Genomic DNA, 112,452 nt, shown 5'->3' on the forward strand with positions numbered 1-112,452 from the left:
GCCGACCTGGTCGGGCGCAAGCTGTCGATGGACAATGGCGGAACGCTGTTCGGCCTCCTCGCCGAGATGCGCGAGGATGCTGAGGACACCGGCCTTATCAACCTGATCGACGCCTGCGAGGACGTGGCACGCAACCTGCTCGCCAGCGAGGCCGACGACCGGCTTGCCGCCAGCTATCCATTCCTGACAATGCTCTCCACCGCGGTGTGCGGCTGGCTGATGGAAGCCTCGGGTCGCGCCGCCGCGCGCGGCGAGGGGGACCCTGCCTTCCGCAAGATGAAGCAGGCGGCCACAGCCTTCTACGTCACGCAGATCGTCCCCGAAGCGATGGGGCTCAAGCCTGCCGCAATGGCCAAGGCGGAAATGCTCTACGCGATCGATGCCGAAGGCTTCGCCGCGTAGAGCTTCCCCCTTTAACTCATTTGCCCACCGGCCCCGAGGTTGCCGTCGGCGACGGGGTCGGGGTGCGGGTGGGCAGCGGCACGCGATCGCTGATCGCCCACATCGAATCGGTCTTGAGCAGGCCGTTGAAGATGCGGTCGCTCTGCTCGAAGATGTCGAGCGGGCCCGGGCCGGGATTGGCGAGATAGCTCGAATTGCCGTTGGGTGCCGCGGCGCGGTGATGGCAGTTCATGCAGTTGGTGCGGATCGGATGATCGGCCGCCAGCTCGATATAGGGGTTGTAGGCGACCGGCCAGGTCGTGCCGCGGGGCACCGCCGAGATGCCATAGGTCGAGGTCATCAGATAATGGCGCCACGGCCCCGGCGCCTGCGCGGCCGGAATGTTGGGCCGGTTGGCGGCATAGGGGCCGGCATCAGGCTTGTCATGCCACCAGACCGACTGGAAGGTCCACGCCCCCTGCTCCTTGGTGATCATGTGCATCGCGATCATCACCAGCTGGTCGCCCGGCTGGAACATCCGGCCATAGGCCCAGTAAGCCGAGGCATCGAGGATCGCGCGGTCGCATGCGTCCATCGTCGTTAGGTCGGGCGTATAGTGGTAGAACTGGTCGGTCCCGACCACCGGCGCGCCCTTATAGACGTTCGGCCCCAGCGGCAGCGCATGCCACTTCACGCCGTGCAGGAAGCTCACCGATGCGGGCACCACCTGCGCCTGGGGCGTGGTGGTGAGCGCCACGGCGCGCGGCCACATGTTCATGTTCTCATAGCCGGCATATTGGCCGCGGTCGCTCTGCTGGTCGTCCCACACCGGCAGCGCGACGAAGCCGCCCTTGGGCACCGGCCACATCATCGGCTTGAGCACGATCGAATCGCTCGGCATCGCCGGGATCTCGGCTTGGCCCTGGCCCTGGGGCAGCATCGCCTGGAGCGTGGCGCTCTGGTAGAGCCCCTTGCCGCGGATCCAATCATAGGCGCCCTTGTTGTAGGTCACCCCGGCGACCATGATATCGCCGTTGTTCTCGAAGGTCGGCCCGTCGGCGAGCGTCTGCAGCGACGATCCGGGGCCGGGCGGCTGGATGCACTGCGTCCTGGCGTAGCGCTTCAACACCTCGGCCGGCAGCGGATATTCGGGCGGATATTTGAAGTTGATCGGATCGGTGCCGTTCAGGAACTTGCGGACACGCATCGGCAGCGTCGGCGGGCCGGCGAGCGTGCCGCCGATCAGCGTCGTGCCATCCTCCGCAGTGATCGTCGCGCTGGGCGTGGGGCTCGGCAGCGGCGTGTTGCCGGCGTAGGCCTGGGTCGAGGTGCACCAGCTGCGCCACACCGGCTCGCTGCCCGCCGGGCTGTTGAGCGCGGCCCAGAGATACCAGCCATGCGTGCGCGCCCGCGCCTCGTCGCGCGCGGCCACCCATTTCTCGATCGTCCCCGCCGGCTGCGGATAGTCGAAATTGGCGGGGATCGGCGCCGGGTTGACGCAAACCTGCGGCGCGGCGCCGGCGGCGGTACCCGGCCCGGGCTGCTTCTCGGTACAGGCGACGATGCCGGCAAGCAAAGCTGCCACGGGCAGCAGCAACAGCGCCGGATTGTTCAGGCGCGCATCGAGTATAGCCATGGCATCCCCCTGCCGTTGGATGCTGCGCAACATACGCGCTTCGAGGGAATATCTTGCAGGCTATTGAAGCCGAATTGGTTTAACCTGGAGCAAAGCGCCGATCAGTTGTAGCGATTGCCGCCCGGGTCGGCGCGAAAGCCATTGTTTGCGCTGCCGCGGCAGCGCTCGTCCTCGGGATGCTTCTTGCAGAGCTTGCGCAGCTCCTTGCCCTCGCGCGCTTCCTTCTCGCGCATCTTGCGGCCGTAGTTGCGGTCGCTCTCGTCCTGGCTGGTCGTTGCCCAGTCGGCCGCCTGCGCGCCTGCCTTCACCGGCAGGGTGACGACGTCGACCATGGTCTTGGCGATGCAGCCGCCGCTGAGCAGCGGCAGCGCCGCAACGAAAGGCATCAGAAACCTACGCATAAAATCTTCATCCCCCGGCGTGCGCGCGCGACCTCGCCGCCGCATCCCGCGCTTCTACACCAATATAGGGGAAATCGGTGAAGAAACCGTCCACGCCAAGACCGAGGAAATACAGGATTTCTTCTTTCAGGCGACCATGTTCCGCCGGATTTGCGCCGGAGCGGTAGCTGGGCAGGAGGAAGAAGTTCTCCGCCCGGAACGTCCAGGGATGCAGCTTCAGCCCCGCGGCATGCGCATCGGCGATCAGCGTGGTGGCGGGGCCGCTCACCGGCTGGATCATCGTCAGCTCGGGGCCGATGCCATAGGCGTAGGCGGCAATCGCCTTCAGCCCTTCGGGCGTGGTCATCGCCTTGTAGCTCTGTTGGGCATGGTCCGCCGGGCCGCCGATCCCGGCCATCAACTGGATCAGCCTCACCTTGGTCATCGTCCTGAGCCGCTTGAGGTTGTCCACCTCGAACGACTGGATGAACACCGGCGCATCGGCGCGGTCCCAGCCCGCTGCCTTGAGCGTGTCGACCAGGCGCTGCTCGAGCGGCAGGCCGATCGAGGCGAAATAGGTCGGATGCTTGGTCTCGGGATAGATGCCGATCGTCCGGCCGGTCTCCTTTGACGCCTTCTTCGCGAGCGCGATCACCTCGTCGAGCGTCGGGATCTCGGCCTGGCCATCGTACTTCGTGTTATCCGGACGCAGCTTGGGCAGGCGCTCCTTCGCGCGCAGCGTCTTGAGTTCGGCGAGGGTGAAGTCCTCGGTGAACCAGCCCGTCATCATCTCGCCGTCGATCGTCTTGGTCGCCTTGCGGGCGGCGAACTCGGGATGGTCCGCGACATCGGTGGTCTCGGTGATGTTGTTCTCGTGCCGGGCGACGAGCACGCCGTCCCTGGTCGGCACCAGATCGGGCTCGATGAAATCGGCGCCCTGCTCGATCGCGCGGCTATAGGAGAGCAGCGTGTGCTCGGGGCGCTCCCCGCTGGCGCCACGATGCGCGATGACGATGGGCTTTTCCGGATGCATGGCATGACCTTGCCCCAGCGCGGCGCCCGGCACCATCAGCAACAGCGCGGCAATCAGCGATCTCGTCACGAAACTCTCCCTTCGTTACGGGGTTGGGCCTAGGCTGCTCATGTGACGGTTGCGAGGCGATGATGGCGGATAATGACAGCGTGCTCGCGGCGGCCCGCGCCTGGAAGGGCGAACGGCTGGCGCTGGCCACCGTCGTATCGACCTGGGGATCGGCGCCGCGGCCGCGCGGCAGCCACATGCTTGTGCATGCCGATGGCCGGTTCGAGGGATCGGTGTCGGGCGGCTGCGTCGAGACCGACATCCTGCAGACCGCCGCCGAGGTGATCGACGGCGCACCGGCGACCGTGCGACACTATGGCGTCGCGGACCCGGCGGCCTGGGAAGTCGGGCTGCCTTGCGGAGGCGAGATTTCGGTGCTGGTGCAGCCAGTGTCGGACACCGGCTTTCCTCCCGCGCTGTTCGACGCGATCGATGCGGCGCGCGCCCGCGGGGAATCGCTCGATATCGGCACGGACCTGGCCAGCGGCCGCTCCGCCGCCGGCCCGGGCGCATTCGTCAACCGCTACGATCCGCCGCGCCGGCTGTTGATCGTCGGCGCCGTCCAGATCGCTCAGGCGCTGGCAGGCCTCGCGCGCGAGCTGGGCATCGCGACGACGATCATCGACCCGCGGGAGAGATTCCTCACGCCCGAGCGTTTCCCCGGCGTGATCCTCGACGACCGATGGCCCGACGAGGCCGTGACCGCCCTGCAACCCGATCCCGCCACGGCCGTGGTGACGCTCAGCCACGATCCCAAGATCGACGATGCCGCGCTGATCGCCGCGCTGCGCGCGCCGGCCGGCTATGTCGCCGCGCTCGGGTCGCGCAAGAGCCACGCGGCGCGGCTGGAAAGGCTCGCCGCGCTGGGCTTCTCGGATGCCGATCTGGCGCGGATCGAAGGGCCGGCCGGGCTCGCCATCGGCGCGATCGGCCCGTCCGAGATCGCGCTATCCATTGCCGCAGCCATGGTGAAAACCTTCCATGCTCAAGCCTGACCAGGTCGCCCTGATCCTCCTCGCTGCCGGCCGCTCGCGCCGGTTCAACGACGGCGACAAGCTCGCCGAACCGTTCCTCGACAAGCCGCTCGCCTATCATGTCGTGACCGCGCTCTCGCACCTCCCCTTCAAGGCGCGGATCGCGGTGGTCTCGGATACCGCGCTGGACTTTGCCGCGCTCGGCTATGATGTGGTCGAGAACCCGGATCCCGCCGCCGGCCAGGCGCGCTCGCTTTGCCACGGAATCACCCGCGCCATCGAGCTGGGCTGCGACAATGTGCTCATTGCACTGGCGGACATGCCGCGCGTCACCGCCGCGCATATCCGCCGGATGATGGATGCCGCCGACGGCAATGCAACGATCGTCGCCTCCTCGGACGGCGTACGGCCGATGCCGCCGGCCCTGTTCGGCAAGGACCTGTTCCCCGAACTGCTCAGGCTCGAAGGCGACGAAGGCGCCCGCGAACTGATCAAGCGCGGGCATCATGTGATCGCCCCGCCCGCCGAACTGGTCGATATCGACACACAGGACGACCTGCGCGAGCTGCGCGAACTCTATGGCCTGCGCACCGACGGGCTGCCCGAGCAGCCGCCCGCGCTCATTCGTGACGTAGCGCGTCGATCGGATTGAGGCTCGCCGCGCGCCGCGCCGGGAAATAGCCGAACACCACGCCGATGATCGCCGAGATCGCAAAGGCGATCACGTTGATCTGGACGTCGAACAGGAAGGGCAGCGAGCCCAGCCACGACATCAGCGCCACCGCCATCTGCGCCAACAACAGCCCGATGATGCCGCCGAGCATCGAGAGCACCACCGCCTCAACGAGGAACTGCATCAGCACCTCGCTCGCCACCGCGCCGATGGCGAGGCGGATGCCGATCTCGCGCGTACGCTCGGTGACCGACACCAGCATGATGTTCATGATGCCGATGCCGCCGACGATCAGGCTGATTCCCGCCACCGCGGCAACGATCTGGGTGAGCAACGTCGTGGTGCCGGTGAGCGTCTGGCTGATCTGGGCGGTGTCGAAGATGTTGAAATCATCTTCCTTGCCGCCCGTTATCTGGCGGCGCTGGCGCAGCAGATCGGTGATCGAGGACTGGATCTGCGCGCTTTCATAGTCGGGATCGGTACCGACCAGCATCAGGCGGATGTCGCGGTTGCCGGTGAAGCGGCGCTGGACCTGCTTGATCGGCATGATGATGACATCGTCCTGGTCGCCGCCGAAACCGGCCTGGCCGCGCGTCGAGAGCACGCCGATCACGTCGCACGAGACGCCGTTGACGCGGATCCGGTCGCCCACGGCGCTGCCGCCGCGGAACAGGTTGGTGCGCACGGTCCCACCGATGATGCACACCGCCTTGCCCGCCTGCTCCTCGATGCCGTTCCAGTAGCGCCCCTCGACCAGCGGCCAGGGCTGGACCTTGAAATAGTCACTGGTGGTGCCGTTGATCGTCGTCGACCAGTTGGCGCCGTTATAGATCACCGTCGCGGTCGACTGCGCCTGGGGGGCGACAGCGCTTACGCCGGTAATCTGCTGGCGGATCGCCTGGACATCCTCTTCCTTGAAGTCCGGCGGGCGCGGCCCGCCGCCGCCGCGGCCGAAGCCCTGGCCCGGGCGGATCTGGAGGATGTTTGTGCCGAGCGCCGAGATCTGCTGCTGCACCGCCGCCGTGGTCGCCTTGCCGAGCGTGACCATGGTGACCACCGCCGCGACGCCGATGATGATGCCGAGCGCGGTCAGGATCGAGCGCAGCTTGTGGCGCAGGATCGAGCGGATCGCGAGGATGAAGGTGGTGCCGAACATTACTTCTGCTCCCCTTCCGCTTGCGGGAGGGGTCGGGGGAGGGGCTGAACGGATACGGCGAGAGACAGGCCCTCCCCTAACCCCTCCCGCAAGCGGAAGGGGGGCAAGAAGGGCGAGAAGGCAGCGCGCGCACTCATGCCACGACCTCCCCCTGGTGGTGGCTCGCCTCGATCCGCTCGACCAGCCCGTCCTTGAAATGGATGATCGTGCGCGCGAACGCCGCCATGTCGGGCTCGTGCGTGACCATCAGCACGGTGATGCCGCTCGTCTTGTTGAGATCGGTGAGCAGCTGCATGATCTCCACCGAGCGCTCGCTGTCGAGATTGCCGGTCGGCTCGTCGGCAAGCAGCACGTCGGGATTGGTGACGATCGCCCGGGCAATCGCGACGCGCTGCTGCTGGCCGCCCGAAAGCTCGCCGGGGGTGTGATCCCACCACTCCTTCAGCCCGACCTTGTCGAGCGCCGCCATCGCCGCCTCGCGCCGCTCCTTCTTGGGATCGCCGCGATAGAGCAGGGGCAGCTCGACATTCTCCAGCGCCGAGGTGCGCGCGAGCAGGTTGAAGCCCTGGAAGACGAAGCCGAGATACTTCCGCCGGAGCAGCGCCCGCTGATCGCGCTCGAGCTTCTCGACATGGACGCCCTTGAACAGGAACTCGCCCGCGCTCGGCACGTCGAGACAGCCCAGGATGTTCATCGTGGTCGACTTGCCCGAACCCGACGGCCCCATCACCGCGACGAAATCGCCGGCGTTGATATCCAGATCGACGCCCTTCAGCGCCTGGAAGGCCGTGGCGCCCGCGCCATAGGTCTTCACGACCTTGCGGAGCTGGATCAGCGGCGCGCCCGCATCACTGGCCGCCACGCTGACCTCCCGAACCGCCGCCCGAGCTGCCGCCCTGGCGCCGCTGACCGCTCTGGCGCTTCTGGCCCGAGCCGTTGCCGGCGAGCTGGCCGGTGATCACCTTGTCGCCCGGCTTCAGATTGCCGCCGGTGACTTCGGTGACGCTGCCGTCGGTGTCGCCGGTGGTGACCTCCACTGCCTGCGGCTTGCCTTCGGCATCGAGGATATAGACGGTCTGCGTGCCCGCCTGGCCGCCCTTGGCCTGCTTCTCGGCACCGCCCTGCCCGGCTGCGCCGCGGCGCCTGCCGCCACGCGGCACCAATGCACCGGCGATCCCACCAGAGCTGCTCGCGCTCGGGCTAGGCGTCGCAGCCGGCGTGAAGCGCAGCGCCGCATTGGGCACGAGCAGCACGTTCGGCTTGGACTTTGTGACGATCTCCGCCGTCGCGGTCATGCCCGGGCGGAGCTGCTGGTCGGCATTGGCGACGCTCAGCATCGCTGCATAGGAAACCACGCCGGTCGAGGTGCTCGACGTGGTCGAGCTGCTGCTGCTCGACGAGGACGAGGTGGAAACGGTCTGGTTCGAGCCGAGGTCGACGCGGGTGATCGTCGCCGGGAAGGTCTTGCCCGGGAAGGCATCGACGGTGAAGCTCGCGAGCTGGCCTTGCTTGACCGAGCCGACATCGGCTTCGTCGATCGCGACTTCGAGCTCCATCGACGAGAGATCCTCGGCGATGACGAACAGCACCGGCGCATTGAGCGAGGACGCCACCGTCTGGCCCGGCTCGATCTGGCGGACGAGCACCACGCCGTTGACCGGCGAGCGGATGACTGCCTTTGCGCGCTGGGTCTTGGCCGTCGACAGCTCGGCACGCTGGGCGACGACATTGGCCTGGCTCGAGCGCAGCGTAGCGACCGCGCGCTGATAATCGGCGCGCGCCTGCTCCATCTCGACCTTGGCGGGCACCTTGCCGCCCGACAGGCGGCTGACTTCCTCGAGCCGGTTGAGATTGGCCTGGTTCTGCGCCACCGTCGCCTGGTTCTGCGCCACCAGCGCTTCCTGCGCGGCAAGCTGTGCGGCGCTCTGCTTGATCTGGTCGTCGAGGTTGGCAGTATCGAGCAACGCGAGCGGCTGGTCCTTCACCACCCGGTCGTTGACGTCGACCAGCACGGTGCGGATCAGGCCCGAAAGCTCCGAGCCGACCTGCACCTCGTTGGTCGGCGCCAGCTTGCCAGTGGCCGAGACGGTGACCGTCAGGTTGCCGCGATCGACTTGCTCGGTGGCATATTTGGTTTCCTTGCTGGTGCCGAACAGGTTCCAGGCGAGCAGGACCACCAGCAGCACGCCGATCGCGATGAGGCCCCATTTCAGCCAACGGCGCCACCACGGGCGCGGCGGCGTGCCCAGGAAATCGTCGAGATTCTGGTTGGGATCAGTTGCCATTGGCGGTGCTGCCTGTCGTCGGAGCGGTGGGGGTCTTGCTCGCGTCCCAGCCGCCGCCCAGCGCCTGGTAGAGCTGGATCAGCGCGGTCGCCTCGTCCGAGCGGGCGGAGACGAGCCCGTTGCGCGCGGAGATGAGGGCGGACTCGGCGGTGTTGAGCGTGGTGAAGTCGGTGAGGCCCGAGCGATATTGCATGCGCGCGAGCAGCGCCTGGTTGTTCGAGGCATCGAGCGCGGTCGCGAATTCCTGCTGGCGGCGCTGGGCCACCTGCAACGCGACGATCGCGTTCTCGATATCCTCAAGGCTGGTCAGGACGGTGGACTTGTAGGCAAGGAAGGCGCCGTCCGCAGCCGCCTCGGCCGAGCGGACCTGGCTGGCGCGCCTGCCGCCGTCGAACAGCGTCTGGGCGATGTTGGCGAACAGGCGGCCGGTGATCGTGTCGAAGATCGCCGAAAGCGCGCTGCTGCCCGAATCGATACTGCCGCCGATCGACAGCGAGGGATAGAGCTGGGCGGTGGCGACGCCGATATTGGCGCTCGCCACCGCCAGGTTGCGCTCGGCGGCGCGCACGTCCGGCCGCTGGCGCAGCGCATCGGCGGGGATGCCCGCGGCAACTTCGGCCGGCCCCTTGGGGATCGGCTTCACCGCTTCCATCTCGGCCTTGAGCGCGCCCGGCGCCTGGCCGGTCAACACACCGAGGCGCGAGACCGCGCTGTTGTAGCTGGCTTCCAGCGTGGGGATGGTGGCGGCGAGCTGCGCCCGGCTGGCGCGCGCCTGCTCCTGGTCGATCGACGAGACCAGCCCGGCCTGGACGCGCCAGCCGGCGATCTCGAGATTGTCGTCGGAGATGGCGAGATTGTCGCGCGCATTGGCGAGCTGCGCCTGCGCCACCCGGGCGAGCACATAGTTGCGGGCAGTCTCGGCCTCGACCGAGATCAGCACCGCCGCATAGTCGAAGCCGCTCGCTTCATAGCTTGCCCTAGCGCCTTCCACGCCGCGGCGCACGCCGCCGAACAGGTCGACCTGGTAGCTGGCGTCGAGGCCGAGCGAGAAGCTGGTGCTACCGCCCTGCGAGAAGCTGGTCACCGTGCCGTCGGGCAAGGTGGTGCTGGTGGTGCCGCCGCGCAGCGGCTCGCTGTGCGACACGCCGCCCGATGCGCTGAGGCTGGGGAACAGGTCGGCGCGCTGCTGGACCAGCGCCTCGCGCGCCTGGCGCAGCCGCACCACCGCCTGCGCGACATCAAGGTTCGCCGCCTGGGCGCGCTGCACCAGGCTGGCGAGCATCGGGTCGTCGAACTTGGTCCACCACTGGCTCAGGTCCTCCTGCGCCTTCTGCCCGGCGGGCACCGACCAGCCATCGGGCACGCCCAGCTCGGCGGCGGCGCGCGGATGATAGTCCGGACCCACCGAACAGGCGGCGAGCGGCAGCGCGAGCACCAGGCTCAGGGTTAGCGGACGGTTGGCCATGGCCCTCTAGATGTTTCGAGGACCGTTTCAGTTCCAGCGAATTATTGTCGCAATATGTCTCGAAGCCAGGAGAGATGGGGATCGGAGCGGTGCCGGAATGGATTCAGCACTTGGCCTGCGCGCCTCGCTTGGGCAGAGAGGCGCAAAATTGCGAGGGAACCTGAAGCGATGAGCGACACCGTCAGCATACACCCTGTTCCCGAAAGCTGGGCGCGCAGCGCCAGGGTGGATGCCGAGGGTTACGAGAAGCTCTATGGCATGAGCCTCGCCGATCCGGGCAGCTTCTGGCTCGAGCAGGCGCGCCGGCTCGACTGGATCAAGCGCCCCGAGATCGCGGGCGACTGGTCGTTCGACGAGGCCGATTTCCGGATCAACTGGTTCGCCGACGGCAAGCTCAACGTCGCTGCCAACTGCATCGACCGCCACCTCGCCAAGCGCGGCGACAGCATCGCGATCATATGGGAGCCCGATGCGCCCGAAGAGGCGCCGAAGCGCTACACCTATCGCCAGCTCCATGCCGAGGTCTGCCGCTTCGCCAATGTGCTGAAGGCGCAGGGCGTCCGGAAGGGCGACCGCGTCACCATCTACATGCCGATGATCCCCGAGGCGGCGTTCGCGCTGCTCGCCTGCGCGCGGATCGGCGCGATCCATTCGGTGGTGTTCGGCGGCTTCTCGCCCGAGGCGCTGGCCGGGCGCATCACCGATTGCGACTCCTCGGTCGTCATCACCGCCGACGAGGGTCGCCGCGGCGGCAAGAAAGTCCCGCTCAAGACCAATGTCGATGCAGCGGCGGCGCACGTCACCTGCCTCGAAAAGGTGATCGTGGTGCAGGCCACCGGCGGCGACATCCCGATGCAGGAAGGCCGCGACCTCTGGTATCACGAGGCAGCGGCCCAGGCGCCGGCCGAGTGCCCGGCCGAGCCGATGGGCGCCGAAGACCCGCTGTTCATCCTCTACACCTCGGGATCGACCGGCAAGCCCAAGGGCGTGCTCCACTCGTCGGGCGGCTATCTGCTCTGGGCGAGCATGACGCACGAGCTGGTGTTCGACTATCGCCCCGGCCAGATCTACTGGTGCGCCGCCGATATCGGCTGGGTCACCGGGCACAGCTACATCGTCTATGGCCCGCTCGCGAACGGCGGCACCACGCTGATGTACGAAGGCGTGCCCAACTGGCCCGATGCCAGCCGCATCTGGCAGGTGGTCGATCGCCACCAGGTCGAGATTCTCTACACCGCTCCCACCGCGCTGCGCGCGCTGATGAAGGAAGGCGACGACTATGTCGCCAGCACCTCGCGCAGCTCGCTCAAGCTGCTCGGCACCGTCGGCGAGCCGATCAACCCCGAGGCCTGGCGCTGGTATTATGACGTGGTCGGCGAGGGCCGCTGCCCGATCGTCGACACCTGGTGGCAGACCGAGACCGGCGGCCACATGATCACCCCGCTGCCCGGCGCGACTGCGCTCAAGCCGGGCTCGGCGACCAAGCCCTTCCCCGGCGTCGACCCGCAGATCGTCGATGCCGACGGCACCATCCTGCACGGTGCCACCGAGGGCAATCTCGTCATCGCGCGCAGCTGGCCCGGCCAGATGCGCACGGTCTGGGGCGATCACGAGCGCTTCTTCCAGACCTATTTCACCACCTATCGCGGCAAGTATTTCACCGGCGACGGCTGCCGCCGCGATGGCGACGGCTATTACTGGATCACCGGCCGCGTCGACGACGTGATCAACGTCTCGGGCCACCGCATGGGCACCGCCGAGGTGGAGAGCGCGCTGGTGCTGCATCCCAAGGTGGCCGAGGCCGCGGTGGTTGGCATGCCGCACGACATCAAGGGCCAGGGCATCTATGCCTATGTCACGCTCAACGCGAACTGCGTGGCGGACGAAGCGCTGCGTGCCGAGCTGATCAAATGGGTGCGCACCGAGATCGGCCCGATCGCGACGCCCGATGCCCTCCAGTTCGCGCCCGGCCTGCCCAAGACCCGCTCGGGCAAGATCATGCGCCGCATCCTGCGCAAGATCGCCGAGGGCGACGTCTCGTCGCTCGGCGACACCTCGACGCTCGCCGATCCTTCGGTGGTCGACGATCTCGTCAAGAACCGCGTGGGATGAGCGAGTCACGCATCCGCGTGATCGAGGGGGACATCACCGCCCTCGCCGTGGATGCGATCGTCAATGCTGCGAACAATTCGCTGCTCGGCGGCGGCGGGGTGGATGGCGCTATCCACCGCGCCGCCGGGCCCGAGCTGCTCGCCGAATGCCGCACGCTCGGGGGCTGTGCGACCGGTGATGCCAAGCTTACCCGCGGCTACCGGCTGCCCGCCGGCCATGTGATCCACACGGTCGGCCCGGTCTGGCATGGCGGCGCGCATGGCGAGGCGGCATTGCTGGCCAGCTGCTATCGCCGCTGCTTCGAGGTCGCCCGCGCCAACGGCTTCACCACCCTCGCCTTTCCGGCGATCAGCTGCGGCGTCTATGGCTATCCGATCGACGCCGCGACCGAGATCGCCGTCGCCGAAGCCCGTGCGGCGCTCGCGCTGGACTCCGGGCTGGAGTTGACCTTCGCGACCTTTGGTGACGCCATCACCACTGCCTATCGGCACCTTATCGACCGCTGAATCCCGTTGCGAGGGCAATTCGCCGGCGTTACACCCCGCTAATACAGTCTATCTGTTTGGGGTACTTGGATGAAAATGAGCAATTGGGTGCGTCTCGCCGCTGGCGTGGCGCTGGTCGCGGTTTCGCCGGCCATGGCGCAGACGGCCAAGCCCGCGCCGCGATACGGCAGCTTCGGCGTCGACCTGACCGCGCAGAAGCCGAGCGTGAAGCCGGGCGACGATTTCTGGATGTACGCCAATGGCGGCTGGAACGATCGCGTCGAGATCGCCGCCGATCGCACCTCGGCCGGCTTCGGGACCCAGCTCTCGGTCGAGGCCGAAGCGAATGTCCGCGCCATCCTAGACGACATGGCCAAGAACCCGTCCGCCTATGGCGCCAGCGGCAAGCAGGTCGGCGATTTCTACGCCAGCTGGATGGACGAGGCAGGCATCGAGAAGGCCGGCACCGCGCCGCTCAAGCCCTATCTCGCCACGATCGCCGGGGTGAAGGACCTCGACGCGCTGCAGGTGCTGTTCGCCACCGTCGGCTATGCCTCGCCTGTCGAGTTGGGCGTGATCCCCGACCTTGCCGACCCGACCCGCTATACCGCGATCACCGGCCAGGGCGGGCTGGGCATGCCGCGCGACTATTATCTGCTCGAAGGCGCCAAATATGACGCGTTCCGCACCGCCTATCGCGCCTATGTCGTGAAGATCCAGGAGCTGGCCGGCATCCCCGATGCCGCGGCCAAGGCCGATGCGATCATCGCGCTCGAAACCGCGATGGCCAAGGTCCAGTGGTCGCCGGCCGAGAGCCGCGACATCGCCAAGCTCAACGATCCGCAGACGCTCGCCGGGCTCGAGGCCAAGGCACCAGAGTTCAACTGGGCGCTGATGCTCAAGACTGCCGGGCTCGAAAGCTCGCCCAAGGTGCTGATGACGCAGAACACTGCCGTCACCGCACTCGGCAAGCTGATGGTCGCGACGCCGCTCCAGGCCTGGAAGGACTATCTCGCCTATCGCTTCGTCAGCGATCACGCGCAGTTCCTGCCCAAGGCCTTCGACGACACGCGCTTCGGCTTCTATTCGCAGACGCTGTCGGGCGTGAAGGTGCAGCGCGAGCGCTGGAAGCGCGGCGTGCAGATGGTCAACGGTGCGCTCGGCGAGGCAGTCGGCGCGATCTATGTCGCCAAATATTATCCGCCGGCGGCCGAGAAGCAGATGGCCGAGCTGATCGAGAATCTGCGCGCCGCCTATAAGGACCGCATTTCCAGCTCGACCTGGATGGACGAGGCGACCAAGCAGAAGGCACTGGCCAAGCTCGCCGCATTCGAGCCGCGCATCGGCCATCCGGACAAGTATATCGACTATTCGTCGTTCAAGGTCGTCCGCGGCGACCTGCTCGGCAATGCGATGCGCTCGGGCGAGTTCCAGCACCAGCTCGAGCTGTCGCGCTTCGGCAAGCCGGTCGACCGCACCCTGTGGGACATGACCCCGCAGACGGTGAACGCCTATTACAACCCGCTCGCCAACCAGATCACCTTCCCGGCCGCGATCCTGCAGCCTCCCTTCTTCGACCCCAGCGCCGATCCGGCGGTGAACTATGGCGCGATCGGCGCGATCATCGGCCATGAGATGGGACACGGGTTCGACGATCAGGGCAGCATGTTCGGCCCGACCGGCAAGTTCGAGAACTGGTGGACCGACGGCGCCAAGAAGGCGTTCGGCGAGCGCACCGCCGCGCTCGTCGCCCAGTATGACGGCTATGAAGCGGTTCCCGGCACCAAGGTGCAGGGCAAGCTGACGCTCGGCGAGAATATCGGCGACCTGGGCGGCGTGGAGGCGGCCTATGGCGCCTTCCAGAAGTACCAGGCCGAGCATGGCAAGGCCCCGGTGATCGGCGGGCTGACCGGCGACCAGCGCTTCTTCCTCGCCTATGCCCAGGCCTGGCAGACCAAGATCCGCGAGGACGCGGCGCGCCAATATGCGCTGACCGATCCGCACTCGCCCGCCAAGTTCCGCGTCAATGGCATCGTCCGCAACGTCGATGCCTGGTACAAGGCATTCAACATCCAGCCGGGCGACGCGCTCTACCTGGCACCCGAGCAGCGCGTGCACATCTGGTAAGCCTCGCGGCCTGACCATAACGAAGCGGCCCGGCAGCGATGCCGGGCCGTTTTGCTTGTCAGACGCTCGGCTTCAGGCGTTCACCCCGCCATCGACGGTGAGCACCGATCCGGTGATGAAGCGCGCCGCCGGGCTGGCGAGGAACGCCACCGCCGCGCCGATATCCTCCACCGTGCCATAGCGGCCAAGCGCGGTCTGGCTGCGGATGAACTCGGCATGCTCGCCGTTCGCCGGGTTCATGTCGGTATCGATCGGACCGGGCTGGACCAGGTTCACCGTGATGTCGCGCCCGCCCAGATCGCGCGCCAGCCCGCGGTTGAAGGCGAGCAGCGCCGACTTGGTCATCGAATAGAGCGTCGATCCCGGCGCGAAGACGCGTTCGGCCAGGCACGATCCGATCGTGATGATGCGGCCGCCCGCGGGCAGATGCGGCATCGCGGCGCCCGAGGCGATCACCGCGGCACGGACGTTGACGTTGAGCAGCGCGTCCACGTCTTCGAGGTTCAGCGCATCGACACCGCTGTAGCGCGCGATGCCGGCATTGTTGACCAGGATGTCGAGCCCGCCCAGCCCGGCCACCGCTTCGGCCACCGAGCGTTGCACCGCTTCCGGATCGGCGCTGTCCGCCTGGATCGCCAGCGCGCGCCGCCCCTTCGCCTCGATCGCCGCGACCAGCGCCGCGGCGCGATCCGCCGAGCGCTCATAGGTGATCGCGACGTCCGCGCCCTTGTCCGCCAGCGCCAGCGCGATTCCGGCGCCGATGCCGCGTGCCGCGCCGGTTACCAATGCGCGCTTTCCCGTCAGTTCCAACATGGCTTGTCTCATTCTGTAGTGATCGATACAGAATTAGCTGGGAACGTTGCGGCGACAGTTCAAGGGAATTATATAACGATCGATGCAAAATTCTGGAGACACCGACCAGGCCGAGGAAACCGCCGCGCGCGGGCGCGGCCGGCCGCGTGGCTTCGATCGCGAGGCGGCGCTTGCCCGGGCGACCCGGCTGTTCTGGCAACAGAGCTATGAAGCGACCTCGATCGCCGACCTGACCGCGGCGATGGGGATCGGCGCACCGAGCCTTTATGCGGCGTTCGGATCGAAGGAGGCGCTCTATCTGGAGGCGCTGCGCCACTATGCCGACAATTACGATGCGCAGGTGTGGGGCGGCTTCCGGGCTGCAGGCACCGCGCGCGCGGCGGTGCAGGCCTATCTGCTCGACTCGGCCGCGGCGCTGACCGGGGCGCTCGGCGACCAGCCGCTCGGCTGCATGGTCACCCTGTCCTCCGCAGGATCCGAATGCGATTCCGAGCTGGGCGACACGATGCGGGCCGCACGGCGGGAAGGCCTGGAACGGTTGAAGGCGCGGCTGGCGCGCGCGGTGGCCGAGGGCGAACTGCCTGCATCCACCGATGTCCATGCCCTCGCGCGCTTCGCGCAGACGATGCAGAGCGGCATGTCGATCCTTGCCCGCGACGGCGCCAGCCGCGCCGAGCTGGAAGAGGCGGCGCGGATCGCGATGCTCGGCTGGGATGCGCGCGTCGCAAGTTGACTGGGCAACGATTGCATTTCCTGCAATAGGACACCGTTGTCATTGCAGTTGCAGAAACCGCACCCGCGGCCCATTTGTGTCTATGTTGCATTGCAGCAAACACGCAATGAGGGTTTTCCGATGTTCTCGCTTATCTCGCTCTTCCTCGCCGCGCGCCGCCCGGTGACGCTGCCCGCCATCGCGGAATCCGCGACGCCTGTCGTCGATCCGGTCGAGCTGCGCCTCGCCGCCTGAGCGGCGGAACAGGCTGACGCAAAAAGGGGAGCCTCGCGGCTCCCCTTTTCGTTTGCCCCGAAGGCGCGGCGCTTACTTCACGCCGTGCATCCAGTATTTGAGCGGCCAGCTCAGCAGCAGGAGCAGCACGCCGAGGATTATCGCCGACACCGAGATGGTGGTGAAGGTGGCGAGATAGGTGTCGAGGCTGACCTTGAGGTTGGTCACCTGACCGCCCACCGTCTCGACGCTGGCGAGCTGTGCGATCATGCCGGCGAAGAACTGCGCCACCGAGATCGACAGGAACCACACGCCCATCATCAGGCCAACCACGCGCGCGATCGACAGCTTGGTAATCATGCTGAGGCCCACCGGCGAGATGCAGAGCTCGGCGAAGGAGTGGATGAAGTAGAGGCCGGCCAGCCACCAGATGCTCACCCGGAAGCTGGCATCGGCATAGGCGCCGCCCCAGACGAGCAGCAGGAAGCCCGCAGCCACGCCGATCAGCGCAATGCCGAACTTGACCGGGATCGACGGCTCGAGCCCGCGCCGCGCCAGCGCGGTCCACATCATCGACATGAACGGCGCGAGGAGGACGATGAAGGCGGCGTTGAAGAACTGGGTCTGCCCCGCGGTGATCGTGAACCAGCCGAACACCGAGAGATCGGTGTTGCGATCGGCGAACAGGGTGAGCGACGAGCCCGCCTGCTCGAACAGCGTCCAGAACACGACGTTGAAGACGATCAGCACCATCGCGGCCAGCATCATCTGGAACTCGGTCTTGCTGCCGGCAAAGAACGACCAGATCAGGATCGCCGGCACGCCGATCAGGAACGAGCCGAACAGCAGCTTGCCCATCAGCGGCAGCGAAGTGACATAGCCGATGAAGCCCGAGCCGGCGGCCGGCTCCGGCGAGTGCATCAGGTTGACGTAGAGCATGTAGAAGAGCGGCACGACGCAGAGCGCCACCGCGTAGATGATCCATTGTTGGCCGTTGACGCCCGGCTTGGCCGGGGGCTCGCCATAGCCATCGAGCTTGCCGCCGTTGAACTGGATCAGCGCCCAGGAAACCATCATGCCGATCGCGGCCAGGCCGAAGCCCCAGCTCCAGCCATAGGCGACGGCCAGCCAGGGGCAGATCAGCTGCGAGAAGAACGAGCCGATGTTGATGCCCATGTAGAAGATCGTGAAGCCGGTATCGCGTCGGGGATCGCCCTGCTCGTAGAGCTCGCCGACCATGGTGGAGATGTTCGGCTTGAAGAAGCCATTGCCCACCGAGACCATCGACAGCGCGATCAGCATCACCATCACGTAGAAGGCGCTGCGGTCCGCGCCGGATTCGAAGCTGCCCTTGGCGACCTTGCGCTCGACGACGCCGGCGTTGAGCAGGTCGACGGTGCCGTCTTCATTGCCCTTGATCTCGAGCTTCTTCGATCCGTCGATAACGTAGCGGACTTCCTTGTCGCCCTGCTTCTCGATCGAGACTTCGTAGCGTTGCTTGTCGATCGTCGCGTGCGGCGTCGCAGTCGGTCCGCCGAAGCAGAGGATGGCATAGCCGAGCGACATGACGATCGCGCCGAACTTCACCGCGCGCTTCGAGCCGAGATACTGGTCGGCCAGATAGCCGCCGACCAGCGGAGTGAGATAGACGAGCGCGGTATAGCCGCCGTACAGGCCGGTCGCCTCGCGGTCCCCGAACATGAAATGCTGCGTCAGGTAGAGCGTCAGCAGCGCGCGCATGCCGTAATAGCCGAAGCGCTCCCACATCTCGGTGGTGAACAGGCGCGCCAGCTGGCGGGGATGCCCGAACCACGTCGATTCCTTCGCAGGATTGACGTGGGTGATGTCCGGCTCTGCCGGACTATCGGCGGTTGGAGTGTCGACCATGCGGAATTTTGCCCTTTGATATCGGTTCCGGGCTCGGGCCCGGCGCATGGGCGGCCAACCTAGACGGAATGAAGCCGCTGTAAAGCATGTGCATTTGGGCACAGTTCGACAGCGCGCCGCACGAAAGCGCGTTGCGCGGCGGCGGCGGCGCCCTAGATGCCTCGCATGACCTTCAACGATCGCTCCACCCCGCTCGCGCTTCTACGCACCCGCCGATCCGGCAAGCCCCGCGACATGGTCGCCCCCGGCCCCAGCCCCCAACAGCTCGACGAGATGATCGCGATCGCGGCGCGCACCCCCGATCACGGCAAGCTCTTCCCCTGGCGCTTCGTTACCGTGCCCGACGATGCGCGTCAGGCGCTGGGCGAGAAGCTCGCCGCGATACTGCGCAGCGAGAAGCCGGGCTGCACCCCGCGCGACGAGGAAGCGGCGATCCAGTTCGCCACCCAGGCGCCGGCGCTGGTGGTGGTGCTCTCGGCCCCGGTGGTGCCGCACAAGATCCCGGTCTGGGAACAGGAGCTTTCGGCCGGTGCGGTGTGCATGAACCTGCTCCACGCCGCGCACGCCATGGGCTTCACCGGCGCTTGGATCACCGGCTGGGCCGCCTATTCGGATGCGGTGCGCGACCTGTTCGGCAGCGAGGGGCAGAAGATCGCCGGATTCCTGTTCCTCGGCACCCCAGCTTTCCCGCTGGAGGAGCGCCCCCGGCCGGCACTGTCCGAAATCGCACATAGGTGGAATCCGGGGTATGGACCTGATGCTTGATTGGTGTATTATAGCACCATGACAGCTCTAGAGCATGAGGACAGCCCGGTTTACCTCAAGCTGCGCGCCAGCATCGCCGCGGCGATCCTGCGCGGGCAATACCGGGCAGGGGATCAGCTTCCGTCGGTGCGAGCGCTTGCCGCCGAGCATGGCGCCAATCCGCTGACGGTGGCCAAGGCCTATCAGAGCTTCCAGGACGACGGCTATGTCGAGGTTCGCCGCGGCGTGGGCATGTTCGTGCTGCCGGGCGCGGTGGAAAAGCTGCGCATCGCCGAGCGCGAGCGCTTCCTCACCGGCTACTGGCCGCGCGTGAAGGAGCATATCGCGCTGCTCGGCCTCGACGCGCACGAGCTGCTCGACCGCGAGACGGCCTGATCCGATGATTGCGACCGACGAAGCAGCGGTCGCGCCGGAAAAGGCCGGCTGGGCGCGCGGGCTGCTCGGTTGGGGCCTGCTCTTCGCCGGCGTTTTCGCCTTCCAGACGGTGGCGGCCAAGCCCTTCTACATTCCGTCGGCCTCGATGATGCCGACGCTGCTCAAGGGCGACCGGCTGGTCGTCTCCAAATATCCCTATGGCTGGTCCTACGCCTCGCTCTCGATCCATGGCAGCGCCGTGGTGCCCGGGCGGCTGTTCGGCACGCTGCCCGCGCGCGGCGACATCGTCACCGTGGCGCGGCGCGAGGACGGATCGGACCTGATCAAGCGCGTGATCGGCCTGCCCGGCGACACGATCGCGGTCAGCCATGGCGCGGTGATCCTCAACGGCAAGCCGGTGCCGCGCGTGGCCGACGGTACCGCCGATATCCCGGTCGACGCCAACGTCCCCTGTGACGAGGGCATGCTCGCCCCGTTCCGCAAGGTGAAGCAGGACGGCACGCTGGTCTGCGCGCTACCGCTGTTCCGCGAGACGCTGCCGAACGGCGCGAGCTATGACGTGATCGATCTGGGCGACACCTATCTGCCCGGCGGCTATATCAGCCCGCGCGACGAATATGGCCCGATCAAGGTGCCCGCCGGCCATGTCTTCCTGATGGGCGACAATCGCGACCAATCGGCCGACAGCCGCTTCACCCTGGCAGAAAAGGGGCTGGGCGGCCCGGTGCCGATCGAGAGCCTGGGCGGCCGCGCCGAGATCATCACGCACAGCTATACCGGCGAGGGCTCGTGGCTGAACCCGCTGGCCTATGTCACCTCGCTGCGTGGCGGCCGCGCCGGCAATTCGCTGCGTCCCGAACACCGCTGATGCTGATCATCACCGGCACCTTCCGCATTCCCGCGGACCATGTTGATTCGGCGCGCCCCGCAATGGCGGCGATGGTGCAGGCGAGCCGGATCGAGCCGGGCTGCCTCCACTATAGCTATGGCGAGGACGTGCTCGAGCCCGGGCTGATCCACGTCATCGAGCATTGGACAGACCGCGCTGCGCTCGAGGCGCATTGGCAGGCGGCGCACATCAAGGCATGGCGCGCGGCCTGGCCCGAGCTGGAGATCGGCGGGCGCGACCTCACCTTGTTCGAGGCCGACGCGGGCACGCCCTGCTAGGCCCAGCCGCCCAATATCTCCGCCACCGCGCGCAGCACCTGGGGCTTCATCTGGACGAACAAGTGGCTGCTGCGCACCTCGACTGCGCGGCAGGCGGCGCCTTCCGCCTCGCGGCAGATCAGCCCGTTGACGAAGCCGTCGCTGCGGCTCCAGATCGCCGCCGAGGGCATGGGTAGCGGGCGCACCGCCTCTTCCAGCCGCTGCGCCACCGCCGGATCGGTGATCTTCTCGCCGGTAAACGCCTGGAAGGCGCGCCAGACATTGGTGGCGCTCGGCGGTCCGGCAAAGGGTGAGCTGACCGTGAGCACCGCACGGACCAGATCGGGCCGGCGATGCGCGACGATGCGGCTCATGATCCCGCCTAGCGAGACGCCGATCAACGTGACCTTCTCGCCGGTCTCGGCGCGGATCTGCTCGACGCGAGCGATCAGCTTCTCGCAGTCGGGGCCGACGGTGCGCACCCCGAAATTGCGGCCGAGCCTCCACGGATAGGGCCGATAGCCGAGCCGCCGGAGCATGGTGCGCAGCACGAAGTTCGAGCGATCGGTGTTGCACAGGCCCGGCGAGACCAGCACCGGACGGCCGTCGCCGCGGGGCAGCCCGGCGAGGCGGAAGCGGGTGAGTTCGGCCACCGTGATCGCGGCGCGCGCCGGCTCCAGCGCAAAGGCGATGCCCGGCGGCGGTTCGTGGGCGGTGCCCGGAATCATAGCCATAGCATCACGCCCCAGGGCAAAGGTGTCCAGATGCCCATCGGCACGCCTGCCTCGCGCAGGCCCCGCCCCGTCCATTCGTTGCACGTGCGGATCGCGCTATAGCCACCCTTCGCGCTGTAAAAGGCGTCGCGCGCGCCATAGCCGCGCACCACCGGCCCGGTGGCGACTGTGCCGCGGACATAGGCGACCAGCCGGCGATATTCGTCGGGCCGGAGCAGCAACGCACGCACTCTGCCCCCTGCCCTGGGCTCGGGCACATGCGCGACATGCAGCACCGTCGATCCCGCGCCGACCAGCGCCCTGGCGACGCGCCACGGGTTCACGTCGCGCCACTGCGCAGTGTGGAGGTAGAAGTCACGGTCGCCCCAACCAAAGGCGAGATACGGCGCCGCGGCGGCACGCGGATCGCGCAGATGCTCCGGCCGGGCAAAGTCGCGAAAGGCGGCGGCGGGCAGGATCAGATCGGTGTGCACGCCATTGTCGGCGACATAGATGCGCACGCCGCGAGCGGGCGGCTCGCGTCCGCTATTGGTAGCGAGCCCGGCGCCGAGCCCCGCCGCGGCGAGATAGAGCACGACCACCAGCGCCAGCGATCCGAGCACGCTTTTGATTATCCGCAAACCCGCCCCCATTTCGCCCCCAAGGCCCGCATGCTATGCCACAGTCATGGCTCAAGACACGCATGTGCTCGACCGTCCGCCCGAAGGTGCGTCGGCCGACTGGACGATCCCGCAGAACTGGCAGGCCTATACGGCCGAGGAGCATGCTACCTGGGACAAGCTCTATGCGCGCCAGGCAAAGCTGCTGCCGGGCCGCGCGAGCCGGGCCTATCTGAACGGCCTCGAGGCGCTGCGCCTCTCCGAATCGGGCATCCCGAATTTCGAGGAGCTTTCTGAGCGGCTGATGAAGCTGACCGGCTGGCAGGTGGTCGCGGTGCCGGGGCTGGTGCCCGATGACGTGTTCTTCGACCATATGGCCAATCGCCGCTTCGTCGCCGGCAATTTCATCCGCCGGCCCGACCAGCTCGACTATATTCAGGAGCCCGACGTCTTCCACGATGTGTTCGGCCATGTGCCGATGCTCGCCGATCCGGTGTTCGCCGATTACCTCGCCGCCTATGGCCGCGGCGGCAACCGTGCGCTCGAGCTGGGCGCGCTGAAGCAGCTCGGCCGGCTCTACTGGTACACGGTGGAGTTCGGGCTGATCCGCGAGGAGGGCGATCTGCGCATCTATGGCGCCGGCATCGTCTCGTCCTCGGCCGAGAGCGTGTTCGCACTGGAAAGCGACAGCCCGAACCGCATCGGCTTCGACATGAAGCGGGTGATGCAGACCGACTATCGGATCGACGACTTCCAGCAGAATTATTTCGTCATACCCAGCTATGAGGAACTGCTGCGCCAAACCGTCGAGACCGACTTCGCGCCGCTTTACGACGAGATCGTCGGCACGCCGGACATCCCGATCGCCGAGATCCTGCCGGGGGATGACGTGATCACCCGCGGCACGCAGGACTATGCGCGGTCCAAAGGATAACCTTCTTACCGTCATCCCCGCGAAAGCGGGGACCCAGCTGCCTTGAGCCAGGGCGGCTATCTCTACATCTTGGCGAACCGCTATCGCGGTACGATGTACACGGGCGTAACCGCCGACATCGCTGCGCGGATGATGCAGCATCGCGATGGCACAGGTTCACAATTCGCCTCGAAATATGGCGTGTCGCGGCTCGTCCATGTCGAGCATTTCGAACGGATCGAAGATGCCATCGCCCGCGAGAAGGCGATAAAGAAATGGCGGCGCGACTGGAAAATCGAGCTTATCGAACGCGGCAATCCGGATTGGGCGGACCTGTTCGATACGCTCAATTGCTGAGGGGCGGGCGGAGAAGCAGGACGAAGAAGAAAGAAGCTGGGTCCCCGCTTTCGCGGGGATGACGGCTTAGAGATCGGACTAGTTTTACCAGCTCCCGAACCCGGGCGCCTCTCCCTTGCCCCGGCTGAGGCGCGTCACCCGCTCCGTCCCGTAGCGCACGCGCTTGGCCAGCGTCAGCGTCGGCCAGTCGCCGCGGTCGCTGCGGTCGACCAGGCGCAGGCCCTGGCGGCGATAGGCCTTGGCGACGTCCTCTGCCTGGCCCTTGAGCAATCCGGCCAGGATCAGCGTGCCGCCCTCGGCCAGCACCGCGCCCAGGCTCGGCGCCAGCTCGATCAGCGGGCCGGCCAGGATGTTGGCGATCACCAGGTCATAGGGCGCGCGGCCGAGCAGCAGCGGGTGCTCGACCCCGGCGGCGGCGGCCAGCGCGATTTCACCTGGCTTGCCGCCAAGCCGGAAGCCGTTGATCTCGGCATTGTCGGCAGTCACGTCCACCGCGCGCGGATCGATGTCCGACGCCGTGGCATAGGCGCGCGGCCAGAGGTGCAGCGCGGCGAAGGCGAGCAGCCCGGTGCCGGTGCCGACATCGATGATGTTCTCGAAGCGCTTGCCCTCGGCCTTGAGCCGATCGAGCGCGAGCAGGCAGCCCGAGGTGGTCTCGTGCGTGCCGGTGCCGAAGGCGAGACCGGCATCGATGCGGAACGCCTTGGCGCCGGCCGGCACCTTGCCCTTGTTGGTTTCGGTGTGGACGTAGAAGCGCCCGGCATGGACCGGCTCGATCCCCGCCTGGCTCAGCGTCACCCAGTCGGCATCGCGGATCTTCTCGGCAACGGCCTTCACGCCCTTCGAGCTGGGCGCCAGAGCCTGCACCGCAGCGAGGGCGGCGCTGTTGGGCTTGGATTCGAAATATGCCTCGAGCTGCCAGGCGAGCGGATCGTCTGCGATCACTTCGCTGGTGAGAAGCACCGGTATCGGCTCGATCGCGAACACCGCCTCGTCATCGGCGTCGATCGCCTCGGCTTCCGCGCGGGTGCACGGCAAGGTGAGCTTCCAGCTGCTCATCGTACGTAACTCGCTCCATTGATGTCGAGCACCGCCCCGGTCATCGAAGGCGGCGCGTTGAGGGCGCAGAAGCGCGCGAGCACCGCGACTTCGTCGGTGTCGGCCACGCGCCCGAGGGGAATATCGGCCAGCAATTTCTCGCCGCCGCGGCTGGCGAGATACTCGTCGGCCATGCCGGTCATGGTGAAGCCAGGGCAAATCGCGAAGGCAAGGATACCCTGGCGCGCATAGCCCCGCGCGATGCTCTTGGTCATGCCGACCATGCCCGCCTTGGACGCGGCATAATGCCAGTGCGCGGGCGAGTCGCCGCGATAGGCGGCGCGGCTCGCCATGTTGACGATGCGGCCCGGGCGCCCCCCGGCCTGCCAGTGGCAGATGGCGAGGCGGCAGAGCTCGGCCGAGGCGGTGAGGTTCACCCGCATCGTCCGCTCCCAGTTCGCTACCCAGTCGTCATGATCGATGTCGAGCGGATTGGTCTCGAACACGCCGGCATTGTTAATGATCACGTCGATGCGACCGTCCAGAGCATCGAGCGCCTTGTTCCACAGCGCCTTGGGCGCGGCTGGATCGGCGAAGTCGGCAGGGATGCCGCTTCGCGTGCCCTGCCCGATCAGGCGGACATCGTCACGCCTGAAACTCTCGGCGATCGCAGCGCCGATGCCGCGGCTGGCGCCGGTGAGGAGGATGTGGGTGGCCATCGCCACCCACTAGCCCCTTCGTCACCCCGGCGAAAGCCGGGGCCTCAGGCGCAGGCGCAATACGGCACGAGATCCCGCCCCGGATCAGGTCCGGGGTCGCCGGGAGGGCGGTTAAGCGGCGACACTGCTCGAGAAACTGTCCGCAGCCGCGCGCAGCTTGTGCAGCCGGTCGTCGACTTCGGCGACGTCCTTCTGGAGCGTGTCGATCTCGTGCGTGACCGACTTGGTATCCTCGCGGATCGCACCGATCGTCGCCGACATCGAATCGGCGGCGAGCGCCGTCTCGTCGACCGCCGCGGTGATCGCGGTGACGGTCTGCGCCTGGACTTCCATCGCGCTGCGGATGCGGTTGGCGCTTTCCTGCACCTCGGTCACCGTCGAGCGGATCGAGGCATTGGTTTCCACCGTGCCCTTGGTCGCCGACTGGATCGCGGCGATCTTCGAAGCGATGTCGTCGGTCGCGCGCGCGGTCTGGCTCGCCAGGCTCTTCACTTCCTGCGCAACCACCGCGAAGCCGCGGCCGGCGTCACCGGCACGGGCGGCCTCGATCGTCGCGTTGAGCGCGAGCAGGTTGGTCTGGCCGGCAATGTCACGGATCAGGCCGAGGATCGATTCGATCGACTTGGCGTGATCGCTGAGCGCTTCGCTCATCCCCACCGCCTCGCTCGCCTGCGACGAAGCCCGCGTGGCAATGCCCGCGGCAGCCTCGACTTCGGTACGGGCGTCTTCGATCGCGCGGATCAGCCCGGCGGCGGTCTGTGCCGCCTCGCGCATCGCCACGGCCGACTGCTCGGCCGCCGCAGCGACTTCGCTCGCCTTGCCGAGCATGCCGCGCGCCGAGCCCGAGGCGCCCTGCGCCTGCACCCGGATGCGGTTGGCGAGACCGGTGGCCCCTTCGATCGATTCGGCGATGCTCGCCCGGAACTGCTGCGAACGGTCGCGGCGCGCCTCGTCGGCATAGGCCGCATCGCGCGCGCCGAGATGGCCGGCCATCAGATCGGCCTCGGCCATCGCCATGCGCTGGACCACGTCGCAGAGACGGCCGAGCCTGTCGGCATCGTCGGGCAGCGCCGCGCGCAGCGCCCGCATCGTCTCGCTATGGGCAAAGGAGAAGGCAGCGACCACGGCGGGCAGCGGGATGCCGACCTTGTAGGTCTCGGTGGCATAGCCGCACACCATCTCGACCCATTCCTCGCTGAACGGCTTCTCGAACTTGATCGTGCCGTAATGGGTGCCGCGCGCGACCTGGGCCTCATAGGCGGCCGGATCGTTCATCAGCTTGTGCATCGGCTGGCTGGCCGGCATCGCCTTGAAGTGACTCCAAAAGGCCTCGGCGATCTCGCGCTGGCGATGCCCGATCAGCGCAACGATCTCGCGGCAGCCGGGATCGATCGCGCCGTCCCAGTCATATTCGCGGCGATGGTCCTCCACCGTCCGGGTGCCGCCGCTCCAGCGGCCGGGTTCGCGACGTACCACCATCCTGCCCCTCCTCAGGCTGCAACCTTGGCGATGAAGTCGCTGGCGCTGCCCTTCAGGCTGCCCAGCTGTCCCTCGAGCGCGGCAAAGCCCTGGCCGACCCGGTCGATCTCGCTCGCCACGGCTTCGGTGTCCTCGCGGATCGCGCCGATCGTCGCCGACATCGAATCGGCGGCGAGCGCCGTCTCGTCGACCGCCGCGGTGATCGCAGTCACCGTCTGCGCCTGCACTTCCATCGCGCTGCGGATACGGTTGGCGCTTTCCTGCACCTCGGTCACCGTCGAGCGGATCGAGGCATTGGTCTCCACCGTGCCCTTGGTCGCCGACTGGATCGCCGCGATCTTCGAGGCGATGTCGTCGGTCGCGCGCGCGGTCTGGTTGGCGAGGCTCTTCACTTCCTGCGCGACCACTGCGAAGCCGCGACCGGCGTCACCGGCACGGGCAGCCTCGATCGTCGCGTTGAGCGCGAGCAGGTTGGTCTGGCCGGCAATGTCACGGATCAGGCCGAGGATCGATTCGATCGACTTGGCGTGATCGCTGAGCGCTTCGCTCATGCCAACGGCCTCGCTGGCCTGCGACGAAGCGCGCGTGGCGATGCCTGCCGCAGCCTCGACTTCGGTACGGGCGTCTTCGATCGCACGGATCAGCCCGGCGGCGGTCTGCGCCGCCTCGCGCATCGCCACTGCCGACTGCTCGGCCGCCGCGGCGACTTCGCTTGCCTTGCCGAGCATGCCGCGCGCCGAAGCCGAAGTGTGGCTGGCCTGGATGCGCAGCTGCTCGCCTTCGCGCGAGGCGCGCTGGACGGTGCCGCCGATCGAGTCGCGGAAATCCTCGGCAAGCCGGTCGCGCGCTGCCTGGGCGCTGTGCTCGCGGTACATGTTGTAGATCTCGACAGTGATGTCGCCTTCGAGCGCCGAGAGGCGCATCAGCGTATCGATCAGCCCGGCGAGTCGCTCGTCGGCGGTGCCGACGCGGCGGATCAGGATTTCCAACGCGGCACGATCGCTCGCGCTGATCATCGACAGCAGCGCCATCGGCTGCACCTTGGCGGCATAGGCTGCGGCGACCGAGCGCTCGATCGACTCGATCCAGGCGCGGCCCTCGGTGTCGAGGAAGCGGTTCCTGAGGAAGACCACGCCGACATCGATCATCTTCTGGGTATCGTCGGTCGCCCAGCTCCGCTCGTCGGCGAAGCAGCGCAGCCACTGGTTCCAGAAGGCTTCGGAAACCGCGCGAATCTCCGGCTCCAGCGCTTCCCAGGCGGCGCGGCCCGAGGCGGCGAGCGTGCCGTCGATGTCGAAGACGCGCAGGCGCGCACGCACGTCGATGCGGGCTGCTACGGTGCCCGGCGTCGGCAGATCCTCAAGCGAAACGGCGTTGGTCACAAAACTATGTCCCCTGTGGCGGCCCAGGGACGATAGGACCGCTCGGTTGCCGGATATGCGGGGGAACTGGTTAAGACCGGGTTAGTCAAAGCCGCCGGCAACGCATGTGACCTTGCATCCCGCGACATGCGGACTAAGGAGACGGCACCGACCGAGGAAGGACATCAATCTTGGCCACTGTGCGCAACCCGGCGCGACCCCTGTCGCCGCATCTATCGATCTGGAAATGGGGCCCGTCGATGACGGCGTCGATCATCCACCGCGTCACCGGCAGCGGGCTGGCGACCGTGGGAACGATCCTGTTCGTCTGGTGGCTGGTCGCGCTCGCTTCGGGCCCGGCCGCCTATGCGCTGTTCCTCGACCTGTTCACGCTGAAGTCGGGCGCGCTCAACATTGCCGGCTATGTCTTCGGCATCGGCCTGACGCTGTCCTTCTTCCAGCATCTGAGCTCGGGCGTTCGCCACTTCTTCCTGGATCAGGGCGCCAATTTCGAGCTGAAGGCCAACAAGACGACCGCGACGCTGACCTTCGCGATCTCGATCCTCGCCACCATCGCCTTCTGGGGCTTCATCATCTGGGGGAAGACCCATGGGTAACGGCACCAGCATCGGCAAGGTCCGCGGCCTCGGCTCGGCCAAGGAAGGCGCGCATCACTGGTGGCACCAGCGGCTCACCGGCGGCTTCAACCTGATCCTCACGCTCTGGTTCGTGCTCAGCATCGCGCTGCTGCCGGCCTATGATTTCGAGACGATCCGCCACTGGATCGGCCAGACCCAGGTCGCGGTGCCGCTGATCCTGCTCGTCGCCAGCACCTTCTATCACTTCCGCCTCGGCCTGCAGGTGGTGATCGAGGACTATCTGCACGACGAGACGCACATCGTGCTGATGGTGCTGCTCAACCTGTTCACGCTGACGACCGGCACGCTCGCCATCTTCTCGATCCTCAAGATCGCCTTCTCGGCAGGAGCCGCGCTCTGATGTCCGCCTACAAGATCATCGACCACACCTATGACGCCGTCGTCGTCGGCGCCGGCGGCTCGGGCCTGCGCGCCACCATGGGCTGTGCCGAGGCCGGGCTGAAGACCGCCTGCATCACCAAGGTGTTCCCGACCCGCTCGCACACCGTCGCGGCGCAGGGCGGCATCGCCGCGTCGCTCGGCAACAACACGCCCGATCACTGGTCGTGGCACATGTTCGACACCGTCAAGGGCTCGGACTGGCTCGGCGACCAGGACGCGATCGAGTACATGGTCCGCGAGGCCCCGGCTGCGGTCTATGAGCTCGAGCATGCCGGCGTGCCGTTCAGCCGCAACGACAATGGCACGATCTACCAGCGCCCGTTCGGCGGCCACATGCAGAACATGGGCGAAGGCCCGCCGGTGCAGCGCACCTGCGCAGCGGCCGACCGCACCGGCCACGCCATGCTCCACGCGCTCTACCAGCAGAGCCTGAAGTATGACGCCGACTTCTACGTCGAATATTTCGCGCTCGACCTGATCATGGAGGACGGCGCCTGCCGCGGCGTGATCGCGCTGTGCATGGAAGACGGCTCGATCCACCGCTTCCGCAGCCATGCCGTGGTGCTTGCCACCGGCGGCGGCGGCCGCGTCTATCAGTCGGCAACTTCGGCGCACACCTGCACCGGCGACGGCAACGGCATGGCGCTGCGCGCGGGCATCGCGCTGCAGGACATGGAGTTCGTCCAGTTCCACCCGACCGGCATCTACGGCGCCGGCGTGCTCATCACCGAGGGTGCGCGCGGCGAGGGCGGCTATCTGACCAACTCCGAAGGCGAGCGCTTCATGGAGCGCTATGCCCCCTCGGCCAAGGACCTCGCCAGCCGCGACGTCGTCGCGCGCTCGATGGCGATGGAAATCCGCGAGGGCCGCGGCGTCGGCAAGGAGAAGGATCACATCTTCCTTCACCTCAACCACATCGATCCGAAGATCCTGCACGAGCGCCTGCCCGGCATCACCGAGACCGGCAAGATCTTCGCCGGCGTCGACCTGACCCGCCAGCCGCTGCCGGTGGTGCCGACCGTCCATTACAATATGGGCGGCATCCCGACCAATTATCACGGCGAAGTCGTCCGCAACAAGGATGGCGATCCGGACTCGGTCGTCCCCGGCCTGTTCGCGGTCGGCGAAGCGGCCTGCGTTTCGGTCCACGGCGCCAACCGCCTCGGCTCCAACTCGCTGATCGATCTCGTGGTGTTCGGCCGCGCGACCGGCCTGCGGCTCAAGGAGCTGCTCAAGCCGGGCATGAAGCACAACGAGCTGCCCAAGGGCTCGGAAGAATTTGCGCTGGGCCGCCTCGATCACTTCCGCAACGCCAAGGGCGAAAAGCCCACCGCGCAGATCCGCGCCGATATGCAGAAGACGATGCAGCGCCACTGCGCCGTGTTCCGCGACAGCGCGCTGCTGGCGGAAGGCGTCGAGCACATGAAGGAAGTCTATAAGGGCTTCCAGGACGTGGGCATCGAGGACCGCTCGCTGATCTGGAACACCGATCTGGTCGAGACGCTCGAGCTCGACAATCTGATCGGCCAGGCCGTCGTCACCATCGAGTGCGCCGCCAACCGCAAGGAAAGCCGCGGCGCGCACATGCACGAGGACTTCCCGGATCGCGACGACAAGAACTGGATGAAGCACACCGTCGCCAGCTTCGAAGGCTGGGGCGGCAAGGGCGGCGCGACGAGCATCGACTACCGCCCGGTCCACGACTACACGCTCACCGACGAGATCGAGTACATCAAGCCGAAGAAGCGGGTGTATTGATCCTTCGATAGCGGATTACGAAAAGGCCCGTTCGCCAGGTGCGAGCGGGCCTTTTCTTTGCTCAATGCGGGATCGCGCCCGTCTCCACCCCGGTCTTGTCGTGCAGCGCGAAGCGGTCGATCAGGTCGGCGCTCGCGCGGTTGTAGCCGACGACTTCCACCTCGGCCCCGCCCCCGCGCAGCCGCGCGACGATCCGGTCGAGCGCGCCGACGGCCGAGATGTCCCAGAAATGCGCCGCGGACACGTCGATCGTCACCCGGCGCATCGGCTCGGCACCCCGAAATGCCGCCGCGAAGCGGTCCACCGAGGCGAAGAACAGCTGGCCGGTGACGCGGTAGGTCGCCACGCCGTCCGCCTCGCTGCGCTCCACTGCAAACATGCGGCGGACCTTGGCGGCGAAGAAGATGCCCGAGAGCAGCACGCCCGCCAGCACGCCCTTGGAGAGGTCGCGCGTCGCGACCACCACGACCACCGTCACCAGCATCACGATCGACGAAGTCGGCGGATGGCGGCGCAGATTGGGGATCGAGTTCCAGCTGAAGGTGCCGATCGACACCATCACCATCACCGCGACCAGTGCCGGCATCGGGATCCGCCCGACCCAGGGGCCAAGCACCGCGAGCAGGAACAGCAGGAACGCGCCCGCCGTGAAGGTCGAGAGCCGGGTGCGGCCGCCCGAGGAGACGTTGATCACCGTCTGCCCGATCATCGCGCAGCCGCCCATGCCGCCGAACAGCGCCGCGACGATGTTCGCACCGCCCTGCCCCATGCACTCGCGTTTCCGGTTGCCCTCGCTGTCGGTCATGTCGTCGACGATCTGCGCGGTGAGCATCGATTCGAGCAGGCCTACCGCCGCCATCGTCAGCGAATAGGGCAGGATGATCCGCAGCGTCTCGAGCGTGAGCGGCACGGTCGGCAGCGCGAAGCTGGGCAGGCCCTCGGGCAGATGCCCCATGTCCGCAACGGTGCGCACCGGCAGTTGCAGCCAGATGCTGAGCCCCGCCAGTACCAGGATCGCGACCAGCGGCGACGGCACCGCCCGGGTCAGGCGCGGGAACAGATAGATGATCGCCAGCCCGGCCGCGACCATCGCATAGGTCTGCCAGCCGACGCCGATGAACTGGGGCAGCTGCGCCATGAAGATCAGGATGGCGAGCGCGTTGACGAAGCCGGTGATCACCGATCGCGAGACGAACTGCATCAGCAGGTCGAGCCGGATCAGCCCGGCGACGATCTGGAACAGCCCCATCAGGATCGTCGCGGCGAAGAGATAGGAAACGCCGTGCTCGCGCACGAGCGGGGTCACCACCACGGCAACCGCGGCGGTGGCGGCGGAGATCATCGCCGGCCGCCCGCCGAGCAGCGCGATCACCATCGCGATCGTCACCGAGGCATAGAGGCCGACACGCGGATCGACGCCGGCGATGATCGAGAAGCCGATCGCCTCGGGTATCAATGCCAGCGCAACCACCACGCCGGCCAGCACGTCGCGGCGCGCCTGGGCGCCGCCGGGGAGCCACTCGGCCCGCAAGGAAGAGGAAAACTGAGTCATGGAACTGCCAATCGCGCGCACGGCCTCGCGCCAGGAAAGCGCGGCGGTCTGTCATCGTGCATTGGGTTGCCCGGCGGATCGGCGGCCGGGATAGCCATCCGGACTTTCACCGGATCCTTGCGAATGCCGCCCCTCTAGCGGCGGGGGCCGGATAAAGGCAAGTAGGCGCCGGAAAAGGGGGCCGCATCACCGATGAGCGCGTTCGAATTCATCTTCAGTTTCTTCGGCCTGCTGCTCGGCCTTGCGCTGGCAGAGGGCCTGGGCGGCCTGTCCCGCGCGCTCAAGGCCAGCCACAAGGTGCGGATCGGCTGGGCGACCGCCTTGCTCGGCATCTTCGTCTCATGCGACGTCGTCACCTTCTGGATGTATGGCTGGGCGCTACGCGACCTGCTGCCGCTCAGCTGGGCGGTGCTGTTCGGGGGCTTCGTCGTCACGGCCATCTACTATGTCGCGGCCTCGCTGATCTTCCCCGACGATTTCGACGAATGGGGCGACCTCGACCGCTATTTCGACAAGCAATATCGCAAGGTCCTCGGCGCCGTCCTGCTCTGCAACATAGCGCTGATGGCGACCACCATCGCGCTGCTCGGCACGCACGGGCTGCTCAGCCCCAAGGTGCTGGTGTGCACCTGGTCCTTCTTCCCGGTCATCCTGCTCGCCATCCTGGTGCGCGACCGGCGGATGGTCGGCGCCTGCCTGGCCTGGCTGATCCTGCTCTATCCGCTCTCCGCGGTCTGGCACTGACGCCCGGGCCCAGTGCCAGCGCGGGACGAAAGCGCCCGCCCCCGCTTGACACTGCCCGCGCACCCGCGAGAGTGGGCCGTTAACTATTTCCGGGGGTTCGGCCTGCCCATGCGTATCGCGTTCGCCATCCTTGCGGCGGTTGCCGCGCTCGCCGCCGCGCCGGCCTCGGCCCAGTACAAGGCGCCGGCGCACGAGGCGGACTGGCCGGGGATGGTTTCAGGACCCGATGGCATCGACGGGCTCGATCCCGGCCCCGAGTTGCAACGCGGCCGTTCCGCCAAGGCGATGCTCGCCGACAGCCGCAAGCTGAACGTCGCGCTGGGTGCGCTGCAGCCGCAACGCAAGGCACTGGTCGATGCCTATGTCGTCTCGGTCGCGCTCGACAGCGACCCGGTGTTCGGCCGCGAGGCGCGCGAGGCAGGCAAGGTGCTCTCGCGCCGCTTCGATGCCGCCGGGCGCACGATCGTGCTGGCCGGCAGCACCGGCACCATGCCGAGCGAGCTGCCGGGCGGCTCGCTCACCAGCCTCACCCTCGCGCTCGCCCGCATCGCCGAGGTGATGGACAAGCAGCAGGACGTGCTCGTCCTCTATACCACCAGCCACGGCGCCAAGGTGGGCATCGCCTATCATGATGGCGACGAAGGCTATGGCATCCTCAGCCCCAAAAGGCTGGAGGAACTGCTCGACGAGCTGGGCATCAAGAACCGGGTGCTGATCCTTTCGGCCTGCTATTCGGGCATCTTCGTCGGGCCGCTTTCCAGCCCCGACACTGCGCTGTTCACCGCCGCCTCGTCCGATCGCCCGAGCTTCGGCTGCCAGGCCGACAATGACTGGACCTTCTTCGGCGACGCGATGATCAACCACGGGCTGCGCAAGAGCCAGCCGCTGGAGGCGGCGTCGGACCAGGCGCGGATGCTGATCGGCGAGTGGGAAGGCGCGGCGCAGGTCAATCCCAGCAATCCGCAGGTGAGCATCGGCGCGGACGTGCAGGCTTGGCTCGCCCCGCTCGAGGCGCGCATGCCCAAGACCGATACCCCGCCCGTCGGCCGCCCGGCGACCGATGCGCTGAAGCGCGGCGGATGAGATGGCCGACCAGGAAACCCTTCTGGAGCGGTTGATCCCGGGCGATCTGGAGCACCAGATCCCCGCGGCGATCCAGAAGGCGCTTCCCGGCGGCTTCCGCAACCGGCTGCTCCAGGTCGGGCTCGGCCTGCTGATCAGCCTCGGCCTGGCGTTCGTCGTGCGCCGCTGGGTCGAGCGGCGCGAGGCCAGGCACCGCGCCCTCGCCCCCCGCCCCGTCGCGCCCGTCCTGCCGCGCGCGCCGGAACCCGATGCGCCCGCGGCAGTTACCGCGCCCGTGACCGAACATCATGAACCGCTGCCCGACGACGGCACCCAGGCGACGCGCTACCCGCTGCTCGCCCAGCCGCACGTCGCCCTTTCCGGCCCCGTCGACCAGGCGATGTACGCGTCTTTTCGCGAGCAACTCGCCGCCGCGCCCAAGCAGGGCACGCTGGTGATCTCGCTTTCCACGCTGGGCGGCGATCCCGAGGTCGCCCGGCTGATGGGCGACGAGATAAGGCTGATGCGCGAATATTCGGGGCGCGAGATCCTGTTCCTCGGCAAGGTCGCGGTCTATTCGGCCGGCGCCACCTTCATGTCCGCCTTCCCCGCCGACAAGCGCTTCCTGACGCGCGGCACGCGGCTGATGATCCATGAGCGCCAGATCCGCTCGACGATCGAGCTGTCCGGCCCGCTCAAGATGCAGGTCGCCAGCCTCAAGGCCAAGCTGCACGAGATCGAGGAATCGGTGCGGATCGAGGAAGAGGGCTTCCGCGACATCATCGCCGGCAGCCGCGTGCGCTTCGAGGAAGTGCAGGAACGCGCCCCCGCCAACTGGTATATCGAGGCCGAAGAGGCCCGTTCGCTGGGTCTTGTGCTGGATATCATCTGAGAGGTTGAGCCCTGCGGCGCGATTGGCTATCGCGCGCCCAAGCATAAGGAACCCCTCGATGGCCGAATTCCGCCTTCCCAAGAACAGCCGCATCTCCTCCAAGGGCAAGGAGCACAAGGCGGACCCGGGCGCGAAGAACGTCAAGAAGTTCAAGATCTACCGCTACGATCCGGATAGCGGCGAGAATCCGCGCTACGATCTGTTCGAGATCGACCTCGACGAATGCGGCCCGATGGTCCTCGACGCGCTGATCAAGATCAAGTCAGAGCAGGACAGCTCGCTCACCTTCCGCCGGTCGTGCCGCGAGGGCATTTGCGGCTCGTGCGCGATGAACATGGACGGCCGCAACGGCCTCGCCTGCACCACCGCGATCGAGGATATCAAGGGCGATATCCGCATCACGCCGCTGCCGCACATGGACGTGATCAAGGACCTGGTTCCCGACTTCACCCACTTCTATGCGCAGTACAGCTCGATCAAGCCATGGCTGCAGACCGTCTCGACCACGCCCTCGGGCAAGGAGCGGCTCCAGTCGCCGGCCGACCGCGAGAAGCTCGACGGCCTGTACGAGTGCATCCTGTGCGCCTGCTGCTCGACCTCGTGTCCGAGCTATTGGTGGAACAGCGACAAGTTCCTCGGCCCGGCGATCCTGCTCCAGGCCTATCGCTGGCTGGCCGATTCGCGCGACGAGATGACCGGCGAGCGCCTCGACAATCTCGAGGATCCGTTCCGCCTCTATCGCTGCCACACGATCATGAACTGCTCGAACGTCTGCCCGAAGGGCCTGAGCCCGGGCAAGGCGATCGCCGAGATCAAGAAGATGGAAGCCGAGCGCTCGTTCTGATCCGTGAACCAGCCGGGCCCCGAGCATTTCTTCTACGAGGATGATCCGGATCTGCCGGGCTGGAAGCGCTGGCAGATCGTGGATCAGGGGCGGTTCAACAGCTTCATCGGTTCGCTTTCGGTAAAGGCCGTGAGCGAGCGGACCGCGCTGGTCCGCCACCGCTTCGAGCGCCAGCATTCGAACCTGCGCGACCATATCCATGGCGGCGCGCTGGCCGGCTTCATCGACATGGCATTGTTCGCGGCGGCGCGCGGGCTGGGGGTGCTCGCCGGCCCGGCCTCGACCGTCGACATGTCGATCCAGTTCATCGCCGGCGGCGCGATCGGCACCGAGACCGAGGCCGAAGTCGAGCTGCTCCGCGAGACCGGCCGCATGCTCTTCCTGCGCGGCGTCGTCCGCCAGGGCGAAGTCACCGTCGCCAGCTTCCTCGGCACCATCCGCAAGAGTTCGCCCCCGGCATGACCACACCCCGTTCTCGTCATCCCGGCGAAAGCCGGGATCTCAGGCGTTGGCGCTTGCGGCACGAGATCCCGGCTTTCGCCGGGATGACGGAGGGGGCGGCATGACCAAGGTCCTCGACCGCTACCACGCCCTTGTCGCCGCGGGCGAGCTCCGCCCCGATCCCGAACAGGCCGCCGCCGCCGAGCGGCTCCACCAGCTCGCGAACGAGCTGGAGGCGGTGCCGAAAAAGGGCAGCATCCTATGGCGCGCGCTCGGCCGCATGCCCGAGCCGCCGCGCGGGCTCTACATCTGGGGCAGCGTCGGCCGCGGCAAGTCGATGCTGATGGACCTGTTCTATGAGACGGTGAACATCCGCCGGAAGCGCCGCGTCCACTTCCACGAGTTCATGCTCGAAGTGCACGAGCGCCTGAACGAGGAGCGCAAGAAGGACACCCGCGACCCCGTCGTCGCGGTCGCCGACGCGATGGCCGAGGACGTCCGCCTGCTCGCCTTTGACGAGATGGTGGTCAACAATCCCGCCGACGCGATGATCCTCTCACGCCTGTTCACCGAGATGATGGGGCACGGCCTCACCATGGTCGCCACCTCGAACCGGGCGCCGCGCGACCTCTACAAGGATGGGCTCAATCGCGAGCTGTTCATCCCCTTCATCGAGCTGATCGAAGCGAAGATGGACGTGCTGACGCTGAACGGCCCGACCGATTACCGGCTCGATCGCCTGGGCCGGATGGATACCTGGCTGGTGCCGAACGGCCCCGAGGCGACGAAGCAGCTATCCGAGGCATTCTTCCGCCTGACCGACTTCGCGGTGGAAGACCGCGCCCATGTGCCGACCTGCGAGCTGCCGGTGCAGGGCGGGCGCGAGCTGCACGTGCCCAAATGCCTGAAGGGCGTCGCGGTCTTCTCGTTCAAGCGGCTGTGCGGCGAGGCGCGCGGTGCCGCCGACTATCTCGCCATCGCCCGGCGCTTCCACACCGTGATCCTGGTCGGCATTCCGAAACTAGGGCCGGAGAACCGCAACGAGGCGGCGCGCTTCGTCACGCTGATCGACGCGCTCTACGAGCATAACGTCAAGCTGCTCGCCGCCGCGGATGCCGAACCGCAGCATCTCTACGAAGCCGGCGATGGACGCTTCGAGTTTGACCGCACGGTCAGCCGGCTGATGGAAATGCGCTCGGACACCTATCTCGCCCAGGGCCACGGCGAGCACTAGCACCCGATCGGGTCTGGCCGAGTGGCCTGACAACCGATAGGCTCCCTCTCAAAGATAAGAGTGGAGAGTGTATGCGTTGGATCGGGCTCGCGCTTGCGGCACTGCTGACACCCCTTGCGGCATCCGCGCAGACCCTGGTCGCGGCCGATCTGCGCCCCGGCCAGAGCCTCGACGGCGCCTGGCACTGGTCGGTCGATCCCTATCGCGACGGCGTCGCCGGCTTCCATGGCGGTCCGCCGGGCGAAAGCACTGCGCGCTGGCAGGACAGGATCCAGGCCGAGGAGGCGGAGAAGCGCCCGACTGCGCTGTTCGAGTTCGACATGCAGCGTTCGCCGGTCACGCACCTGCCGGGCAGCTGGATCGGCCATGCGCCCGAGATGCGCTATTATCAGGGGCTGGTCTGGTACCAGCGCACCTTCGACTATGCCCCCGCCGGCCCGGGCAAGCGCGTCTATCTGCGCTTCGGCAGCGCCGACTATGCCGCCAGCGTTTTCCTCAACGGCAAGCCGGTCGGCACGCATCGGGGCGCCTTCACGCCCTTCGCCTTCGACGTGACCGACAGGCTGCGCCCCGGCAGCAACCAGATCACGGTGGGCGTCGATTCCGCGCGCACCGACAGCGACGTGCCGCCGCCGGTGACCGACTGGGAGACCTATGGCGGCATCACCCGCTCGATCCGGCTGGTCACCGTGCCCGAGACGTTCGTCGACGACGCTTTCGTACGATTGGGCAAGGACGGCCGCATCACGGTCGACGCGCATCTGCTCGGCCCGCAGGCCGCCAATGCGCCGATCCGCCTCGCCATCCCCGCGCTCGGCGCCATGCTCGACGGCCGCACCGATGGCGCGGGCAACTGGACCGCCAGCCTCCCCGCCCCGCGCGGGCTCAAGCGCTGGTCGCCCGAGAGCCCGACGCTCTACGACGTCCAGATCACCACCGGCGCGGACCGCTTCGCCGACCGTATCGGCTTTCGCACGATCGAGGTGCAGGGCGACCGCATCCTGCTCAACGGCAAGTCGATCTTCCTGCGCGGCATCTCGATGCACGAGGAGGAGCTGGGCAAGGATCCCGTCCGCGCGATGAGCCCCGCCGCCGCCCGCGCGCTGTTCGCCGAGATCAAGCAGGGGCTGCACGGCAATTTCGTCCGCCTCGCCCATTATCCGCATGACGAGGGCACCACGCGGCTCGCCGACGAGATGGGCCTGCTCGTGTGGAGCGAGGTGCCGGTCTATTGGCGCGTCGCCTGGGCCAATCCGGAGACGCTCGCCACGGCACGCCGGATGATCGCCGAGAATATCCAGCGCGACCGCAACCGCGCCGCGATCATATTGTGGAGCGTCGCCAACGAGACGCCGGTCAGCGATGCGCGCAACGCGTTCCTGCGCACGCTGATCGCCGATGTCCGCGCGCTCGACGACAGCCGGCTGATCACCGCCGCGCTGCTCAGCGCACGCCAGGGCAAGGTGATGCGCATCGACGATCCGCTGGTCGACGATCTCGATGTGATGGCGATCAACACCTATAATGGCTGGTATTCGGACGACCCGCTCGCCGACGTGCCGTCGATCACCTGGGCCAGTCCGGTCACCAAGCCGCTGATCTTCTCCGAATTCGGCGCGGACGCGCTCTACGGCTATCACGACAATGCCGCTGCCCCGCACAAGTTCAGCGAGGAATATCAGGCCGAATATTATCGCCGCACGCTCGAGATGGCGGCGAAGGTGCCCTATCTGCGCGGCATGAGCCCGTGGATCCTCAAGGACTTCCGCTCGCCGCGCCGCCAGCACCCGGTCTATCAGCAGGGCTGGAACCGCAAGGGCCTGATCTCCGAGACCGGCCAGCGCAAGCTAGCGTTCGGCGTGCTCGCGGACGAATATCGGCGCCGGGCGGAAGCGGAGCAGCGCTGAGCCGGCGCGGACCAGCCGGGCCCGGAGCCAGGGCTCGGCGGTGGCGGCGATCAGCAAAGCGAGGGCAAGCATCGCCGCGCCGGTGAGCAGCGCCGCGAAGGGCGCGGGCATGCCTGCACGGACGAGACCGGCGATAACCGCGGTGCCGGCCGCCTGGTGGAGCAGATAGAGCGGATAGGTCGCCAGCCCGGCGGCCATCGCCCAGCCCGGGCGCAGCCGGCGCGCCAGCAGCGGCTGCAGGCGGTTGGCGGCAAGCATCGCCGCCACGCCCAGGGCGAAGATCGCCATCGGTGCGAGCGGCGTCGCCGCGATCCCCAGCTCGCGCGCGCTGCGCACGGCATGCGCGATGATCTCGATGCCGACGGGCACCAGGCACAGCGCGACCGCCAGCAAGCGCCGCCGCGTCATTCCCTTGTCGAGTGCCGCGCGGATGAAGATGCCGAGCGCGAAGAAGCCGCCATGGGTGAGCAGCAGCAGGTCGGCCAGGCGCGGCCACACCCAGGCGGCAGGCAGCGACCCCGAGGCGACCACCAGCCAATAGGCCAGGCTCACTCCCGCCAGGGCGAAGCCGAGCGGCTCCAGGCTCTCCACCCGCCGCCAGGCGAGCAGCGCCGCGACCAGTGCGTAGAAGGCGATCTCCACCCCGAGCGTCCAATAGACGCCGTCGATCCACGGCCCCACCGGCGACAGCGCCATTGCCCCCAGCCATTCGGCAAGCAACGGCCCTTGCGCGCCGGCAAGCAGCAATGCCGCCAGCGACAGGCTCGCGCAGATCCAGGCGGCGGGGAACAGCCGCGCCGCGCGCCTGCCGACAAAGACGCCGGCAGAGGTGCCGCGGGCGGAACCGGCGATCACGCAGCCGGAGATGACGAAGAACAGCTCCACCCCGATCCAGCCGCACCAGCTGAGCGCCAGCCAGCCGTCGGGCAGCGGCGTGCGCGCCCAGCCGGCCAAATGCGGATCGGGCAGCCGCCCGAAGGCGCTGCCATAATGATAGGCAAGCACGGCCAGCGCGCTCAGCAGGCGCAGCAGGTCGATCGTCTCGAGAGTTCGCTTGCCGGGCGCCGCCATCGTGCCGCTTTCGCACGATGGCGGTTAACAGCCGGTCAGCGCCGCGCTCAGCCCTGGCCCGCCAGGTCCTGGTAAAACATCAGCGCGTTGCCGTCGGGGTCGTAGAAGGTGAGCAGCTTCACCATGCCGGGAATTTCCTGCACCGGCCCGTCCTGGCGCACGCCCGCCGCGTCGAGCACGGTCTTGGCGACGTCGATATCGGTCACGCCGAAGGTCAGCGTCGCGCCGCCGCCCTGGGGCACGCTCTCGACCTGCGACAGGCCGATGTTCACCCGCGCCACCGGCGTCTCGAACTCGCACCAGGCGATCGCGTCGACCCGGTAGAGCAGCGTCATTCCCAACACGTCGCGATACCAGGCGATCGCGGCATCGAGGCTGGTGACGTGGATCGCGCAGGTGAGCCCGCCATCATAGCCCAGCGCCGCCGCCTGGCTGGGTTCCGCAACAGTTGCCATTCCGATTCTCCGACTCTATGGTTCCATTTGTATAGTCGATATGAATTTGGTGATCGAGTCAACGCCCTCCTCGCCCGCCCAGCTGCTCCGCATGCTCGAGGCCAATCGCTGGGCGATCCCGGTGCTGGCGCTGCTCAGCCGCGAACAGGGCTCGCGCTTCGCCGTGATCGCGCGCGCGCTCGACCTGTCGCACAACAGCCTCACCCGCTGCCTCGCCTGGCTGAAGGAGAGCGGCTGGGTGATCCCCAATCCCGGCCATGGCCATCCGCTGCGCCCCGAATATCTGCTGAGCGAAGCCGGCCGGCCGGTCGGCGCGCTGTGCGAACGGATCGAGGAGACTCGCCACCGGCTCCGGCTCGGCACCGGCGACTTGCCGCGCTGGTCGCTGCCACTGGTCGCCGGCATGGGCGCCGAATGGACGCGCTTCGGCGAGATCCAGGCCCGGCTTGCCCCGGTCACCCCGCGCGCGCTCTCGACAACGCTCAAGGCAGTGATCGATGAAACGCTGGTGCAGCGCCGGCTGGAGGACCGCTATCCGCCGCTCCCGCTCTACGCGCTCACCGGCAGGGGCACGGAACTGGCGGCGGCGCTGACGGGTTGAAGACCCGCGCGAACAGGCGCTTCCAAGTCACTATTGCACTTGCGAATTAGTTGCAAAGATAATCGGGCGCGGCCCGTTTTCATGGGTTGCGACTCTCCTATTATGGGCCTAAGCCGCCACCGCTTTCACCGGCGCGCCGGTACGCGCGTCTGTGTCCGGTTGAACCAGACCCAAAGGGAGTTTCCATGGCCCGCAAGAAGATCGCGCTGATCGGCGCCGGCAACATCGGCGGTACGCTCGCGCACCTCGCAGCACTCAAGGGCCTGGGCGATATCGTCCTGTTCGACGTCGTCGAAGGCGTGCCCCAGGGCAAGGCGCTCGATCTGTCGCAGTGCGGCCCGGTCGAGGGCTTCGACGCCAGCATCACCGGTTCGAACGACTATGCCGACATCGCGGGCGCCGACGTGATCATCGTCACCGCCGGCGTCGCCCGCAAGCCGGGCATGAGCCGCGACGACCTGCTCGGCATCAACCTCAAGGTGATGAAGGCCGTCGGCGAGGGCATCGCCGCCCACGCGCCCGACGCATTCGTGATCTGTATCACCAACCCGCTCGACGCGATGGTCTGGGCGCTGCGCGAATTCTCGGGCCTGCCGCACACCAAGGTGGTGGGCATGGCCGGCGTGCTCGACTCGGCCCGCTTCAGCCACTTCCTCGCCGAGGAATTCGGCGTGTCGGTCAAGGACGTGAACACCTTCGTGCTCGGCGGCCACGGCGACACCATGGTCCCGGTCCTCGAATATTCGACCGTCTCGGGCATCCCCGTCGCCGACCTGATCGAGATGGGCTTCTCGACCAAGGAAAAGGTCGACGAGATCATCAAGCGCACCCGCGGCGGTGGCGGCGAAATCGTCGCGCTGCTCAAGACCGGTTCGGCCTTCTATGCGCCGGCGACCAGCGCGATCGCGATGGCCGAGGCCTATCTCTACGACCAGAAGCGCATCCTGCCGGCGGCCGCGCACCTGACCGGCCAGTACGGCGTCGACAATCTCTACGTCGGCGTGCCGGTGCTGTTCGGCAAGGACGGCGTCGAGAAGATCGTCGAGGTCAAGCTGTCGGACGAGGCCAAGGCCAATCTCCAGGTCTCGGTCGACGCGGTGAAGGAACTGCTTGTCGCCTGCAAGGCGATCGACGGCTCGCTCGCCTGATCATGGCGGCGCCGCGCATCGGCATCGTCGCGATTGCCGCGTTCGCCCTGGCGAGCGCGGCTTCGCTGCTTCCGGCGCCCGCCGCGGCGCAGGAAGCGACACCGACTGCGCCCGCCGAGCCGGTTCCGCTGTTCCAGGCGGCGTGCCTCACCGGTGCCGTGCGCCTGAACAAGAGCATCGCCGAGGCGAGCAGCTTCGCGCTGCTGCCCGCGGCTGCCCAGCGCGCGCTCGGCGCCGCTACCGTGACGACGCGTGGCGAGGCCGAGAAGCTGCCCGCCCCAGCCGCGGCGCAGGTCCCCAACACCATCTACCGGATCGCCGGTGGCCAGCTCTATCTGATGCCGCCCACCGCGGATCCGAGCCACACGCCGATCGGCGACAGCTGCATCGTGCTGTGGCACGCGCTTTCCGACGATGACTATTTCGCTGCGCGCAAACTCGTTCTCCCGAACGAGGAAAGCGTGCCGCTCACCGCCCGCCCGACCGCCAGCGCGGTCGGCGCGTCGGTTGCCGTTTCCGCACGAGACAGCGTTCGCCTGACCGCTGCCGCCTATGGCGGCTGGGTCGTGCTGCGCTCCTCCTCCCTAACCGAATCCAAAGCGCCTGGAGCCCAGTGAACGCATGAGCATCCTGATCAACAAGAACACCAAGGTCATCACCCAGGGGATGACCGGTGAGACCGGTACCTTCCACACCCAGCAGGCGCTCGCCTATGGGACGCAGATGGTCGGCGGCGTGACCCCCGGCAAGGGCGGCACCGAGCATATCGGCCTGCCCGTGTTCGACACCGTCGCCGAAGCGGTCACCAAGACCGGCGCCGACGCCTCGGTCATCTATGTGCCGCCGCCCTTCGCCGCTGATTCGATCCTCGAGGCGATCGACGCCGAAGTGCCGCTGATCGTCTGCATCACCGAAGGCATCCCGGTGCTCGACATGGTCAAGGTGAAGCGCGCCCTTTCGGGTTCGAAGTCGCGCCTGATCGGCCCGAACTGCCCCGGCCTGCTGACCCCGGGCGAGTGCAAGATCGGCATCATGCCGGGCTCGATCTTCTCGAAGGGCTCGGTGGGCGTCGTCTCGCGCTCGGGCACCCTCACTTATGAGGCGGTGTTCCAGACCACCAATGCCGGCCTCGGCCAGACCACCGCGGTGGGCATCGGCGGCGACCCCGTCAACGGCACCAACTTCATCGACGTGCTCGAGCTATTCCTCGCCGACGACGAGACCAAGTCGATCATCATGATCGGCGAGATCGGCGGCTCGGCCGAAGAGGAAGCCGCGCAGTTCCTGATCGACGAGGCCAAGCGTGGCCGAAAGAAGCCGATGGCCGGCTTCATCGCGGGCCGCACGGCACCTCCGGGCCGCCGCATGGGCCATGCCGGCGCGATCGTCTCGGGCGGCCAGGGCGGCGCAGAGGAAAAGATCGCGAAGATGGAAGAAGCGGGCATCCGCGTCGCTGCCAGCCCCTCGGAGCTGGGCTCGACGCTGGTCGAGGTTCTCAAGGGCTGAATTGTAACGGGAGCGCTCCTATCTCCTACAAGGAATGGGAGCGCTAACACAGACTGGATTGGTGACCATGGGCTATGAGGGCCTGGACTTCGATGACATCGCCGGTGGCGTGAGCCCCGCCTTCATCGATACGTTGTACCGCCGCTACAAGGCGGATCCCGCGGGCATCGAGCCCAAGTGGCAGCAGTTCTTCGAGGGACTCGAGAACACTGCGTCGGGCCCGAGCTGGGCCAACCCGCGCTGGCCGCTCGCCGAGACGGATGCCCTCACCGCCGGCCTCGACCCGACCCAGATGGAGCCGGCGCCCAAGCCCGCCAAGGGCGGCGCGGCACCGGTCGCCAAGCCCACCGGCCCCGCCGCGTCGGAAGCCGACATCCAGCGCGCCGCGCTCGATTCGATCCAGGCGATGATGCTGATCCGCACCTACCGGGTGCGCGGTCACCTTGCCGCCACGCTCGATCCGCTCGGCCTCGCCCGCCAGGACCTGCCCGCCGACATGACGCCGGAATATCACGGCTTCACCGGCGCCGATCTCGATCGCCCGATCTATCTCGGCGGCGCGCTCGGCATGGAGAAGGGCACGGTCCGCGAGATCGTGTCGATCCTGCAGGCCAATTACTGCGGCAATGTCGGCCTCGAATACATGCACATCGCCGACGTCGAGGAGCGCCGCTTCCTCCAGGAGCGGATGGAGGGCAAGGACAAGGCCATCCAGTTCACCGTCGACGGCAAGAAGGCGATCCTCTCCAAGGTCATCGAGGCCGAGGAGTGGGAGCGCTTCTGCGGCAAGAAGTACGTCGGCACCAAGCGCTTCGGCCTCGACGGCGGCGAAGCGATGATCCCGGCGATGGAAGCCATCATCAAATATGGCGGCCAGCTCGGCGTGCGCGAGATCGTCTATGGCATGGCGCATCGCGGCCGGCTGAACATGCTCACCAACGTGATGTCGAAGCCGTATCGCGCGATCTTCCACGAATTCTCGGGCGGCTCGTCCAACCCCGACGATGTCGGCGGCTCGGGCGACGTGAAGTATCACCTCGGCACCAGCACCGACCGCGAGTTCGACGGCATCAGCGTCCATATGTCGCTGGTCGCCAACCCATCGCACCTTGAAGCGGCCGATCCGGTCGTGCTCGGCAAGACCCGTGCGATCCAGACGATCGCCAACGATCTCGAAGCCCATACCGGCTCGCTGCCCGTGCTGCTGCACGGCGACGCTGCGTTCGCCGGCCAGGGCATCGTGTGGGAATGCCTCGGCTTCTCGGGCATCCGCGGCTACAATACCGGCGGCTGCCTGCACTTCATCATCAACAACCAGATCGGCTTCACGACGAGCCCGCAGTTCGCGCGCTCCTCGCCCTATCCGTCGGATGTCGCCAAGGGCGTCCAGGCGCCGATCTTCCACGTCAATGGCGACGATCCCGAAGCGGTCACCTTCGCCTGCAAGATGGCGATCGAGTTCCGCCAGACCTTCAAGCGCGACGTCGTGATCGACATGTGGTGCTATCGCCGCTTCGGCCACAACGAAGGCGACGAGCCCTCGTTCACCCAGCCGCTGATGTACAAGGCGATCCGCCAGCATCCGTCGGTGAGCGCCGTCTATTCGAAGAAGCTGATCGGCGAAGGCGTGATCGACCAGGGCTTTGTCGACGAGAAGGTGAAGCAGTTCAACCTGCTGCTCGAAGGCGAGTTCGAGGCGGGCAAGTCGTACCTCCCGAACAAGGCCGACTGGTTCGGCGGCCGCTGGTCGGGCCTCGCGGCGCCGGGCGATCCCGAGACCGCGCGCCGCTCGGTCGATACCGGCATCGAGAAGAAGCTGTTCGACAGCCTCGGCCGCACGCTGACCGAGGTCCCTTCGGACCTCGAGATCCACAAGACGCTCGGCCGCGTGCTCGATTCGAAGCGCGCGATGTTCTCGTCGGGCGAGAATTTCGACTGGGCGACCGGCGAGGCGCTGGCCTTCGGTTCGCTGCTTTCGGAAGGCTATGGCGTCCGCCTGTCGGGCCAGGATGTCGGCCGCGGCACCTTCTCGCAGCGCCATGCGGTTTGGGTCGATCAGAAGGACGAGCATCGCTACATCCCGCTCTCGACCATCCCGCACGGGACGTTCGAAGTGCTCGATTCGCCGCTCAGCGAATATGGCGTGCTCGGCTTCGAATATGGCTACGCGCTCGCCGATCCGAAGACGCTGGTGCTGTGGGAAGCGCAGTTCGGCGATTTCGCCAACGGCGCGCAGATCATGATCGACCAGTTCATCGCCGGCGGCGAGGCCAAGTGGCTGCGCGCCAACGGCCTGGTGATGCTGCTGCCGCACGGATACGAGGGCCAGGGCCCCGAGCACAGCTCGGCGCGTCCGGAGCGCTATCTCCAGCTCTGCGCGGAAGATAACATGCAGGTCGTCAACATCACGACGCCGGCAAACTACTTCCACCTGCTGCGCCGTCAGATGCACCGCAACTTCCGCAAGCCGCTGGTGCAGATGACGCCCAAGTCGCTGCTGCGTCACAAGATGGCGGTCAGCAAGGCCGAGGACTTCCTCGGCGACAGCCACTTCATGCGCATCCTCAGCGATCCCTCGGCCCCGGCCGACAAGGACGTGAAGCGCCTGGTGCTGTGCACCGGCAAGGTCGCCTATGACCTGATCGAGGCGCGCGATGCCGCCGGTGACAAGAACACCGCGATCGTCCGCATCGAGCAGCTCTATCCCTTCCCGGGCGAGGCGCTGGCCAAGCGCATCGCGCGCATGACCAACCTCGAGGAAGTGATCTGGGCGCAGGAAGAGCCGAAGAACAACGGCTACTGGTTCTTCGTCGAGCCGTTCATCGAAGCGAGCCTCGCCGAAGCCAAGTCGAAGGTGCAGCGTCCGCGCTATGCCGGCCGCGCACCGGCCGCGGCGGTCGCCACCGGCCTGATGAAGCGCCACCAGGCCGAGCAGGGGGCGCTCGTCGCCGACGCGCTCGGTCACAATGTCCGCGAAGAGATTCGCCGGACCCGCAAGAACTGACACCCTCCCAGGGAACGAGGAAAGACAATGGCAGACGTTAAAGTCCCGGTACTGGGCGAGTCGATCACCGAAGCCACGCTCGGCGAATGGCTGAAGAACCCCGGCGATCCCGTCCAGCTCGACGAGCCGATCGCCAGCCTCGAGACCGACAAGGTCTCGGTCGAGGTGCCGAGCCCGGTCGCCGGCGTGATGGGCGACCAGCTCGTCAAGATCGGTGACACCGTCGAAGTCGGCGCGGTCATCGCGGTGGTGAGCGAAGGTGGCGCCGCTGCGGCTGCCCCGTCGCCTGCCCCGGCCGCCGCGCCCGCTCCGGCGCCTGCCGCCGCCCCGGCCCCCGCCGCTTCGGAAGCCGCCGCGCTCTCGCCGTCGGTCCGCCGCGCGGTGCTCGAGACCGGCGTCGATCCCTCGACCGTGCAGGGCACCGGCAAGGACGGCCGCCTGACCAAGGACGACGTCATCGCCGCCGCCAGCGCCAAGCCGGCACCGGCCGCCACCCCGGCGCCCGCCGCCGCCCCGGCCGCTTCGTCGGCCAGCGGCCGCAAGGAAGAGCGCGTCAAGATGACGCGCCTGCGCCAGACCGTCGCCAAGCGCCTCAAGGAAGCGCAGAATACCGCCGCGATGCTCACCACGTTCAACGACGTGGACATGACCGCGGTGATCGAGGCACGCGCCAAGTACAAGGACCTGTTCGAGAAGAAGCACGGCGTCCGCCTCGGCTTCATGGGCTTCTTCGTGAAGGCCGCCTGCATGGCGCTCAAGGACATCCCCGGCGTCAACGGCTCGATCGAAGGCGATGAGATCGTCTATCACGATTATTGCGACATCTCGGTCGCCGTCTCGGCCCCGCAGGGCCTGGTCGTCCCGGTGATCCGCGACGCCGAGACGCTGTCGGTCGCCGGCATCGAGAAGACGATCGGCGACTTCGGCAAGCGCGCCAAGGACGGCACGCTCAAGATGGAAGAAATGAAGGGCGGCACCTTCACCATCTCGAACGGCGGCGTGTTCGGCTCGCTGATGTCGACCCCGATCATCAACCCGCCGCAGTCGGCCGTGCTCGGCCTGCACCGCATCGAGGACCGCCCGGTCGTCCGCGACGGCCAGGTCGTCGTCCGCCCGATGATGTACCTCGCGCTCAGCTACGACCACCGCCTGGTCGACGGCCGCGAGGCGGTCACCTTCCTCGTCGCGCTCAAGAACGCGATCGAGGATCCGACCCGCCTGCTGATCGATCTGTAAGAACTGAAACGAATACCTATCTTCCGTTCGTGCTGAGCTTGTCGAAGCATCGCTCTTCTCGAACGGAAGAAAAGGCAGCCCTTCGACAAGCTCAGGGCGAACGGAGTGAATGATGGCCGACTATGATTTCGACGTCCTGGTGATCGGTTCGGGCCCGGGTGGCTATGTCGCGGCGATCCGTGCGGCGCAGCTGGGCCTCAAGACCGGCTGCGTGGAAGGCCGGGAGACGCTGGGCGGCACCTGCCTCAATGTCGGCTGCATTCCCTCCAAGGCGCTGCTCAACGCGTCGGAGAAGTTCGACGAGGCGGTCAACGGCACCCTCGCCAAGCACGGCATCAAGCTGACCGGCGTCGAGCTCGACCTGGTCGGCATGATGGCCGACAAGGACAAGGCCGTGAAGGGCCTGACCGGCGGCGTCGAGTTCCTGTTCAAGAAGAACAAGGTCGAGTGGGTGAAGGGCTATGGCACCTTCGTCGACGCACACACCGTCCAGGTCGGTGACCGCAAGGTGACCGCCAAGAACATCGTCATCGCCACCGGCTCGTCGGTCACCCCGCTGCCCGGCGTCGAGATCGACCAGAAGGTCGTCGTCGATTCGACCGGCGCGATCGCGCTCGACAAGGTCCCTGGCCACATGGTCGTCATCGGTGGCGGCGTGATCGGCCTCGAGCTCGGCTCGGTCTGGCAGCGCCTCGGCGCCAAGGTCACCGTGGTCGAGTTCCTCGACCAGCTGCTCCCCGGCATGGACGGCGACGTCCGCAAGGAAGCCGCCAAGATCTTCAAGAAGCAGGGCATGGAGATCAAGCTCTCCACCAAGGTGACCGGCGTTGCCGTGAACGGCGGCAAGGCCAGCGTCACGATCGAGCCGGCCGCCGGCGGCGCTGCCGAGACGCTGGAAGCCGATGCCGTGCTGGTGTCGATCGGCCGCCGTCCGAACACCGAAGGCCTTGGCCTCGACAAGATCGGCCTTGAGGTCAACAAGCGCGGCCAGGTCGAGACCGACCACGATTTCCGCACCAAGGTCGACGGCGTCTGGGCGATCGGCGACGTGATCCCGGGCCCGATGCTCGCGCACAAGGCCGAGGACGAAGGCATCGCGGTCGCCGAGAACATCGCCGGCCTCACCGGCATCGTGAACCACGACGTGATCCCCTCGGTGGTCTATACCCACCCCGAGATCGCCGGCGTCGGCCTGACCGAAGAGCAGGCCAAGGAGCGCGGCGAGGTCAAGGTCGGCAAGTTCCCGATGGCCGGCAACAGCCGCGCCAAGGCGATCGACGACACGGTCGGCTGGGTGAAGGTGATCGCCGACGCCAAGACCGATCGCGTGCTCGGCACCTGGATCATCACCTCGGTCGCCGGCACGATGATCGCCCAGGTCGCCCAGGCGATGGAATTCGGCGCGACGTCGGAAGACATCGCCTATACCTGCCACGCCCATCCGACGCATTCGGAAGCGATCAAGGAAGCGGCGATGGCAGTCCTCGGCAAGCCGATCCACGTCTGATCAACGCTAGCCCCTCCCCCTCGGGGGAGGGGTTGGGGTGGGGCCGGTCCGCAGGCTCCAGTCTCGGTGAGACGTCCCCCACCCCCAAACCCCTCCCCTGAAGGGGAGGGGCTTTTCATATCTGGCCAGCTTGCACACTCCCCTTGCGTGAGTTACTCAGCTAACACACAAAGGGGATCAAGCATGCGTCACATCCTTCTCGGCCTGCTGGCCGCCACCGCCCTCGCCACGCCCGCCTTCGCGCAGGACGTCACGCGCATGGACCAAGCCGCCAGCGCCGAAGCCGAGACGGGCGGCTTCATGGGCGCCATTCTCGTCGCTCAGGACGGCAAGATCCTGTTCGACAAGGGCTATGGCTCGGCCAATCTCGAATGGAAGATTCCGAACGACGGCGAGACGCGCTTCCGCCTGGGCTCGCTGACCAAGCAGTTCACCGCCGCCGCGGTGCTGCTGCTTCAGGAACGCGGCAAGCTGCGCCTCGACGCGCCGGTGAAGACCTATCTGCCCGATGCCCCGGCGGCCTGGGACAAGGTCACCATATTCCACCTGCTCACCCACAGCGCCGGCATCCCCAATTTCACCGCGCAGGACGATTACGACAAGCGCAAGGTGCTTCCCACCACGCTGCCCGAGCTGATCGCCCGCTTCAGCGACAAGCCGCTCGATTTTGCGCCGGGCGAGCAGTTCAAATATTCCAATTCCGGCTATGTCCTTCTCACCGCGATCATCGAGAAGGCCAGCGGCCAGTCCTATGCCGCGTTCGTCACCGAGAACGTCTTCAAGCCGCTCGGCATGGCAGACAGCGGCTATGACGATCATGCGCGCGTGATTGCGCGCCGGGCCTCGGGCTACAGCCCGAGCAAGGGCGCGGTGGTCAATGCCGACTATATCGACATGTCGGTCCCGCAGGGCGCCGGCGCGCTCTATTCGACCACGCACGATCTGCTCAAATGGGAGACCGGGCTGTTCGGCGGCAAACTGCTCAAGCCCGAATCGCTCCTGGCGATGCGCACGCCCTACAAGAACAACTACGCCTTCGGCATCGGCGCGGTGACGCGGGACGGCGCCACCACGATCTCGCACAGCGGCGGGATCGACGGGTTCAACACCTGGATGGGCTATGATCCCGATCGCAAGATCACCGTGGTGGCGCTCGCCAATATCAACGGCAGTGCGGCGAGCACGCTCGGCCGCGCGATGATGACGCTGGCACGCGGCGGCACCCTCACCCTGCCCAGCGAGCGCAAGGCGACCACCCTGCCCGCCGCGGCGCTCAAATCCTATGAAGGCACGTACGAGGCGAACCCCGCCTTCGGCTTCACCGTGCGTGCCGAGGGCGATCACCTGATCGTCCAGGCCACCGGCCAGGGCCCGCTCGACCTGTTCGCCGAAGCGCCGGACAAGTTCTTCTTCCGCGCCGTCGACGCCCAGATCGACTTCACCCGCGATGCCGCGGGCAAGGTCATCGGCGCGGTGCTGCACCAGAATGGCCGCGACATGAAGGCGGTGAAGAAATAGGCGCTCAGCGCGCGATATGCTCTGCCGATACCACCTGCACCGGCGGCCTTCGCCCTTCGCCCCAGCGCAGCATCAGGACGGTTCCGATCGCCAGCAGCGCCAGCGCGGACAGCGTCAGCACCTGCATCCATAGCTGGTCCGCCGGATCCATCCGGCTGTGCCGATCGAGATAGCGCAGGCCCATGCGCCGCTTGATCAGCAGCGTCTTGTGCAGCCGCCACAGCGCGAAGGCACTGGCAGGCAGGACGATCATCACCGGCAGCGCCGCCACCGGTCCCTGCCACGGCATCAGCAGCGCGATCAGCAGGCACAATAGGGGCACCCAGCTGACGAACAGCACCGCGGTAAGCCCCTTGTCGATCGCCGTGGCTCGGCCGAAGCGCAGGTTCGCCCAATAGGCCATCGCGAAGAGATGCGGATAGATGCCGGCCAGCATCTTGTACGGCGTCAGCCGCCTCGGGCCGCCGCGCGCCAATCAGCCACCGCGCCGCATCAGTTGACCGCCCACGGTCCCGCCAGCTTCGGCCGAATGCGCACCAGCGCGAAGGTGAGCACCGCGCTGGCGATCGGCGCCAGCCACAAGGCGGTCCAGCCCCAGCGGACATGGCTGGCCGCGCCCATCACCACGCCGGCCAGGAAGCCTGCCCACAGGAACAGATAGAGCGTCCAGCCCCAGCGGTCCTTGTCGCCCATCAGCGCGCCGGCCAGCCGCTGGCCCATCTTGACCAGCGATCCGGTCATGTAGCTCACGCCCACGCTCACTTCGCCGTCGCGGTTGAGGATGCCGTTCTCGCAGCCCATCGCCATGGCGAGGAAGATCAGCACGATCGGCCCCGGCGCCAGGCTGGCCAGCGTCGCGGCAATGACGAGCAGCACGGTAACCGCCAGCATCACGCTCTCGCGAAACCGCGCCTGGCGCCAGCGCGTGATCACGCTGGCGAGGATCACGCCGCTGACGAAGCTCATCACCAGCCCCGCCGCGGTCGCCGCGTCGCCCGGGATGTCGCCGCCCAGCCCCACGCCCAGCCGGGTGGTGTTGCCGCTCATGAACGAGGCGAAGAAGCCGCCCAGGCTGGTAAAGGCCAGCGCATCGACGAAGCCGGCAAGCGCGGCAAGGCAGATGGCGATGACGACTAGCGGAGACTCGGTACGCTGCATGGCCGCACTCATGCCCCAGCCCCGCATTTGACAGCAAGCCGTTCCCGGCATGAAACATCTTTCATGGAAGCCGTAGAAGCCGCCGCCCGGATCGGACCGATCCTCCCCTGGCTCGATATGTTCGGTATCGCCGTGTTCGCCGCCACCGGCGCGCTCGCCGCCGCGCACCGGGCGCAGACCTTCGTCACCGCCGCCTTTTTCGCGCTGGTCACCGGCGTCGGCGGCGGCACGATCCGCGACCTGCTGATCGGTGCGCCGGTGTTCTGGGTGCACGACGCCACCGTCGCCGCGCTGATCCTTGCCGTCGCGGTGCTGATCTGGATGACGCCGCAGCGCTGGTGGAACGACACCACCTTTGCCTGGCTCGATGCCTTCGGCCTCGCCGCCTATGCTGCGTTCGGCGCGGCCAAGGCGCTGGGCTATGGCATCCCGCCGGTGCCGGCCGCAGTGATGGGCGTGGTCACTGCCTGTGCCGGCGGCATCATCCGCGACGTGCTGGCGGGCGAGCCCTCGATCCTGATGCGGCCGGAGCTCTACGTCACCGCCGCCGCGCTCACCGCATCGCTCCAGGTGGTGCTCGCACTCGCCGGGCTGCCGATCTTCGTCGCCGGCCTGCTCGCTGCCGCGGCGGGCTTCGGCCTGCGCGCCGCCGCGATCGTCTGGAAGCTCGGCCTGCCCGCCTATCGGGGGCGCCGCTGATGCTGCTCGCGCTGCTCCTCGCCGCCCAGGACCCGCTCGCCCCGCTCGATTACTGGGTGGGCAAATGCTGGCGCACCGAAGTCGCCCCCGACACGGTCGACACCCATTGCTTCACCCGCGACCCAGCCGGGGTGCACGATCATCACGAAGTCACCGCCAAGGGCGAGAAGATCTACCAGGGCGACACCGATTATCGCTGGGACGGCACGAACATCCGCTACGCCTATCGCAACGACAACGGCCCCGTCTCCGAGGGCGTGGTGGCAGTGGTGCCCGAGGGGCTGGAGATGGACGGCATACGCTGGCTGCCCAGCCGCGGCGGCTTCACCATGCTCAACGGCACGCGCCGCCGCGAGTTCGTGCGGGTCGAATAGGGTCCGCAATTGCCGGGCGGTCCCCTGCGGATCATACTCGCCGCATGGAACAGTCGAGTCGCGGCCGGGAATTGCTGTCGACGGGCGAAGCCGCCCGCCGCGAGGGGCAGCCGGCCGCTGCACGCGCAGCCTTCGCCAGCGCCCTGACCGCGTTCCGCGCCGAGGGCGATCTCGCGGGCGAGGCGCATGCGCTGACCTGTCAGGCGCAGATCGCCTGCGATGCCGGCGACCTCGACTGGGCGCTGCGCGACCAGGCAGAGGCGATCGCGCTCTATCGCCGCACCGGAGACGGGCTCGGCCTCGCCCAGGCCCTGCGCCATGCCGGCGAGATGTTCCTCGCGCAGGATCGCCTCGCCAATGCCACCGCGACGCTGCACGAGGCGCTCGACCTCTACCGCGCCGACATCGACACGCCGCCGCTTGCCATGGCCGAGATGCTGCGCAGCGTCGCGCTGCTGGCGACGGCGCTGGGCGAGCGCGAGGCGGCGCGCGGCTATTGGGCCGATGCGCGGGCGCGCTATGCCGCGCTCGATCCGCTGGTTCCGGGCGGGAAAGCCGGCATGGCCGAGGCCGATCGCCAGCTCGCGGCGCTGGCCTAGGGCTCCATCAGCCAGGCGATCGCCGTCTCGCGATCGTCGAACACGCCGATATCGGCGCGCACTTCCCTCAGCCGCTGCACCTGCAGCCGGGCGAGCGCGGTGTGCACCACGAACGCGACCTTGCGCGCCCAGAGCTGACGGACGGCGGGATTGTCGAGCGTGTGCTTGATCAGCTCCACCGTCTCCTGCGGCACGACATGCACCGCGCTGGCGTCGTAGAGCGTCACGTGCTTGCCGACATCGGGGCCGAGCGCGCGGATCGCGGCGCGCAGTTCCTCGCCGATCCAGGCGGCGTCCTCGGGCGAGACCAGCCCGCCGATCCGCAGATCGAGCAGCTTCCGCTCGAGATCGACTTCGATGCTGTGCGAAACCGAATTGGGCATGCAAGCGAACCCTTGTCCACGGGAGCGGCGCCATACGCGCTCCCATAAACTGCCCTCAATCCCGTACGATCCCCATATCGGCGAATTTGCGCGGCTCCACCGGCGGCACCCGCGGCTCGTTGAGCTCGCACTGCCACACGCCGATGTCGATCCACTGGCCGTGCTTGAAGCCGACCTCGCGATATACGCCCTGGCGGCGGAAGCCGACGCCCTCGTGCAGGCGGATCGAGCGGTCGTTGGGCAGCGCGATCGTGCCGATCGCATGGACGAAGCCCTGCGCGCGCAGCGTGTCGATCAGCGCGCCGTAGAGCAGCCGCCCGACGCCCGACCCGCTCGACGCGTCGGTCAGGTAGATCGAGGTCTCGCAGACATAGCGATAGGCCGGCCGGTCGCGGAACTTGCTGGCATAGGCATAGCCGATCACCCCGGCATCGGGATCGTCGGCGCTGCTGCCGCCCGTCGTCGCCACCAGCCAGGGATAGAGCCCGTCGCTCGACGCCATGCGCTTGCGGATCTCCGCCTTTTCGGGCGGCTCGATCTCGAAGCTGGCCGTCCCGGTCAGCACGTGCGGCGCATAGATCGCCGCGATGGCGCCGGCATCCTCCGGCGCGGCTGCGCGAATGCCGATCACAGGCCGAGCCGCGCTGCGATCGCGTCGAACAGGGTGCGGTCCTCCAGGCTGGCATTCGCCGGGCCCAGCGCGCCGCATTCGAGGCAGCGTGCCTGCACCGATCCGCCACGCGCCAGCCGCCGCGCATCGCCCAGCGCCTGGGCGAGCATCGCGCGCTGCTCGATCGCCGCGCGGGCGAACAGGTCCGGCCCCGCCGTCTCCTCGGTCTTGTCGGCATCGTCCTCGCCGTCGCCGAACGCGCCTTCGAGCAGCTTGGCCCAGGCCGATGGCTCCTTCTCGAGATAGACCGCATGCACCTTGGCCGGATCGAGCTTGGCGCGCCGCGCCGCCTCGGCGATGGCATCGTCGATCCCGCCGAACCGGTCGACCAGCCCGAGCTGGTGCGCGGTGCCGCCGATCCACACCCGGCCCTGGGCGATCTCGTTCACCCGCTCCGGCGTCAGCTTGCGCGCGCCCGAGACCAGGCTGATGAAACGCGCATAGCCCGCATCGATCGCCGACTGGAGCAGCTTGTCGGTCTCTTCGGTGGTACCGCCATAGACATCGGGCTGGCCGCTCAGCGGCGTGGTCTTCACGCCGTCGGTGCCCACGCCGATCTTGGCCAGCGACTTCTCGAAGGTCGGGATCACCCCGAAGATGCCGATCGAGCCGGTGATCGTGTTGGGCTCGGCGAAGATGGTGTCGCCCGGCGTCGCCACCCAATAGCCGCCGCTCGCCGCCAGACTGCCCATCGAGACCACCACCGGCAGCCCCTTGGCCTTGGCCGTCAGGATCGCCTGGCGGATCTGCTCGGCGGCAAGCGCCGAACCGCCCGGCGAATCGACACGCACCACCAGCGCCTTGAGGTTCTTCGTCGCCAGCCCCTTGAGCAGCAGCGCGCTCACGCTGTCGCCGGCCGCCTTGCCCGGGCCCGCCTTGCCGTCGACGATCTCGCCGGCGATCGTGATCACGCCGATCGCATCGCCGCCCGTCGGCAGCGGGTTTGCCGCGACGAAATCGTCGAGCTTGATCCGGTTGAAGCTGCCCTCGGGCTTGCCGCTCGGCGCGCCCGCGATCTCGGCGACGCGCTTGCCGAAGGCCAGACGGTCGCCCAGCTTATCGACGATGCCCCGGTCGAGGTTCGACTTGGCGATATCGCCCTTCGCCGCCGCGATCGTGTCGGCGGGCTTGGCCAGATAGTCGGCCAGCTTGGCCTTGGGCCGCGCCTTGGCGATCTCCGCCTGCCACTGCGCCCAGATCGGCTGGTAGATCGCCAGCTCGGCTTCCTTCGCCTCGGGCGACATGTCGCTGCGCATATAGGGCTCGACCGCCGACTTGAACTTGCCGACGCGGTAGATGTGCGCGTTGACCCCCAGCTTGTCGAGCAGCCCCTTATAGTAGAGCCGGGTGCCGCCCGGGCCCATGAACACGGCGCCGCCCAGCGGGTTCATCCAGATCTCGCTGGCATTGGCGGCGAGCGCATAGCTGTCATCGGTATAGGCGGTGGCATAGGCGAGCACCGGCTTGCCCGCCGCGCGCACCTTGCCCACTGCCGCCGCCACTTCGCTGATCGCCGCCGGATAGCCGCCCATGAAGCGGTCGAGGTCGAGCACCACGGCCTTCACATGGCTGTCGCCCTTCGCAGCCTCGAGCGCGCGCACCACGTCGCGCAGCCGCTGCTGCTTCACGACATTGCCGCCGGTCAGCCTGGCGAAGGGATCGACTTCCTCGGGCTGCTCGACCAGCGTGCCGTCCAGCGCCACCACCAGCGCGCCGTCGCGGATCGCCGCCGGGTTCGGCTTGGCGGAGAGCGCCGCAAACAGCATCGTGAAGAACAACAGCATGAAGACCAGGACCAGAAAGTCCTTGATCCCCACCAGGATCTTCCAGGCGCCTTTGACAAGCTTCACCGTGCCGCTCCCATGCGAAGGAATATGGCCGCGGTGCTAGAGGATCGCGCAGGGCGCGTAAATGCCTGTATTAGCCCAGCAAGACAGGTTCCGTCTCAGAGCGAGAGCCGCCAGGCGAGCGCAAAGCGCCAGTCGTCGTCATAGCCGGGATAGGGTGTATCGATCACCCGCGACGCCTCCAGCCCAAGTTCGGCCTTGTCCACCCAGCGCAGCCGCGTGCCGAAGCCGGCCGAGGCGAGCGCATAGTCGCCGCGCACGGTCATGCCGCCGCGCCCTTCGATCCCGATCCAGGCGCGGTCGACAAAGGTGTAGATCTCGCTGGTGCCGAACTTCTTGCCCTTGATCGGCCGCACCGCGAATTCGCCGAGCGCCCCCGCGCCGCGGTCGCCGCTCAGGAAGCCGACGTCGAAGGCGCGGCCATAGGTGTCGCCGCCCACCGCGAAGCGCTCGGCCGCGGGCAGCCGGTCGCGGCTCCATTGTCCGCCGCCCTGCAGCCGCGCGACGAAGCGCTTGCCGATCGCCTGCGCCAGATAGGCCGAGCCGTTGAGCTTCAGGAAGCGCGGATCGGCATAGAGCGGATCGGTACGCGCGCCCAATATGTCGAGCCCCTGCGAGGCCGACAGGCCGAAGGCGACGCTCCGCTTGTCGCGCGTGTCGGCAAAGCTCGCGCCGCCGCGCAGCGCCCGGGTCCGCTCTGTGGCGATCAGCGCGCCGAAAGCGGCATTGTCGCTGTTGAGCCCGTCCACCCCCAGCGACAGGTCGGCGCTGCGATGGAAGCTGCGGATCAGCGGATAGCTGAGCGAGGTGCCGGCCAGCTTGGCCTTGCCGAGCACCGGATAGCCGCGGGGCCGGGTCTCCAGATAGCCGCCGCTCGTCGTCAGCGTCAGCCCGCTCGCGGTGATCGGCACGGCATAGGCGCCGCTCAGATAGCGATAGCGCTTGAGGTCGCTCGCCGCCGATGCGCTCAGGGTCAGCTGGTCGCCGTCGATTCCCAGCCCGTAGAATTCGGCCTTGGCGTCGAACTGGCCGTCGCCGAGCTGCGCGACGCCGCGATTGCTGAAGCCTGCGCTGAAGCGGGTGCGCTTCTGCTTCGGCGTCACGGTCAGCGCCAGCGCGCCGGTCGCGTTGGGATCGGCGAAATCGGTGGTGAAGCTCAGGCCCGGTATTGCCCGCATCAGCGTCACCTGCCGCTCGAAGGTTCCCCGGCTGAGCGGCGTCTCGTCGAGCATCGGCGCCATCCGCGCGCGCAGCAGCCGGTTGCCGCGCCTGTCCGATTTCGCGTCCGATTTCACCGCAGCCGTCGCGATCCGCCCTTCGGTCAGCAGCACGGTCACGGTGCCGCCCGAGGTATCCTGTTCGGGGATCGCCACCGTGTAGAGCGCCACATCGGTGCGCTGATAGGCGCGCGACAGCGTGCCGGCGAGCTCGAGCAGCGTGTCCTTGTTGCCCGGCCGGCCGATGAAGCGCCGCGCCGCCTCGGCCACCGCCGCCGGCGCCTGGGCACCCTTGAAGGCGATGCCCTGGATCGGCACTTCGCTGCCCACCGCCGTCACCCTGGCGCTGCCGCGCTTGGGCGTGCTGCGCGCCGGCGCCTCGCGCGGCGCCGGGGTGCGGTCGATGCGGTTGCGGTCGACGATGACGCCCGCGTCCTGCCAGGCGAGCGCGGCAAACGCGATCAGCATGACTTTCTCCACCGATGTTGCGGAAAAGGGAGCCGCGCGCAGGGGCTGTGCGCGCGGCTTTCAGTGCGGTTCGGCTCAGCGCGGCCGGGGCGTGACCAGCCCGTTGACCACGCCGCCCACGGTATTGACCGTGCCGCTCACCAGGTTGGTGCTGGCATTGGCGCCGGCGCTGGTGCCCTGCGGATTGACCACGCCGTTCACTGCGGCATTGACGTTGCCCAGCGTCGTGTTGACCGCGCCGGTGACATTGGCATTGGCGTTGGTCGCGCCGGTCACGCCGTTCAGCAGCCCGCCGGTGCCGCCGGCCGTGCTGCCGAGCGTGCCGGGCACCGCGACGTTGAGCAGGTTGCCGCCCTGCCCGTTGGGCACGGTGACGCTCACCAGGTTGTTGGCGGTCGCCGCGCTCACCGTGGCGAGCTGGCCGGTCGAGGGATTGCGCGCCAGCACGTTCAGGCCGAGCAGCGGCGAGCCATTGGGCGCACCGATCACCTTGCCCTTGCCGAGATCGATCGAGACGAGCTGGCCGAGCGCGCCGCCCTTGCCGTCGAGGATCAGCGTGCTGCCATTGCCGAGCTGGACCAGGGTCTGCCCGGTCGCGCCCAGCACCTTGTTGACCGTGCCGCTCACCACGCCGTTCGCGGGGATGCCGAGCCCGGCGGTCAGGCCGGTCTGCGCATTGGCGACGCCGAGCACGGCATTGCCCGATGCCGCGAGCAGGTTGCCGCTCGTCGCGCCGCTGCCGCCGGCACCGCTGCCCGATCCACCCGTGCCGCCGCTGCCCGTACCGGTGCCGCCGCCATTGCCGGTGCTGCCGCCAGTGCCGCCACCGGCAGTATCGCCCGATCCGCCACTGTCGGTGTCGGCGGCTGCGGTAGTCCCCACCGAAGCTACTCGATAACTTCCGGAACTCTCACATGCGGCCAGAGACAAGCCTGCGATGGAGACAAGGATAATGCCGGTGGCCCGGCGATGATTAGTGATCATGCCACCTCTCCTGTACAGCAATATACTTAGGTATTGTCTGGTAATGCCTAAATCTGTTCAGGAAGATATTGTTTCCGGTCGCCGCGAATAATCGCGGTATATTACAAATTAACCAGCAACCTTCTGCGTTTGCGCCGGAAATTGCGATATTTGGGATGGAATCCCGCGGGGTAGTTGACGCGGGCCGACGGCGTTCGCATATCGCCCCCGCTGGCACTCGACTCAAGCGAGTGCCAAGGCGAGATCAATCTTGAAGTGAGGAACCCGCAATGAACTTCCGTCCGTTGCACGATCGCGTGCTCGTTCGCCGCGTCGAAGCCGAGGCGAAGACCGCCGGCGGCATCATCATCCCGGATACCGCCCAGGAAAAGCCGCAGGAAGGCGAAGTCGTCGCCGCCGGCTCGGGCGCCAAGAACGAGAAGGGCGAAGTCACCCCGCTCGACGTCAAGGCCGGCGACCGCATCCTGTTCGGCAAGTGGTCGGGCACCGAGGTCAAGGTCAACGGCGAAGACCTGCTGATCATGAAGGAATCCGATATCCTCGGGATCATCGGTTAACTCAGACAATTCACGCGCGCCAAACCGGTTTTGGCGTGTACTTTGTGTACTTTGAAACGGAAAGGTCAGCCACATGGCAGCCAAGGACGTAAAGTTTTCGCGCGACGCCCGTGAGCGCATTCTGCGCGGCGTCGACACCCTCGCCGACGCGGTGAAGGTCACGCTGGGCCCGAAGGGCCGCAACGTCGTGATCGAGAAGAGCTTCGGCGCCCCGCGCATCACCAAGGACGGCGTCAGCGTCGCCAAGGAAATCGAGCTCAAGGACAAGTTCGAGAACATGGGCGCGCAGATGCTGCGCGAAGTCGCCTCGAAGACCAACGACCTCGCCGGTGACGGCACCACCACCGCGACCGTGCTCGCCCAGGCGATCGTCCGCGAGGGCATGAAGTCGGTGGCCGCCGGCATGAACCCGATGGACCTCAAGCGCGGCATCGATCTCGCCGTCACCAAGGTCGTCGAGGACGTTAAGTCGCGCTCGAAGCCGGTTGCCGGTTCGAACGAAGTCGCCCAGGTCGGCATCATCTCGGCGAACGGCGACAAGGAAGTCGGCGAGAAGATCGCCGAAGCGATGGAGAAGGTCGGCAAGGAAGGCGTGATCACCGTCGAAGAGGCGAAGGGTCTCGAATTCGAGCTCGACGTCGTCGAGGGCATGCAGTTCGACCGCGGCTATCTCTCGCCCTATTTCATCACCAACCCCGAGAAGATGTCGGTCGAGCTCGCCGATCCGTACATCCTGATCCACGAGAAGAAGCTGTCGTCGCTCCAGGCGATGCTGCCGATCCTCGAGGCGGTGGTGCAGTCGGGCCGTCCGCTGCTGATCATCGCCGAGGACATCGAGGGTGAGGCGCTCGCCACGCTCGTCGTCAACAAGCTGCGCGGCGGCCTCAAGGTCGCGGCCGTCAAGGCGCCGGGCTTCGGCGATCGCCGCAAGGCGATGCTCGAGGACATCGCGATCCTCACCAAGGGCGAAGTGATCTCGGAAGATCTCGGCATCAAGCTCGAGAGCGTCACGCTCGGCATGCTCGGCACCGCCAAGCGCGTCACGATCGACAAGGACAACACCACCATCGTCGATGGCGCCGGTGAAGCCGATGCGATCAAGGGCCGCACCGATGCGATCCGCCAGCAGATCGAAGTCACCACCAGCGACTATGACCGTGAGAAGCTCCAGGAGCGTCTTGCCAAGCTCGCCGGCGGCGTGGCCGTGATCAAGGTCGGCGGCGCCACCGAGGTCGAGGTGAAGGAGCGCAAGGACCGCGTCGATGATGCGCTGCACGCGACCCGCGCGGCCGTGGAAGAAGGCATCGTCCCCGGCGGCGGCACTGCGCTGCTCTATGCCACCAAGGTTCTCGAGGGCGTCACCGGCGCCAACGAAGACCAGACCCGCGGCATCGACATCGTCCGCCGTTCGCTCTCGGCCCTGGTTCGCCAGATCGCCCAGAACGCCGGCCATGACGGCGCCGTGGTCGCCGGCAAGCTGCTCGACGGCGGCGACGCCACGATCGGCTTCAACGCCGCGACCGACACCTATGAGAACCTGGTCACCGCCGGCGTGATCGACCCGACCAAGGTCGTCCGCACCGCGCTCCAGAACGCGGCTTCGGTCGCCGGCCTGCTCATCACCACCGAAGCGGCGGTGAGCGAGCTGCCGGAAGACAAGCCTGCCATGCCCGCCATGGGCGGCGGCATGGGTGGCATGGGCGGTATGGACTTCTAAGTCCCTGCACAACCACGCAGAAGAAGGGCCGGGAGCGATCCCGGCCCTATCTTTTTGCGGCAAAATGAACCCGGTTCCCGTTGACCTGTTGGAAATCATCCGGAAATAGCATGCTACGGAACGAAACAAGGGGTGGGTTGCGTGTTCGGTTGGATCGGCGGACGGCTGCGCTGCATCGGCGGCAAGCATGAGCGTTCGGAGAAGCACGCCCAGCGCTCCGGCGAGGGCGAGAAATATATCAGCAAGTGCCGCTATTGCGGCGTCCACATGACGCGTCGCGCCAAGCGCGACTGGATCGTCACGCCGAAGGGCGCACGCTGATCCCCTGAAGCGGTCGCGATCGCCTCCATAAGGCGACAATCGCGCTTCCATCCATCTCCAAACCGCGACAAACTGGCGCATCCACCACAGCGCCGGGCCTACAGGCGCGTTCTCGGGGAATGGACTGATGACCGAACTTTCTCGCCGCGAAGCGTTGACCGCGGCGGCCTTCGCCTCGCTCGCCGCAGCACTGCCCGCCTGGGCCCAGGAGACCAAGATGGCCGGCCCGATGTGGGACCTCACCGAACTCTATCCGAACGACGCCGCCTGGGAGGCCGCGCGCAAGCAGGCGCTCGCCGATGTCCCGGGTGTCGCCAGGTACAAGGGCCGGCTGGGCGAGAGCGCCGGGGTGCTCGCCGAGGCGCTGGCGCTCCAGTCCGACCTCGGCCGCACCATTGCCCGCATCTATACCTATGCCAGCCTGAAGGGCGACGAGGACGTTCGCATTGCGGCGAACCAGGAGAAGCTGGCCCAGGCCCGCGACCTCTATACTGCGTTCGGCGAAGCGACATCCTGGGCCTCCCCCGAGCTGCTGACGCTCGGCAAGGCCAAGATCGACGCCTTCCTCGCCGCCAGCGAGACGCTGCGCACCCGCTTCGATTTCGCGCTCGCCGACACGCTGCGCCAGGCCGAGCATACGCTGAGCCCGGAGAGCGAGGCGATCCTCGCCAGCGCCGGCTCGCCGCTCGGCGCGCCCGGCGAGATTTCGGGCCAGCTGCGCTCGTCGGACATCCCCTGGCCGACGATCACGCTGTCGACCGGCAAGGCCGTCCGCCTCGATTCGCAAGGCTATTCGCTCAACCGCGACGCACCCGATCGCGAGGATCGCAAGGCGGTGTTCAAGGCTTTCTGGACCGCGCACGGCAAGTTCCAGAGCAGCTTCGGCGCAACCTATGGCGCCAAGGTGCGCGGCGACATCTTCTACGCCAAGGCGCGGAAGTACCCGACCTCGCTGGCCCGCGCGCTTTCGGGCAACAACATTCCCGAAACGGTGTACCGCACCCTGGTGGCCGAGGCGAACAAGGGGCTGCCCCAGCTCCACCGCTATTTCGAGCTGCGCCGCAAGATGCTCAAGCTGCCCGACATCGGCTATTACGACATCTATCCGCCGCTCGTCTCGATGGACCGCAGCTACACGCTCGACCAGATGCGCGCGACGACGCTCGAGGCAGTGAAGCCGCTCGGCCCCGACTATCAGGCACGCATCGCCAAGGCGACCGCCGCCAAATGGATGGATCCCTGGCCCCGCGAGGGCAAGCGGCCTGGCGCGTACATGAATCCCGGCGCGTTCGACGTGCATCCCTATCTGCTGCTCAACCTCAGCGACAAATATGACGGGATGAGCACCTATGCGCATGAATGGGGCCATGCGCTCCACTCGCTGCTCGCCAATTCGACCCAGGTCTATGACAAGGCCGATTATCCGATCTTCCTCGCCGAGATCGCCTCGACCTGCAACGAGCAGCTGCTGGTCGCGCACATGCTCAAGAACGCCAAGACCAAGGAAGAGAAGCTCTTCTATCTGGGCCAGCAGATGGAAAACTATCGCGGCACCTTCTACCGCCAGACCATGTTCGCCGAGTTCGAGCTCAAGGCGCACGACATGGCGGAAGCGGGCGAAGGCCTGTCGGGCGCCAAGTTCACCAAGGTCTATGGCGAGCTGCTGCGCACCTATCACGGGCCGAACATGATCCTCGAGCCCGAATATTCGAACGAGTGGGCCTATATCCCCCACTTCTACAACAGCTTCTACGTCTATCAGTATGCCACCTGCATCTCGGCGGCGACCTACTTCGCCCAGTCGATCCTGAAGGGTGGCGCGAAGGAGCGTGACAACTACCTGTCGGTGCTGAAGGCGGGCGGTTCGGACTATCCGACCGAGATCCTGAAGCGTGCCGGTCTCGATATGGCGAGTCCGGCTCCGTACCAGGCGCTCGTCGTCGACTTCAAGAACGTGCTCGACCAGGCCGAAGCGCTGCTCGGCTAACGCCCGATCGCAGTGCCGGCCCGCTCCCCCGCCCGGCCTCCCAACGGCAATATATTATGGGAGGCCGGGTGGGGGAGCGGGCCGGCACCGCCTAGGAACGCTTTCGCGTCGGCGCATGGAAATCGGGCGGTTTGTCCGCGATCCAGGCGACGAAGCGGCGGATGTCGTCGCGTTCCCGAAGCGCTTCCAGCGTCGGGTAGAGCCGCGCCAGCTCGGCATTGGTCGCGCTGGCGTGGATCGCCCGATGACAGATCGGATGGAGCGGCACGGTCTCGCGGCCGCCCCGGCTCTTGGGCAGCACATGATGCCACTCGATCCGCCGGCCGAGCGCACGGCCACATAGCGCGCAAGCCGCGGGCGCTCCGCTCATCCGCCGAGCTGGCGCAGCAGCCAGTCGTCCACCACCACGTCCATCACCAGATGGATGCGCGGCGTCGTCCCGCCATTCACCACGCTGTGCGGATCGGCGAGCCGCAGATACCAGGCCTCGCCCGGCGCCATCGCCACCCGCGTGCCGTTCAGCCGGAAATCGACATCGGCATTGGTGACGACCGCTACATGGATGCGGGCGAAACCCTCGGCCACGTCGAGATCGAGGTCGCGATGCTCCTTGATCACCGATCCCGCCGCGAGCCGCATCAGTCGCGCCGAGCGCACCGGGCAGCGAAAGGCCCGGAGCACTGCCGACAGCGCCGGCATCCGTGCCCGCCAGGGCGTGTCGACGAACGCGGTTTCGTCGGGCGGCGAATAGATCATCTGGATCGGATGCCGCGCGCTTGCCGCGGCACGCAGCGGTAGCGCGCTCCAGTCGCCCTCGAAATTCTGCTGGACGAAATGGGTGGTGAAGTCGCCGCGTTCGAGCGCAGCGACATCGGCGACGAGCGGCGCGGGATCGAAGGCGAAAGGCAGCCTGATCCGATCGGGCAACACCGATTGTACCTGCGCGGTCGCCATATTAGCCTTGGCCCTTCCTTGCAGCGAGCGAGCCTATCCGACCCGCCCATGAATGCAACTTCGCCCCTTGCCGCCTTCCGCGCCGCGCTGCTTGCCGACCCCGCCGCACAGCAACAGCTCGCCGAGCCGGTCGAGCCGGATCGGTTCGAGGCGCAGGCCTGCGCATGGGCTGCGGCGCAAGGGATTGCGCTCACCCCGGCAATGCTGCGCGAAGCCGAGCAAGGCGCGCCGCTGCGGATCGAGCGCTGCCCGCCGGCCGGATGGCTGCCTGCCGCGCTCGGCCCCGACCTGGCGATCGAATGGCTTCACTTCGCCGGCGTCGTGCCCAATCATCCCTTTTTCGAGATCGCCCAGCGCGAGGCGCGGGCGCGCCCGCTCAACCGATTGCTTCGGTTGCGTACCACGCTCGACACGCTGATCGACGCGCCGCGCGCCGCCGGTTTCGCTCCCGCCGGCTTTATCTTCCACATGTCGCGCTGCGGCTCGACACTGGTCGCGCAGATGCTCGGCGCTGCGCCGGGCCATGTCGCGCTGTCCGAACCCGCACCGCTCGACGCACTGATCCGCGCGCCGCTCGGCGATGAAGAGCGCCATGCCGAGGCGCTGCGCGCGCTGCTCCATGCCTGGGGCCGCAGCGCCGACCGGTTGTTCGTCAAGTTCGATGCCTGGCACACGCGCGCGCTGCCGCTGCTGCGCCGCGCCTTTCCCCACGTGCCCTGGATCTTCCTCCACCGCGATCCGGTGGAGGTGCTGGTGTCGCACCGGCGCGGACGCGGCACGCATACCGTGCCCGGGCTTATCCCGCTCGACTGGTTCGGCCTGGCTCCGGCGGATGCCGGCCTGCCGGAGACGGCATTCACTGCGAGGGTGCTCGAGCAGATCTGCACGCCTGCCATGGCGCACGCTGCAGAGGGCGGCCTGCTGGTCGACTATGCCGAGCTGCCCCGGGCATTCTTCACCCGCATCCTGCCGCATTTCGGGCTGGAGCCGGATGCACGGGCGCGGGTCGCGATGGAGCGGGCCGCCGCGCGCAACGCCAAGGAACCGCACGCCGCCTTCCTGCCGGACGACGATGCCAAGCAGCGCGAAGCCGGGCCGGAGCAGCATGCCGCCGCGGCCCGGGTCCGCGTCGTGCTCAGCCCTTCTGCATCGCCTCGATGATCTTCTTCACCTCCTGGCTGCGGCCGCGCGGCAGCACCAGGATGTCGTCGCCCGAGGCCACCACGATCAGGTCTTCGACGCCGACCAGCGCCACGCGCTTGCCCGGTTCGGCGCGCACCAGACAGTTGCTCGATTCGATCACCACCGCATCGCCGCGCACGACGTTGCCACCGGCATCGGCATGGCTGATCGCGTGCAGCGCATCCCAGCTGCCGACGTCGCTCCAGCCCATGGTGACCGGCACCACCGCCACGCGCGGCGCCTTCTCCATCACCGCATAGTCGATCGAGTCCGAAGGGCAGGCGGCGAAGCTGTCCGCATCGGGCCAGATTCGCGCGCCGTCGCGGCGGCCCTTTTCCATCGCCAGCTGCGCGGCGACCAGCATCTCCGGCGCATAGCTCGCCAGCGCCCCCAGATAGGCATCCGCGCGGAACAGGAAGATGCCGCCGTTCCAGGTATGGCCGCCCTCGCGCAGCATCGCCTCGGCCTTGTCGCGTGGCGGCTTCTCGACGAAGCGCTCGACCCGGTGGACGCCCTCGCCGATCGCCTCGCCCACCTTGATCCAGCCATAGCCGGTCTCGGGCGCGTTGGGCGTGATGCCGAAGGTCACCAGCCAGCCGTCACGCACCAGCGGCAAGGCCGCATGGATCGCGGCATGAAAGGCATCGACATCGGTGATGACGTGGTCGGACGGCATCACCAGCAGCGGCTCGGCGCCGCCACCCGCTGCGATCGCAGCCAGCGCGATCGCAGGCGCGGTGTTGCGCCCCATCGGCTCGAGCACCAGCGCCCGCGCCGGGCTGTCCGCCGCGGCCAGCTGCTCCTCGACGATATCGACGTGAAAGGCATTGGCGACCACGATCGGCGCCGCGAAACGCTCACCAGCGGCACGGCGTGCGGTGAGCTGGAGCATCGTCTCTTCCGCCGTCAGCGGCAGCAGCTGCTTGGGCCGCTCCGCGCGCGACATCGGCCAAAGGCGCGTACCCGAACCGCCCGAAAGGATGACAGGGACGATCGGCTGCGAATCCGGCATAGACTACGGACCTCCTGAGATTGGCTTTGATGGGTTTGCCCGCCCGATCAAACACATGGCTTTGATCACAGTTTCGTGACTGCCTCCAGATTTTTCGCTTTTCCGGAAAGCGTCCCGCGTGTCGGATTTGTTTACACTTACCCCCTAAAGCGAACGGTGATGATCCGCCTGTTCAAGCATTATGTGCCCAACGCGGTGCTGCTGCTCGGCTTTCTCGACATCCTGCTGCTGGGGGTGTCGGGCGAGTTGGGCTGGATGCTGCGCGCCCACCAGCTTGGCATCGGCCTGCCGCCGGTGCAGACGCGCTGGCCCCAGCTGGTCAGCTATGCCCTGTTCCTCGAAGTCGCGATGGTCTCGGTCGGCGTCTATGGCGCCGACGCGCTCCAGTCGCTCCGCTATGCCACCGCCCGGTTGATCGTCGCGATCTCGCTCGGCGTGATCGGGCTCAGCGTGCTCTATTTCCTGATCCCCGAGATCGGCTTCTGGCGCTCCAACCTGCTCTACGCGATGGGCTGCTCGATCGCCGCGCTGATCGCGCTACGCATCGTGCTGGGCAAGGCGCTGGGCAGCCAGGCGTTCAAGCGCCGCATCGTCGTGCTCGGCGCCGGGCCGCGCGCCAAGCGGCTCAAGGACCTGTCCAAGACGCCGGGCGCGGGCTTCGTCGTCGTCGGCTATGTCGCGATGAGCGAGGCCAACCGCGTGATCCCCGAGGCGATCGCGCGCGACGCGATCTACAACCTCGCCGATCATGTCGTCGTGCTCAATGCCAGCGAAGTGGTGCTGGCGCTGGAAGAGCGCCGCAACGCGCTGCCGCTCAAGGACCTGCTGCGCATCAAGACCACGGGCGTGCACGTCAACGAGATCTCGACCTTCCTCGAGCGCGAGACCGGCCGTGTCGACCTGGACAGCGTCAACCCGAGCTGGCTGATCTTCTCCGACGGCTTCTCCTCGGGCAGGATGCTGTCGAGCATGTTCAAGCGGCTGTTCGACATCGGCGCCAGCGCCGTGCTGCTCACGCTGATGCTGCCGATCATCCTGCTAACCGCGATCGCCGTGAAGCTGGAGAGCAAGGGCCCGGCCTTTTACCGCCAGCGCCGCGTCGGCCTCTACGGCACCGGCTTCGACGTCATCAAGCTGCGCTCGATGCGCCAGGATGCCGAAGCGGGCGGCAAGGCGGTCTGGGCAGAGAAGGACGATCCGCGCATCACCCGCATCGGTCGCATCATCCGCAAGACGCGGATCGACGAGCTGCCGCAATGCTGGAGCGTGCTCAAGGGCGAGATGAGCTTTGTCGGCCCCCGCCCCGAGCGCCCGCAATTCGTCGAGGACCTCGAGACCAAGCTGCCTTATTATGCCGAGCGCCACATGGTGAAGCCGGGCATCACCGGCTGGGCGCAGATCAACTATCCCTATGGCGCCTCGATCGAGGATTCGCGCCAGAAGCTCGAATACGACCTCTATTACGCGAAGAACTATTCGCCCTTCCTCGACGTGCTGATCCTCCTCCAGACCATCCGCGTCGTGCTCTTCCCCGAAGGCGCGCGCTGATGGCGACGCTGCTGCTCTGGCTGCACGCGCTCGCCGCGCTGCTGTTCGGGGCGCTTGCGCTCTGGGCCTGGCGCAGCGGCGTGGGCGCGCTGCCGCGCCGCCCGCTCGCCTTCGCGCTGGCGGCGACCGCGCTCTGGGCGCTCGCCATTGCCGGCATCGGATCGACCGACATCGCCACCTGGTTCGCCGAGGCGCTGCGCAATCTCGCCTGGCTCGGCTTCATGCTGATGCTCCACCGCCGCGACGCGCAGATGCGCCCGCCGCTCGCGCTGGGCACCGTCTATGGCGTGGTCGCGCTGGTGCAGATTGCCGCGCTCGCGCTCACGCTGATTTCCTATACCGATCCAGGCGGTGCCGCGACCGACATTGCCAATGCGGCGCTGCTGCTGCGGATGCTGGTCGCCGTGGCTGCGCTGGTGCTGGTCCAGGCGCTGTGGTCCGCGCTTAGCCCCGCCGCGGGCGGGCCGCTGCGCACCCTGGTGGCGGCGCTTGCCGGCATGTGGTGCGCCGAGTTTGCGCTCTACAGCGTCGCCTATCTCGCAGCCGAATGGCGGATCGAGCCGCTGGCCCTGCGCGGCCTCGCCTATCTGGCGGTGGCGATGGCGATCGGCGCGGCGCTCCAGCGCAAGGGGGAGTGGAAGATCGAGGTGTCGCGCACCGTCACCTACCAGTCGCTCTCGCTGGTCGCGATCGGTGCCTATTTCGCGCTGCTGGCGCTCGCCACCTCGGCGATCGCGGCGGTGGGCGGCGCCAATGCCCGCATCCTGCAGACTGCCTTCGTGCTCGGCTCCACTGCCGCGATCCTCACGCTGGTGGCGAACAGCTGGCTGCGCGCCTGGCTGAAGGTCAAGCTCGCCAAGCACCTGTTCCGCCACCGCTATGACTATCGCACCGAATGGATGCGCTTCACCGAAACGCTCGGTAGCCCGCAGGGTGGCGCCGGACTCGAAGAGCGCATCGTCAAGGCCGTGGCCGACCTGACCGACAGCCCCGCCGGCGTGCTGCTCGTTCCCGATACGAACGGGCTCGGCGTGGGCGCGAGCTGGAACTGGGACCGCACGACGCTGCCGATTGCGAGCGACGAGGGGCTGGCCCGCCACCTCCACGAGACCGGCCGCATCGTCGAGCTCGACGCGGTGCGCCGCCAGGAAGACCATCTCGACACGCCCGCCGTGCCGATCTGGATGCTCGACCTGGCCGAGGCCTGGGTGCTGGTGCCGCTGCCGCATCATGCCGATCTGGCCGGTGCGATCCTGCTCGCCCGCCCGCCGCTCGACCGCGCGCTCGACTGGGAGGATTTCGACCTGCTCAAGGTCGCCGGTCGCCAGGCCGCCTCATACCTCGCCGAAGCCCGCGCGCAGGACGCGCTGGCCGAGGCGCAGCGCTTCGACGAGTTCAACCGCCGCTTCGCCTTCATCCTCCACGACATCAAGAACCTTGTGAGCCAGCTTACCCTCACCGCACGCAACGCCGAGCGCCATGCCGACAATCCCGAATTCCGCGCCGACATGGTGGCGACGCTGCACAACAGCGCCGAACGGATGAACGCACTGCTCGCGCGTCTCTCTCAAAATCATCGCGGCCGCAGCGAAGCGCCGCACGCGATCGAGATCGTCGCGCTGGTCGAGCGCGTCGCCGGGCAACGCAAGGGCCAGCATCCGGTGCTCACCTCGGGCGTGCGCAACGCCATCGCCCATGCCGATCCGGCGAGCCTCGAGCAGCTGCTCGGCCATCTCGTCCAGAATGCGATCGAAGCGAGCCCGGCGACCGAGCCGGTCACGCTGTCGGTCTCGGCGGACGGCGAGCGCGTGGCGATCGATGTGATCGACCAGGGCTGCGGCATGTCGCCGGCCTTCATCCGCGACAAGCTGTTCAAGCCCTTCGTCTCGTCCAAGGATGGCGGCTTCGGCATCGGCGCCTTCGAGGCGCGCCAGCTCGCCCACGCCATGGACGGCCGCATCGAAGTCACTTCGCGCGAAGGCAAGGGCACGCGCTTTCGCGTGATCCTCAAGGCCGCGCATCCCGCCGATCTCGGAATGGGGAGGGCCGCATGAGCAGTGTCGCCGCACCCTTGACCAAGCTGCTGCCGAAACTTCTCATCGTCGAGGACGATGCCGGGCTTCAGCGCCAGTTGCGCTGGGCCTATGACGGCTACGAGATCTTCACCGCTTCCACCCGCGAGGAAGCGATCGCGCTGCTACGCGCCGAGGAGCCGCCGGTGGTCACGCTCGATCTCGGCCTGCCGCCCGATCCCGACGGCACCACCGAAGGCTTCGCCACACTCGAGACGATCCTGTCGCTGCGCCCCGATACCAAGGTGATCGTCGCCTCCGGCCACGGCGCGCATGAATCGATGCTGCGCGCGATCTCGCTCGGCGCCTGGGATTTCTACCAGAAGCCGATCGACATCGATGCGCTCGGCCTGATCGTCACCCGTGCCTTCCACGTCCATGCGCTCGAAGCCGAGAATCGCCGCTTGGCGGAACGGGTCGAAGCCGGCGCGGTGCTGGGCGGCATGCTCACCGGCGCGCCCGAGATGCTCAAGGTCACCCGCACCATCGAACGCGTGGCCGGCGCCGACGTGTCAGTGATGCTGCTCGGCGCCAGCGGCACCGGCAAGGAGCTGCTCGCGCGCGGCCTGCACGACAAGAGCGGGCGCAAGGGCCGCTTCGTCGCGATCAACTGCGCGGCGATTCCCGAGACTTTGCTCGAGAGCGAGCTGTTCGGCCATGAGAAGGGCGCGTTCACCGGCGCGGTGAAGACCACCGAAGGCAAGATCGAACTCGCGCATGGCGGCACGCTGTTCCTCGACGAGATCGGCGACGTGCCGCTGCCACTCCAGGTCAAGCTGCTGCGCTTCCTTCAGGAGCGCGTGATCGAGCGCGTCGGCGGGCGCCAGGCAATCGCGGTCGATACGCGCATCGTCTGCGCGACGCACCAGGACATCGATACGATGGTCGCCGACAATCGCTTTCGCGAAGACCTTTATTACCGCCTCGCGGAAATCGTCGTGCGCATTCCGAGCCTCGCCGAGCGTCCGGGTGACGCAGGCCTGCTCGCCCGCCATTTCCTCCAGAAATACGCCGCGCAGATGCACACCACGGCGCGCAGCTTCGCGCCCGACGCGCTCGCCGCGATCGACGGCTGGGGCTGGCCGGGCAATGTCCGCGAGCTCGAGAACCGCGTAAAGCGCGCGGCAATCATGGCGGACGGCAAGCACGTCACTGCCAGCGACCTCGACCTTGAATCCCAGGCCGAAATCGAACCGATCAACCTGAAGGCCGCGCGCGAGCTCGCCGATCGCAAGGCGATCCGCCATGCGCTCGCCCGCGCCGAAGGCAATATCTCGGGTACCGCCCGGCTGCTCGGCATCAGCCGCCCCACCCTTTACGACCTGATGAAGGCCTATGACCTCCAGCCATAGGCGCAAGCGCGCCAAATCCTCAGGCTTCGGGCTTCGCGGCGTGCTGGTGATCGGCGGCGCGGTCGCCGTGCTGTTCGTCGTGCTGATCGGCTGGTTCACGCTCCGGACCGGCAAGATGAGCAGCGCCGATGCGGCCGAAGCCACGGCCCAGGCCGAGTCGATGCTCAAGGCCGACAACGCCACCGGCGCGCGCGATCTCGCGGCGGAGGCGGTGCGCGGTGATCCCGACAACGAGAACGCCCATATCGTCCTCGCCCGCGCCCTGCTGGCGCTGCACGAGGGCGTGGCGGCGGAAGGCGAGATCCAGCGCGCGGTCGATGCCGGCTATGACCCCAAGGCAGTGCCGCAGTGGCGCGCCGAGGCCTGGGTGCTCCAGGGCAAGACCGACAAGGCACCCGCGGAGGCCGACAAGGCGCCGGCCGCCCAGCATGTCTATGGCCTGCGCATCCGCGCCCGCGCGCTGACTGCCGACGGCAATTTCGCCGGCGCCCGGGCCGCGCTCGACGAAGCGCTGCGCCTGGCGCCCGACGATGCCGGCGTCTGGACCGACACCGGCCGCTTCCGCTTCACCGCCGGCGACCTGCTCGGCGCGGCCGAGGCATCGGACCGCGCCGTGAAGCTCGCGCCTGGCAGCGTCGACGCATTGATCCTGCGCGGCGAGATCGTGCGTAGCCAATATGGCTTGGTCGCCGCGCTGCCCTGGTTCGAGCAGGCGCTGAAGCGCGACCCTGCCCGCCATGATGCGCTGATCGAATATGCCGCCACGCTGGGCGATGCCGGCCGCACCGTCGATGCGCTCGCCGCCACCCGGCGCGCGCTCGACGCCCGGCCGGACAGCCCGCAAGCACTCTATCTCCAGGCCGTGATCGCCGCGCGCGCCGGCAATTTCGACCTGGCGCGTACCATCCTCGAAAAGACCGGCGGTGCGATCAACGATCTGCCCGGCGTGATCCTGCTCGGCGGCACGCTCGACCTCGAAAAGGGCGATTACGAGCAAGCAATCGAGAAGCTGACCGATCTGGTCGGCATGCAGCCGATGAACATCACGGCGCGCAAGCTGCTCGCGGTCGCGCTGCTGCGCACCGACCGCGCGCGCAACGCCATCGACATGCTGCGCCCCGTGGTCGCGCGCGCCGATGCCGACAGCTATGCGCTCACGCTTGTCGCCCGCGGCTTTGAGCGGATCGGCGACCGTGCCAGCGCGGCGCGCTTCCTCGACCGCGCCGCCTATCCGGCGACCGGGGCTTCGACTGCGTTCAGCGCCGACGACACCACCGCCACCCTCGCCGCCGACGCCGCGCAGAAGCCCGGCGACCCGGATGCGATCGTGCCGCTGATCCGCGCGCTGATCACCAGCGGCGACAAGGGCGCCGCGCTCGCCCGTGCGCAGGACATCGCCGCCAAGAACCCTGGTGCGCCGGGGGCACAGCTGGTGCTCGGCGACCTGCTGATGCTGCTCGGCCGCCCGGGCGAGGCCGTCGCACCCTATCAGCGCGCCGCCGACCTGCGTTTCGACGAACCGACCATGCTCCGCCTGATCGAGGCGCTCGAGCGCGCCAGCCGCGGCGAGGATGCCGCCAATGCGCTGGCGCTGTTCCTGTCGCAGAATCCGGCGAACATCGCCGCGCTGCGCCTGTCGGCGCACTGGCAGCTGCTGGCAGGCGATTTCGATGCCGCGATCGATTCGCTCGAGGATATCCGCGCCCGCATCGGCGACGGCGACGCCGCGCTCAACGCCGAGCTTGCCGCAGCCTATACCAGCGCGGGCGAGACCGGCACCGCGGTCGATTTCGCCGAGGCCGCCTATGGCCTCTCCCCCGCCAATCCCGCAGTAGCCGACGCCTATGGCTGGGCGCTGTTCAAGGGTGGCGACAAGGAAGGCGCCTTGGAGCTGCTGCAAAAGGCGGTGATCCTGGCGCCGAAGCACCCCGGCCTGCGCTGGCATCTCGCCCAAGTCTATGCCGCGCTCGGCCGCAAGGCAGAGGCGAAGGTGCATGCCCAGGCGGCGTTGGCCGACCCCGGCTTCACCGAACGGGCCGAGGCACAGGCGGTAGCGGGCGGCTAGCGCCCGCCGGTGTTCCAGCGATCCACCATCTTCTCCGCGCGCTCGAGATAGCCTTCCATCGTCTCGTGCCGCTCGTCCGCAATGCTGTTCTGCTGCTCGGCCGAGACGAGCATCGCGGTCCATTTGCTGATCCGCGCCGCGCTGAACTTGCCAGACAGGGCCTGCCAAGCCTGGGCGTTCACGCAGTAGCGGGATGGCCAAGTCCCGCAGACATAGGGCGCGTAGAAGGCGGCGATCCGGCCAAGCTCGAGCCGGGTACGCAGCGAATCGGCTTCGTCGTAGATCTTGTCGCGATAGGTGTTGACGCAATCGCGGAAGTCATAGGCACGCTTCAGCGTGGCATTGGTCAGTGACGGATTGTTGCGTGCCAGCCGCGCTTCCGAGATCGAGAAGCTGCCGCATTGCTGCGCCAGGCTCGGCATCGCCCTTGGCTGATCGTCGAGCCACGCGACATTGGTGACACCCGAGACCTCGCTCCAATAGCGGACCGGCTGCTCCTCGAATTCAAACCGGCTCTGCTTCAGCACCTCGCGGATCGGCGCCTCGGCGTCGGCGATGCGCTGCCGGACATCGGCCAACGTGAAGTCCCGCTGAGCCCGTTGGGCCGGGCCGTTCGGCACGACTTCGTTCACGCCGGCTTCGAGCGATCTCAGGCAGTGGCGGTAGGTGGTGGCCGCGCTTGTAGTGAGCTGCGACACCTTCGCATCGGCTTCCGGCCCGCGGCCCAGCCGCGCGAACCCGGCATAGAGCTTGGCCGAAGGCTGGGGCAGGTCCTTCATACAGCTGCGCACTTCGGCGACATAGGTGGACGGAAGCGTTGGCGGCTTGTCTTGTGCGTCCGCCACGCCTCCGGCGAGGATCGACAACAGGAAACCAGTGACCATCCCGAACCCTGATCGCAAGACGCTCTCCCCCCTTGTGGCGTGCCCAAATCGTATCGGTAGCGCCACGAAACCACAATGGACGTTGCACCCTCGGCGCTTGCATGCGCGACCGGCCGCTCGCAATCTCGCTGCAACGAAGCGCTCCTAGCGCGTCCGCAAACAAGAAAGACGAAAGGGAGCCATGCGACATCTGCTGCTGCCACTCGCCGTGATCGCCTGCACGCCGCTGGCCGCCACGGCGAAGGCACCCGTCGAAACCACCTATCGCGGCCATATCATCGATTGGCAGGGTGCATTGCCCTCCGCCGATATCGTCAAGTCGATCGAGCAGCAGATCGACCTGGTCGAAGACGTGCAGGTGTCGCCCGAGGTCATGGCCTTTTTCCGCGCCCAGCCGATCCTGATCAACGAAGACCCCGAGGAAATCTCGCGCGCCGGGCGGCGGACCTTCCTGGCGCGGCGCGTCCATCCCGCCGACAATCCGGTGCTGCTCCACGAGCTGATCCACCGCTGGATGTACGACCGGATCGCCGGCGGCGCGCGCAACCCCGAGCTGGTGCGTCTCTATGACGCGGCCAAGGCGAGCGGCGACTTCCCCGCCAATGCCTATATGCTCAAGAACCCCACCGAATTCCTGGCGATGACCGCCAGCGTGGTGATCCATGGCCGCGCCGCGCGGCCGCCCTTCACCCGCGACAATGTCCGCAGGAAGCTGCCCGACGTCTATGCCTATGTCGTGCGCGAATTCGGCTTCCACGAATGAACGACCAGCTTCTCTCCCGTATCGCCGATGCGCTCGATCGGCTCGCCCCGCCTCCGCCGCCGCCGGCCGATCTCGAGGCGCATCCCGCCTATGTGTGGCGTGGCCACGGGCTGGCGCCGGCACGCGTGTTCGATCCACTGCCGATCGAGATCCTGCGCGGCGTGGATGCGCAGCGCGAGGCGCTGGTTGCCAACCTTGCCCGGCTCGCCCAGGGCCATGCCGCGCAGGACGTGCTGCTCTGGGGTGCGCGCGGCACCGGCAAGTCGGCGCTGGTGAAGAGCGCCGTCGCCGCGGTGCAGGCGCAGGGCGGGCGGCTGGCGCTGGTCGAGGCCGTCACCACCCAGCTCGACACGCTGCCCGAGCTGTTCGCCCTGCTCGGCACCACCGACCGGCCCTTCGCCGTGTTCCTCGACGATCTCGGCTTCGACGGCGTCGGCGATGCCCGGGCGCTGCGCTCGCTGCTCCAGGGCGGCGCCGAGGCGCGGCCCAACAACACCCGGCTGCTCGTCACTTCGAACCGCCGCCACCTCGTCACCCGCGACATCGCCGAGCAGGCGAGCGCGATCAATCCGCGCGATTCGGCCGATGACGGGCTGGCGCTGGCCGATCGCTTCGGGCTGAGCCTGGGCTTCCACGTCGTCGACCAGGATACCTATGTCGAGATCGTCCGCGCCTATGCCGAGGCGCACGGGCTCAGCTTCGATCCGATCGACGCGATCGGCTGGGCGACTCGGCGCGGCAGCCGATCGGGGCGGGTCGCGTGGCAATATGTGGTTGATTTGGCAGGCAGATCGGGGCGAAATCTGTAAATCGTCCTGATCGAAGTTAAAAGACCGGACCCAATGCTTGACTCACGCCCCGCGCTGAAGGCTCACTCCCGCTCGATGGGGCGAATTGGCGAACTCGACCTGCCGAACAGGCTGGCACCCGCGGTACCGGAATGGGTGAGCTCGCTGATCATCGGGCTCGCCGCGGCCGCCTCTGCCGGCGTCCTCCGCTTCGTGCTCGACCAGATCACGCCCGGCGTCGCCGCCTTTGCGCTGATCTTCCCGGCGGTCACCGTCGCCACGCTGTTCGCCCGCTGGCTCGCCGGCGCCACCACGGCCAGCGTGTCGGTCATCTATATCTGGCTGTTCGTCTATCCGCGCAGCGGCGCCTATCCGCCTACCTCGCAGCAAGCGCTGATCAGCGTGCTGTCGGTGTGCATCGCGCTGGGCATCACCATCGCCGTGGCCGAGCTGTTCCGCCGCGCGGTGCGCCGCGCCTCGGACGAGCGCGACCGCGAGATCCTGGAGCGCGACCTGTTCCTCGAGGAGTTCGACCACCGGGTGAAGAACAACTTCACGCTGGTTGCCGCGCTGCTCGACATGCAGCGCCGCCGCGCCAAGGACGCGGAAACGCAGGAAGCCCTGTCCTCGGCGCTGACCCGCGTGGAGAGCATCGCCCGCGCGCATCGCCACCTCTATCGCGGCGAGGCGGTATCGCCCGGCGATGTCGACATGGCGGTCTATCTCGAGGAGCTGAGCGCGGCGCTGGCCGAAGCGCTGTTCCTGCGCGGCGCGATCACGCTCGATTGCAGCAGCGTCCATGCCGAGCTGCCGCGCGACCGTGCCGTCTCGATCGGGCTGATCGTCAACGAGCTCGTCACCAATGCCGCCAAGCACGCCTTTGCCGGGCGCGAGGCCGGGCGGATCGAAGTGCGCTTCGAGGCTGCGGCCCCGGGCTGGAAACTCACCGTGCGCGACGACGGCGTCGGGCTTCCCGAAGTAGCGAAGCCGCGCAAGGATGGCGGGCTCGGCCAGCGGCTGATCGAAGGCTTTGTCCGCCAGGCGCGCGGCACCGCAATGACCGACAGCGGGCCCGACGGCACCAGGGTCACGGTGGCGCTGGAGGCCTGAGGCTTCCCAACAGCCGCTGCGCAGGCGACTCGCCAAAGGACACGAAGTACACGCCCAAAGCAGGTTTTCGGCGGGGCTATTTTCCCTGTTTTCCCAAGAACGCGCCCGATCTCGCAATATCCTTGCGCGCGCGGGATCCTATCTTTCCTACAGGTCAAAGAGCGCGCGGCCGGGGGAACGCCCAGGGAGGCAAGCAGGCGAAATCCTACATTGCAAGCCTATCGTCATCCCGGCGGAAGCCGGGATCTCAGGCGATGGCGGGAAGGAGCCGCAAGAGATCCCGGCTTTCGCCGGGATGACGGGATTCAGCCCAGCGCCTCGACCATCTCCGCCAGCTCGAGCCAGCGCATCTCCGCCGCGTCCTTCTCGTCGCGCAGCCTGGCGATGCCGTCGCTCAGCGAGGCGAACTTGCCGGGATTCTTCGCATACAGGTCCGGATCGGACATCGCCGCCTCGTCCCGGGCGATCTGCGCCTCGATCTCCTCGATCCGCTTGGGCAGCAGGTCGTAGTCGCGCTGGTCCTTGTAGCTGAGCTTGGTCGCCTTCTTCGGCGCCTCGGGCGCAGCGACAGCCTTGGGCGCCGCCTTCTTCGCCTCGGCCCTGGGCCGGCGCTTGGCTTCCCAATCGGCATAGCCGCCGACGACGACGTCGACGGTGCCCGAGCCATCGAGCCCGAGCGTCACCGTCACGGTGCGATCGAGGAAGTCGCGGTCGTGGCTGACGATGAGCACGGTGCCTTCGTAATCGGCGATCACTTCCTGGAGCAGGTCGAGCGTTTCGAGATCGAGATCGTTGGTCGGCTCGTCGAGCACCAGCAGGTTCGAATGCCGGGCGAATTCGCGGGCGAGCAGCAGGCGCGAGCGCTCGCCGCCCGAGAGCGTGGCGATCTTGGCCTCGGCGATCGAGGGATCGAACAGGAACTCCTTGAGATAGCCATGGACGTGCTTGCGCACGCCGAGCACATCGATCCAGTCGCCGCCATCGGCGAGCACGTCGCGTACCGTCTTGGCCGGGTCCATCAGGCTGCGCTGCTGGTCGATGATCACGCCGTTGAGCGTGTTGGAGAGCTTCACGCTGCCTTCGTCGGGCTGGATCTCGCCGGTGAGCAGCTTGAGCAGCGTCGACTTGCCCGCGCCGTTCGCGCCGACGATGCCGATCCGGTCGCCCTTGGTGACGCGGAAGGTCAGGTCCTTGATGATCGTGCGATCCCCGAACTTCTTGGTGACGTGCTTGGCGTCGATCACCACCTTGGTGTTGCTGTCGTCGGCGGCGGTGACCAGCTTGGCCGCGCCCTGCGGCCCCATCATCGCGGCGCGGGTGGCACGCATCTCCTTGAGCTTCTCGAGCCGGCCCTGGTTGCGCCGGCGCCGGCCGGTGACGCCGCGCTGGAGCCAATGCTCCTCGATCTTGAGCTTGGCGTCGAGCCGCTGGGCGTTGCGCTCTTCCTCGGCATAGACCTGATCGGTCCAGGCCTCGAACCCGCCAAAGCCGATCTCGGCGCGGCGGATCGAACCGCGATCGAGCCACAGCGTCGAGCGGGTCAGGCGGGTGAGGAAGGTGCGATCGTGGCTGATCACGATGAACGCGCCGGTGAAGCGGCTGAGCCAGTCTTCGAGCCACTCGATCGCGGCAAGGTCGAGATGGTTGGTCGGCTCGTCGAGCAGCAGCACATCGGGGTTCTGCGCAAGAGCCCTGGCAATTGCGGCGCGGCGGCGCTCGCCGCCGGACGCAGTCTTCGCCTCGCGCGAAAGGTCGATGCCGAGCTGGTCGGCGATTGCCTCGGCCTCGTGCTGCGGCGGCGCATCGCTGCCCGAGAGGACATAGTCGAGCAGCGTCGCGCAGCCGGTCATCCGCGGTTCCTGCTCGAGCAGCACCACGCGCGTGCCCGGCACGATGATCCGGCGGCCCTCGTCGCTGTCGATCGTGCCGGCGATCAATTTGAGCAGCGTCGTCTTGCCGGCACCGTTGCGGCCGATCAGCGCCAGCCGGTCGCGCTCGCCGATATAGAGGTCGAGCCCGCGGAACAGCCAGCCATGGCCCTGGACGAGACCGAGATTTTCGAAAGCGAGAACGGGTGCAGCCATGCGGGCCAACTAGGGGCGACGCGCGCGCCCGGCAAGTTACAGCCGGCTGAAGGGTGCGTTCAGGGGCTATTCAATGCCCGGACCCTATGCCATCTGCCATGAAGATGTTGGTGACGCCCATCCTTTGCGCCTGCCTGGCAGCGTTCGCGCCTGCCGGGGATGCCGTTGCGCAACCGGATCGGCATCAGGATTCGGAGAGCCGGGCGCCCCGGCGCCAGGCCCCGCCGCCGCTCTCGGTTCGCGAGATCGAGCGCCGCGTCGTGCCCCGCGTGCCCGGGGCCCAATATCTCGGTTTCGACTATGATCCCGCAACGGAAGTTTACACGCTGAAGTTCCTGCGCAATGGATCGGTGATCTGGGTGGACGTCGATGGCCGCACCGGCGCGATCGTCCGCAAATCGGGCAGCTAGGGCCCGCCGAGGGGAATGCTATGCGACTGTTGATCGTCGAGGATGAGCCGAACCTGGGGCAGCAGCTCCGCAACGCGCTGGAAGGCGCGGGCTATGCGGTGGACCTTGCCACCGATGGCGAGGAAGGCCTCTATCTCGGCTCCAACGAGCAATATGATGCGATCATCCTCGATCTCGGCCTGCCCGAGATCGACGGGCTGACCGTGCTCGATCGCTGGCGCAAGGAAGGCAAGACCACCCCGGTGCTGGTGCTCACCGCGCGCGACAGCTGGTCGGACAAGGTGGCGGGCCTCGATGCCGGCGCCGACGACTATGTCGCCAAGCCCTTCCAGACCGAGGAGCTGATCGCCCGCCTGCGCGCCCTGATCCGCCGCGCCTCGGGCAACGCCTCGGCAGAGCTGATCGCCGGCGACATCCGCCTCGACACCCGCTCGGGCAAGGTCACCAAGGCCGGCGAGCCGGTGAAGCTGACTGCGCAGGAGTACAAGCTCCTCTCCTACCTGCTCCACCACAAGGGCAAGGTGGTGAGCCGCACCGAGCTGATCGAGCATATCTACGATCAGGATTTCGATCGCGATTCGAACACGATCGAAGTCTTCGTCACGCGCATCCGCAAGAAGCTCGGTCCAGACGTGATCACCACCATCCGGGGCCTGGGCTACAGCCTGGAAGAGCCGGCCGACGCCTGAGCCGATGACACGGCTCGCCCGGAAACTAGGCGAGCTGCGCCATCGCCTGTTCGGCCGCTCGCTGACCGAGCCGGAGCCGGTCGCGCCCGGCGAACCGCGCCCGCGCCACTATACCCGCTCCACCGGATCGGTGAGCCGGCGCATGCTGCTTGTCGCCACCGCCTGGATCCTGATCCTGCTGGTCGGCGGCGGTGTGGCGCTCGACCGGGTGCTCGTCACCACCGTCACCAAGAATTTCGACGACCAGCTCGACTATCTGATCAAGGCAATGATCTTCACTGCCGAGATCGGCCCCAATGGCGAGGTGGTGAACAACCGCGAGCTCGCCGACCAGCGCTTCCTCGAATATAATTCGGGTGCCTATTGGCAGATCAGCGGCAAGGGTTTCGAGCCCTATATCTCGCGTTCGCTCTGGGATCAGCGCCTGAAGATCGACCAGAAGCACAACGACACCGATGTCCACGTCTATGACAGCCGCCAGTTCCCGGGCCAGCTGCTGCGCATCGCCGAGCGCGACGCGGTGCTGCCCGGATCGCCGGTGCGCTGGCGCTTCCAGGTCGCGATCAGCCGCGAGACGCTCGACGGGCAGATCGCGACGCTGCGCCGCACGCTGGTGCGCAGCTTCGTGCTGCTCGGGCTCGGGCTGGTGATCATGGTCGCGCTGCAGACCTGGTTCGGCCTGTTGCCGCTGCGCCGCGTGCGCCAGGAGATCGCCCGGCTGCGCGCCGGCGAATCGACCCGCGTCGAAGGCGCGATGCCCGCCGAAGTGGCGCCGATGGTCGAGGAGCTCAACGCGCTGGTCGAGCATAACGACCGCCAGGCCGAGGAAGCGCGCCGCCACGCCGGCAATCTCGCCCATGCGCTCAAGACGCCGCTCAGCGTGATCATGAACGCCGCCGCCGCCGGCCAGGCCGACCTTGCCACGGCGGTGATCCGCGAGGCGCGCACGATGCGCCGCCAGATCGACCACCATCTCGCCCGCGCCCGCGCGGTCGGCCGCCGCGGATCGGCGCACAGCCGCGCCCAGGTCTGGCCGTCGATCGAGGCGGTCGAGCGCGCCGTCGCCCGGCTCTATCCCAATGTCCGCATCGACATCGACGGGCAGAAGGATCTGGTCGCGCATATCGAGCGCCAGGACCTGGACGACCTGCTCGGCAACCTGGTCGAGAATGCCGCCAAATATGGCGGCGGCAGCGTGTTCATCACCGCCAGCGTGCAGGCCGGTTTCGTCGAGATCCTGGTGGAAGACGATGGCCGCGGCATCCCCGAGGCCGATCGCATCCGCATCTTCGACCGCGGCGTGCGGCTGGACAGCGGCAAGCCCGGCACCGGGCTGGGCCTGGCGATCGTGCGCGACGTCGCCGAGATCTATGACGGCACCGTCAGCCTCGAGGAAAGCGAGGATCTCGGCGGCCTGCTCGTCCGCCTGCGCCTGCCCGCCGCAAACTGACATAGCTGCAACAAACTGAAATTCTCGCGTGATGAACGGGACGCAAACCGTGTCCTGAACTCGCGGATTGCCCTCTTTTATCCGTCGGGTCGCGTGGCGGCGCTGGTTCTGGGGCCAGCGCCGCCCAATCCGCATGAACGAGGTTATTATCCTTCGTTTACAATATGTTAGCTAATCTATGCTAAACTCCAATCGGGGATTGTAGACGCAAAAGGGAAACCCGCATGACTTCCATTTCTTCGATGACGCAGCGGTTCGATCCGCGCGCGCAGATGGACGCCCGCATATCCGCGGCGGCATCGGCCGGCACAATCAGCACCGACGACCAGAATGCCCTGAGCAGCGCGCTCGACACGATCGATTCGAGCTTGGCCAGCGACCGTGCGAGCGGCGGCAAGCCGGGCGACATGAAGACCAAGATCGACGGCATCATCGACGAGCAGGTGAAGAGCGGCGCGCTCACCGAGGATCAGGCGGCCGAGCTCAAGAGCTTCTTCGCGCAGGGCCCGGATGGCGGCGAAGGCGGCCCGGGTGGCCCGCAGGGTGCCGGCGGCCCGCCGCCGGGCCCGCCGCCCGCGAGCAGCGACGCGGATTCGGACGACGAGGATGCGACCGATACGGCGACGCAGATCAGCGAGATCGCCGCGCGTCAGCTGGAGGCGATGAGCGCGTTTCTCGAGAAGCTGCGCGATGCCGCCGCCTCGGGCAGCAGCACCTATGGCAGCAATGCCGGCAAGAGCAGCAACGGCAGTTCGGCAACGGGCCTGGTGATCGACACCAACGCTTGATCCCATGCCCGTGCCGCGCGGCGCCGCTCCGGGGGGATCGGCGCCGCGTTAGCCTCCCGCAATTTACCGTCACCCCCGCGAAAGCGGGGGCCCATCTCGCGTAGATGAGCCGGGGAAAAGCAGCTGCCTGGCGCGAGGACAGTCCGGGAGCTGGGTCCCCGCTTTCGCGGGGATGACGGCAGCAAGGGTCAAAGGCCCTGCATCGCCTCGGCGGCGAGCGTCAGGCTGTGCTTGCGCGCAGCAGGATCGAACATCGCGCTGGTGAGCATCAGCTCGTCGGCGCCCGTCCGCGCGATGAAGGCGGCGAGCTGCTCGCGCACCCGCCCCGGGCCGCCGATCGCACTGGCCGACAGCACCTGGTCGAGCATCGCATTGCCATGTCCGCCCAGGCTCTCGCGATAGCCGCGCACCGGCGGCGGCAGCTGGATGCCCTTGCCGGTGGTGCGGATCGCGACGAACGCCTGTTGCTGCGAGCTGGCGAGATATTCCGCCTCCGCGTCGCTGTCGGCCGCGAACACGTTGAAGCCGAGCATCAGGTGCGGCTTCTCCAGCACGTCCGAGGGGCGGAAATTGCGGCGATAGACCTGGATCGCCTCGTCGAGCAGGCCCGGCGCGAAATGCGAGGCAAAGGCATAGGGCAGCCCCAGCATCGCCGCGAGCTGCGCGCCGAACAGGCTCGAACCCAGGATCCAGATATCGACCTTGGCGCCGGCACCCGGCGTGGCGCGGATGCCGGTCTGCCCGTCATCGGCGAAATAGCTCTGCAGCTCCTGCACGTCGCGCGGGAATTCGTTGCCGTCGCTGCCCAGTCCGCGGCGGATCGCGGCGGAGACGCGCTGGTCCGATCCCGGCGCGCGGCCCAGGCCGAGATCGATCCGGCCGGGGAACAGCGCGTCGAGCGTGCCGAACTGCTCGGCGACCTGGAGCGGCGAATGATTGGGCAGCATGATTCCGCCCGCGCCCACGCGTATCGTCGAGGTCGCCTGGCCGACATGCGCGATCACCACGGCGGTGGCGGCGCTGGCGATCCCGTCCATCCCGTGATGCTCGGCCACCCAGTAGCGGGTGAAGCCAAGCCCCTCGGCATGCCGGGCGAGATCGGCGGCGTTGGCAAGGGCCTGGGAAGCGTTCCCGCCCTGGAGGATGGGGACGAGGTCGAGCAGCGAATAGGCAGTCATGGAAGCCGAGATGGGGAGGCGCTGCCGGCTCTGCCATAAAGTTTTGGTCCTTGGCGACGAAGCAATCATCGGTCGACCTGACCGCTGCCGTCATCCCGCCCCACCACCGTCATCCCGGCGAAAGCCGGGATCTCAGGCGAAGGCACGGGGCAGGAGCCGCACGAGATCCCGGCTTTCGCCGGGATGACGATCGGGGGCATTGCCACCCCCGCCCCCACTGCCTAGACGCCCGCCATGGACCCCGCCCTGTCGCACATCCGCAACTGGATCTTCGATCTCGACAACACGCTCTACCCGGCGAGCGTCAACCTGTTCGCGCTGATCGACGCGCGGATCGGCCAATACGTCCAGAATCTGCTCGGGCTCGACGCGGCCGAGGCGCACAAGGTGCAGAAGGGCTATTTCCACGCGCACGGCACCACGCTGGCCGGGCTGATGGCCGAGCACGGCACCGATCCGCACCATTATCTGGCCGATGTCCATGACGTCGACATGAGCGTGCTCGAAGTAAACGAAGCGCTGGTCGAGGCGCTTGCCCGGCTGCCCGGCCGCAAGCTCGTCTTCACCAATGGCGACGCGCCCTATGCCAGCAAGGTGCTCGACAGGCTCGGCATGGCTGGCACCTTCGAGGCGATCCACGACGTCCACGCCACCCAGTATCGCCCCAAGCCCGATCCCCAAGCCTATCAGGGCCTGTGCGACGCCTATGGCATCGACCCCAGCCACAGCCTGTTCGTCGAGGACATGGCCCGCAACCTGAAGCCCGCCAAGGCAATCGGCATGGCCACCGTCTGGATCGACAATGGCTCTGAGCAGGGGCCGGAGATCGACCGCAGCTTCATCGACTATACCGTCACCGACCTCGGAGCCTGGCTCCACAGCATCCTGGAGACTTCCGAATGACCGACCTGCAGACCGTTATCGACGCCGCCTGGGAAGACCGCGCGAACCTCGGCTTCGGCACCGAAGGCGCCGTGCGCGAGGCGGTGGCCGAGGCGCTGAACCTGCTCGATCGCGGCGAGGCCCGCGTCGCCGAGCCGGTGGACGGCGGTTGGCAGGTCAACCAGTGGCTCAAAAAGGCCGTGCTGCTCAGCTTCCGCCTCAACGACAATTCGGTGATGCCCGGCGGGTTCGACAAGGTGCCGCTCAAGACGGCGAACTGGGATGACGCGCGCTTCCGCGCCGCCGGCTTCCGCCAGGTGCCGGGCAGCGTCGTCCGCCACGGCGCGCACATCTCGAAGGGCGTCGTGCTGATGCCGAGCTTCGTCAATATCGGCGCCTATGTCGGCGAAGGCACGATGGTCGACACCTGGGCGACCGTCGGCAGCTGCGCGCAGATCGGCAAGAACGTCCACCTCTCGGGCGGCGTCGGCATCGGCGGCGTGCTCGAGCCGCTCCAGGCCGATCCGGTGATCATCGGCGACGGCGCGTTCATCGGTGCGCGTGCCGAGGTGGCCGAGGGGGTGCGCGTCGGCGAAGGCGCGGTGCTGTCGATGGGCGTCTATCTCGGCGCCTCGACCAAGATCATCGACCGGGCGACCGGCGAAGTGCATCGTGGGGCTGTGCCGCCCTATTCGGTGGTGGTGCCCGGCACGATCCCGGGCGAGGCCGGCAAGCCGGGCCTCTACTGCGCCGTCATCGTCAAGACGGTCGACGCGCAGACGCGGAGCAAGACCGGCATCAACGAGCTGCTGCGCGACTAAACTAGGTTCCGTCATCCCAAACAACTGAACGTCATCCCGACGAAAGTCGGGATCTCAGGCGAAGGCGCCGGGAAGGAGTCGCACGAGATCCCGGCTTTCGCCGGGATGACGATTTGGCGCGGGATGACGGATTTGTGCGGGATGACGGATTGGGCTGAATAGTATCCGGCGTTACGGCTTTCATCCGGCCCGGGAGATGGCGTAGGGACGGGTCATGACCGAAAGCATGACCTATGGCCGCTATCTCGCGCTCGACCAGCTGCTCGCTGCCCAGCATCCGCTGTCGGACCGGCATGACGAGCTGCTGTTCATCATCATCCACCAGACCAAGGAACTCTGGCTCAAGCAGATGATCGCCGAGCTGCGCGCCGCGCTCGAGCTGGTCCGCGCCGACAAGCCGGTGGAGGCGTACAAGTCGCTCGCCCGGGTCAGCCGCATCCAGGCGGTGATGACGCTGAGCTGGGACGTGCTCGCGACGATGACGCCGAGCGACTATACGCGTTTCCGCGAAGTGCTCGGCACCAGCTCGGGCTTCCAGTCGGACCAGTTCCGCGCGGTCGAGACGATGCTGGGGTTGCGCGGCGGCGGCGTGCCGGGCCCGCTCACCACCGAAGTCGCCGCGCTGCCGAGCCTGTGGGACGAGGCCAATGCCGCGCTCGCCCGCGCCGGCTTCGCGCTTCCTGCCGAGGTGCTGGCGCGCGACTGGAGCCAGCCTTACGTGCCGAGCAAGCCAGTCGAGGACGCCTGGGCCCAGGTCTATCGCGACCCGACGCGCTGGTGGGAGCTGTACCAGCTCGCCGAGAAGCTGGTCGACATCGACGATGCGCTCGCCACCTGGCGGCACAAGCATGTGATCACCGTCAGCCGCGTGATCGGGATGAAGCCCGGCACCGGCGGCACCCCGGGCGTGTCCTATCTGGAAAGCACCCTGTCGAAACGCGCCTTTCCCGAGCTGTGGACGCTGCGTACCCAGCTATGAGCTACAAGCATCTCTTCCAGCGCGCGCTGGCCGCGGCGCCCGAGCGGCTGCACTTCGCCGCGCATTCGCACCATCTCTGGCCCGACGCCTCCTATCTCGGCCAGCTCGCCGCCTGGGAGGACGGGGTGCGCCTCGCCGACCGGAAGTGGGAGCGGGTGATGGGCGAGATCTGGCCAGCCGCGCAGCGCCACGTCGCCGCCGAGCTCAAGCTGCCCGATCCCGATACGGTGGTGTTCGCGCCGAACACGCACGAGCTGTTGCTGCGGATCGCCTCGGCGCGCCCCGGCCCGCTCCGCATCCTCGCCAGCACCGGCGAGTTCCACAGCTTCCGCCGCCAGTCGATGCGCTGGGAGGAAGCCGGCAGCGCCACTGTGGAGCGCGTGCCGCTGGAGGAGATCGTCGCCCGGGCCAGCGCCGGCGCGCACGACCTGATCTTCGTCAGCCAGGTCCAGTTCGGCACCGGCCAGGTCTTTGACGGGATCGCCGAGCTTGCCGCACTCGCCCGGCCCGAGGGCCCTTGGGTGGTGATCGACGGCTATCACGCCTTCATGGCGATGGAGGTCGACCTGTCGGCGGTGGCGGACAAGGTCTTCTACCTCGCCGGCGGCTACAAATATGCGATGGCCGGCGAAGGCTGCGCCTTTCTCCACGCGCCGCCGGGCTATGGCCCGCGCCCGGAGATCACCGGCTGGTATGCCGAGTTCGAGGACCTGTCGCTGCCGCCGGGCAGCATCGGTTATGCCCCCGACGGGCGCCGCTTCCTCGGCGCGACCTTCGATCCTTCGGGCATCTACCGCTTCGTCGCGGTGCGCGACATGCTGCGCCAGGAGGAACTGACCACCGCCACGATCGCGGCGCATGTCGATGGCCTGCGCGCGCAGCTGCTCGCCGAGCTGCCGATCGCGGCTGCGCTGCGCAACCCCGACAGCCCCGCGCGCTTCCTCGCGCTCCAGTCTCCCCATGCCCAGCGCTGGAAGGCCGAGCTCGAAGCCGAGGACGTGATCACCGACGTGCGCGGCGACGTGTTGCGCATCGGCTTCGGCCTCTATCAGGACGCGCGCGACGTGCGGCGGCTGATCGAGGCGCTTTCCTGGCTCCGCTAGAAAAAGCGGCCGGGCGGCAATGCGCAGCCTGCCCGGCCGTGAGGGAAATCAGCGGCGCGCGACCTGCGCGGCACCCCAGCGCGCCGCGAGCTGGCGGGCGAGGTCGCGCTGCACGCCGTCGCGGCACTGCCGGACCAGGTGCGCCTCGTCCGCGCCCACGCTCGCATAGGAGCCGCAGACCTGCTCGGTCGCGGCGGCGAGGCGGCGGTTGAGCTCGGCGCGGCCGGCATCGCTCTTCAGATCGAGATCGGCGTGGCGGACGGTGACGCGCTCCCCGGCCAGGGCCGGCGAGGCGATCAGGGTTGCGGCGGCGAAGGCGGTGATGAACTTGTACATATCTGGCTCCTTTCCGGGAATTCCGGCACCGTGCCGGGATGCCCCCTGATCGCCCGGACGCCGCCTGATGGAGAGGATGAGGAGCCGATGAAGAGCTGATGAAATGCCGATGATTCGCCGATAGGGTGGCGCGGCGATCGATTTGCGGGGATGGAAGCGCGGTGGAGGGCCGTATCGACCTTGCGCATGAGGCGCCGTTCCGGCTGGGCACGCTCGAGGTGCGCCCGGCGCTGCGCCAGCTTGCCCGCGACGACTGCATGGAGGACGTGCTCGAACCCCGGGTGATGCAGGTGCTGGTCGCGCTCGCCCGCGCGGACGGCGCGATCGTCAGCCGCGACGACCTGACGCGGAGCTGCTGGGAAGGCCGCGTCGTCGGCGAGGATGCGATCAACCGCGTCGTCTCGCGCCTGCGCCGTGCCGCCGAGGGGATCGGCCAGGGCAGCTTCCGGATCGAGACGATCACCAAGGTCGGCTATCGGCTGCTGCGCGAAGGCCAGGGCGAAGTGGCACCGGCAGAGGACAGCCCGCTCGCCCGGGCGCGGGCCGAGGCGCACCGCCTGCGCCTCGATCGCCGCGCGATGCTCGCCGGCGCCGGGCTGGCGGTGGTTACGGTCGGCGGCGGGCTCTATACTTGGCGCCATTTCATCGCCTCGGACCCCGCACTGACCGACAAGCCGCCCCCGGATGTCGCGCCGCTGATGATCCAGGCGCAGATGGCGATGACCCAGGGCACGGTCGAAGGCGGCAACCAGGCGATCGGGCTGCTTCGCCGCGTCGTGTCGCTGCGCCCCGATTATGCGGATGGCTGGGGGCTGCTGGCGCTGTCCTATTCGGCGGCTGCAGTCGGCCGGCCGCAGCAATATGAGGCAGACATGCGCGCCCGCGCCGCCGAGGCGCGCCGCCGCGCGCTCGCGCTCGACCCGGGCAATGCCTATGCCCGCGCCGCGGACGGGCTGAACAAGCCGGTGCTCGGCAACTGGACGGTCGCCGAACGCGGACTGCGCACCAGCCTCGCCAGCCATCCCCATAACGACATGCTGGTCAGCTCGCTGGCGGGCGTGATGCTCGGCGTGGGACGTTGCACCGAAGCCGCCAATCTGATCGACGGGATCTGGAAGCGCGTCCCGCCCAATCCCGGCCTCGCCTACACCCATGTCCAGACGCTGTGGGCCGCAGGCCGTCCCGACGAGGCGGACAAGGCGATGGACGATGCCGTCGCGCTGTTCCCCACCCATTTCGCGGTTTGGTTCACGCGCTTCTACCTGCTGATGTACACCGGCCGCGTCCGCGAGGCGATCGCGCTCGGCGAGAATCGCGGAACGCGCCCGACCGGCATTCCCGAATGGAATTTCGAGCAGGTACTGATCGTCGCCCGCGCGATGCTGAGCCGGGCGCCACGCGATATCGAGGCGGCGGCGGCAATCTCGCTCGAAGGCGCGCATCGGGGTGCCGGCTTCGCCGAGAACGGTATCCAGTTCCTCTCGGGGCTCGGCCGGGTGGACGAGGCCTTTGCCGTCGCCGACGCCTATTATTTCGCGCGCGGCTTCGATCCGGGCGAGCTGCGCTTCTCCACCGAGCAGGGCACCTATACGCGGCGCAACGCCCGCCGCACGCATCTGCTGTTCCTGCCCCCGACTGCGTCGATGCGCACCGACGCGCGGTTCCTGCGACTCGCCGACGAGCTGGGTCTGGTACGCTATTGGAAGGATGCCGGCGTCCGGCCCGATTATCAGGCGACCGGCTGAATCCCGAGCCGCGGGATCTCGATCGCCGGGCAGCGGTCCATCACCACCTGGAGCCCCGCCGCCTCGGCCCGCGCCGCAGCCGCTTCGTTGATCACGCCCAGCTGCATCCACACTGCCTTGGCCCCCGCGGCGATCGCTTCGTCCACTGCCTCGCCCGCGGCCTGGGGTCGGCGGAAGATGTCGACCAGGTCGATCGGCTCACCGATCTGGCTGAGCTCGCGGAACACGAATTCGCCGTGGACATGCTCGCCGGTGATCTGCGGATTGACCGGGATCACCCGATAGCCCTGCCGCTGGAGGAACGCCATCACGCCGTAGCTCGGCCGGTCGGGCCGGTCGGACGCGCCGATCATCGCAATGGTGCGCACGCCTTCGAGCAGCGCCCTGATGTCCTCGTCCCGCGTCAACGGCATCGCATCCTCCACACTATCGTCATCCCGGCTTTCGCCGGGATGACGGCTAGTTCTTGAGCCAGTCGTCCACCTGGCCCGCCAATCCGGCAAACAATTCGGCGGCCGGGCCGTTCCCCGCCGCGGGCGGCTCGCCGGCGTCCGAGGCGGCGCGGATCGCCATTTCCAGCGGCACCCGGCCAAGGAAGGGAATGCCGAGCCTCGCCGCCGCGGCCTCGGCCCCGCCCGCGCCGAACGGATCGGAGACTTCGCCGCAATGCGGGCAGGCATAGCCCGACATGTTCTCGATCAGGCCGACCACCGGCACGCCCGCCTTGTTGAACAGGTCGATCGCGCGCGTCGCGTCGATCAGCGCCAGGTCCTGCGGGGTGGAGACGATCACCGCGCCCGCCGGCTTGTGCTTCTGGATCATGGTGAGCTGGACGTCGCCGGTGCCGGGCGGCAGATCGAGCACCAGCAGCTCGGTCTCGCCCCAATCGGCGTCGACCATCTGGCCGAGCGCGCCGCCCGCCATCGGACCGCGCCAGGCGATCGCCTGTCCTTCGGCAACGAGCCCGCCCATCGAAAGCATCGGCACGCCGAACCGGGTCTCGACCGGCAGCAGCACCTTCTCGCGCGCCTGCGGCTTCACGCCCTCGACGCCGAGCAGCCGCGGCTGCGAGGGGCCATAGATGTCGGCATCGACCAGCCCGACCCTGCGTCCGCGGCGCTGGAGCGCGATCGCCAGGTTCGCCGCGACGGTGGACTTGCCCACGCCACCCTTGCCGCTCGCCACCGCGATCAGCCGCCGGGTGCGGCGCTCGCTGGTCATCAGCACGCGCACCTCGTCGACCCCGGGCAGCGCACCCGCGACGCGGCGGATATCGGCCTCCAGCTCGTCGCGCGTCGCCTCGGCCAGGCCGGTCACGTCGAGGACGATGCTGGCGCGCGCGCCATCGATGCGGGCAGTGGCGCGGCCGGCGGCGATCGGGGCGAGCGCGGCGCTCAGGGCTTCGGTGTCGGTCATTGCGTGCCAGATAGGCGCACAATCGCCGCGCGCCACTGTAAATCCGCGCGCGCCTGCTTATAAAGGCCAGATGGCAAACCTGATGAGCTGGCTGAGCAAGGCCGGCAACTGGCAGAACGAGGCTCCGAAGAGCCCATGGGGCTCGGGCAGCGGCGGTGAGGGCGGCGGCTCGGGCGATGGCAAGGGCGGCTCCGGCGGCGGATCGGGCAGCGGCCCGCGCAATCCCTGGTCCTTCCCGCCCGAGGGGCGGCGTCCCCGCTCCGGCGGCGGTGGCAACGGCGGCGGCGGTGGCGGCCCGTTCGACGACATCTTCCGCCGCATGGGCGGCGGCAGCGGCCTGCCGATTCCCCCGGGCGGCGCCAGGCTCTGGAGCCTGGTCGTGGTCGGTCTTCTGCTCGTCTGGGTGGTGTTCACCAGCTTCCACACGATCGGCACGCGCGAGCGCGGCGTCGTCACCACGCTCGGCCGCTATTCGGCGACGCTCGGCTCGGGCGTGCAGTTCACCCTGCCCTTCCCGATCCAGTCCGTCGAGATCGTCGACGTCGGCTCGGTCCATACCGAGAAATTCCCCGAGAGCGGCGCCAACCTGATGCTCACCGGCGATCAGAACATCGTCGACCTCGCCTATTCGGTGAACTGGTACATCTCCGACGCCACCGACTATTCCTTCCAGATCAAGGATCCGAAGGAGACGGTGAAGGACACCGCCGAGAGCGCGATGCGCGCGGTGATCGCCACCACCACGCTGACCGAGGCGATCGGCGAGGGCCAGGGGCGCATCTCGTCCGATGTCCAGGCGGCGATGCAGAAGATCCTCGACGAATATCATTCGGGCATCCGCATCCAGAGCGTCGCGCTGACCAAGGCGAGCGCGCCGGAGCAGGTCGACGACGCCTTCAAGGCAGTGCAGGCCGCGCAGCAGGGCGCCTCGGCCGCGCGCAACAACGCCAATGGCTATGCCCAGCAGGTGATCGCCGTCGCGCAGGGCGAGGCCGCCGAGTTCGACAAGATCTACGAGCAGTACAAGGCCGCCCCCGAAGTCACCCGCCGCCGCCTCTATTACGAGACGATGGAGCAGGTGCTCAGCCGCACCAACAAGACGATCGTGGAGGCGCCGGGCGTGACTCCCTATCTGCCGCTGCCCGGGGTCCGCCCCGATGCCGGCAAGACCCAGCAGGGAGACCAGAAATGACCTGGCTGCGCAGCCCGATCGGCATCGCCGTGGCATGCATCGTCGCGCTCATCCTGGTGATGAGCACCGTCACCGTGGTCCGCGAGACCGACCAGGTGGTGATCCTGCGCCTCGAGCAGCCCTATCGCACCGTCAACGCCTACAGGACCGGCGAGCAGTTCGGCCGCACCCAGGCCGGGCCGATCTTCCGCCTGCCGTTCATCGATCGCGTCGTCCGCGTCGACAAGCGCGTGCTTTCGGTCGACCTGCCCAACGAGCCGGTGCTCTCCACCGATCAGCTCCGCCTGCAGATCGATGCCTATGCGCGCTTCCGCGTCACCGATCCGCTCAAGATGGTCGTCACCATCGGCACCGAGGACCGGGTGACCGACCAGCTCCAGCCGCTGTTCCGCTCGGCGCTGCGCAACGAGCTGGGCAAGCGCCCCTCGGCGATCCTGCTCAGCCCTGAGCGTGGCCAGGTGATGGATAACATCCAGAACTCGCTGCAGAAGCTGGCGGCGCAATATGGCGTGTCGATCGTCGACGTGCGCATCAAGCAGACCGAGCTGCCGACGGGCTCGCCGCTCGACAGCGCGCTCGAGCGGATGCGCACCGCGCGCCTCCAGGAAGCCAAGACGATCGAGACCCAGGGCAACAAGGACGCGCAGATCATCCGCGCCAATGCCGATGCCCAGGCCGCGCAGATTTATGCCGCGGCGTTCAACAAGGATGCGGATTTCTACAATTTCTGGCGGGCGATGCGCTCCTACCGGAACACGTTCCTGACGAACGCGCCGGACAAGGGCGAAACCGCGATCATCCTGTCGCCGAACAATTCCTATCTGAAGGAATTCATGCAGCAACGATGACGCTGTCGATCCGTTCATATTCAATCGCCGTTCAGCATTTCGGCGCAAAAATCCGTTTCGAACGCTTTTCCTTCGTCTGAGAGGACCGACTCACGTGCGTTATGCCTACGCTCTCACTACCGCCCTTCTGCTGAGCGGCGCCGCCGCGACGCTGACGATCCACCAGCCTGCCGGCGCCCAGACCGCGCAGAACGAGCCCGGCGCCATCCAGGCGGCGGCGCCCCGCGCCGGTGCGCCGATGAGCTTCGCCGACATGGTCGCCAAGCTGCAGCCGGCGGTGGTCAACATCTCGACCACCCAGCGCGTGACGATGAACGCCAATCCGTTCGCGGGCACGCCGTTCGAGGCGTTTGGCGGTGGCAACCAGCCGGTCACCCGCCAGGCCGAATCGCTCGGCTCGGGCTTCATCATCTCGGCCGACGGCTATGTCGTCACCAACAACCATGTGATCTCGGCCGGCGCCCGCGGCGCCACCGTCGAATCGATCACCGTCACCCTGCCCGACAAGCGCGAGTTCAAGGCCAAGCTGATCGGCAACGACGCCCAGTCGGACCTCGCCGTGCTCAAGATCGAAGGCGCCAACCTGCCCTTCGTGAAGTTCGGCGATTCGGCCGGCACCCGCGTGGGCGACTGGGTCGTCGCGATCGGCAACCCTTTCGGCCTGGGCGGCTCGGTGACCGCCGGCATCGTCTCGGCGGTGCACCGCGTCACCGGCCAGGGCGGCGCCTATGACCGCTTCATCCAGACCGATGCCTCGATCAACCGCGGCAATTCGGGCGGCCCGATGTTCGATCTCAACGGCAACGTCATCGGCATCAACTCGCAGATCCTGTCGCCCACCGGCGGCAATGTCGGCATCGGCTTCGCGATCCCCGCGGAAGAGGCCAAGCCGGTGATCGACACGCTGATGAAGGGCGGCAAGATCGCCCGCGGCTATCTCGGCATCGGCATGCAGGACCTGACCGACGACATCGCCGACGGCCTGGGCGTGCCCAAGGGCCAGGGCACCGTCGTCGCCCGCGTCGAGCCGGGTCAGCCGGCGGAGAAGGCCGGGATCAAGCAGGGCGACGTGATCGTCAAGGTCGACGGCAAGGACGTCACCCCCGATCAGACGCTGTCCTATCTGGTCGCCAACGTGAAGCCGGGCACCCGCATTCCGCTCGAGCTCTACCGCGACGGCAAGCGCCAGACCGTGACCCTCACCGTCGGCACCCGCCCGCCCGAGGAGCAGCTCGCCCAGTTCGATCCGAACGACGAGAATTCGACGGCGCCGGGCGCCGATGCCGATACGATGGCCGCCGCCTCGCTCGGCATCCAGGTGACTCCGCTCACCCCGCAGATCGCGCAGAGCGTCGGCGTCAATCCGAACACCACCGGCGTGGTCGTGGTCCAGGCCAATCCGGCGAGCGACGCGGCGGGCAAGGGCCTGCAGCGCGGCGACGTGATCACCACGGTGAACCGTGTCGCGGTCGCCAGCGCCGCCGATGTCGCCAAGCAGGTGGCTGCGGCCAAGGCCGCGGGCAAGACCAGCGTGCTGCTCTGGGTCCAGCGCCGCGCGCTCGGCCGCTTCGTCTCGGTCGGCATCAACTAAAACCGGGCCCTTCCGGGCTGACGAATGCCCGTTTCTCCCCTATTCCGGTCCTCCAATCAGTGGAGGTCGGACATGGCGGGAGAAACGGGCATTTTCGTTGGCGCGGGCGCGGGCGGCAGCAACCCCCAGGCGCTGGTGCTCAAGCGCGCCAATCGCCACGGCCTGATCGCCGGCGCCACCGGCACCGGCAAGACGGTGACGATCCAGGGCATCATCGAGGGTCTGTCGAGCGCCGGCGTCCCCTGCTTCGTCGCCGATGTGAAGGGCGACCTTAGCGGCCTCGCCATGGCCGGTTCGCCCACCGCGAAGATGCACGAGATCTTCAAGGCCCGCGCCGCCGAGATCGGCCTGGCCGATTGGGCCTATGCCGACACGCCGGTGCAGTTCTGGGACCTGTATGGCGAGCAGGGCCACCCGATCCGCACCACCATTTCCGAGATGGGCCCGCTACTCCTCGCCCGGCTGATGGACCTCAATGAGGTGCAGGAAGGCGTGCTCACCATTGCCTTCACCGTCGCCGACAAGGACGGGCTGCTGCTGCTCGACCTCGACGATCTCCAGTCGATGCTCGCGCACTGCGCCGAGCGGGCGGACGAGCTCACCGCCACCTATGGCAACGTCTCGAAGCAGTCGGTCGGTGCGATCCAGCGTTCGCTGCTCCAGCTGCGTTCGCAGGGCGGTGCCAATTTCTTCGGCGAGCCGGCGCTGTCGATGGAGGATTTCCTCGGCTTCGACGACAAGGGCCGCGGCGTCGTCAACATCCTCGCCGCGGACAAGCTTATGGCCTCGCCCAAGCTCTACGCCACCTTCCTGCTCTGGCTCCTCTCGGCATTGTTCGAGTCGCTTCCGGAAGTGGGCGACCCGGACAAGCCCAAGCTCGCCTTCTTCTTCGACGAGGCACATCTGCTGTTCGACGACGCGCCCAAGGCGCTGCTCGAGAAGATCGAGCAGGTCGTCCGCCTGATCCGCTCCAAGGGCGTCGGCGTCTATTTCATCACGCAGAACCCGATCGACGTGCCCGACACGATCGCCGGCCAGCTCGGCAATCGCGTCCAGCACGCGCTGCGCGCTTTCACCCCGCGCGATCAGCAGGCGGTGAAGGCGGCCGCGACCACGTTCCGCGCCAATCCCGATGTCGATGTCGAAACGGTGATCACCGAGCTCAAGGTTGGCGAGGCGCTGGTCTCGCTGCTCCAGGACGACGGTTCCCCAAGCCCGGTGCAGCGCACGCTGATCCGGCCTCCTGCGACGCGCGTGGGCCCGGTCACGCCGGACGAGCGCAAGGTGATGATCCAGACCGATGCGATCGGCGCAAAATACGACACGCTGGTCGATCGCGAATCGGCCGAGGAGCTGCTCGCCGCCAAGTCGGCAGAGGCGTCTGCCGCCGCCGCCGAGGCGAAGGCACAGGACGAAGCCGAAAAGGCCGCTGCCGCCCAGGCCAAGGAAGACGCGCGCCTCGCCAAGGAAGCCGAGCGCCAGCGCCTCGCTGCGCAGCGCGATGCCGATCGTCAGGCGCGGCTCGACGCCCAGGCGCAGCGCGCCGCCGAGAAGGAAGCCGCCAACAATCCGTGGAACCGCGCGATCACCTCGGCCACCCGCTCCGCTTCCTCGGCGGCCGGGCGCGCCGTGGCGAACGAAGTGTCGAAGGCAGTGTTCGGCAAGAAGAGTGGCGCCGGCGCCAGCATCCTCGGCGGGCTAGTGCGTGGTGTCCTCGGGGGTCTGTTCAAGGGCCGGTGAGACCGGCGACGGCGCCAGGAACTCGCGCCACAGCATCACCAGCACTGCCATCACGGCGGGGCCGATGAACAGGCCGAGCAGGCCGAGCGTCTCGACCCCGCCCAGGATGCCGATCAGCACCCAGATGAAGGGCAGCTGAGTCGCGCCGCCGATCATCGCCGGGCGGATGAAGTGATCGGCGACGAAGATGATCGCCGCGCCGACCGCCACCACCACCACGGCACCCACCACCGAGCCCTGGATCAGCAGCAGCACCGCAGCGAGCCCGAAGACCACGGGCGCACCGAATGGAATCATCGCCGCGATCGCAGTCACGCCGCCGAGCAGCAGCGGGTGCGGCACGCCGGCAACCAGATAGATCACTGCCATGATCGCACCGACGGCAAGCCCGACGAGCACCAGCCCGTCGATCGTGCCGCGCACCGATCGGATCGCCTGGGTCCCGACCCGCTCGCCCGTGAGCCCGAACAGCTTGAGCACTGCACGGCGCCCCTGCGCCAGCAGCGCGTCGCGGTCGCGCAGCACGAAGAACAGGGTCAGCAGGGTGAAGCCGAACACTACCGCCCGGTGCGCAACATTGGCGCCAATCGTCCGCGAATGGGTCAGCCACTCGCTGCCACTCAGCATGCGGAGCTGCTCCGCGGCGTCCTCGGGCCTGGCGAGATGCGTCTGCCACCAGCTGCGCACCGCATCGGCGCCGAAGGGCAGCCGCGCCACCCATTCGGGCACCGGCACGCCCTGGGCCTGTGCCTGGCCGATCCAGCTGACGATGTCGTGCGCCTCGCGCAGTGCCTGGGTGACGCCGAAGGCCAGCGGCACCAGCACGATCAGCGCGGCGAGCAGCGTGATGATCAGCGGGATCACGACCGGGTGGGTGCCGTGCAGCCAGGCGCGCAGCTTCAGATGCAGCGGATCGACCGCGATCGTCAGCACCACGGCCCACAGCAGCGCGGGCACGAAGCCATGCGCGACCCATAGGCCGACGAGCAGCAGCGCGCCGACCAGCGCAAGGCGTGCCGCGCGCTGCGCGGTCTCGGTTCCCGTGTTCATGGGCCAAGCGTAGCAGGACGGCCGGGCGCCTCAACTCCCCTGCCGCCACCAATTCGTTATCCCGGCGAAAGCCGGGATCTCAGGCGGAGGCGGGAAAGGAGCCGCACGAGATCCCGACGTTCGTCGGGAAGACGGCTATTGCTCCAACCGCGACGCAACGCCTTCCAGCCGGTCGAGGAACATGCCCCAGCCATAGCGGGCACCGCCATAATTGGCGGCATTGGTGAAGCCGCTCTGCTCCATCCGCAGCCGCGTGCCACTCGCCACCGGTTCGAGCGTCAGCGTCACCACGGACTGGAAGCGCGGCATCGATTCCCCCTCGCCGCCGGTATCCCAGCTGTAGGAAAGCTGCCGACCGGGCTCGATCTCGCGCACTTCGCAGTCGATCCGTCCGCTCCAACCCGGCGCACCGGGGCTCTGCAGCGTGAAGCGGTGGCCGGCCTCCAGCGCAAAGTCGTTGGGCAGCAGCCATTCCGCGATCAGGTGCGGCTGGGTGATCGCGCGCCACAGCTTGTCCGGGGCATGCGGGAAGTCGCGCTCCAGGACGAGCGTCCGCGTCTCGGTCATTGATCCATTCTCCTGAGCAGGTCTTCCAGCCGGTCGAAGCTGTCGGCCCACAAGCTCTCGTGCAGCCGCATCCAGTCGAGCAGCGGCGCCAGCCCCTTGGGGTTCGCACGGTAATGCGTCTCGCGGCCCTGCGGCCGGTCGAGCACTAGCCCGGCGCCCTTCAGCACCGCGAGATGCTTGGAGACCGCCGGTTGCGAGATCCCAGCCCCGTCGGTCAGCGCCCGCACGGTCAACTCGCTGCGCGCCAGCCGCTCGAACAGCGCCCGTCGCGTCGGGTCGCCCAGCGCGCGGAACAGTGCATCGGCAATCGAAGGGGCAATCGGCTCCATGGGCAAATTCATAACCGAATGGTTATTCAATGCAAGCAGCGTGCAGAAAAGGCTGTCCTACAGGGCCCGCAAATGCCACGCTCCATCGATGACCAATGCTTTCCTTACCAATCTGGCCACCGCGCACGCCGCATCGCGGGGGGAGACCCTCGCACGCGTAGATGTCGCGACTTTTGTGACTTTCCGCGCGGAGATTTGAGCCGATGACCCCCGAAAAGACTAGCGAAAAGACTGGCCCGATGGCGGAGCTCACGTTCCGCGGCATCATCCTCGGCGCGCTCATCACGATCCTGTTCACCGCGGCGAACGTCTATGCCGGCCTCAAGGTCGGCCTCACCTTCGCCACCTCGATTCCCGCCGCGGTCGTCTCGATGGCGATCCTCAAGGCGTTCAAGAGCGGCACGATCCTCGAGAACAACATCGTCCAGACGATCGCGTCGGCCGCGGGCACCCTCGCCGCGATCGTTTTCGTGCTGCCCGGCCTGATCATGGTCGGCTGGTGGTCGGGCTTCCCCTATTGGACCACGGTGGCGGTGTGCATCACCGGCGGCGTGCTCGGCGTGATGTTCTCGGTGCCGCTGCGCCGCGCGCTCGTCACCGGCACCGACCTGCCCTATCCGGAAGGCGTCGCCGCCGCCGAAGTGCTCAAGGTCGGCTCGGGCTCCGGCGCCGGCGACAAGGAGAATGCCGCGGGCCTGCGCACGCTGATCACCGGCACGATCTTCTCGGGCCTGTTCGCGCTCCTCGCCAAGATGAAGTTCGTGGCGGAAGAGGCGGGCAAGAATTTCGCCGTCGGCAGCACCGCCACCGGCTGGTCGACCAGCTGGTCAATGCTGCTGATCGGCGTCGGCCATCTCGTCGGCATCTCGGTCGGCGCCGCGATGTTCTTCGGCATGCTGATCTCCTGGACGGTGCTGGTGCCCTGGTTCGCGCATGGCGGCGATCTGAGCGCAGTCGATGCGCTGGTCGGCACCACCTTCCGCGGCCAGGTGCGCTTCGTCGGCGCCGGCACGATAGGCGTCGCGGCGATCTGGTCGCTGCTCAAGATCATCGGCCCGATCATCGCCGGCCTGCGCTCGGCGCTCGCCGCGTCGCGGGCGCGCCAGGGCGGCCAGGCACTCGACATCACCGAGCGCGACATGCCGATCGGGGTGGTCGCGCTGATCACGCTCGCCACGCTCGTCCCGATCGCCTGGCTGCTGTGGAATTTCTCCGCCGGCGGCCCGGTGCACGACCATGCGATCGCAGTGATCGGCGGCTCGCTCACCTATGTCCTGATCGTCGGCGTGCTGATCGCGGCGATCTGCGGCTACATGGCCGGGCTGATCGGCGCCTCCAACTCGCCGGTCTCGGGCGTCGGCATCCTCGCCGTGCTCGGCGCATCGCTGCTGCTGGTCGCGGTGTTCGGGCACGAGGCCGATGCCGGGCGCACCAATGCGCTGATCGCCTATGCGCTGTTCACCACGGCGATCATCTTCTCGATCGCGACGATCTCAAACGACAATCTCCAGGACCTCAAGACCGGCCAGCTCGTCGGCGCGACGCCGTGGAAGCAGCAGCTCGCGCTGATCCTGGGCGTGGTGTTCGGCAGCCTGGCGATTCCGATCGTGCTCGATCTGCTCAAGAACACGCTCGGCTTTGTCGGCATGCCCGGCGCCGGCCCAAACGCGCTCTCGGCGCCGCAGGCCGCGCTGATCTCGTCGATCGCCAAGGGCGTGCTCGGCGGCGATATCGACTGGAACCTGATCGGGCTGGGCGCGCTGATCGGCGTCGGCGTGATCGTGATCGACGAAGCGCTGGGCAAGGCCGGCAAGATGCGGCTTCCGCCTCTGGCCGTGGGCATGGGCATCTACCTGCCGATGGGGCTCACGCTGCTGATCCCGGTCGGCGCGCTGATCGGCCATGCCTATGACCGCTGGGCGAAGAAGCAGGCCAATCCCGAGTTCGCCGAGCGAATGGGCGTGCTGGCGGCGACCGGCCTGATCGTGGGTGAGTCGCTGTTCGGCGTCGCCTTTGCCGGCATCCTCGCCTGGGCCAACCGCAACTCGCCGATCCCACCCAATGATGCGCCGCTGGCGGTGATGGGCGAGAGCTTCGAGAGCATCGCGCTATGGATCGCGCCGCTGCTGTTCTTCGGGCTGATCGCGGTCAGCTACGCGATGACGCGCAAGCTGGTCGCCAGGACGCCGGCCACCACCGGTCCGGAAAGCCCGGCCGAGGGCGAGGCGAATTATCGCTAATCTCCCCTCCCGCTTGCGGGAGGGGTCGGGGGAGAGAACGACATGGGTGAGGGTGCTACACGCCCTCCCCTAGCCCCTCCCGCAAGCAGGAGGGGAGCCGCGGTCAGGCCATCTGCGCGAGCATCGAGCTGATCGGCACAAAGGCGAAGGCAACCGAGCTGTCCGCCACACCGTAGGGGATGAACAGCTTGTCGCCATGCTTGATGGCGCCGCAGGTATAGACGACGTTGGGCACATAGCCCTCGCGGTCCTGGTCCGCCGCGGCGAGCAGCGGCTCGGCCGAGCGGGCCAGCACCTTGCTGGGGTCGTTCTTGTCGAGCAGCGCGGCGCCGATCGAATATTTGCGCATCGCGCCGACGCCGTGGGTGAGCATCAGCCAGCCTTCTTCGAGCTCGATCGGCGGGCCGCAATTGCCCATCTGGACCAGTTCCCAGGGGAATTTCGGCTTGATCAGCAGCTCGCCGCCTTCCCAGGCGGTGATGTCGTCGGAGGCGTGGAGGAAGATGTTCTCGCCGTCCTGCCGGCCGAGCATCATATACTTGCCGTTCACGGTGCGGGGGAACAGCGCCATGCCCTTGTTGCGGCTCGCGCTGCCCGACATCGGCACCAGGTCGAAGCTGCGCCAGTCGCGGGTGCGCAGCAGCTCGGACTGGATCACCGAGCCGTTATAGGCGGTGTAGGTGCCGATCCATTCTTCCTGCCCGTCCTCGTGGCGGAAATGGGTGATGCGCAGATCTTCCAGGCCGTTGGACTGGGCCTTGGTGATCGGGAAGATCACCGTGCCGGACAGCGTGGAGTCGCGGTGGCGATAGACGGTGACCGGCCCCTCGGGCACATGCTCCTCGTCTTCCTCCCGCGCATCGGCGGCGGTGGCGAAGGGCGGCTCGGGGGCGAGCGTCAGCTCGTTGCTCTCGGTGATGATGCCTTCGCGGAACGCGACCGACGAAATATGCCCCTCGCCGACGGCGCGCAGGCTCATCAGGATGCGCAGCGAGCCCGGCGGCATGCCGGTCTGGTCGTAATGCGGCACGGCGCTGGGGTTCATCAGTGCCGCGGCGGCATAGCTGTATTCGTGGCAGAAATAGGCACCGATCAGCTGGCGCTTCTCGTCGCCGATCTGGCTGCCGTCGAGCCCGAGCATGCCCTCGATCTCGTCATAGCGCGTCATGAACACGCGGCGGGTCTGCCAGTGGCGCGCCTCGAAATCCTTGAGCACGATCTCGAGCTGGTTGCGCGCTTCGCCCGGCGACATCGCCAGCACCTCGCCCACCAGCCGCTCGCTGCGGCTCGGGCCCGATCCGTTGGAGGTCCAGGCAATATGGAACGGCCGCACCACGACACGAGAAGGATCAGCCTTCAGGCGCAGCGCATGATTGAAGATATCGAGCATCCGGCTCCCAGCCATTGTCCCCGCACCGGCGCGAAAATCGTTACGCGACGGCCGCTCGCAACGGTGTTGCCACGTTTCCGGTGGCCTTTGAAAGAGCCGAAATCGCGCAATTGGCCAGCTGGAGTGCCAGAATCGACTCGGCGCCCTGGTTGCGGTTGAGTCCGTGGGGCATCAGACCGTCGAAGCAGCCGCCATCCTGGGCGCTGGCGAGCGGCATATCCAGGTCGTTGGCGCCGAGATACCAGCGATAGGCGCGGGTCGCTTCCTCCACCCAGCGGCGCTCGCTAGTGGCCTCCCAGGCGGCGGCACAGGCCTCCACGGTAGCCTGCGCCTCGAGCGGTTGCTGGTCGAACTGCATCGGCGGCGCATATTCGCGCCCGAAGCTCTCGGTGCCGACGGCGCGGAAGCGCCCCTCGGGCGAGGTCTGCTGGGCGGTGATCCATTCCAGCGTCTCGAGCCCGACGCTGGTGAACTCGCTGCGCCCCAGCGCCACGCCGGCGCGCAGCAGCGCCTCGGGCAAGCGGGCGTTGTCGTAGGCGAGGACGATCTCGAACCAGCTCCACTCTGGCCGACGATTGCCGTCGAGCAGCTCGATCAGCTCCTCGCCGAAGCGGGTGAGGATCTCGCGGCTCAGCGCGTGGCCCGGATGCGCGTCGAGCATCGCGGCGGCGCCCAGCATCGCGAAGCCACGCGCGCGCGGGCTGCCCAGTTCGAGCGCGATCGGCGCGGTGGCATCGAACAGTGCCGAGGCCCAGTCGCGATGCTTCTGCGCCCGCGCATCGCGCGCGGTGACGCCCAGCGCCCAGAGCGCACGGCCATTGGAATCCTCGGAGCCGACATCCTCGCACCAGGTCCGGTCGAAATTCATGAAGTTGCGGAAGCGACGCAGCTCCGGGTTCCAGGCATATTGGACGAAGGCGGCATAGACGCTCGTCCATTTGTCACGCAGCGCCTCGTCGACATCGTCGATCTTCGACATCAGAATCAGCGCACGGGCATTGTCGTCGATACAATAGCCATGGCGGCGATCGGGCACCGAATAGATCGAATGCTGGAGCATACCGGTGGCGTCGCTCATGCGTTCCACTGCTGCGATATCCGGCTTGAGCGGCATCAGCGGCTTTGCAGGTGGACGGGCGAAGCGGCGCGGCTTTGACGCAAGAATGCCGCCCAGCACTTCCATCGCCGTCTCGGCCAGCCGCGGCCAGAGCATCGTGCGGCCGCGGGCATAGGCACGCTCGGCAAGTGCAAGCCGCGCCGGCTTGTCGGCGAGCAGGCGTACGATTTCGCGAGCGAAGGCCGCGCTGTCATTGAACGGCACCAGCGCGCCATGATCGTCCGCGAGAATCTCGGTCGCGTGGATATAGGGCGTCGAAACCACCGGCTTGCCGACCGCCACGGCATAGGAAAGCGTGCCCGAAGTGATCTGCGCCGGGTTCGGATAGGGCGTGGCATAGACGTCCGCCGCCTGGAGATAGTCGAGCAGCTCGCCCTGCTCGACGAAGCCGTCGACGAAGGCGACATTCCCCGCCACGCCGAGATCGGCGGCCAGCGCCTGCAGCCGCTCGCGATAGGCCTCGCCTTCATGCGCGACGAGATTGGGATGGGTCGCCCCGAGGATCACATAGAGCGCGTCGGGACGGGCGGCGGCGATCGCCGGCATCGCCTCGATCATCGTCTCGATACCCTTGCTCGGCGCGAGCAGGCCGAAGGTGAGGATCACTTCGCGGCCCTGCCAGCCGAAGCGCGGCTTGAACGCCTCCGGATCGGCAAAGGCACGATCGGGCACGCCGTGCGGAATCATCAGGATCTTGCGATCGTCCGCCGCATGCACGCGCTTCAAGATGTCGCGGCCCTTCTCGGCCATCACGATCACCCGCGACGCCCGGCGCAGCAGCGCCTCCATTACCCGGCGCTCGTCGGCATTGGGATTTTCGAGTACAGTGTGCAGCGTCGCGATCACCGGGATGGTGAGGCGATCGAGCAGCGCGATCAGATGTTCGCCCGCGGGCCCGCCATAGATGCCATATTCGTGCTGGACCCACAGCGCCTGCGCACCCGATGCCTCGATCGCGCGGGCGGTGTCGAGATACGCCGAGCGCTCGTGCTGCGGGATCGATCCGGTCACCGCCTCGGGATAGTCGTATCGGCCGGGATGGTCGTCCATCGCATAGACGTCGACCTTGAGATCCGGGAAACGCTTCGTGAGCGCCGTGTAGGTATCGGTGGTGTAGGTAGCGAGCCCGCATTTGCGCGGCAGGAAGTTACCGATCAGCGCTATGTGCTGGGCGTTCGGGGCTTTCATGCGCCGATCTTTCCTTTCGCTGCCGCAAAACTCTATTGCGTGGGTGACTCCGCTCGCTCTCCAAACTCACTGTTTTCAATAAGGTTTCATCATGGTGCGATGCAGCATGATACGACTCGGGCGAACCGTTGTAAATCTGGCGTTCAGCCGCGGCCGCGGTACCCCGGCACGCCCTGATCGGGTACCCAGACACCTTCGGGCGGCGCGCCCGACTGCCAGAAAACATCGATCGGGATACCACCGCGCGGATACCAGTACCCGCCGATCCTGAGCCAGATCGGAGCCATCTCGTCGAACAGCCGCTGGCCGATGCCGACGGTGCAATCCTCGTGAAAGGCGCCGTGATTGCGAAAGCTGCCGAGGAACAGCTTGAGCGACTTGGATTCGACTATCGTGTCGCCCGGCACATAGTCGATCACCAGATGCGCGAAATCGGGCTGGCCGGTGATCGGGCAGAGCGAAGTGAACTCAGGCGCGGCGAAGCGGATGAGATAGCGCGTGCCCTTGCGCGGGTTGGGCACATAATCGAGTTCGGCTTCCTCCGGCGTGGTGGGGAGAGTCGAGGTTTTTCCGAGATGCTTGGCGTCCATCCGCCGCATGTAGGCGTTTGCGCGGGCGTTTGCATCCTTCTAGGACGCATATCCATGGACGGGCTCGTAACGACCGAATGGCTGGCCGGCGCCGAAGACGTGCTGGTGCTCGACGCAACCTATACCTCGACGATCCCCGGATCGCCGCCGCGCGATCCTCGCGCCGAGTTCGAGGCCGAGCATATCGCCGGCGCCCGTTTCCTGGACCTCGACAGCCTGGTCGACGAGACCAGCCCGCTTCCCTCGACCGTGCCGACCGTGGCGAAGATCGCCGAGCGGCTGCGCGCTTTGGGCGCCGATACCGAGACACCGATCGTGCTCTACGACAATGGTCCGCACCATACTTCGTGCCGCGCCTGGTGGCTGCTGCGACTGGCGGGCGTCGACGTCGCGCTGCTCGATGGCGGAATGGCCAAGTGGAAGGCCGAGGGACGCCTGTGCAACGGGGGTTCGCACGCGGACCTGGAGCCCGGCAGCTTCGAACCGCGCAGTGCAAAGTCGAAGCTGCGCACGCTCGACCAGATGAAGGCGGAGACCGGCCAGATCGCCGATGCCCGCTCGGCGGCGCGCTTCACCGGCGAGGAGCCCGATCCGCGCGCCGAGGTAGCCGCCGGCCACATCCCGGGATCGAGGAATGTCCCCTATCCGCGCTTCTTCAATCCGGACGGCACCTGGAAGCATCCCGACGCGATCCGGGCCGTGTTCGAGGAGCACGGCATCGACCTCGGCCTGCCGCTCGTAACCACCTGCGGTTCGGGCATCACCGCCGCGATCCTCGCGTTCGGCGCACATCTGCTCGACAATGAGGCCGCGCTTTACGACGGCAGTTGGACGGAATGGGGTAGCCGTCCGGAGACGGCCAAGGCATTGGGCCCGGCATGAGCAGCGACAAGAACGACAGCCACAAGAACCACAAGGTCGGGCAGGACAAGACCAAGGTCGTTTCCGCCGGCCGGCGCAAGGAATGGACCCAGGGCATCGTCAATCCGCCGGTGTGGCGCGCATCGACGATCCTCTATGACGACGTCGCGCATCTGCGCGCCAGCGGCGCCAGGGACACGCATCACCGGCTGTTCTACGGCCGCCGCGGAACGCCGACGCAGTGGTCGCTCGCCGACGCGCTGACCGAGCTCGAGCCGGGTGCCGAGGCGACCCTGCTCTACCCGTCCGGTGTCGCCGCGATCGTCACCACGCTGCTCGCGCTGCTTTCGCCCGGCGATCACCTGCTGCTCCCCGACAGCAGCTACGACCCCACCCGCAATTTCGCCAATGGCATGCTCAAGCGGATGGGGATCGAGACGACCTTCTACGATCCGCTGATCGGCGACGGCATCGCGTCCTTGTGCCGAGACAACACCAGGGTGATCTTCCTCGAAAGCCCGGGCAGCCTGACCTTCGAGGTGCAGGACGTTCCGGCGATCGTCGCGGTGGCCAAGGCACGCGGCATCGCCACGGTGCTCGACAATACCTGGGCAACGCCGCTGCTCTTCCCGGCGATCCAGCTGGGCATCGACTATACGATCCTTGCCGCAACCAAATATGTCGTCGGCCATTCGGACGTCATGCTGGGATCCGTCACCGCAGCGGAAGGCAAGTACAAGGCGCTCCGCGACGCCACCTATCAGCTTGGCCAGACGGCGAGCCCGGACGATGCCTGGCTGGGCGCCCGCGGCCTCAGGACCATGGCGATCCGGTTGGAACAGCACGGCCGCGCCGCGTTGCAGATCGCAGAGTGGCTCAAGACGCGGCCCGAGGTGGCGCGGGTGCTGCATCCGGCGCTGCCCGACTGCCCGGGACACGAGATCTTCGCGCGCGACTTCAAGGGTGCCGCCGGCCTGTTCGCCTTCGTGCTGAATGGCGGCGGCGAGAAGGAGCGCGCGGCGCTGATCGACAGCCTGGAGCATTTCGGCATCGGCTATAGCTGGGGCGGCTATGAGAGCCTGGCCCTGCCGGTGGACCCGCAGCGCTTCCGCACCGCTACCGAATGGAAGGCCGAGGGGCCGGTGGTGCGGCTCCAGATCGGCCTCGAGGATCCGGACGACCTGATCGCCGACCTCGACCGCGGCCTTGCCGCATTCCGGGACGCAAAGGGATGATGCAGCGCTTCGGCGACTGGCTGGCGGGGCACAATCTTCCTTCGCCGCCCGAGCTCTCCGAAGCGGGCATTGCCGCGGCGATCGCCTTTGCCGCACTGCTTCTGGGCTGGCTCGCCGGGCGCAAGATCGGCCCGCGCGTCGCCGAGCTCTGGATGCGCGACGTCGACCATGGCCCGCTGTTCAGCGGCCGGATCTGCGAGGTGCTGCGCCACGGCGTCGCCACCCTGCTGCTCGGCATCGTCCTCGCCGCCTGGCCCTGGCACCCGCTGGCGGCGCTGGGGCTGGGCTTCGCCACCGGCGCCGCCGCCGCGATGTTCGCTATCGCCGTGCTGCGCGGACTCAACCTGCCCCGCTCGGTCGCCTGGAGCGCCGCGGCGATCGCCTTCGCCGCGATATTGAGCCACGCGATCGGCGGGTTCGACGCGACCCGAGAGACGCTGGAGCGCGTCGGCATCGACATCGGCCAGCGCCGGCTCACCTTGCTCTCGCTGCTCAGCATCGCGGTCACCGTGCTGCTGCTCTTCGCCGGCGTCCGCCTGTTCAACCGCATCCTGACTCAGTGGATCGCCGGCGCGCGCGGCTTCGATCCCACCCAGAAGCTGCTGTTCCAGAAGCTTGCCGCTATCGCCGCGGTGGTGGTGGCCTTCTTCGTCGGCATCGACCTGCTGGGGATCGACCTCACTGCCTTCGCGGTCTTCTCCGGCGCGTTCGGCCTCGCCATCGGCTTCGGCCTGCAGAAGACGATCGGCAATCTGATCGCGGGAATCATTCTGCTGATGGACCGATCGATCAAGCCGGGCGACGTGATCGTGGTGGGCGACAGCTTCGGCTGGGTGAACAAGATCGGGGTGCGTGCAGTCAGCGTCGTCACGCGCGACGGCAAGGAGCATCTGATCCCGAACGAGATCCTGATGACCCAGGAAGTGGAGAACTGGTCGTACACCGATCGCAACGTCCGCGTGCGCATCGCGGTGACCGTCTCCTATGATTGCGACCTGAAGCTCGCCCAGGAGCTGATGCTGCGCGCCGCCAAGGAAAGTCCGCGCGCGCTCAACGATCCGCCCACCAATGTCCGCCTCTCCGCGTTCGGCGAGAGCGGCGTGGAGCACGAGATTCTCACCTGGATCAGCGATCCCGAAAGCGGCGTCGGCAATGTGAAGAGCGACGTGCTCAACCGGCTCTGGGTGATGTTCCAGGAGAACGGCATCGCGCTGGCGCTGCCGCAGCGCGAAGTGCGGATCACCGAACGGCGGGGCGATTAACCCTCGCCGCAATCCTCAGAGACGAATTCGCCCTTCACCGTCGAATCGACGGTGTTGCTGGCACCATTGACGCTGTACTTCATCTTCCAGGCCGCCTCGAAGCTCTTGGCGGTATAGGTACCGCGCATCTCGATATGGCCGTCGTTCGGACCCGTCGCATCGAGCTGGATGCCGCCATCAGCCATGCGATCGGTCGTTGCGGTCCAATCCTCGGGGAAGGATTCGGACATCACGATCACCTTGCCCGTCGCGATATCCTCGGCCTTCAGGCAGACCGTGTCGTCCTTGGTCATCGCGCCGGTCTGCTGGATCTTGTAGAGGCCAGGGGTCAGCTGCCCGGCATAGCCGCTGCTCGCTGCGGGTGCGGTCGACTCCGCTCCCGCCCCCGCGACGTTACCCGGCTTTTCGGCCTTGTCGGCACCGCCGCCGCAGGCGGCAAGCAGCGCAGCGGGGAGTAGCGGGAAGAACGAACGGTAATTGGCCATGATGTGAACCCTGCATCCAGCGGAAATGAAAGCCCGGCGCCTCTGGCGCCGAAGCGGCCACCGTGGCGTAATTGGCCCAGCGACAATCGCACGGGCCGTGCGACGGAGATGGATTTCGATACGTCGGAGGCGGATTTCGGCCTGGCATAGCCTCCCGCCACCCCTCCCCCATTGCCCTTTGCGGGGCGCCGTCCTTATCTGGGGGCCGTGCCTGCCTCTTCCGTGACCGCCCGCATCGCCGATGGTGTCAGCTCGATCCTGCCGGGCGACTGGGACGCCTGCGCAGGTGGCGGCAATCCGTTCGTCAGCCATGCCTTCCTGTCGATCCTCGAGCGATCGGGATCGGTGAGTCCGCGCGCGGGCTGGCAATCGCTGCCGATCGTGATCGACGATGCAGAGGGCCGTCCCGCCGCGATCGCCCCCGCCTATGCCAAGAGCCACAGCCAGGGCGAATATGTGTTCGACCATGCCTGGGCCGATGCCTGGGAGCGCGCCGGCGGCCAATATTATCCCAAGCTCCAGGTCGCTGTGCCCTTCACGCCGGTGCCGGGGGCCCGGCTGCTGCTGCGCGACGGGGCGCTGGCACCCGCGCTCATCGCCGGGATCGAGGCGGTGACCGACCAGAACCGGCTTTCCTCGGCGCACGTCACCTTTCTCGACCAGGGCCAGCTGCCGCTGTTCGAGGCGGCTGGCTGGCTGATCCGCGCCGGCACCCAGTTCCACTGGGCGAACGAAGGCTATGCCGGGTTCGACGAATTCCTGGGCGCGCTCGCCAGCCGCAAGCGCAAGGCGATCCGCAAGGAGCGCGCCGCCGCGGTGGAAGGACTGACGATCCGGCACCTCAGCGGCGACGCGATCACCGAGGCGCATTGGGATGCGTTCTGGACCTTCTACCAGGATACCGGCAGCCGCAAATGGGGCCGCCCCTATCTGACGCGCCAGTTCTTCTCGCTGCTCGGCGAGGAAATGGCGGACCAGCTGCTGCTGATCCTCGCCGAGCGTGACGGCGTGCCGATCGCCGGCGCGCTCAACCTGATCGGCGCCGACGCGCTCTATGGCCGCTATTGGGGCTGCACCGAGGAAGTGCCCTTCCTCCATTTCGAGCTCTGCTATTACCAGGCGATCGACGCCGCGATCCAACGCGGCCTCAAGCGCGTCGAGGCCGGTGCGCAGGGCGAACACAAGCTGGCGCGCGGCTATGCGCCGGTCACCACCTGGTCGGCGCATTATCTTCCCGATCCGGGCTTTCGCCGCGCCGTGGCGGAGTATCTCGAACGCGAGCGCGAGGCGATCGCCGAGGAGCAGGAATATCTGGGCGCGCTGACGCCGTTTCGCCGGGGCGGGTAGGGGCGACTGGCATCCGCCAACGCAAACCGTCACCCCGGTCTTGTGCCGGGGTCCACCGGGAGGCAAGTCATGGACAAGAGGTTCCAGGTCATCCGCCGCGGCGCAGTGGACCCCGGCACAAGGCCGGGGTGACATATATCCGCAAGAACCGTAGCCCAGAAAATTCACGGGCGGGCTCTTGGCCCCCTAGTGCTTCGCCCTTTTGTGCTTGGCCTTGTGCGTCGCGGTGGGCGAAGGCGACGGTTCCGGCGTCGGCACCGGCGATTCGATCGGCTCGGGCACCGGGCTTGCTTCCGGATTGGGAAGACGACTTTCGCCGCCATGGCCTTCGCGCAGGATGATGTCGCGCTCCCAGCGCGGAACCGGCAGTTCACCGGGCTCGATCACAGGCGCCGGGACCGAATGATCAATCTTGAACAGCGCGCTGGCACCGTCACGCCATAGCGGGATCAGCCCCTGCTCGAAGCGCGGATTATAGGCCGGGGGCTCGATCATCCAGACATAGTCGAACGCATCGCGCGGGAAGCGCGCCAGCGCCCAGGCGACCGGGCGCCAATATTCGCGCGGGCACTGCACGTCGGTGACGATCTGCGAGGGATCGTGCGCGAAGCGCTTGGCCGCTTCGTAGCGAACCGTGAGCAGCTGGCCGCCGGCCATCGACCATTGATCATTGGTATAGGCAAGCTTGCGCTCGAGCGCGAGTGCGGGAACGTGCTGGAGCCGCGTCTGCTTCCATTCGTAGCGGCAGGTCTCGCCGACAAAGGTGATCAGCCGCGCGCCCTGGGGCAGATGCTCGAGCGCCTTCAGCTCGCGATCATAGGTGCCGCTATAGAGCAGGAAGCTCCAGGTGGTGGCGGCGATGCGCACGCAGAAGAAGGCCATGCCGAGCGCCGCGACCGTGGCGGCGCCGCGGATCGACAGTCCAGGCTTGGGCCGGATCGCCAGGATACCGATTGCCAGCAGGAACGGCACCAGCCGCATATCGGCATAGGCCGAGCCGAACACGACGCGCGGCAGCAGGATATAGACCAGGGTGAGGAAGATGCCCGACAGCGCCAGGTTGCGCGAATATTGGATGTTGGGATCGCGCACCGCCTTGAACAGCAGCAGGAACAGCACACCCACCGAAGCGAGGTCGAACAGCTGCCAGCGATCGCGGAACACCTGGGTGATCCACAGCATCTTGGCGCGCCAGTTGAACATGTCGAAGGTCTGGCCCGACACATGATCGCCCGAGCGCCACAGCACCATCATCACGGCCGGCGGCGCGAGCACGATGCAGTGCAGCCCCGCGCGGAAGCAGGGCAGCAGCCAGCCGCCGACAAGGTCCTTGTGCCAGGGCAGCGCACGGTTGCGGCGCAGGTCGTGCTGGCGGATCAGCTCGGCGGAGAAGGCCAGCACGCCGAGCAGACCCCAGCCAT

At 67.6% G+C, this 112,452-nt stretch carries 106 protein-coding genes and 1 other annotated feature (1 of these 107 only partly in view); of the genes, 64 read left to right on the forward strand and 42 right to left on the reverse strand.

Features of this window, described 5'->3' with window-relative positions; genetic code table 11:
• The coding region (locus P6144_RS05745) for an acyl-CoA dehydrogenase C-terminal domain-containing protein (RefSeq protein ID WP_277766788.1) at positions 1-402 on the forward strand (402 nt) is incomplete at its 5' end.
• Between the two features lie 16 nt (positions 403-418).
• Here P6144_RS05745 and P6144_RS05750 read toward each other — a convergent pair.
• The 3 genes from P6144_RS05750 to P6144_RS05760 all read right to left on the reverse strand — a co-directional run bounded on the left by P6144_RS05750 (position 419) and on the right by P6144_RS05760 (position 3,466).
• Positions 419-2,017, reverse strand: coding sequence for a hypothetical protein (locus P6144_RS05750; protein WP_277766789.1), 1,599 nt, complete (start codon positions 2,015-2,017; stop codon positions 419-421).
• Positions 2,018-2,118: 101 nt separating this feature from the next.
• Positions 2,119-2,418, reverse strand: a complete 300-nt coding sequence (locus P6144_RS05755; RefSeq protein WP_277766790.1) for a hypothetical protein — start codon at positions 2,416-2,418, stop codon at positions 2,119-2,121.
• 7 nt (positions 2,419-2,425) lie between these two features.
• Positions 2,426-3,466 (reverse strand): glycerophosphodiester phosphodiesterase, encoded by a 1,041-nt coding sequence (locus P6144_RS05760; RefSeq protein WP_277767403.1) that lies wholly within the window; start codon positions 3,464-3,466, stop codon positions 2,426-2,428.
• Positions 3,467-3,561: 95 nt separating this feature from the next.
• Here P6144_RS05760 and P6144_RS05765 point away from each other — a divergent pair, with 95 nt between their 5' ends.
• Complete coding sequence (locus P6144_RS05765) at positions 3,562-4,473, forward strand: XdhC family protein (RefSeq protein ID WP_277767404.1); 912 nt, start codon at positions 3,562-3,564, stop codon at positions 4,471-4,473.
• Positions 4,460-5,104, forward strand: a complete 645-nt coding sequence (locus tag P6144_RS05770; protein ID WP_277766791.1) for a nucleotidyltransferase family protein — start codon at positions 4,460-4,462, stop codon at positions 5,102-5,104. The genes P6144_RS05765 and P6144_RS05770 overlap by 14 nt, the downstream gene beginning before the upstream one ends.
• Here the strand turns inward: P6144_RS05770 and P6144_RS05775 are convergent.
• The 4 genes from P6144_RS05775 to P6144_RS05790 form a co-directional block, all read right to left on the reverse strand.
• Complete coding sequence (locus tag P6144_RS05775) at positions 5,073-6,281, reverse strand: ABC transporter permease (protein WP_277766792.1); 1,209 nt, start codon at positions 6,279-6,281, stop codon at positions 5,073-5,075. The two genes, P6144_RS05770 and P6144_RS05775, sit on opposite strands and share 32 nt — an antisense overlap.
• A gap of 133 nt (positions 6,282-6,414) precedes the next feature.
• Positions 6,415-7,143 carry an ABC transporter ATP-binding protein gene (locus tag P6144_RS05780; protein WP_277766793.1) on the reverse strand — a complete coding sequence of 243 codons (729 nt, stop codon included), beginning with the start codon at positions 7,141-7,143 and terminating at the stop codon, positions 6,415-6,417.
• On the reverse strand, positions 7,130-8,566 hold the full coding sequence (locus tag P6144_RS05785; protein WP_277766794.1) for an efflux RND transporter periplasmic adaptor subunit: 1,437 nt from the start codon (positions 8,564-8,566) through the stop codon (positions 7,130-7,132). Before P6144_RS05785 ends, P6144_RS05780 begins: the two co-directional genes overlap by 14 nt.
• Complete coding sequence (locus P6144_RS05790) at positions 8,556-10,031, reverse strand: efflux transporter outer membrane subunit (RefSeq protein ID WP_277766795.1); 1,476 nt, start codon at positions 10,029-10,031, stop codon at positions 8,556-8,558. The genes P6144_RS05785 and P6144_RS05790 overlap by 11 nt, the downstream gene beginning before the upstream one ends.
• 168 nt (positions 10,032-10,199) lie before the next feature.
• On the opposite strand from P6144_RS05790, the gene acs reads away from it, so the two are divergent.
• From acs to P6144_RS05805, 3 genes are all read left to right on the forward strand, one after another.
• Positions 10,200-12,143: an acetate--CoA ligase gene (acs, locus tag P6144_RS05795; RefSeq protein WP_277766796.1), complete on the forward strand. Its 1,944-nt coding sequence runs from the start codon at positions 10,200-10,202 to the stop codon at positions 12,141-12,143.
• A complete protein-coding gene (locus P6144_RS05800) occupies positions 12,140-12,649 on the forward strand; it encodes an O-acetyl-ADP-ribose deacetylase (protein ID WP_277766797.1) in 510 nt (169 codons plus the stop codon). The genes acs and P6144_RS05800 overlap by 4 nt, the downstream gene beginning before the upstream one ends.
• Before the next feature lie 69 nt (positions 12,650-12,718).
• Complete coding sequence (locus tag P6144_RS05805) at positions 12,719-14,755, forward strand: M13 family metallopeptidase (protein ID WP_277766798.1); 2,037 nt, start codon at positions 12,719-12,721, stop codon at positions 14,753-14,755.
• 72 nt (positions 14,756-14,827) lie between these two features.
• Here the strand turns inward: P6144_RS05805 and P6144_RS05810 are convergent, their stop codons facing one another.
• Positions 14,828-15,568: an SDR family oxidoreductase gene (locus P6144_RS05810; protein ID WP_347275314.1), complete on the reverse strand. Its 741-nt coding sequence runs from the start codon at positions 15,566-15,568 to the stop codon at positions 14,828-14,830.
• Positions 15,569-15,650: 82 nt separating this feature from the next.
• On the opposite strand from P6144_RS05810, the gene P6144_RS05815 reads away from it, so the two are divergent.
• Complete coding sequence (locus tag P6144_RS05815) at positions 15,651-16,301, forward strand: TetR/AcrR family transcriptional regulator (protein ID WP_277766799.1); 651 nt, start codon at positions 15,651-15,653, stop codon at positions 16,299-16,301.
• Between the two features lie 306 nt (positions 16,302-16,607).
• On the opposite strand, the gene P6144_RS05820 is transcribed toward P6144_RS05815, so the two are convergent.
• Positions 16,608-18,401, reverse strand: coding sequence for a peptide MFS transporter (locus P6144_RS05820; protein WP_277766800.1), 1,794 nt, complete (start codon positions 18,399-18,401; stop codon positions 16,608-16,610).
• A gap of 165 nt (positions 18,402-18,566) precedes the next feature.
• On the opposite strand from P6144_RS05820, the gene P6144_RS05825 reads away from it, so the two are divergent.
• Genes P6144_RS05825 through P6144_RS05840 form a run of 4 tightly spaced genes read left to right on the forward strand, consistent with a single transcriptional unit; the run spans position 18,567 to position 20,708 of the window.
• A complete protein-coding gene (locus P6144_RS05825; RefSeq protein ID WP_277766801.1) occupies positions 18,567-19,166 on the forward strand; it encodes a nitroreductase in 600 nt (199 codons plus the stop codon).
• Between the two features lie 18 nt (positions 19,167-19,184).
• The gene (locus tag P6144_RS05830) at positions 19,185-19,541 is read left to right on the forward strand and encodes a GntR family transcriptional regulator (RefSeq protein WP_277766802.1); all 357 of its coding nucleotides are present in this window, start codon (positions 19,185-19,187) and stop codon (positions 19,539-19,541) included.
• A 4-nt stretch (positions 19,542-19,545) separates the two neighbouring features.
• Complete coding sequence (lepB, locus tag P6144_RS05835; RefSeq protein WP_277766803.1) at positions 19,546-20,409, forward strand: signal peptidase I; 864 nt, start codon at positions 19,546-19,548, stop codon at positions 20,407-20,409.
• Complete coding sequence (locus P6144_RS05840; protein ID WP_277766804.1) at positions 20,409-20,708, forward strand: putative quinol monooxygenase; 300 nt, start codon at positions 20,409-20,411, stop codon at positions 20,706-20,708. Before lepB ends, P6144_RS05840 begins: the two co-directional genes overlap by 1 nt.
• Here P6144_RS05840 and P6144_RS05845 read toward each other — a convergent pair.
• The gene (locus P6144_RS05845; RefSeq protein WP_277766805.1) at positions 20,705-21,421 is read right to left on the reverse strand and encodes an alpha/beta fold hydrolase; all 717 of its coding nucleotides are present in this window, start codon (positions 21,419-21,421) and stop codon (positions 20,705-20,707) included. The genes P6144_RS05840 and P6144_RS05845 overlap by 4 nt on opposite strands.
• A complete protein-coding gene (locus P6144_RS05850; RefSeq protein ID WP_277766806.1) occupies positions 21,412-22,023 on the reverse strand; it encodes a TIGR02117 family protein in 612 nt (203 codons plus the stop codon). Before P6144_RS05850 ends, P6144_RS05845 begins: the two co-directional genes overlap by 10 nt.
• A 64-nt stretch (positions 22,024-22,087) precedes the next feature.
• Here P6144_RS05850 and phhA point away from each other — a divergent pair, with 64 nt between their 5' ends.
• The gene (gene phhA, locus P6144_RS05855; RefSeq protein ID WP_277766807.1) at positions 22,088-22,954 is read left to right on the forward strand and encodes a phenylalanine 4-monooxygenase; all 867 of its coding nucleotides are present in this window, start codon (positions 22,088-22,090) and stop codon (positions 22,952-22,954) included.
• Positions 22,955-22,996: 42 nt separating this feature from the next.
• The gene (locus tag P6144_RS05860; RefSeq protein ID WP_277766808.1) at positions 22,997-23,290 is read left to right on the forward strand and encodes a GIY-YIG nuclease family protein; all 294 of its coding nucleotides are present in this window, start codon (positions 22,997-22,999) and stop codon (positions 23,288-23,290) included.
• A gap of 84 nt (positions 23,291-23,374) precedes the next feature.
• Here the strand turns inward: P6144_RS05860 and P6144_RS05865 are convergent, their stop codons facing one another.
• From P6144_RS05865 to P6144_RS05880, 4 genes are all read right to left on the reverse strand, one after another.
• The gene (locus tag P6144_RS05865) at positions 23,375-24,349 is read right to left on the reverse strand and encodes a 50S ribosomal protein L11 methyltransferase (RefSeq protein ID WP_277766809.1); all 975 of its coding nucleotides are present in this window, start codon (positions 24,347-24,349) and stop codon (positions 23,375-23,377) included.
• Complete coding sequence (locus P6144_RS05870; protein ID WP_277766810.1) at positions 24,346-25,047, reverse strand: SDR family oxidoreductase; 702 nt, start codon at positions 25,045-25,047, stop codon at positions 24,346-24,348. Before P6144_RS05870 ends, P6144_RS05865 begins: the two co-directional genes overlap by 4 nt.
• A 111-nt stretch (positions 25,048-25,158) precedes the next feature.
• On the reverse strand, positions 25,159-26,526 hold the full coding sequence (locus P6144_RS05875) for a methyl-accepting chemotaxis protein (protein ID WP_277766811.1): 1,368 nt from the start codon (positions 26,524-26,526) through the stop codon (positions 25,159-25,161).
• 11 nt (positions 26,527-26,537) lie between these two features.
• The gene (locus P6144_RS05880; RefSeq protein ID WP_277767406.1) at positions 26,538-27,881 is read right to left on the reverse strand and encodes a methyl-accepting chemotaxis protein; all 1,344 of its coding nucleotides are present in this window, start codon (positions 27,879-27,881) and stop codon (positions 26,538-26,540) included.
• 197 nt (positions 27,882-28,078) lie between these two features.
• Here P6144_RS05880 and sdhC point away from each other — a divergent pair, with 197 nt between their 5' ends.
• The 3 genes from sdhC to sdhA are packed head-to-tail and all read left to right on the forward strand — an operon-like array spanning position 28,079 to position 30,685.
• Positions 28,079-28,504, forward strand: coding sequence for a succinate dehydrogenase, cytochrome b556 subunit (gene sdhC, locus P6144_RS05885; RefSeq protein WP_277766812.1), 426 nt, complete (start codon positions 28,079-28,081; stop codon positions 28,502-28,504).
• Entirely contained in the window at positions 28,497-28,886 is a 390-nt protein-coding gene (gene sdhD, locus P6144_RS05890; RefSeq protein ID WP_277766813.1) for a succinate dehydrogenase, hydrophobic membrane anchor protein, read from the forward strand. Before sdhC ends, sdhD begins: the two co-directional genes overlap by 8 nt.
• Entirely contained in the window at positions 28,883-30,685 is a 1,803-nt protein-coding gene (gene sdhA, locus P6144_RS05895) for a succinate dehydrogenase flavoprotein subunit (protein ID WP_277767407.1), read from the forward strand. The genes sdhD and sdhA overlap by 4 nt, the downstream gene beginning before the upstream one ends.
• Positions 30,686-30,746: 61 nt before the next feature.
• Here the strand turns inward: sdhA and P6144_RS05900 are convergent, their stop codons facing one another.
• Entirely contained in the window at positions 30,747-32,237 is a 1,491-nt protein-coding gene (locus tag P6144_RS05900) for a SulP family inorganic anion transporter (RefSeq protein WP_277766814.1), read from the reverse strand.
• Positions 32,238-32,301: 64 nt separating this feature from the next.
• Positions 32,302-32,357, reverse strand: a sequence feature (sul1 is cis-regulatory element that is thought to sense ions involved in sulfur or methionine metabolism; They are found in Alphaproteobacteria).
• Positions 32,358-32,429: 72 nt separating this feature from the next.
• On the opposite strand from P6144_RS05900, the gene P6144_RS05905 reads away from it, so the two are divergent.
• From P6144_RS05905 to P6144_RS05935, 7 genes are all read left to right on the forward strand, one after another.
• Entirely contained in the window at positions 32,430-32,981 is a 552-nt protein-coding gene (locus P6144_RS05905; RefSeq protein WP_277766815.1) for a hypothetical protein, read from the forward strand.
• Positions 32,982-33,089: 108 nt separating this feature from the next.
• Positions 33,090-34,064, forward strand: a complete 975-nt coding sequence (locus P6144_RS05910; RefSeq protein ID WP_277766816.1) for a C13 family peptidase — start codon at positions 33,090-33,092, stop codon at positions 34,062-34,064.
• Between the two features lie 295 nt (positions 34,065-34,359).
• Positions 34,360-34,935, forward strand: a complete 576-nt coding sequence (locus P6144_RS05915) for an ATP-dependent Clp protease proteolytic subunit (protein ID WP_277767408.1) — start codon at positions 34,360-34,362, stop codon at positions 34,933-34,935.
• Positions 34,936-34,993: 58 nt separating this feature from the next.
• The gene (locus P6144_RS05920) at positions 34,994-35,779 is read left to right on the forward strand and encodes a succinate dehydrogenase iron-sulfur subunit (RefSeq protein ID WP_277766817.1); all 786 of its coding nucleotides are present in this window, start codon (positions 34,994-34,996) and stop codon (positions 35,777-35,779) included.
• A 3-nt stretch (positions 35,780-35,782) separates the two neighbouring features.
• A complete protein-coding gene (locus tag P6144_RS05925) occupies positions 35,783-36,241 on the forward strand; it encodes a PaaI family thioesterase (protein ID WP_277766818.1) in 459 nt (152 codons plus the stop codon).
• A 100-nt stretch (positions 36,242-36,341) separates the two neighbouring features.
• On the forward strand, positions 36,342-37,454 hold the full coding sequence (gene zapE, locus P6144_RS05930; RefSeq protein ID WP_277766819.1) for a cell division protein ZapE: 1,113 nt from the start codon (positions 36,342-36,344) through the stop codon (positions 37,452-37,454).
• Positions 37,455-37,525: 71 nt separating this feature from the next.
• On the forward strand, positions 37,526-39,361 hold the full coding sequence (locus P6144_RS05935; protein WP_277766820.1) for a glycoside hydrolase family 2 TIM barrel-domain containing protein: 1,836 nt from the start codon (positions 37,526-37,528) through the stop codon (positions 39,359-39,361).
• Here the strand turns inward: P6144_RS05935 and P6144_RS05940 are convergent.
• Together P6144_RS05940 and P6144_RS05945 are read right to left on the reverse strand one after the other, a co-directional pair.
• The gene (locus P6144_RS05940) at positions 39,302-40,432 is read right to left on the reverse strand and encodes an acyltransferase (RefSeq protein WP_277766821.1); all 1,131 of its coding nucleotides are present in this window, start codon (positions 40,430-40,432) and stop codon (positions 39,302-39,304) included. The two genes, P6144_RS05935 and P6144_RS05940, sit on opposite strands and share 60 nt — an antisense overlap.
• A gap of 47 nt (positions 40,433-40,479) precedes the next feature.
• A complete protein-coding gene (locus tag P6144_RS05945; RefSeq protein WP_277766822.1) occupies positions 40,480-40,887 on the reverse strand; it encodes a VOC family protein in 408 nt (135 codons plus the stop codon).
• A gap of 40 nt (positions 40,888-40,927) precedes the next feature.
• Here P6144_RS05945 and P6144_RS05950 point away from each other — a divergent pair, with 40 nt between their 5' ends.
• The 8 genes from P6144_RS05950 (at position 40,928) to P6144_RS05985 (ending at position 51,407) form a co-directional block, all read left to right on the forward strand.
• The gene (locus tag P6144_RS05950) at positions 40,928-41,488 is read left to right on the forward strand and encodes a winged helix-turn-helix transcriptional regulator (RefSeq protein WP_277766823.1); all 561 of its coding nucleotides are present in this window, start codon (positions 40,928-40,930) and stop codon (positions 41,486-41,488) included.
• A 185-nt stretch (positions 41,489-41,673) separates the two neighbouring features.
• On the forward strand, positions 41,674-42,636 hold the full coding sequence (mdh, locus tag P6144_RS05955) for a malate dehydrogenase (RefSeq protein WP_277766824.1): 963 nt from the start codon (positions 41,674-41,676) through the stop codon (positions 42,634-42,636).
• Positions 42,637-42,638: 2 nt separating this feature from the next.
• A complete protein-coding gene (locus tag P6144_RS05960) occupies positions 42,639-43,253 on the forward strand; it encodes a hypothetical protein (RefSeq protein WP_277766825.1) in 615 nt (204 codons plus the stop codon).
• Between the two features lie 4 nt (positions 43,254-43,257).
• Positions 43,258-44,142 carry a succinate--CoA ligase subunit alpha gene (gene sucD, locus P6144_RS05965; protein WP_277766826.1) on the forward strand — a complete coding sequence of 295 codons (885 nt, stop codon included), beginning with the start codon at positions 43,258-43,260 and terminating at the stop codon, positions 44,140-44,142.
• Between the two features lie 67 nt (positions 44,143-44,209).
• Positions 44,210-47,146 (forward strand): 2-oxoglutarate dehydrogenase E1 component, encoded by a 2,937-nt coding sequence (locus P6144_RS05970; RefSeq protein WP_277767409.1) that lies wholly within the window; start codon positions 44,210-44,212, stop codon positions 47,144-47,146.
• 27 nt (positions 47,147-47,173) lie between these two features.
• Positions 47,174-48,382: a 2-oxoglutarate dehydrogenase complex dihydrolipoyllysine-residue succinyltransferase gene (odhB, locus tag P6144_RS05975; protein WP_277766827.1), complete on the forward strand. Its 1,209-nt coding sequence runs from the start codon at positions 47,174-47,176 to the stop codon at positions 48,380-48,382.
• 112 nt (positions 48,383-48,494) lie between these two features.
• On the forward strand, positions 48,495-49,889 hold the full coding sequence (gene lpdA / locus P6144_RS05980) for a dihydrolipoyl dehydrogenase (protein ID WP_277767410.1): 1,395 nt from the start codon (positions 48,495-48,497) through the stop codon (positions 49,887-49,889).
• Positions 49,890-50,072: 183 nt separating this feature from the next.
• Entirely contained in the window at positions 50,073-51,407 is a 1,335-nt protein-coding gene (locus P6144_RS05985; protein WP_277766828.1) for a serine hydrolase, read from the forward strand.
• Positions 51,408-51,411: 4 nt separating this feature from the next.
• On the opposite strand, the gene P6144_RS05990 is transcribed toward P6144_RS05985, so the two are convergent.
• A complete protein-coding gene (locus P6144_RS05990; RefSeq protein ID WP_277766829.1) occupies positions 51,412-51,882 on the reverse strand; it encodes a hypothetical protein in 471 nt (156 codons plus the stop codon).
• 17 nt (positions 51,883-51,899) lie between these two features.
• Positions 51,900-52,565, reverse strand: coding sequence for a YoaK family protein (locus tag P6144_RS05995; RefSeq protein ID WP_277766830.1), 666 nt, complete (start codon positions 52,563-52,565; stop codon positions 51,900-51,902).
• A 63-nt stretch (positions 52,566-52,628) separates the two neighbouring features.
• On the opposite strand from P6144_RS05995, the gene P6144_RS06000 reads away from it, so the two are divergent.
• Genes P6144_RS06000 through P6144_RS06010 form a run of 3 tightly spaced genes read left to right on the forward strand, consistent with a single transcriptional unit; the run spans position 52,629 to position 54,237 of the window.
• Entirely contained in the window at positions 52,629-53,264 is a 636-nt protein-coding gene (locus P6144_RS06000; protein WP_277766831.1) for a TRIC cation channel family protein, read from the forward strand.
• Complete coding sequence (locus P6144_RS06005) at positions 53,264-53,638, forward strand: hypothetical protein (RefSeq protein WP_277766832.1); 375 nt, start codon at positions 53,264-53,266, stop codon at positions 53,636-53,638. Before P6144_RS06000 ends, P6144_RS06005 begins: the two co-directional genes overlap by 1 nt.
• A gap of 44 nt (positions 53,639-53,682) precedes the next feature.
• Positions 53,683-54,237, forward strand: a complete 555-nt coding sequence (locus tag P6144_RS06010) for a hypothetical protein (RefSeq protein ID WP_277766833.1) — start codon at positions 53,683-53,685, stop codon at positions 54,235-54,237.
• Here the strand turns inward: P6144_RS06010 and P6144_RS06015 are convergent.
• The 5 genes from P6144_RS06015 to P6144_RS06035 form a co-directional block, all read right to left on the reverse strand.
• Positions 54,234-54,620, reverse strand: a complete 387-nt coding sequence (locus tag P6144_RS06015; protein ID WP_277766834.1) for an STAS/SEC14 domain-containing protein — start codon at positions 54,618-54,620, stop codon at positions 54,234-54,236. The two genes, P6144_RS06010 and P6144_RS06015, sit on opposite strands and share 4 nt — an antisense overlap.
• 55 nt (positions 54,621-54,675) lie before the next feature.
• The gene (locus P6144_RS06020) at positions 54,676-55,251 is read right to left on the reverse strand and encodes a GNAT family N-acetyltransferase (RefSeq protein ID WP_277766835.1); all 576 of its coding nucleotides are present in this window, start codon (positions 55,249-55,251) and stop codon (positions 54,676-54,678) included.
• A complete protein-coding gene (gene sppA / locus P6144_RS06025; RefSeq protein WP_277766836.1) occupies positions 55,248-57,140 on the reverse strand; it encodes a signal peptide peptidase SppA in 1,893 nt (630 codons plus the stop codon). Before sppA ends, P6144_RS06020 begins: the two co-directional genes overlap by 4 nt.
• 95 nt (positions 57,141-57,235) lie before the next feature.
• Entirely contained in the window at positions 57,236-58,822 is a 1,587-nt protein-coding gene (locus P6144_RS06030) for a ShlB/FhaC/HecB family hemolysin secretion/activation protein (protein ID WP_277766837.1), read from the reverse strand.
• A 75-nt stretch (positions 58,823-58,897) separates the two neighbouring features.
• Positions 58,898-59,704, reverse strand: a complete 807-nt coding sequence (locus tag P6144_RS06035; RefSeq protein WP_277766838.1) for a hypothetical protein — start codon at positions 59,702-59,704, stop codon at positions 58,898-58,900.
• 371 nt (positions 59,705-60,075) lie between these two features.
• Between P6144_RS06035 and groES the strand changes: the two genes are divergently transcribed.
• From groES to pepF, 4 genes are all read left to right on the forward strand, one after another.
• Positions 60,076-60,363 (forward strand): co-chaperone GroES, encoded by a 288-nt coding sequence (groES, locus tag P6144_RS06040; RefSeq protein WP_183999602.1) that lies wholly within the window; start codon positions 60,076-60,078, stop codon positions 60,361-60,363.
• A gap of 73 nt (positions 60,364-60,436) precedes the next feature.
• On the forward strand, positions 60,437-62,080 hold the full coding sequence (gene groL, locus P6144_RS06045) for a chaperonin GroEL (protein WP_277766839.1): 1,644 nt from the start codon (positions 60,437-60,439) through the stop codon (positions 62,078-62,080).
• Between the two features lie 141 nt (positions 62,081-62,221).
• The gene (locus tag P6144_RS06050) at positions 62,222-62,401 is read left to right on the forward strand and encodes a hypothetical protein (RefSeq protein ID WP_277766840.1); all 180 of its coding nucleotides are present in this window, start codon (positions 62,222-62,224) and stop codon (positions 62,399-62,401) included.
• 127 nt (positions 62,402-62,528) lie between these two features.
• Positions 62,529-64,388, forward strand: a complete 1,860-nt coding sequence (gene pepF, locus P6144_RS06055; protein WP_277766841.1) for an oligoendopeptidase F — start codon at positions 62,529-62,531, stop codon at positions 64,386-64,388.
• Positions 64,389-64,479: 91 nt separating this feature from the next.
• Here pepF and P6144_RS06060 read toward each other — a convergent pair whose 3' ends face one another.
• Positions 64,480-64,758: an HNH endonuclease gene (locus P6144_RS06060; protein WP_277766842.1), complete on the reverse strand. Its 279-nt coding sequence runs from the start codon at positions 64,756-64,758 to the stop codon at positions 64,480-64,482.
• The gene (locus tag P6144_RS06065; protein WP_277766843.1) at positions 64,755-65,342 is read right to left on the reverse strand and encodes an aspartyl/asparaginyl beta-hydroxylase domain-containing protein; all 588 of its coding nucleotides are present in this window, start codon (positions 65,340-65,342) and stop codon (positions 64,755-64,757) included. The genes P6144_RS06060 and P6144_RS06065 overlap by 4 nt, the downstream gene beginning before the upstream one ends.
• Positions 65,343-65,390: 48 nt before the next feature.
• Between P6144_RS06065 and P6144_RS06070 the strand changes: the two genes are divergently transcribed.
• Positions 65,391-66,503: a sulfotransferase gene (locus P6144_RS06070; RefSeq protein ID WP_277766844.1), complete on the forward strand. Its 1,113-nt coding sequence runs from the start codon at positions 65,391-65,393 to the stop codon at positions 66,501-66,503.
• On the opposite strand, the gene P6144_RS06075 is transcribed toward P6144_RS06070, so the two are convergent.
• On the reverse strand, positions 66,478-67,536 hold the full coding sequence (locus P6144_RS06075) for a mannose-1-phosphate guanylyltransferase/mannose-6-phosphate isomerase (protein WP_277766845.1): 1,059 nt from the start codon (positions 67,534-67,536) through the stop codon (positions 66,478-66,480). The two genes, P6144_RS06070 and P6144_RS06075, sit on opposite strands and share 26 nt — an antisense overlap.
• Before the next feature lie 159 nt (positions 67,537-67,695).
• Here P6144_RS06075 and P6144_RS06080 point away from each other — a divergent pair, with 159 nt between their 5' ends.
• From P6144_RS06080 to P6144_RS06095, 4 genes are read left to right on the forward strand one after another with little or no spacing between them, the layout of a single operon-like run.
• Entirely contained in the window at positions 67,696-69,084 is a 1,389-nt protein-coding gene (locus P6144_RS06080; RefSeq protein ID WP_277766846.1) for a TIGR03013 family XrtA/PEP-CTERM system glycosyltransferase, read from the forward strand.
• Entirely contained in the window at positions 69,084-71,138 is a 2,055-nt protein-coding gene (gene prsK, locus P6144_RS06085) for an XrtA/PEP-CTERM system histidine kinase PrsK (protein WP_277766847.1), read from the forward strand. Before P6144_RS06080 ends, prsK begins: the two co-directional genes overlap by 1 nt.
• A 17-nt stretch (positions 71,139-71,155) precedes the next feature.
• On the forward strand, positions 71,156-72,508 hold the full coding sequence (prsR, locus tag P6144_RS06090) for a PEP-CTERM-box response regulator transcription factor (protein ID WP_277767411.1): 1,353 nt from the start codon (positions 71,156-71,158) through the stop codon (positions 72,506-72,508).
• A complete protein-coding gene (locus P6144_RS06095) occupies positions 72,492-74,573 on the forward strand; it encodes a tetratricopeptide repeat protein (protein ID WP_277766848.1) in 2,082 nt (693 codons plus the stop codon). The genes prsR and P6144_RS06095 overlap by 17 nt, the downstream gene beginning before the upstream one ends.
• Here P6144_RS06095 and P6144_RS06100 read toward each other — a convergent pair.
• Positions 74,570-75,439 (reverse strand): hypothetical protein, encoded by an 870-nt coding sequence (locus tag P6144_RS06100; protein ID WP_277766849.1) that lies wholly within the window; start codon positions 75,437-75,439, stop codon positions 74,570-74,572. The genes P6144_RS06095 and P6144_RS06100 overlap by 4 nt on opposite strands.
• A 199-nt stretch (positions 75,440-75,638) precedes the next feature.
• Here P6144_RS06100 and P6144_RS06105 point away from each other — a divergent pair, with 199 nt between their 5' ends.
• The 3 genes from P6144_RS06105 to P6144_RS06115 all read left to right on the forward strand — a co-directional run bounded on the left by P6144_RS06105 (position 75,639) and on the right by P6144_RS06115 (position 78,118).
• A complete protein-coding gene (locus tag P6144_RS06105) occupies positions 75,639-76,220 on the forward strand; it encodes a hypothetical protein (protein ID WP_277766850.1) in 582 nt (193 codons plus the stop codon).
• Positions 76,217-77,029 (forward strand): ATP-binding protein, encoded by an 813-nt coding sequence (locus P6144_RS06110; RefSeq protein ID WP_277766851.1) that lies wholly within the window; start codon positions 76,217-76,219, stop codon positions 77,027-77,029. The genes P6144_RS06105 and P6144_RS06110 overlap by 4 nt, the downstream gene beginning before the upstream one ends.
• Positions 77,030-77,104: 75 nt before the next feature.
• Positions 77,105-78,118, forward strand: coding sequence for a histidine kinase dimerization/phosphoacceptor domain -containing protein (locus tag P6144_RS06115; RefSeq protein ID WP_277766852.1), 1,014 nt, complete (start codon positions 77,105-77,107; stop codon positions 78,116-78,118).
• A 305-nt stretch (positions 78,119-78,423) separates the two neighbouring features.
• Here P6144_RS06115 and P6144_RS06120 read toward each other — a convergent pair whose 3' ends face one another.
• Positions 78,424-80,202 carry an ATP-binding cassette domain-containing protein gene (locus P6144_RS06120; protein WP_277766853.1) on the reverse strand — a complete coding sequence of 593 codons (1,779 nt, stop codon included), beginning with the start codon at positions 80,200-80,202 and terminating at the stop codon, positions 78,424-78,426.
• 104 nt (positions 80,203-80,306) lie between these two features.
• On the opposite strand from P6144_RS06120, the gene P6144_RS06125 reads away from it, so the two are divergent.
• The 4 genes from P6144_RS06125 to P6144_RS06140 all read left to right on the forward strand — a co-directional run bounded on the left by P6144_RS06125 (position 80,307) and on the right by P6144_RS06140 (position 83,539).
• Positions 80,307-80,612: a hypothetical protein gene (locus P6144_RS06125; RefSeq protein ID WP_277766854.1), complete on the forward strand. Its 306-nt coding sequence runs from the start codon at positions 80,307-80,309 to the stop codon at positions 80,610-80,612.
• A gap of 20 nt (positions 80,613-80,632) precedes the next feature.
• Entirely contained in the window at positions 80,633-81,301 is a 669-nt protein-coding gene (locus P6144_RS06130; RefSeq protein WP_116839133.1) for a response regulator transcription factor, read from the forward strand.
• A 142-nt stretch (positions 81,302-81,443) separates the two neighbouring features.
• On the forward strand, positions 81,444-82,751 hold the full coding sequence (locus tag P6144_RS06135) for a HAMP domain-containing sensor histidine kinase (RefSeq protein ID WP_277767412.1): 1,308 nt from the start codon (positions 81,444-81,446) through the stop codon (positions 82,749-82,751).
• Between the two features lie 224 nt (positions 82,752-82,975).
• Complete coding sequence (locus P6144_RS06140) at positions 82,976-83,539, forward strand: hypothetical protein (protein WP_277766855.1); 564 nt, start codon at positions 82,976-82,978, stop codon at positions 83,537-83,539.
• Positions 83,540-83,727: 188 nt separating this feature from the next.
• Here the strand turns inward: P6144_RS06140 and P6144_RS06145 are convergent, their stop codons facing one another.
• Positions 83,728-84,717: an LLM class flavin-dependent oxidoreductase gene (locus tag P6144_RS06145; protein ID WP_277766856.1), complete on the reverse strand. Its 990-nt coding sequence runs from the start codon at positions 84,715-84,717 to the stop codon at positions 83,728-83,730.
• A 234-nt stretch (positions 84,718-84,951) separates the two neighbouring features.
• On the opposite strand from P6144_RS06145, the gene P6144_RS06150 reads away from it, so the two are divergent.
• From P6144_RS06150 to P6144_RS06165, 4 genes are all read left to right on the forward strand, one after another.
• Positions 84,952-85,620 (forward strand): pyrimidine 5'-nucleotidase, encoded by a 669-nt coding sequence (locus P6144_RS06150; RefSeq protein ID WP_277766857.1) that lies wholly within the window; start codon positions 84,952-84,954, stop codon positions 85,618-85,620.
• Complete coding sequence (gene dapD, locus P6144_RS06155) at positions 85,617-86,420, forward strand: 2,3,4,5-tetrahydropyridine-2,6-dicarboxylate N-succinyltransferase (RefSeq protein ID WP_277766858.1); 804 nt, start codon at positions 85,617-85,619, stop codon at positions 86,418-86,420. The genes P6144_RS06150 and dapD overlap by 4 nt, the downstream gene beginning before the upstream one ends.
• A gap of 214 nt (positions 86,421-86,634) precedes the next feature.
• On the forward strand, positions 86,635-87,399 hold the full coding sequence (locus P6144_RS06160) for a tryptophan 2,3-dioxygenase (RefSeq protein ID WP_277766859.1): 765 nt from the start codon (positions 86,635-86,637) through the stop codon (positions 87,397-87,399).
• A complete protein-coding gene (locus P6144_RS06165) occupies positions 87,396-88,502 on the forward strand; it encodes an aminotransferase class V-fold PLP-dependent enzyme (RefSeq protein WP_277766860.1) in 1,107 nt (368 codons plus the stop codon). Before P6144_RS06160 ends, P6144_RS06165 begins: the two co-directional genes overlap by 4 nt.
• Positions 88,503-88,550: 48 nt before the next feature.
• Here P6144_RS06165 and P6144_RS06170 read toward each other — a convergent pair whose 3' ends face one another.
• Entirely contained in the window at positions 88,551-88,838 is a 288-nt protein-coding gene (locus P6144_RS06170) for a UrcA family protein (protein ID WP_277766861.1), read from the reverse strand.
• A gap of 161 nt (positions 88,839-88,999) precedes the next feature.
• Here P6144_RS06170 and P6144_RS06175 point away from each other — a divergent pair, with 161 nt between their 5' ends.
• Complete coding sequence (locus P6144_RS06175) at positions 89,000-90,583, forward strand: winged helix-turn-helix domain-containing protein (protein WP_277766862.1); 1,584 nt, start codon at positions 89,000-89,002, stop codon at positions 90,581-90,583.
• Here P6144_RS06175 and P6144_RS06180 read toward each other — a convergent pair.
• Both P6144_RS06180 and P6144_RS06185 read right to left on the reverse strand, forming a co-directional pair.
• A complete protein-coding gene (locus tag P6144_RS06180) occupies positions 90,568-90,996 on the reverse strand; it encodes a CoA-binding protein (RefSeq protein WP_277766863.1) in 429 nt (142 codons plus the stop codon). The two genes, P6144_RS06175 and P6144_RS06180, sit on opposite strands and share 16 nt — an antisense overlap.
• 46 nt (positions 90,997-91,042) lie before the next feature.
• On the reverse strand, positions 91,043-91,999 hold the full coding sequence (locus tag P6144_RS06185; RefSeq protein ID WP_277766864.1) for a P-loop NTPase: 957 nt from the start codon (positions 91,997-91,999) through the stop codon (positions 91,043-91,045).
• A gap of 82 nt (positions 92,000-92,081) precedes the next feature.
• Between P6144_RS06185 and P6144_RS06190 the strand changes: the two genes are divergently transcribed.
• The 4 genes from P6144_RS06190 (at position 92,082) to P6144_RS06205 (ending at position 97,370) form a co-directional block, all read left to right on the forward strand.
• Entirely contained in the window at positions 92,082-93,191 is a 1,110-nt protein-coding gene (locus P6144_RS06190; protein WP_277766865.1) for a protease modulator HflK, read from the forward strand.
• Positions 93,188-94,039 (forward strand): protease modulator HflC, encoded by an 852-nt coding sequence (locus P6144_RS06195; RefSeq protein ID WP_277766866.1) that lies wholly within the window; start codon positions 93,188-93,190, stop codon positions 94,037-94,039. The genes P6144_RS06190 and P6144_RS06195 overlap by 4 nt, the downstream gene beginning before the upstream one ends.
• A gap of 94 nt (positions 94,040-94,133) precedes the next feature.
• Positions 94,134-95,630 (forward strand): Do family serine endopeptidase, encoded by a 1,497-nt coding sequence (locus tag P6144_RS06200; RefSeq protein WP_277766867.1) that lies wholly within the window; start codon positions 94,134-94,136, stop codon positions 95,628-95,630.
• Positions 95,631-95,702: 72 nt separating this feature from the next.
• Positions 95,703-97,370 carry a helicase HerA-like domain-containing protein gene (locus P6144_RS06205; RefSeq protein WP_277766868.1) on the forward strand — a complete coding sequence of 556 codons (1,668 nt, stop codon included), beginning with the start codon at positions 95,703-95,705 and terminating at the stop codon, positions 97,368-97,370.
• Here the strand turns inward: P6144_RS06205 and P6144_RS06210 are convergent.
• The 3 genes from P6144_RS06210 to P6144_RS06220 form a co-directional block, all read right to left on the reverse strand.
• A complete protein-coding gene (locus P6144_RS06210; RefSeq protein WP_277766869.1) occupies positions 97,329-98,420 on the reverse strand; it encodes an AI-2E family transporter in 1,092 nt (363 codons plus the stop codon). The genes P6144_RS06205 and P6144_RS06210 overlap by 42 nt on opposite strands.
• Positions 98,421-98,555: 135 nt before the next feature.
• Positions 98,556-98,987 (reverse strand): SRPBCC domain-containing protein, encoded by a 432-nt coding sequence (locus P6144_RS06215; RefSeq protein ID WP_277766870.1) that lies wholly within the window; start codon positions 98,985-98,987, stop codon positions 98,556-98,558.
• On the reverse strand, positions 98,984-99,316 hold the full coding sequence (locus P6144_RS06220; protein WP_277766871.1) for a metalloregulator ArsR/SmtB family transcription factor: 333 nt from the start codon (positions 99,314-99,316) through the stop codon (positions 98,984-98,986). Before P6144_RS06220 ends, P6144_RS06215 begins: the two co-directional genes overlap by 4 nt.
• Before the next feature lie 239 nt (positions 99,317-99,555).
• On the opposite strand from P6144_RS06220, the gene P6144_RS06225 reads away from it, so the two are divergent.
• Entirely contained in the window at positions 99,556-101,556 is a 2,001-nt protein-coding gene (locus P6144_RS06225) for an oligopeptide transporter, OPT family (RefSeq protein WP_277766872.1), read from the forward strand.
• 103 nt (positions 101,557-101,659) lie between these two features.
• On the opposite strand, the gene P6144_RS06230 is transcribed toward P6144_RS06225, so the two are convergent.
• From P6144_RS06230 to queF, 3 genes are all read right to left on the reverse strand, one after another.
• On the reverse strand, positions 101,660-102,946 hold the full coding sequence (locus P6144_RS06230; protein WP_277766873.1) for a glycoside hydrolase family 130 protein: 1,287 nt from the start codon (positions 102,944-102,946) through the stop codon (positions 101,660-101,662).
• A 40-nt stretch (positions 102,947-102,986) separates the two neighbouring features.
• Positions 102,987-105,251 carry a glycosyltransferase gene (locus P6144_RS06235; protein WP_277766874.1) on the reverse strand — a complete coding sequence of 755 codons (2,265 nt, stop codon included), beginning with the start codon at positions 105,249-105,251 and terminating at the stop codon, positions 102,987-102,989.
• A gap of 143 nt (positions 105,252-105,394) precedes the next feature.
• Positions 105,395-105,841, reverse strand: coding sequence for a preQ(1) synthase (gene queF / locus P6144_RS06240; protein WP_277766875.1), 447 nt, complete (start codon positions 105,839-105,841; stop codon positions 105,395-105,397).
• Between the two features lie 54 nt (positions 105,842-105,895).
• On the opposite strand from queF, the gene P6144_RS06245 reads away from it, so the two are divergent.
• The 3 genes from P6144_RS06245 to P6144_RS06255 are packed head-to-tail and all read left to right on the forward strand — an operon-like array spanning position 105,896 to position 109,199.
• Positions 105,896-106,723 carry a sulfurtransferase gene (locus P6144_RS06245; protein ID WP_277766876.1) on the forward strand — a complete coding sequence of 276 codons (828 nt, stop codon included), beginning with the start codon at positions 105,896-105,898 and terminating at the stop codon, positions 106,721-106,723.
• Positions 106,720-107,937 (forward strand): cystathionine beta-lyase, encoded by a 1,218-nt coding sequence (gene metC / locus P6144_RS06250; RefSeq protein ID WP_277766877.1) that lies wholly within the window; start codon positions 106,720-106,722, stop codon positions 107,935-107,937. The genes P6144_RS06245 and metC overlap by 4 nt, the downstream gene beginning before the upstream one ends.
• The gene (locus P6144_RS06255) at positions 107,934-109,199 is read left to right on the forward strand and encodes a mechanosensitive ion channel domain-containing protein (protein WP_277766878.1); all 1,266 of its coding nucleotides are present in this window, start codon (positions 107,934-107,936) and stop codon (positions 109,197-109,199) included. The genes metC and P6144_RS06255 overlap by 4 nt, the downstream gene beginning before the upstream one ends.
• Here P6144_RS06255 and P6144_RS06260 read toward each other — a convergent pair.
• On the reverse strand, positions 109,196-109,684 hold the full coding sequence (locus tag P6144_RS06260; protein WP_277766879.1) for a DUF3617 family protein: 489 nt from the start codon (positions 109,682-109,684) through the stop codon (positions 109,196-109,198). The two genes, P6144_RS06255 and P6144_RS06260, sit on opposite strands and share 4 nt — an antisense overlap.
• A 207-nt stretch (positions 109,685-109,891) precedes the next feature.
• Between P6144_RS06260 and P6144_RS06265 the strand changes: the two genes are divergently transcribed.
• Positions 109,892-111,031, forward strand: a complete 1,140-nt coding sequence (locus P6144_RS06265; RefSeq protein WP_277766880.1) for a GNAT family N-acetyltransferase — start codon at positions 109,892-109,894, stop codon at positions 111,029-111,031.
• Between the two features lie 186 nt (positions 111,032-111,217).
• Here P6144_RS06265 and P6144_RS06270 read toward each other — a convergent pair whose 3' ends face one another.
• A protein-coding gene (locus tag P6144_RS06270; protein ID WP_277766881.1) for a hypothetical protein crosses the window boundary here: on the reverse strand, positions 111,218-112,452 show its 3' portion. The gene runs 544 nt beyond the window's last position; the window shows 1,235 of its 1,779 coding nt (coding positions 545-1,779); its start codon lies beyond the right edge, outside the window; it ends in the stop codon at positions 111,218-111,220.

Origin of the sequence: Sphingomonas sp. HITSZ_GF (genome assembly GCF_029543155.1) — a bacterium.
Taxonomy (GTDB): domain Bacteria; phylum Pseudomonadota; class Alphaproteobacteria; order Sphingomonadales; family Sphingomonadaceae; genus Sphingomonas.

Excerpts from the sequence above, each read along its gene's own strand:
- P6144_RS05900 (WP_277766814.1), bottom strand. The coding sequence starts at position 32,237 with ATGACTCAGTTTTCCTCTTCCTTGCGGGCCGAGTGGCTCCCCGGCGGC.
- odhB (WP_277766827.1), top strand. The coding sequence starts at position 47,174 with ATGGCAGACGTTAAAGTCCCGGTACTGGGCGAGTCGATCACCGAAGCC.
- P6144_RS06225 (WP_277766872.1), top strand. The coding sequence starts at position 99,556 with ATGGCGGAGCTCACGTTCCGCGGCATCATCCTCGGCGCGCTCATCACG.
- pepF (WP_277766841.1), top strand. The coding sequence starts at position 62,529 with ATGACCGAACTTTCTCGCCGCGAAGCGTTGACCGCGGCGGCCTTCGCC.
- P6144_RS05940 (WP_277766821.1), bottom strand. The coding sequence starts at position 40,432 with ATGGCGGCGCCCGGCAAGCGAACTCTCGAGACGATCGACCTGCTGCGC.
- P6144_RS05825 (WP_277766801.1), top strand. The coding sequence starts at position 18,567 with ATGACCTTCAACGATCGCTCCACCCCGCTCGCGCTTCTACGCACCCGC.
- P6144_RS06145 (WP_277766856.1), bottom strand. The coding sequence starts at position 84,717 with ATGACTGCCTATTCGCTGCTCGACCTCGTCCCCATCCTCCAGGGCGGG.
- mdh (WP_277766824.1), top strand. The coding sequence starts at position 41,674 with ATGGCCCGCAAGAAGATCGCGCTGATCGGCGCCGGCAACATCGGCGGT.
- P6144_RS05805 (WP_277766798.1), top strand. The coding sequence starts at position 12,719 with ATGAAAATGAGCAATTGGGTGCGTCTCGCCGCTGGCGTGGCGCTGGTC.
- P6144_RS06015 (WP_277766834.1), bottom strand. The coding sequence starts at position 54,620 with ATGCCCAATTCGGTTTCGCACAGCATCGAAGTCGATCTCGAGCGGAAG.
- P6144_RS06070 (WP_277766844.1), top strand. The coding sequence starts at position 65,391 with ATGAATGCAACTTCGCCCCTTGCCGCCTTCCGCGCCGCGCTGCTTGCC.
- P6144_RS06075 (WP_277766845.1), bottom strand. The coding sequence starts at position 67,536 with ATGCCGGATTCGCAGCCGATCGTCCCTGTCATCCTTTCGGGCGGTTCG.
- P6144_RS06000 (WP_277766831.1), top strand. The coding sequence starts at position 52,629 with ATGGAAGCCGTAGAAGCCGCCGCCCGGATCGGACCGATCCTCCCCTGG.
- P6144_RS05845 (WP_277766805.1), bottom strand. The coding sequence starts at position 21,421 with ATGGCTATGATTCCGGGCACCGCCCACGAACCGCCGCCGGGCATCGCC.
- P6144_RS06205 (WP_277766868.1), top strand. The coding sequence starts at position 95,703 with ATGGCGGGAGAAACGGGCATTTTCGTTGGCGCGGGCGCGGGCGGCAGC.
- zapE (WP_277766819.1), top strand. The coding sequence starts at position 36,342 with ATGACCAAGGTCCTCGACCGCTACCACGCCCTTGTCGCCGCGGGCGAG.
- P6144_RS06140 (WP_277766855.1), top strand. The coding sequence starts at position 82,976 with ATGACTTCCATTTCTTCGATGACGCAGCGGTTCGATCCGCGCGCGCAG.
- P6144_RS06165 (WP_277766860.1), top strand. The coding sequence starts at position 87,396 with ATGAGCTACAAGCATCTCTTCCAGCGCGCGCTGGCCGCGGCGCCCGAG.
- lepB (WP_277766803.1), top strand. The coding sequence starts at position 19,546 with ATGATTGCGACCGACGAAGCAGCGGTCGCGCCGGAAAAGGCCGGCTGG.
- P6144_RS05750 (WP_277766789.1), bottom strand. The coding sequence starts at position 2,017 with ATGGCTATACTCGATGCGCGCCTGAACAATCCGGCGCTGTTGCTGCTG.
- dapD (WP_277766858.1), top strand. The coding sequence starts at position 85,617 with ATGACCGACCTGCAGACCGTTATCGACGCCGCCTGGGAAGACCGCGCG.
- P6144_RS05810 (WP_347275314.1), bottom strand. The coding sequence starts at position 15,568 with ATGTTGGAACTGACGGGAAAGCGCGCATTGGTAACCGGCGCGGCACGC.
- P6144_RS06160 (WP_277766859.1), top strand. The coding sequence starts at position 86,635 with ATGACCGAAAGCATGACCTATGGCCGCTATCTCGCGCTCGACCAGCTG.
- P6144_RS06210 (WP_277766869.1), bottom strand. The coding sequence starts at position 98,420 with ATGAACACGGGAACCGAGACCGCGCAGCGCGCGGCACGCCTTGCGCTG.
- P6144_RS05785 (WP_277766794.1), bottom strand. The coding sequence starts at position 8,566 with ATGGCAACTGATCCCAACCAGAATCTCGACGATTTCCTGGGCACGCCG.
- P6144_RS05945 (WP_277766822.1), bottom strand. The coding sequence starts at position 40,887 with ATGGCAACTGTTGCGGAACCCAGCCAGGCGGCGGCGCTGGGCTATGAT.
- sdhD (WP_277766813.1), top strand. The coding sequence starts at position 28,497 with ATGGGTAACGGCACCAGCATCGGCAAGGTCCGCGGCCTCGGCTCGGCC.
- P6144_RS06095 (WP_277766848.1), top strand. The coding sequence starts at position 72,492 with ATGACCTCCAGCCATAGGCGCAAGCGCGCCAAATCCTCAGGCTTCGGG.
- P6144_RS06080 (WP_277766846.1), top strand. The coding sequence starts at position 67,696 with ATGATCCGCCTGTTCAAGCATTATGTGCCCAACGCGGTGCTGCTGCTC.
- P6144_RS06030 (WP_277766837.1), bottom strand. The coding sequence starts at position 58,822 with ATGCTGATCGCGTTTGCCGCGCTCGCCTGGCAGGACGCGGGCGTCATC.
- P6144_RS06110 (WP_277766851.1), top strand. The coding sequence starts at position 76,217 with ATGAACGACCAGCTTCTCTCCCGTATCGCCGATGCGCTCGATCGGCTC.
- P6144_RS05960 (WP_277766825.1), top strand. The coding sequence starts at position 42,639 with ATGGCGGCGCCGCGCATCGGCATCGTCGCGATTGCCGCGTTCGCCCTG.
- P6144_RS06065 (WP_277766843.1), bottom strand. The coding sequence starts at position 65,342 with ATGGCGACCGCGCAGGTACAATCGGTGTTGCCCGATCGGATCAGGCTG.
- P6144_RS06195 (WP_277766866.1), top strand. The coding sequence starts at position 93,188 with ATGACCTGGCTGCGCAGCCCGATCGGCATCGCCGTGGCATGCATCGTC.
- P6144_RS06105 (WP_277766850.1), top strand. The coding sequence starts at position 75,639 with ATGCGACATCTGCTGCTGCCACTCGCCGTGATCGCCTGCACGCCGCTG.
- P6144_RS06260 (WP_277766879.1), bottom strand. The coding sequence starts at position 109,684 with ATGGCCAATTACCGTTCGTTCTTCCCGCTACTCCCCGCTGCGCTGCTT.
- queF (WP_277766875.1), bottom strand. The coding sequence starts at position 105,841 with ATGGACGCCAAGCATCTCGGAAAAACCTCGACTCTCCCCACCACGCCG.
- P6144_RS05935 (WP_277766820.1), top strand. The coding sequence starts at position 37,526 with ATGCGTTGGATCGGGCTCGCGCTTGCGGCACTGCTGACACCCCTTGCG.
- P6144_RS05800 (WP_277766797.1), top strand. The coding sequence starts at position 12,140 with ATGAGCGAGTCACGCATCCGCGTGATCGAGGGGGACATCACCGCCCTC.
- P6144_RS05905 (WP_277766815.1), top strand. The coding sequence starts at position 32,430 with ATGAGCGCGTTCGAATTCATCTTCAGTTTCTTCGGCCTGCTGCTCGGC.
- P6144_RS06125 (WP_277766854.1), top strand. The coding sequence starts at position 80,307 with ATGTTGGTGACGCCCATCCTTTGCGCCTGCCTGGCAGCGTTCGCGCCT.
- P6144_RS05950 (WP_277766823.1), top strand. The coding sequence starts at position 40,928 with ATGAATTTGGTGATCGAGTCAACGCCCTCCTCGCCCGCCCAGCTGCTC.
- P6144_RS06190 (WP_277766865.1), top strand. The coding sequence starts at position 92,082 with ATGAGCTGGCTGAGCAAGGCCGGCAACTGGCAGAACGAGGCTCCGAAG.
- prsK (WP_277766847.1), top strand. The coding sequence starts at position 69,084 with ATGGCGACGCTGCTGCTCTGGCTGCACGCGCTCGCCGCGCTGCTGTTC.
- P6144_RS06150 (WP_277766857.1), top strand. The coding sequence starts at position 84,952 with ATGGACCCCGCCCTGTCGCACATCCGCAACTGGATCTTCGATCTCGAC.
- lpdA (WP_277767410.1), top strand. The coding sequence starts at position 48,495 with ATGGCCGACTATGATTTCGACGTCCTGGTGATCGGTTCGGGCCCGGGT.
- P6144_RS06230 (WP_277766873.1), bottom strand. The coding sequence starts at position 102,946 with ATGCTCGATATCTTCAATCATGCGCTGCGCCTGAAGGCTGATCCTTCT.
- P6144_RS05910 (WP_277766816.1), top strand. The coding sequence starts at position 33,090 with ATGCGTATCGCGTTCGCCATCCTTGCGGCGGTTGCCGCGCTCGCCGCC.
- groES (WP_183999602.1), top strand. The coding sequence starts at position 60,076 with ATGAACTTCCGTCCGTTGCACGATCGCGTGCTCGTTCGCCGCGTCGAA.
- P6144_RS05995 (WP_277766830.1), bottom strand. The coding sequence starts at position 52,565 with ATGCAGCGTACCGAGTCTCCGCTAGTCGTCATCGCCATCTGCCTTGCC.
- P6144_RS06060 (WP_277766842.1), bottom strand. The coding sequence starts at position 64,758 with ATGAGCGGAGCGCCCGCGGCTTGCGCGCTATGTGGCCGTGCGCTCGGC.
- P6144_RS06185 (WP_277766864.1), bottom strand. The coding sequence starts at position 91,999 with ATGACCGACACCGAAGCCCTGAGCGCCGCGCTCGCCCCGATCGCCGCC.
- groL (WP_277766839.1), top strand. The coding sequence starts at position 60,437 with ATGGCAGCCAAGGACGTAAAGTTTTCGCGCGACGCCCGTGAGCGCATT.
- P6144_RS05830 (WP_277766802.1), top strand. The coding sequence starts at position 19,185 with ATGACAGCTCTAGAGCATGAGGACAGCCCGGTTTACCTCAAGCTGCGC.
- metC (WP_277766877.1), top strand. The coding sequence starts at position 106,720 with ATGAGCAGCGACAAGAACGACAGCCACAAGAACCACAAGGTCGGGCAG.
- P6144_RS06220 (WP_277766871.1), bottom strand. The coding sequence starts at position 99,316 with ATGGAGCCGATTGCCCCTTCGATTGCCGATGCACTGTTCCGCGCGCTG.
- P6144_RS05760 (WP_277767403.1), bottom strand. The coding sequence starts at position 3,466 with ATGGTGCCGGGCGCCGCGCTGGGGCAAGGTCATGCCATGCATCCGGAA.
- P6144_RS05985 (WP_277766828.1), top strand. The coding sequence starts at position 50,073 with ATGCGTCACATCCTTCTCGGCCTGCTGGCCGCCACCGCCCTCGCCACG.
- P6144_RS05815 (WP_277766799.1), top strand. The coding sequence starts at position 15,651 with ATGCAAAATTCTGGAGACACCGACCAGGCCGAGGAAACCGCCGCGCGC.
- P6144_RS06255 (WP_277766878.1), top strand. The coding sequence starts at position 107,934 with ATGATGCAGCGCTTCGGCGACTGGCTGGCGGGGCACAATCTTCCTTCG.
- P6144_RS05840 (WP_277766804.1), top strand. The coding sequence starts at position 20,409 with ATGCTGATCATCACCGGCACCTTCCGCATTCCCGCGGACCATGTTGAT.
- P6144_RS06245 (WP_277766876.1), top strand. The coding sequence starts at position 105,896 with ATGGACGGGCTCGTAACGACCGAATGGCTGGCCGGCGCCGAAGACGTG.
- P6144_RS06170 (WP_277766861.1), bottom strand. The coding sequence starts at position 88,838 with ATGTACAAGTTCATCACCGCCTTCGCCGCCGCAACCCTGATCGCCTCG.
- P6144_RS05870 (WP_277766810.1), bottom strand. The coding sequence starts at position 25,047 with ATGGCCACCCACATCCTCCTCACCGGCGCCAGCCGCGGCATCGGCGCT.
- P6144_RS05875 (WP_277766811.1), bottom strand. The coding sequence starts at position 26,526 with ATGGTGGTACGTCGCGAACCCGGCCGCTGGAGCGGCGGCACCCGGACG.
- phhA (WP_277766807.1), top strand. The coding sequence starts at position 22,088 with ATGGCTCAAGACACGCATGTGCTCGACCGTCCGCCCGAAGGTGCGTCG.
- P6144_RS05820 (WP_277766800.1), bottom strand. The coding sequence starts at position 18,401 with ATGGTCGACACTCCAACCGCCGATAGTCCGGCAGAGCCGGACATCACC.
- P6144_RS05790 (WP_277766795.1), bottom strand. The coding sequence starts at position 10,031 with ATGGCCAACCGTCCGCTAACCCTGAGCCTGGTGCTCGCGCTGCCGCTC.
- P6144_RS05765 (WP_277767404.1), top strand. The coding sequence starts at position 3,562 with ATGGCGGATAATGACAGCGTGCTCGCGGCGGCCCGCGCCTGGAAGGGC.
- P6144_RS06115 (WP_277766852.1), top strand. The coding sequence starts at position 77,105 with ATGGGGCGAATTGGCGAACTCGACCTGCCGAACAGGCTGGCACCCGCG.
- acs (WP_277766796.1), top strand. The coding sequence starts at position 10,200 with ATGAGCGACACCGTCAGCATACACCCTGTTCCCGAAAGCTGGGCGCGC.
- P6144_RS06215 (WP_277766870.1), bottom strand. The coding sequence starts at position 98,987 with ATGACCGAGACGCGGACGCTCGTCCTGGAGCGCGACTTCCCGCATGCC.
- sucD (WP_277766826.1), top strand. The coding sequence starts at position 43,258 with ATGAGCATCCTGATCAACAAGAACACCAAGGTCATCACCCAGGGGATG.
- P6144_RS06005 (WP_277766832.1), top strand. The coding sequence starts at position 53,264 with ATGCTGCTCGCGCTGCTCCTCGCCGCCCAGGACCCGCTCGCCCCGCTC.
- P6144_RS05775 (WP_277766792.1), bottom strand. The coding sequence starts at position 6,281 with ATGTTCGGCACCACCTTCATCCTCGCGATCCGCTCGATCCTGCGCCAC.
- P6144_RS05865 (WP_277766809.1), bottom strand. The coding sequence starts at position 24,349 with ATGAGCAGCTGGAAGCTCACCTTGCCGTGCACCCGCGCGGAAGCCGAG.
- P6144_RS06135 (WP_277767412.1), top strand. The coding sequence starts at position 81,444 with ATGCTGCTTGTCGCCACCGCCTGGATCCTGATCCTGCTGGTCGGCGGC.
- P6144_RS05770 (WP_277766791.1), top strand. The coding sequence starts at position 4,460 with ATGCTCAAGCCTGACCAGGTCGCCCTGATCCTCCTCGCTGCCGGCCGC.
- P6144_RS05970 (WP_277767409.1), top strand. The coding sequence starts at position 44,210 with ATGGGCTATGAGGGCCTGGACTTCGATGACATCGCCGGTGGCGTGAGC.
- P6144_RS05920 (WP_277766817.1), top strand. The coding sequence starts at position 34,994 with ATGGCCGAATTCCGCCTTCCCAAGAACAGCCGCATCTCCTCCAAGGGC.
- P6144_RS06235 (WP_277766874.1), bottom strand. The coding sequence starts at position 105,251 with ATGAAAGCCCCGAACGCCCAGCACATAGCGCTGATCGGTAACTTCCTG.
- P6144_RS06120 (WP_277766853.1), bottom strand. The coding sequence starts at position 80,202 with ATGGCTGCACCCGTTCTCGCTTTCGAAAATCTCGGTCTCGTCCAGGGC.
- P6144_RS06130 (WP_116839133.1), top strand. The coding sequence starts at position 80,633 with ATGCGACTGTTGATCGTCGAGGATGAGCCGAACCTGGGGCAGCAGCTC.
- P6144_RS06010 (WP_277766833.1), top strand. The coding sequence starts at position 53,683 with ATGGAACAGTCGAGTCGCGGCCGGGAATTGCTGTCGACGGGCGAAGCC.
- P6144_RS06180 (WP_277766863.1), bottom strand. The coding sequence starts at position 90,996 with ATGCCGTTGACGCGGGACGAGGACATCAGGGCGCTGCTCGAAGGCGTG.
- P6144_RS05755 (WP_277766790.1), bottom strand. The coding sequence starts at position 2,418 with ATGCGTAGGTTTCTGATGCCTTTCGTTGCGGCGCTGCCGCTGCTCAGC.